A 115,343-nucleotide genomic window follows, 5' to 3' on the forward strand; every position below is an offset into this window, starting at 1 on the left:
ACACCGCGAACGCGATCGGTAACCTGGACTGTGACGCCGACCGCTCGACCTACCAGCTCCTCGGTAGCGTGGACGCCGAGTTCGGCGTGAACGCCAAGGGCCCGATCGTCTCGAACGAGATCGAGTAGCCTCCACCTCGGGGTTGTTCCCCGCTTTCCCCCGCCTCTGTCGTTCCTCTCCTTCCCCCACGGCATGATATCTTGCCGCTGATGCACGTCCTCTCACCTCGGCTTCGAGCCGCCCTGGCGGGCACCATCGCGCTCACCGCCGTGCCCCTCCTGGGCCTCACCGAGCAGGAACTGCTGACGCGCCGCCTGAGTGGTCTCTCGCGCGCCGGAGAGGCGTACTACCTGCCTCCGCCCGGGCTGCTTCGCGCCCTCTCGTTCGGCTACAACGAGGTGGCCGCGGATCTGGTCTGGGTGCGCAGCATCGCCTACTTCGCCGACCACCTGGTGACCGACCGCGACCTCCGGCACCTGCAGCGCTACCTGGACACCGTGCTGGCCCTCGACGACCGTTTCAAGGAGGTCTACCGCTACGGCTCGTCGATGCTCATGAGCCGCGGCGAGCGCCAGACCAACGAGGACGTCTGGGCCGCCATCTCGCTCCTCAAGCGGGCGAACGCGCTCTACCCCGGCGACTATCGTTTTGCGATGCACCTCGGCGCCTACTACATGTCGGATCTCCGGACCCGCTCCAAAGAGCAGCGCGCCGCGTGGCGACGCGAGGGGGCCGACTGGGTCCGGCGGGCGGCCCTCATCGGCGCCGATATCCCGTGGCTGCCGTCGCTGGCAGCCAAGATCTACAGCGAGCAAGGGCAACGGGAGCTCGCCATCCGGCACCTGCAGGAGATCTACCTGAACAGCCAGGATCCCGAGATGAAGGCTCAGATCGCCGCCAAGCTGCGGGGCCTTCAGGCGGCTCACCTGGCCGAGGAGTTGCGGACGCAGGCGGAGCGCTTCGAGCGCGCCCACCGCGAAAGCGGCCTCGGGTTCGTGCCGCCCGACCTCTTCGCGCTGCTCGAGCTACCGCCGCTCCTGCCCTTCTCGCTGCGGCCGGCCTCCGAGCCGCCCGCGTCCGCTCCGGCGGCACGGTAAGGCGTCTTCTCCGAGGGAAGGGCAGCCGCGCGGGCGAGAGCTCAGGGGGCGGTGGGAGAGTCGCGCAACGGCGTGGCGTGTACGAGGTCGAAGAAGCGCCGCCAGCGCACGCCGTTGGGCTGGCCGCTCGACCACCAGATGATGAGCGCCTTCCCCTTGATGTGGCTCCCCGGGACGAACCCCCATACGCGGCTGTCGTGGCTGTTGTCGCGGTTGTCGCCCATCACGAACACGTGGTCCTCGGGGACCTTGGTCGGCTTCATCTCCGACGGGAAGCCGCCAGTGTCCTGGATCACCCGGTAGCGCTGGGCGTCCTGCTCCTCGTCGAACGCGGCGCACTGGCGCACCTCGTAGTGGTCGGAGCCTTCTTCGGAGTCCGGGTAGCTGCAGGGGGCCTTGACCCCGACGCGCTGGATCGGCTTCTCGTTCACGTACACGTGGTTGTTCCGGACGGCGATCGTGTCCCCTCCGACCGCCACGATGCGCTTGATGAAGTCCTTGCTCTCGTCTTGCGGGAAGATGAAGACGATCACGTCCCCGCGATGGGGTTTGCGCGTGAAGAAGCGAAGGTTCGTCCAGGGGATGCGGATGCCGTAGGTGAACTTGTTGACGAAGATGTGATCGCCGACCTTCAGGGTCGGGATCATCGAGCCGCTCGGGATCTTGAAGGCCTCCACGACGAACGCGCGCAAGAGCAGCGCGACGAGCACCGCGACGCCGATGCTCTCCGCATACTCCCGCAGCGCGGACTTGCGGCCGAAGGCGAGGTGCTTGTCGAGGAGCTCGTCGAGGCGGTCGAGCCCCGCCCGGAGCTTGCCGTAGTGACCCTCTCGCCGGGCAGCGTCCACCTCGTCCGCGCCGCGCGCGACCTCGGCGGAGACCTCGGGCGTCAGGCGGCTCCCGTACTTGCGCAGCACGCGCCGGGTCTCCTTGACCAGCAGCCGCGCCTCGCGCACGGCGCGCCGCCGGCGGCTCCAGCGTGCGATCGGGTTGCCGGTCGGGTCGCGCCCCGCGGCTTCGTAGGCCACGATTAGTCCTCACCCAGCTTGAGCACGGCCAGGAAGGCCTCCTGCGGGATCTCGACCCTGCCGAATTGCTTCATCCGCTTCTTGCCTTCCTTCTGTTTCTCGAGGAGCTTCCGCTTGCGGGAGATGTCGCCGCCGTAGCACTTGGCGGTGACGTTCTTCCGCAGCGCCTTGACCGTGGTCCGCGCGATGACCCGCGAGCCCACCGCCGCCTGGATCGCCACCTCGAACATCTGCTGCGGGATGAGCTCCTTCAGCTTCCGGCAGAGGTCCCTGCCCCGGTAGTACGAGGTGTCCCGGTGACAGATGATCGCCAGCGCGTCGAGCGGATCTCCGTTCACGAGGACGTCCAGGCGGATCAGGTCGTTCGGCTTGAAGTCCGATAGCTCGTAGTCGTACGAGGCGTAGCCGCGGCTGATGCTCTTCAAGCGATCGTGGAAGTCGTGAACCACCTCGGCGAGGGGCAGCTCGTACTGCACGATCACGCGCGTCGCGCTCGGGTAGTTCATGCTGATCTGGGTGCCGCGCTTCTCCTCGCAGAGACCCAGAACCGCGCCGATGTGCTCGGGTGGGATGTGGATCGTGGCCTTGATGTACGGCTCCTCGACTCGGTCGAGTCGGCCCGCGTCCGGCAGGCGGGAGGGGTTGTCGATCTCGACCATCTTCCCGTCGATGGTGTAGCAGCGATACTTCACCGACGGAGCCGTCACCACGAGGTCCAGGTTGTATTCGCGCTCGAGGCGCTCCTGGACGATCTCCATGTGGAGCAGCCCGAGAAAGCCGCAGCGAAACCCGAACCCCAGAGCCACGGAGTTCTCCGGCTCGTAGGTGAAGGAGGCGTCGTTCAGGGCGAGCTTGCCGAGCGCGTCGCGCAGGGCGGGGTACTCTCCGGAGTCGGTGGGGTAGAGCCCGGCGAAGACGACGGGTTTGATCTCCTTGAAGCCCGGGAGCGGCGCGGCGCAGGGCCTGGCGTCGTGGGTCACCGTGTCGCCCACGCGCGCGTCGGCGATCTCTTTGACCCCGCCGACGATGATCCCCACCTCCCCCGCCTCGAGCGCGTCCACCTTCCGGTAGTGCGGCGTGAAGATCCCGAGCTCCTGGACGTCGAAGATCTTCCCCGTGGACCAGAGGCGGATCTTCTCGCCGGGGCGAATCACTCCCGACGTGACCCGGACGAGGGTCACGACCCCGCGGAAGGCGTCGTACCAGCTATCGAAGATGAGGGCGGCGAGCGGGGCGCTCCGATCGGCGTCGGGGGGGGGCATGCGGGCCACGATGGCCTCGAGCACGTCCCGGATCCCCTTCCCCTCCTTGGCGCTGATCGCTACGGCGTGGCTCGCGTCGAGGCCGATGATCTCCTGGATCTGCTCCTTGGCCGCCTCGGGGTCCGCGCTGGCCAGGTCCAGCTTGTTGAGCACCGGGACGACCTCCAGGTCGTTGTCGATCGCCAGGTACACGTTAGCCACGGTCTGGGCCTGCACCCCCTGCGTGGCGTCCACCACGAGGAGGGCCCCCTCGCACGCCGCAAGGCTGCGCGAGACCTCGTACTGGAAGTCCACGTGGCCGGGAGTGTCGATCAGGTTGAGCTGGTAGGTGTTGCCGTCGCTAGCCTTGTAGCTGAGGCGGACCGTCTGGGCCTTGATGGTGATCCCGCGCTCGCGCTCGAGGTCCATCTTGTCCAGGTACTGGTCCATGCGCTCCCGCTCGGACAACGCGCCGCAGGCGTCGAGCAGGCGGTCGGCAAGCGTGCTCTTGCCGTGGTCGATGTGGGCGATGATCGAGAAGTTGCGGATGAGCTCGGGGGCTGGCATGGGGCGTGACGGACGAAACGACGTAGGTCCTCAGGGCGTACGGGGCGGCGGGAAGCGGCGCCCGTTGTCGATCGCGCGCATACCATAGATGCGGCTGCACGCGTTGTCAATCCGGGGACTTGCATTGCGAGGGGGCATCGAGTAGCGTGTGGTGTTCACGCGGTCTGCTGTCGACTTCGTCTGCCCGACCGGTCGGAGGAGAGAAGCCATGCGAGCTGGAAGAACGGTTGTTGCGCTGCTGGGGTTCAGTCTGTTTGTGGGATGCAACGGGCAGCAGACCGCGGGGCCTCGGACCGGGCCTACGGGCCCCGACGTGGCCGGCGAGGATAAGTCCCGCTGCGACCCGACGGGCAAGCGAGAGGTCAAGCTGGACCTGAACCGGGACGACAAGGCGGACGTCTGGAACCTCTACAGCTCGCACAGCGAAGGGGGTTCGAAGGTGGACGTCCTGACGTGCAAGGCGGTCGACCTGAACTTCGACGGCCGGCGGGACCTCTGGAAGTACTTCGACGAGCGCGGCAACCTGACCATGGAGGAGATGGACCTCGACTTCGACGGGAAGGTGGACATGGTGACCATTCGCCGCGGCGGAAAGATCGTGCGGCAGGAGATGGACACCAACTACGACGGCAAGCCGGACATCTGGAAGCACTTCGAAGAGGAAGCGCTCGCCCGAGTGGATCGCGACAGCAACCACGACGGGAAGGTGGACTACTGGGAGTACTACGAGGGCGGGAATCTGGACCGCATCGGCTATGACAAGGACGGTGACGGCAAAGTGGATGTCTGGGACCGCGCGCCGGCCCCCGCGGCTCCGGCCGCCGCCGAGGCGAAGCCCGAGACGAAGGAGGGGGCCGAGCAGCCCCCCGCCAAGAGCGAGTAGCCGCTCCGCTCTGCCCGACCGACTCCCCGCCTGGCGCCTCGCCCCCCTCACGCTACCGAACGCAACGCGAGCCTCGCGGGACGCGCGCCCTACGGAGGCATGCCGATGGAACCCCTCTCTTGCTCCCGCACGGAGCGGTTCACGTGCAGGATCTTGTCCCGCGGACAGCCGTAGTCGAGGAGCCATTGCATGCGGGCCTGCGACGGCTCGGCGGCGTAGAGCTCGGCCGCCTTCACGTCGCAGTCGGGGTCGTCGGGACAGATGCGACGGGAGACGTCGTGGCGGCAGGCAGCGAAGCGCAGCTGGTCCGGTCGGTTGAGCGTCTGGAACTTCCCCTGTTGCGCCGCGCAGCCGGCCAGCAGCGCTCCCAGCCCCAGCGCGAGCGTTCGAAGCATCCCTTTCGATCGCATCCTCCCTCCTCCTTTGTCCATCCACGCGTCCGCGTCAGGCGTCACTGGGGTCGCGGCTTCACTCCGATCGCCTCGCAGAGGCGCGCCTCCTCGAGCCACATCCGGCGGGCCTCGGCCTTCCCGGCCTCGTGGTCGAGCCCGCGCAGGTGACAGAACCCGTGCACCAGCAGCCGAAGGAGTTCCCCCCCGGCATCTCCGGGCCGGGCCTGTCGCAGGGTCTGTGGGACCGAGACGATCACGTCCCCGAGCTGCGGCTCTCCTTCGTCGTCCGCGTGCCCCTCGGAGGACGTCGCGAGAGGGAACGAGAGCACGTCGGTCGTGCAATCCCTACCCCGGTAACGGGCGTTCAGGGCGCGCACGAACGCGTCGTCCGCAAGAAGGATGGACCACTCGCCGCTAGTTGATCCCGAGGCGGCGAATATCTGCGCTGCCCGGCGCTTGATCGTCGTACGATCCGTCGGACTCAGTAGTTTCCGAGCCTCCCCCACCACCCGGAGGCTCACCTTCCTGCGCGTCGTTCTTCGTTTCACCGCGTTCCGCCCGTTCGCTCTTGGCCGCCGTTCCCGCCCCCGCGGGGGCCTTGTCCTTCTTGTCCCGAGACTGCGCCGGCAGCGTGCCGCTCACGCGCTTGGTCTCCTCGCCCCGCCGATGGTGCGCGTCGTCGGCCTTCTCCCTCTGCCAGGGATAGGTGGGACGCTGGTGATAGATGCCCCGCAATACCTGGAGAAAGCTCTTCGCGATGGTGTGCAGGTCGCGCAGCGTCAGGTCGCAGTGGTCGAGCTGCCCGTCGGTGAACTTGGTGTTCGTGACCCGCTGCACGACACCCCGCAGGCGATCCTCGGTCGGTTCGGCGAGGCTGCGGGCCGCAGCTTCCACCGCATCGGCCAGCATGATCACCCCGGCTTCCCGGCTCTGCGGCTTCGGTCCCGGATAGCGGTAGTCCTCTTCCTGGATCTCCTCGTCGGTTTCCTTCTGTTCCTGCGCCTTGCGGTGGAAGTACTCGATGAGGGTGGTGCCGTGGTGCTGCACCGCCGTGCTGATGACGATCTCGGGCACGCGGTGTTCGCGCAGCATCTCGATCGTGTCGCGCACGTGGTTGCGGATGATGAGCGCGCTCATGGAGGGCTTGAGCCGCTGATGCGGGCTGTCGGCCGGGTTCTTGAAGTTCTCCCCGAAGTAGGCGGCGCTCTTCATCTTGCCCACGTCGTGGTAGTTGCACGCCACGCGCGCCAGCAGCCCGTTCGCACCGATCGCCTCGCAGGCGGCCTCGGAGAGGCTCCCCACCACCATGCTGTGGTGGTACGTCCCCGGCGCGCGCAGCATCAGCTCGCGCAGGAGCGGGTGGTTCAGGTTGGCGAGCTCGAGGAGCGTGACATCGGTGATGTAGCCGAAGAGCCATTCGAGAGCCGGCAGGAGCGCCAGCGCCGCGAAGCCGGCGAAGAGCCCCCCTCCGACGGCGAGTAGCATCGCATAAGCCACCTGCGCCGCGGCCGGCTGGGCCCCGGCCAGGGCCAGCGCGAGGGCCATCACGGCGCCCACGAGGCCCGAGGCGAGCCCTGCGCGTAGGAGCGCGCTACGGGACTGGATGCGCGCCACCGTGCCGGCGCCGATGAGGCCCGTCACCAGGTAATAGACGGTGAGGCCCAGGCTCCGTTCCAGCAGCAGCCCCGCGAGAGTGGCCAGGACGACGGTGAAGAGGGCCGCCGCCTCGGCGCCCACGAGCAGCCGCACCAGCATCGGGGCCGCAGCCAGCGGGACGAGGTAGGGGAAGAGCTGGAAGTCGCCGGCGCCGGGCTGGGCGCCGAGGATCATGGCGGCTCGGGCGAGCCCCAGGAAGGTCACCAGCAGGACTCCCATGGCCAGCAGGTCCCGCGGTTGCCAGAGGAAGCGCCGCATCTGCCGCACGGTGAAGCGCAGGACGACCAGCAGGAGGACCAGCACCAGGAGTCCGAGCGCGACCAGCGTGAGGTGCATCCGGCTCACGCCGCGATAAGCCGACTCCATGACCCCGATGATGCGCAGGTGCTCGGCGGAGAGCGGATCCCCGTCGCGCACGATGATCTGCCCCTTGACGAAGCTGACGGCTCGCGCCGTGACGCCCTCGCGCGCCTCTTCGCGGCGGTGACTCGTCTCTTCGGGGTTCGGCGTCAGGTTCGGCACGAGCAGGCTCTCGACGAGCGCGACGACGGCTCGACGCACGGGGGGCGAGAGCTTGGCCCCATGGATGTTCGCCTGCTGCCGGACCTGCTCGCGCAGTTGCTGGAGGTCGCGCAGCCGGTTGAATGTGGCGAGGCGCTCCTCGCCGCGGCTACTGCTGCGCCCGCCTACGAGGTGGCGAATGACGACCGGCGGCTGAAACGGGGCCAGTACGCCGCGATTCGCCACCACGAGCTGGTCCATGGCCGTGCTGGCCAGCACCACCAGGGTGGCCCGAACCTCGGCCGAGAAGTTGGAGCGGCGCAGGAGCTCGTAAGTCTCGGGGGAGACGCTCGTGTGCAGCGCGGCGGCGAAGCGCTTCGCGACGTCGCGTTCGTCGTCGAGGCGGGCCGTTCGTCCGGCCGGACCGGCGGCTCTGCGCCCCTCGCTCGTTCCTTCGCGGGCTGGGTCTGCGGTCGAACCGGCGTCGGTTCCCTCGGCAGCGGTCACCGCCTCGAAGGCCCGGTTGATGCGCGACAGAAGGATCGCCCCCATGTCCGCTTCGTGGTCGAAGACGGTCAGGACCCGAGCCGCCGCCTCCGCGCGCTTCCGTTCGAGCTGCGCGGCGCTCGGGTAGTAGTCGAAGTCGCGCGTGGCCTTGAGGTTCGTCTCCGCGCGGGCCCCGACCGAGAGCTTGTGTCCCACCGAGGGCGGCTCGTTCGAGAGGGGCGCCAGGAGCAGGACGATCCCGACCACCACGAGCCCGACGACCACGACCTGGACGGGACGCCGGCGCAACGCGGCGTCCAGCCACCCCATGAGGCGCCCCGGATCTGCCCTGACCCTCAGCTTGTTCGCTTCCGGTTGGCCTGAGGCCATCGGTGCTCTCCAGGGGCCTGATAGCCCCTCTGGGTCGTTTCAGACGACCCGAGACAGCGTCGCACGCCGCCACCCGCTCCCCTACTGTGGTGAATTACGTAGTCTTAAGGACCTTCCGGTAGACGTGGGCCTCCACGAAGACCGAGAACAGGGCTGCATCCAGTTTCCCCTGCCTCACCTCGTCTCCCAGGATGGCCAGCGCTGTCTCCGGCTCGAGGGCGGGTTTGTAAGGGCGATCGGCCGCCGTAAGCGCATCGTAGATGTCGGCGATCGTCATCATGCGGGCCTGCACGGGAATCTGGTCCCCGCACTTCCGCCGCGGATACCCCGTCCCGTCGAGCTTCTCGTGGTGGTCCCGCGCGATCTGGGGCACCTGCCGGAAGCCGCGACCCCACGGGATCGTGCACAGGAAGTTGTAGCTGTGGACCACATGCGACTCAATCTGGGCCCGCTCATCCTCGCTCAGACTCCCGCGCCGTATCCGGAGGCAGCGGAGCTCTTCGCCGGTCAAGTATGGCCGAACTACGCCCTTCGGGTCCAGGTACGTCTGTTGCGCAATCTCGTCGAGCAACGCCGCGCTCTCCGCGGGGAGCACCGTGGGGCGGTTGGAGCCTGCGATGATCTCCCAGCAGTGCTCCAAGTATCCATGTTGCTTCTGCAATAAGGCTTCCTGGGCCTCGAGCTGTTCCCCGAGGCGCCCCGTCCCCTGCAGCGACAGCTCCAGGCGGCGCCGAAGGCTCTCGCTCTTGAGCCACTCCCGCACGTAGTCGAAACGTAGCCGAATTTGCTCGAGATTCCACTCGTAAAGCTTGTGCGCCTTGACCAGCACCTGCTCGGGGACCCCCACCTTGCCGAAGTCATGCATCAGGGCGGCGTACTCGAGCTCCTTCAGGTTGTCGGGGCTGAACGAGAGCTCCGCGAGGGGCCCGAGGGTCACGCGGTCCACCGCCTCGGCCAGGCCGACGGTCAGGTTCGCCACGCGCCGCGAGTGACCGCTCGTCGGTGGATCTCGCGCTTCGATGGCCAGCACCGAGGCTTCCACGAAGCCTTCGAAGACCTCCCGCAGCTCGTTGTAGAGGAGCGCGTTGTCGAGGGCGATGGCGGCCTGGTAGGCCAGCGTCTTGCCGAGCTCGATGGAGCGCTCGTCGAAGGGGATCACCTGCCTCTCGAAGTCCTCGACGGTGCGTAGGCGGCTCGCCGGCTCGCGCTTCTTGTTGATGAGTTGGATCACCCCGATGACCGCATCCTGGTGGTTGATCATCGGGACCGTGAGGACCGAGCGCGTGTGATACCCCGTTCGGTCGTCGAAGCTCCGGTTATGCTCGAGTCCCAGTGGATTGTCTCGGGCCAGGGCGCCGAGGTCCGGGATGTGGATCACGCGGCGCGCGACCACCGCAGCCCCCACGATCGAGCGGCTCGAGATCTCCAGGGTGAAGGACTCGAAGTCCACCTCCACGGAGTCGTTCTGCGCCACCGCAAAGCGGAGGAGCTGGTCGTCGGGGCGGTCGGGGTGCGGAACCAGGATGTAGACGCTCCCCGCGTCGGCCCCCGAGATGTAGCGGCTCTTCTCGAGGATGAGGGCCAGAAGTCGGTGGATGTCGCGCTCGGAGCTGAGCGACGCGGCGATCGAGATGAGTTCCTCCACCTCGTAGCGGTACCGCTCCGTCACGCGGTCCCGCTCCACCGCGCGGGCCTGCATCGCGAGGAGGGCCATGGAATTGGTCAGCGAGGCCTCGAGAGCGTGCGCCGTCGTGGGGAGCGGAAGGCAGGCGAGGACCGCGCGCTGTCGCAGGGCCTGCAGGTCGTCCATCTCCCCTTCCCCTCCCAGGCAGACGAGGAGCGGCGGGCAGCGGCTGTTCCGGCCGAGCTCGGCGGTGACCCGCTGGGGGTCTCGCCACAGCGTGGGCGCCACGAGAAGGGCGGTGCCCGTGTCGCACCGGACCTCGACGAGCTCGCCGTCGGCGCGCAGCACCTCGTACGCGACGAAGCGCGGGTCGTCGTTCAGCGCCCCGGCGATGTCCATGATCGAGTGGATGCCCATGCGCCTCTCGCGTCCTCGCCCGATTGTACGCCTGTTCGGGGGCGGTCTACAGACGCGTGGGCTCGTCCGAGCCGGCGCGGCCGCGTCCCTCGTAGGCCTTGATGATCTTCTGCACCAGGGGATGTCGAACCACGTCCCGCTCGGTGAAGCGACAGAACGCAATCCCCTCGACCCCCGCGAGTAGGCGCTGCGCCTCGGAGAGGCCGCTCTGGGCGCCGGGCGGCAGATCGACCTGCGTCACGTCCCCGGTAACGACGGCCTTCGAGTCGAAGCCGAGGCGCGTCAAGAACATGAGCATCTGATCCCCGGTGGTGTTCTGCGCCTCGTCCAGCACCACGAAGGAGCCGTTCAGGGTGCGTCCGCGCATGAAAGCCAGCGGCGCCACCTCGATCTGCCCGCGGGCAATGAGCTGCTCCGCCCGGTCCAGCTCCATCATGTCGTGGAGGGCGTCGTAGAGCGGCCGCAGGTAGGGGTTCACCTTCTCGGCCAGGTCGCCGGGGAGGAACCCGAGCTTCTCGCCGGCCTCCACCGCGGGCCGGGTGAGAATGATCCGCTTCACCGCGCGTCGCTGAAGGGCCCCGACGGCCATCGCCATGGCGAGGTAGGTCTTGCCGGTCCCCGCGGGACCGATGCCGAAGACGATGTCGTGGCTGCGCATCGCGTCCACGTATTCCTTTTGCGCCAGGCTCTTCGGCAGGACGTTGGCCATGGAGGTGGCGAGGACCGTGTCCGTGAAGATGGCCTTCACGTTGACGCGCCCGTCCGCCTTGAGCACCCGGACGGCTTGCAGGAGCTGTTCGCGGCCGAGCGCGCGCCCCTTCTTCGCCAGCGCGTAGAGCTGTCCGAGCAGGGAGCTCGTCTGCTCGACGGCCTCCGGTGCGCCGACCACCGTCAACTCGTTGCCGCGCACGTGGATCTGAACGGCCAGCTCTCGTTCGAGGGCCTTCAGGTGCTCTCCGTTCGCGCCCGAGAGCTCGAGCAGCGCCGCGTTGTCGTCGAAGGCGATCTGGTCGCGCGCCGCAAGGGCGTCTTGCGGGTCGGCGGGGGACGTGGGTTCGCTCACCGGTCAGGACTCCTTCGTGGCGCTCGCCGCCCACGGCGACAGCGCCCGAGGACCAGCAAGCCGAGAAGCGAAAATGCGCCTGTCGCCGAGGGGGGAGCGGCGACGTCGCAGCTGCAGCCCTGTCCCGCTCTCTCCTTCCCTGCATCGACGCGGACCCCGCCGGCGTCCGCGGAGGGAGTCGACAGATCCGCGGAAGCCCGTGCGTCTCCGGCCGGCGCCGTGCCGTCAGCACTTGCCGCGTCGGCACGCGTTCCACCCTCGGGCGCGCCGCTCGCATCGCGCGTCGACGGTCCGGCGTCGGGGAGCAGCCCCACGCACGACTTGGGGCTCACGCCTCTCGGATCGACGCCGCCGTCCGTGCCGCAATCGTACGCCCCGTTGGTGGGATCCCAGCCGCATTTCGGGTTGCCCGCGCAGTCCATGGTCTGCAGCAGGTTGTTCTCGCAGAAGCGCAACCGCTCCCCGTCGCAGCAGCCTTCGTAGGAGACGCGGCCGCAGTTGCCGGTCGAGGTGCCCGCGTCGTGCCCGCCGCCGTCGGGGACAGCCCCGTCGGTGAGCACGCCGCAGGTGCGTGGGTTCTTCCCCGAGGGATCGGAGGTGGCCTGCTGGGCGCAGTCGTACCAGCCGTTCTGCCCGTCCCAGCCGCACTGGGGCTCGCCGCTGCAGTCCAGGGCCTCGAGCTTGCCCTGGCTGCTGCAGTACTTGAGGAGGTCCCCCTCGCAGCAGCCGGAGGCGCGGATGTTGCCGCACGAGGCCCGGGCGCAGCGGACGCTCTTCGGCGAGCAGCGCTCCTGGGCGTCGGCCTCGAGCTTGGCCCGCTGGCCGACGGGGAGCTGCATCGCGATGCAGTGCATCGCCCCACCCCAGCCGATGATCTCCTTGCTGTCGATCTTGGTCTGGGTCCAGCCGGGAAACGCAGCGGAGTAGGCCGCCAGGGCGGTAGCCTCACGGCTGGCCTCGTCGGAATAGACCGGAATGAGGAGCACCTTCTTGCTGCCGTCCGGGCTCGCGAGGGCGATCGAGTTGGTGTAGGTGCGCCAGATCTTGCCGGCGAAGCCCCCGTTGTTGTCGGGCATCGGGATGCGCGTCACCTTGACGGGTAGGCCCGTCCCCGTCGTCGCGGCGGCGAAGAGGGCGGCGTTCGCATCCAGGATGGCCTTGTTCCCGGCGTCCTGCGAGGAGGCGTACTCCCCGACGAGCACGCTGGCGTCCGGGCCGAACTTGGCGAACATGTCGATGTGCGTCGTTCCCTCCCCCTTGAGGGGGGTCGGAAAGAGCGTCTTCTTGCACCCGAGGTAGTCCTTGAAGACCTGCTCCACGGCGCTCTGCGTGAACTGGAGATTGAACCAGAGCACCCCTTTGCTCGCCGCGCAAAGGCCGTCGCTCGTGGTCATGAAGTTCCCCGGTTCGAAGTCGAGGTCGGGGCGAAAGACGTTCACCCCCCAGGCGGCGGCGAGGTCGGTCGGCACGACGTCGTCCAGAACGCGCGTGTGGAAGTATCGGAAGTCCACGAACGAGACCTTGGGGGCGGCGGCGTCGCCGACGATGGCGAGCGGCCCCGAGTCGCGGACCCAGATGCTGCTCATCGCGTGCTGGAACCACCCCACGCGCGTCGCGTCGGCGGGATTCAGGCCCGCCGCCACGAGCTCCTGCTCGAGCCGGGCCTTGTGGGCCGCGTCTTCGTGCACCAGGATCACGGGCACGACGCCCCACGCCCCCTTGACCATCTCCCGGTAGATCGCGTCGCGGGAGGGTCCGAGGCCGGTCTGCCACTGGAGGAGGTAGGCCTGACTGGGGTCGTGCTCGGCCGGGGCGCGCACGCCCGGGGTCGCCGGCGCATTCGTCACGTAGAAGCGAGCCAGGTTGTTGCGCCGGTAGTCGTCGAACTGATCGATGTGCGCGAGCCCCTTGCCGGAGGCGGCCTGGAAGAGCCGTTCGACGGTGCGCTCCGCGGCGGTCTTCCACTTGGGGAGCACTGGGCGTCTTCCGGAGGTTCGAAGGAGCTCGGCGCCGCGAGGGAGTCGTCGGGCCCCCTCGTCGGCCGGGGATACGGCGCGGAGCGGTTCGCCTGCCGCGGCGCGCGAGCGCGGGGCGCGGGAGGTGTCGTTTCGGGAGCTGCAAGCGCCGACGGCCACGCTCGCGACGAGGGCCGGAGCGACCCAAAGGTGTCGCTGGCGTCGCGTCTTCATGCAAGCTCCTCCGTGCATGCTCCAGGGCTCGCGGGGCTGGGGCGCCCCTTGACGGTCGAGGGGAGGCAATGTAGCAGAAGGTTTCCGGCCGGCAAGCGCCGGATCGCGGCCCGCGCGGAGCCTTCGACGCGGCGGGGCGCGACACCGCGGAAGCTCCTCCATGACCCACAGATCCGAAGCCCTGGGAACACCGGGGACCCTGCCCTGGCTCGAGACCATCATGCGCCGACTCCTCGCCCCCGACGGCTGCCCGTGGGACCGCGAGCAGACCCTCGCCAGCCTGAAGCCCTTTCTCCTCGAGGAGTGCTACGAAGTGCTGGACGCGATCGACGAAGGCGACGGGGACCATCACACCGAGGAGCTTGGGGACCTGCTCTTCCAGATCGTGTTCCAGGCGGAGCTCGCGGGGCGCTCGCTCGAGGAGGTCATTCGGGGGATCGGGGAGAAACTGATCCGGCGGCACCCGCACGTCTTCGGCGAGACGCGGGTACGCGACACGGAGGAGGTGCTCGCCAACTGGGAACGGCTCAAGGCCGAGGAGCGGACCTCGCCGCGTCCCACGCTGGCGGGCGTTCCACGCGCCATGCCGGCGCTCCAGCGGGCCTACGAGCTCTCACGCAAGGCGGCCAAGGCGGGGTTCGAATGGCCTGACGCGGGGGCCGCGCGGCGCAAGGTGGACGAGGAGCTCGGCGAGGTGGACGCTGCGCTCGCCGAGGGCGATGCCGACGAGGTTCGGGCGGAGCTCGGGGACCTGCTCTTCGCCGTGGCGGTGTGGGGCCGCAAGCTGGGCGTCGAGCCGGAGGAGGCGCTGCGCGAGGCGGGGGCCCGCTACGAGCGACGCTTCACCCGGATGGAGGCCGAGCTCGGCGCGGAGGGCAAGGCCATGCAGTCGTGTTCGCTCGACGAGCTTCTCGCGCGGTGGGCTCGGGCCAAGGGGGGGCCGGCGGTCTAGAACGCCGAGGTGACGGCGGGTCACCAGCGATGTCCTACGTGGCCGTCGCTGCGCCCACGAAGCCGGCAATTCGGGCGCGGCGCTACTTGTCTCCCGGTGGCCGATACTTGATCGACGCCGCCTTCTTCAAGGCAGCGAGCGTCTCCTCGACCGTCATCAATGGGGTCGTCTGCAGCGAACTCAGCGCTCCGCCCGCGTTTATCGCGAGCGCCGCCGCGGCCATCGACACGTTATCCGGAGCCTCCCACAAGTTGTATCCCTCATGCTCGCCGAAGGCATACCAAAAACCGTGCAGCTTCCCGCCGACGGCTTCGATGTACTGCTTCGCTGCCGCTCGGCGGTCCTCGGGGTTCTTGATGAGCTTCGCCCAGGTTGCCGGTGTGTAGCTGAATCGGCTCAGGTAGATCGGCATCGGTGTTCCTCCTTCCACGTGATCTCGGCGGTATCCCGCCTCCGAGGTCTCTGGCGGGCGCTCTGCGCGTCTGCACCCTGACATCGCCAGCCCGACAGCCGCGCTGACGCTCATGAAGTCACGGCGAGTCACTTTGCTCATGGACCCCTCCTGGTCGAGCATACGGTGTTCCCATCGGCGAAGGGGACTGGTCAGCCTGGACCTCCCGCTGGGGCTGGTCAAGCTCGCTCGCTCACGCCCGCGCGACGGCCGCGCGGCAGACAGCGTGGCGTCGCGGTAGGCTTCTCAACCCGTTTGGTGTTCTAGAGGGGAATCGTGGCTAAACGGGCTGGTGCAGGCCGCGCGCGACGGGCAGGCCCCCGAGCGGGGTGGCCGCCAGACACGCATCCTGGATCGCCGCGTCGGTCGCATCCCGGCAGAGCAGGCCCACGCGGTGCAGATCCACGGCGTGATCCCCGACGGAGGCGCAGATCACCACGTCCCCATCGTAGAGGGTGAACGGAGGATCGATCCGTCGGGCCAGCGCCACCGCGCTCTGGTGCGCGACCCACTCCGCCTCCACGCGGGTGAGGCGCGCGGTGGTGGCGACCACCACGAGCGTGGTGTTGTGGGTCGGCGATTGCGCGACGGCGCCCGCGCGGATGAGCGCCGCGGAGCCGAGCAGCTCGTCCGAAGTCGGCGTTCGTCGCGCCCCGGCGAGAATGCCGCTCCGCGTGCCGTCGAGGACGTCGCCCACGGGGTTCAGTACGACGAGCGCGCCCACGGCCAGGCCCTCGTCGGTGCAAAGCCCCGCTTGCCCGAGCCCTGTCTTGGTGGCGCAGGCGAGACCTTGGAGCTTGCCGGCGGAGACGCCGGTGCCCGCGCCGACGCAGCCGGAGCTGGCGGGCGTGCGCGCGAGGGCCTGAGTGGCGGCTGCCTCGCCGAGGCGTGCGTCGGGCCAGGCGCCCGGGTCTCCGAGGCCGAGGTCGTACACCACGGCGGCCGGGACGATCGGCACCACGCCGGCGAGGGTTCGATGGCCCACCCCGTGGGCGGCGAGCACGCGCATGACCCCGTCCGCCGCCGCGAGGCCAAAGGCGCTACCCCCCGCGAGACAGACGCCGTGGATCCGCTCCACGTGGTGTCGGGGTTCGAGGACCGCCAGCTCGCGACTGCCGGTGGCGGTTCCGACCACCGCGCCTCCGGCGACGGCCCCGTCGGGGAAGAGGATCGCCGTGCACCCGGTGAGGCCCGCGAGGTCGGTGGCGTGACCGACCAGGACGCCCGGCAGCTCCGAGAGGCTCGTGACCGTCATCGGGGACCTGGGCGGCGCCTGCGGGCGAAGGCCCGGGCGAGCTCGTGCAGCTCCGGGGCGCGTAGCAGGGCCGCAAGCAGAGCGTAGCTCACCATCCCGGCCACTACGGCGCCGAGGAGCACGGCGTAGTTGAGGGGGGCGCGCCCACCTTGCGGCCAGTCCCCGAAGCGCGTCACCAAGTGTGCGCAGAACCCCGCGCCGACGGCGGCGAGGCTCGAGCGGGCGAGCGTGAGCGCGACGCTTCGAAGCCCGAGCGGGCCGAGACGGACCCGCAGGAGCACGAGCAAGAGCAGGAGGTTCACCGTGGACGAGATGGCCACGGCCAGGGCGAGGCCGAGGGCCTGAAGGCGATGGCGAAGCAGGAGGGCGCTGCCGATGTACGCGAGAAGCGCGAGGGCCCCCACCTTCACGGGCGTGCGCGTGTCCTGGAGCGCATAGAAGACGGGGACCGTCTGACGGACGCCGCCGGCGGCCCAGAGCCCACACGCGAACCCGAGGAGGGTGCGCGCGGTCTCCTGCGCCATCGCGTGGGTATAGGCGCCGCGCTGGAAGAGCACCGAGCAGAGAGGAAGACCGAGCGCGATGAGCCCCGCAGTGGCCGGCAAGAGCACGAAGGCCACCACCCGCAGGCTGTAGCCGTAGGTTCGACGGAGCTCGTCCAGGTTCCCCGCCGTCACCTGCGCCGCGTAGCTCGGCAGAGATACCGTGGCCACCGCGACGGCGAAGATGCCCATCGGGAACTCGATGAGCCGCTGCGCATAGTAGATGTAGCTGATGCTCCCCTCCTCCAGGAAGGAGGCGAACTGGCGGGCCAGGATCACGTTCACCTGGTAGATCGCCAGGCCGAGGATCGAGGGGAGCATCAGGCGGCCGATGCGCCGTACGCCGGGATCGCCGAGGTCGAGGCGCGGTCGCAGCAGGAGGCCGCGGGAGCGGAGCGGCCCGGCCTGAAGCAGCACCTGCGCCACCCCTCCGAGCAGGACCCCGAAGCCGAGGGCGGCGATGGGCGGCAGACCGAGGTGCGGCATGGCCCGGCTCGTGGTGAGGACCACGCTGATGATGCAGGCGTTGAGGAGCACGGGGGCCAGGGCCGGCGCGGCGAAGTGCCTGTAGGTGTTCAGGACCCCCATGGCCAGGGCCGTGACCCCGACGGTGATCAGGAAGGGGAACATGACACGCGTGAGCAAGATGGCGAGGCCGAGCTTGTCGGCGTCGTCCACGAGGCCGTAGGCGAAGAGGCGGACCACTTGCGGCGCCAGACCGACCCCGGCCGCTGTGACGAGCAGCAGCACCAGGAGCGCCGCTCCCATGGTCTTGGCGTAGAGCGCCTTGGCCGCGTCGTCCCCGGCGCGTTGGCGCAGCTCGGTGAAGACCGGCACGAAGGCCACGGTGAGCGACCCCTCCGCCAGGAGCTGCCTGAAAACGTTCGGGATCGTGAAGGCAACGTAAAACGGGTCGGTGGCCCGCTTGGGGTACGCGGCAGCCACCACGCCGTCGCGGACGAGGCCCAGGATCCTGCTGAAGAGCGTGAAGAGGCCCACGATCCCGGCCGACCGGGTGAGCTGCCTTCCGTCGCGCGAGGCCTCCGACATGCGAGGGTCCGGTCTCCTTCGGGTGCTACCCTACTGCATCCCCGCGGAAGGGGGCGACGGGGAAGTGCCGCGTCCACTCTACGCGGCGCGATTGACACGCGACGCGAGGCATGATACGGCAACACGGCTTTATTGGAGGAATTTCGTGGCCAATCATCCGCAGGCAGAGAAGCGCAACCGCCAACGCATCAAGCGGCAAGCGCGCAACCGGTTCTTCCGTGCCACCATGCGCACGTTCATCAAGCGGGTCCGCACCGCGATCGAAGCCAAGGACGGCGGGGCGGCGCGCGAGGCGCTCGAGAAGGCGATCCCGATCATCGATCGGTGCGCCCAGAAGGGCGTCATTCCTCGGCAGCGCGCGTCGCGAACCATCTCCCGGCTCGCGCGCGCCGTCGGCGAGGCCTAGCACCACTCTCGGTTCGGTCACCTTCCCCTCGTCCCGCTTCCGGCGGCCTCCGCCTCGGTGTCAACGCACCTGGGAGCGGCGGCTCTCCGTCTCGGCCGGACAGAGCGCGAGCACCAGCTGGTCCAGTACCAGGGCGTCGGCCAGCGGGCTCGACTTGAGCGTGCGGTCGGCCTCGTAAAGCGCGCGGTGCGTCCGCTCGAGCGTGGCTCCGTCGAAGCGTTCCGCCTGGGCCAGGAGGTCCGCGACGAAGAAGGGGTGCATCCCGACCCGCGACGCGATTTCCTGGGGCGTGGAGCGCGCGCGGGCGAGCTCCCGCGCCTGCCAGAGCTGCCGAAGGTGCCGGGCCAGCATCGCCACCACGCGCACGGCGGGCTCTCGCGCGAGGAGCATCTGGCGCAGCACGAGCAGCGCCTCCCGCCGCTGACCGCGCCCCACCGCGTTCGTCAGCTCGAAGATCGAGCGCTGGCGGGTTTGCGCGAGCAGCTCCTCGGCGTCCGACGCGGCGATCGGCTTGCCGTCCCCCACGTAGAGCGACAGCCGCTCGAGCGCCGAGGCTAGCTGCGCCATGTCCGTCCCCACCGCCTCGGCGATGCGCTCGGCGGCGCCGGGCTCGAGCTTCAGCTTCTGGCGCCGGGCCTCGCTCTGTAGCCAGGCCGGCGCCTGGCGGTCCTTCAGCGGCTCGAAGCGCACGAGGACTCCGTGCTCCTTGACGGCCGAGAAGAACTTCAGCCGGAGGTCGGCCTTCTCGGCCACGAAGACGAGGCACGTGCTCGGGTTCGGATCCTTGACGTAGGGGAGGAGCTGATTCAGCGCCTCGGCCGCGAGCTCGTCGGCGTCGCGCACCAGGACCAGGCGACGGGTGCCGAACATGGGCAGCGTCCGAGCGGCGGACAGAATCCCCACCGGCCCCGCTGCCTTCGCGTCCAGGCCGTCGAAATTGAAGGCGCTCTCCTTCCCTCCCAGCACGGCGTTGCGCAGCGCCGACACGACCTGGTCGCGCGGGTAGGCCTCACCGCACACGAAGTACACGGGAGCCAGCTTGCCGGCGGCGATCTCGTCGAGGAGCTCAGCCATGCGTCCTGTGGCGTCCCTTTACCGCAAGACCGCCGCCGGGTCCACCGCGTAGCTCTGGATGATGCTGAGGAGCGCCACCCGCTTGTAGAAGGGGCGGTCCTCGGGCGGGAAGTTGCCCTGGTCGTAGGTCTTGAGCACGTTATCCACGATCTGGGCCCGCTGCTCGGCGGAGAGGTCCTGCTTCGTCGGCATGCTGAGGAAGATCTGGCGGAGCTTTTCCACCGAACGACGTTCGTAGGACTTGAACTGCAGGGCGGGCCGCTCGTAGGCCGTGATGAGCTGCACGAGATACTGTTTCGCGCGAACCTCGCGCTCGCCCGCCGAGACCACGGCCATGCTGCGCTCATAGGCCGTGAGCGTCTGCTGCGCCGTCGACGGGGGGATCCTGGCCGTGGCGAGCAGCCGTTTCAGCTGCGCCTCGAGCTGCGCCACGCTCTTCTGAGCCCAGCGCCGCTGATCGGCCGAGAGCCCCGCGAGGTCCGAGGGTGGAGAGGCCGCTCCCGTCTCGGGCCGCGCGGCAGAGCCGGGAGCGCTCCCGGGCTGCGCGCCGGCCGCAGCGGGCGGGACCGCCACCGGTCGGCGGCGACGCCGAGGACCCTTGGTCGGGGCGAGCGTCGCGACGACGCGGGTTCCTCCGTCGGCTGCCTGCGCGACCACGCGCGTCCCTCCGTCGGGCGCGTGGGCGACGACACGCGGCGCGGCGTCTGCGGGCGGCGTCGCGGACGGGGTGGCGGGGGGGAGCTGCACGGGGGCGCCGCTGCTGCCCGGAAGGGCCTTGGTGGTCGGATCGGCGGGTTTCACGGCGGCGATGGCGTTCGCGCCACGGGAGCTCCCCTCGCCCTCTCGCGCTCCCGACCGCAGGACCGTCACGAGGAAGAAGGCCCCGGCGGCCAGCACCACCGCGCCGCCACCCACCGCGACCCAGAGCGCGGCGGGCGAGGTGCTCCGCTCGGCGGCCGGTGCCTGCGTGCGCTCCGTCGAGAGCGGCAGGACCGGGGTGAGACCCTGCGCGCAGGACTCGAGCGCCTGCCCCATCTCGTCGGCGTCGCGAAAGCGCGCTCCCGGCACCTTGGCCAGGGCCCGGAGGATCACTGCCTCGAGCGCGGGGGTCACGTCCCGGTGGGGCGCCACGCGCGTGGGTGGCTGGGGCTCCTCGCTCAGGTGCTTGTGCATCAGCCCGGCGAGGCTCGTGGCCTGGAACGGCAGCTGCCCCGTCACCATCTCGTAGAGCATGATCCCGAGCGAGTAGAGGTCCGAGCGTCCGTCGATCTCCTCGCCTCGGAGCTGCTCCGGGCTCATGTACTGCGGCGTGCCGACCATGCTGCCGGTCCGGGTCATCGACACGCCCTCCATCTTGGCGATGCCGAAGTCCAGCACCTTCACGTAGTCCCGCTGGCGGCCCACCTCGAGGAGCATGGCGTTCGACGGCTTCAGATCTCGGTGCACGATCCCGCGACGATGCGCGTCAGCCAGCGCGTCGCAGACCTGGGCGCCGATGCGGGCGGCTCGGGGCGAGCTCATCGGGGCGGCGCGAACGGCGGCCTCGAGGGTCGAGCCCGTGCAGTACTCCATGGCCAGAAAGAGGGTCCCGTCCTCCATCGCCCCGTAGTTGTAGATCGTGACGATGTGGGGGTGGTTGAGCTGGCTCGCGGCGCGCGCCTCCACCTCGAACCGCGAGACGACCTGCGGGTCGTGGGAGTACTCGCGGTGCATGACCTTGATCACCGCCTGGCGTCCGACAGCCGGCTGGTCGGCCAGGTAGACGGCCCCCATCCCTCCTTCACCGAGCTTCTGGCGGACCACGTACTGACCGATGATCTGCCGGCCGATCATCGGGTCGCCGGGCGCAGGGGTGCCGCTCCGCGCGAGCCCGCACCCCGCGCAGAAGCGCGCGTCGGGGTCGAGTCGCGTCCCGCAGCGCTGACACAGGCTCATGCCCTGATTATAGACGGCGCCCACCGATCCGCTCTCATCGTACGAAGCCGGGCGCCCGTTCTCGCCGAGCGTCCCGTCCTTCACGGTCATTTCCGGTCCAGCCGGACCACCGTCTCGATGTGGAAGGTCTGCGGCATCATGTCCTGGCCCTGGGCCTGCCGCGAGACGTAGCCGTGTTTTGCCAGGATGTTCAGGTCCCGGGCCAGGGTCATCGGGTCGCACGAGACGTAGATCACGCGCTCCGGTCCCAGCTTGCCCAGCCGATCCACGGCGTGGGCGTGCCCCTCTCGCGGGGGATCCAGCACCGCGACGTCGAAACGCTCGCGGGCGGCCAGCAGGCGCTCCAGGGCGGCCGAGGCCTCCTCCTCGCAGATTTGGACCGGGCGGGGGAGTGCGAGGACGTTCCGGCGGAGCAGCTCCGTCGCCGGCGCGGAGGCCTCCACGGCGACCACCTCCGACGCGTGCTGGGCCAGCTCGCGCGTGAGATTCCCGATCCCCGCGAAGAGCTCCAGCACGCGTCGGTCCTTCGCCTCGGCCCACCGCGCCACGCGATGGCGGAGCAGCTGGTCCTGCTCCGAGTTCGCCTGCGCGAAGGCCGCCGCCGTGGCCCAGAGGGGCGCTTCCGGCAAGGGGGCCAGGTTGACCGCGTCGCGGCCGAAGGGCGTCACCCGACCTCCCTGCTGCACCAGCCCGCCCACGATGGGGTCGGCCAGGAAGGAGCTCGGGTCCGCGAGGTGGCCCTCCTCGAGCCGCAGGCTGAGGTGCGTCTCCGCGAGCGCACCCGCGAGCAGCACGAGCGAGCCGCGGGCCTCGGAGACGCGCTCGAGTCGGTCGCGACAGAGGGCGAGCGCCCGCTGGAGCACCGGCTGTAGCAGCGCGCAATCCGGCACGTCCACGAGCTCCTTGGAGTGCCGTCGGAAGTAGCCGAGCCAGAGCCGCTGCCGCGTCTTCCGGAAGTGGAGCCGCACGCGGCGACGATAGCCGAGCTCCACGGGGGCCTTCGTGAGGGGCTTCAGCTCCTGGACGGCCGCCTCGGAGAGGATCCTGGCCAGGATGTCGCTCTTCGAGACGGCCTGCCGGTCGTAGGCAAGCTGTTGCCACTGGCAGCCACCGCAGGTGCCGAACGCCGGACAGGGGGGGAGACGGCGGCCGGGCCCCTCCTGCAGCACCTGCACGATCTCGCCGCGCGAGTACGACGGATGCTCCTCGGTGAGGCGGACCAGGATCCGGTCGCCCGGCACCCCGAAGGGGACGAAGACAACCTTTCCGTTCAGTCGGCCCACCGCGTCGCCGCCGAAGGCGAGCGAGTCCAGCCGGAGCTCGTGTAGGGGGTGGGGGCTGGAGTCGAGGGTCACGGGAAGGCCTGGGCTGCGCGGCTACGGACCAGCTTGATGCGGAACTTGCCCTGGAGCTGCCCCCCCGACTGCGCACAGAGGCCGAGCGCGAGAGACCGGCTGTCCACGAGACTGAGCGAGAGGAGCGCGGCGAGGTGCTCGCCGAACTCGAGCTGGAACTCGGCCAGCGACGCGGGGGACTGCCCGACGCGGACCTGGCCGAGCTCGCAGACGAAGACGCAGGCGTGAGCGGCCACCCGCTGATCGCTGCGCGTATCCCCCTGCCCCAGGATCCGCGCGATGGTGTGGCGGTCCTCCTGCCGGTCGAACGGGCTCGCGCAGACGGCGCGCAGGGCTTGCTGGTCGGCGGCGCTCAGCGTCGGACAGGCGGCGATCTCCTGCCCCGAAGGCCGGAGGCAGGTCGCGGGCCTCGCCGCAGCGGGGGCGCCGGCCGGAGGCGGATCTGCGAGCAGCTCCCGGCTCGAGCCGGCGAGCGCGTGGCGATTGCCGGGGCAGGTATTGAAGAGGCTGAGCTGCGCCTCGATGGTGCGTTGGCTGGGGACGCACCGCCCCTGGGGGCACGCGTAGTCGGCCGAGACGGGAAGCGGCACCTCCGCGGCGAAGGCCCGCGCCACCTGCGCCAGGTCGTGGAAATGGAGCGCCAGCCCGTCCGCCTCCTCGACTCGGTTACTGGTCTGCTGGATCCGGAGCGCGAGGCTGTTGCGCTTCTGACCGGAGGCCGGGTCGGAATCGAAGAGCGGGTCCCCCGCGAAGAAGTCCGCCCCGAGATCGAAGGTTCCGGGCCGGTCGAGCGCTTCCCCGTCGCGACAGCTCTCCACTCGGAGCGATCCGACGATCCACCCCTCGCCGGTATTGGTGAGGCAGCCCGCGAAGAGCAGCGTGGCGGGCAGCACGACGAGGGCCGGACGCCGGGCGGTCATGCGTCCTCCACGGGCGATGGAGCGGGGACGAGGGTCACGCGCGTGCCACGTGCGTAGCCTCGCGCCGCGGCAGACCCGTCGCGGACCGCCAGCTCCACGCGCCCCGAGCTGCCCACGTACGCCAGCCAGGTCTGCGAGGGGACCTGACCATAGGTGACGACGAGCGGCCCGACGCGAAGCTCCGCGAGCGTGACCTCCCACGTGGCTGCGTCCCCGAGAAGGTCACCGGTCAGGTTGGTCACGAGGTTCCCGAAGCGGTCCACGTGAACGACCTCGCCGACGAGCGCTCTTCCGCGGCGCTCCACGGTCGGGTCACAGAGCCGGATCCACGTCTCGGCGGGCCGCCCGCAGAGCTCGGGGGCCAAGCCTGCCGCCAGGTGCCCGGCGACGGAGGCGAAGAGGTCGCGCCCATGAAAGGTGGACGACACCACGGGCTGATGGAGCTCCGGTCGGTCGAGCACGTAGGCCGCCTGGGGCTGCGGCGCGGCCAGGGTGAGCAGGCCGTTGTCCGGGCCGACGAAGCGCTGCCCGCCCTGCACGAGGAGCAGCGGCTGGCGTGTCGTCCCCACTCCGGGGTCCACGACGGCGAGGTGGATCGTCCCCGGAGGAAAGGTGGCGGCCGCCTCGCGCAAGGCCCACGCCCCCGCGTGTACGTCCTGCGGGCGGAGCTCGTGCGTGAGGTCCACGAGCTGCGAAGAGGAAGCGCGGCGCAGGATGACGCCCTTCATGGCTCCGACGAAGCCGTCTTGCGTGCCGAAATCGCTGAGCAGCGTGACCACCGCCATGCAGCGCGCAGTATACCCCAAAGGCGCCGCGGGCCGCCGGGGACCGCCGATTGACACGGCGGGGGTGACCGTTGAAGACTCTGGGCCTCTCGGCGCTGTCCCTCGGGCCGGTGCGGAGTCAACCCCAAGAGGGAATCGACGCATGAGCTCCAAAGTATTCGCCAGCGCGGCCGACGCGCTGCGAGACGTTCGAGACGGCATGACGCTGCTCGTCGGTGGGTTCGGTCTCTGCGGAAATCCCGAGACGCTGATTCGCGCCTTGCGGGCCCAGGGGACGAAGAATCTGACCATCGTGAGCAACAACTGCGGGACCGACACCAAGGGGCTCGGAGTGCTCCTGGCCAACGGTCAGGTGCGTAAGATGGTTTCGAGCTACGTCGGAGAGAACAAGAACTTCGAGCGCGCCTTCCTCTCCGGCGAGCTGGAGGTGGAGCTCGTCCCGCAGGGAACCCTCGCCGAGAAGCTCCGGGCCGGGGGAGCCGGGATCCCCGCGTTCTACACGCCGACAGGCGCGGGGACCTGGATCTCCGAGGGGGGGGTGCCCATGCTGTACGACCGGCAGGGGAACGTGACCAGGTCGTCGCCGAAGAAGGAGACCCGCGAGTTCTCGGGTCGCACCTTCGTGCTCGAGGAGGCGCTACGAGGAGACGTGGCCCTCGTGAAGGCCTACCGCGGGGACCGGCACGGGAACCTCGTCTTTCGGAAAACGGCTCGCAACTTCAACCCGATGATGGCCACGGCGGCGCGCCTCACCATCGCCGAGGTGGAGATCCTGGTGGAGCCCGGGGAGCTCGACCCGGACCAGGTCCACACGCCGGGCATCTACGTGCACCGCATCATCCGCGGTGAAGGATACGAGAAGCCCATCGAGCAGCGGACCGTACGGCCGCGCCCCCAGGGAGGTTGAGCGCCATGGCACTCTCTCGCGAGCAGATCGCCCAGCGCGTGGCCCAGGAGCTGCGGGACGGCTATTACGTCAACCTGGGGATCGGGATCCCCACGCTGGTTTCGAACTACATCCCCGACGGGATGCAGGTCTTCCTGCAGTCGGAAAACGGCATGCTGGGCTTCGGCCCCTTCCCCTTCGAAGGGGACGAGGACGCAGACCTCATCAACGCCGGGAAGCAGACCATTACCGAGCTGGCCGGCTGCTCGTATTTCTCGAGCGCCGATTCGTTCGCCATGATTCGGGGGGGCGCGGTGGACATGAGCGTCCTCGGGGCGCTCCAGGTTTCGGCCCGAGGGGACCTGGCGAACTGGCTCATCCCGGGGAAGATGGTGAAAGGGATGGGCGGCGCCATGGACCTCGTGACCGGGGCGAAGCGAACCATCGTGGTGATGGAGCACGTGGCGAAGAATGGGGAGAAGAAGATTCTCGAGCGCTGCTCGCTCCCCTTGACCGGAGTCGGCGTCGTGAACCTCATCGTGTCCGATCTGGCGGTCCTGGACGTCACCCGCGAGGGGCTGGTGCTCAAGGAGGTCGCTCCCGGCGTCACCCCCGCGGAGGTGCAAGCGGCCACCGAACCCGTGCTGCGCATCGCGCCGGACGTGCGCGAGATGCGTTTCTAGCTCCGCCGGGAGACCCCACATGTCCCAGACCCCCTCCTCCGACGGCGAGCAGGACGGCCGCGCGTCCCTGCGCAGCGCCGTCGAGCGCTGGCGGCATCAGGTGCTGGCCCGCAGCCGCGCACGCACGGCCGAGCGTCGGCCCGTCTTCGAAACCAGCGCGGGGATCCCACTGCCCGAGCTCCTCACGCCGCTCGACCGTCGGCCCGAGGAGGAAGAACTCGAGGCGCTCGGGCTCCCCGGGGAGCCGCCGTATACCCGAGGCGTCCAGCCCAACATGTACCGCGGTCGGCTCTGGACCATGCGCCAGTACGCGGGCTTCGGCACCGCCGAGGAGTCGAACCGCCGCTACCGCTACTTGCTCGCGCAGGGGAACACGGGTCTCTCTGTCGCCTTCGACCTGCCGACGCAGATGGGGCTCGACTCCGACGATCCACGCGCTGCGGGCGAGGTGGGACGCACGGGCGTGGCCATCGACACGCTGCGGGACGTGGAGCTGCTCTTCGACCAGATCCCCCTCGATCAGGTCTCGACGTCGATGACGATCAACGCCACGGCGCCGATTCTCCTCTGTCTGTACGTGGCGGTGGCCGAGGGCCGCGGGATCGACCGACGGAAGCTGCGCGGCACCATCCAGAACGACATCCTCAAGGAATACATCGCGCGCGGGACCTACATCTATCCGCCGCGTCCGTCGATGCGCCTCGTCACGGACGTCTTCGCTTTCTGCCAGAACGCGCTTCCGCACTGGAACACGATCAGCATCTCCGGCTACCACATCCGGGAGGCCGGCTCCGATGCGGTGCAGGAGGTGGCCTTCACGCTGGCGGACGGCCTGGCCTACGTGCAGGCGGCGCTGGACGCGGGGCTGCGCGTGGACGACTTCGCGCCGCAGCTCGCGTTCTTCTTCAACGCGCACAATAACCTCCTCGAAGAGGTAGCGAAGTTTCGCGCAGCCCGGCGGCTGTGGGCGCGCCTGATGCGCGAGCGCTTCGGCGCCCAGGACCCGCGATCGCTGGCGCTCCGATTCCACACGCAGACGGCGGGGTCCACCCTGACGGCTCAGCAGCCCTACGGGAACGTGGTGCGCGTGGCGCTGCAGGCCCTATCGGCCGTGCTGGGCGGGACGCAGTCCTTGCACACCAACGCCTTCGACGAGGCGCTCGCGTTGCCTACGGAGGAGTCGGTGCGGCTGGCCCTGCGGACGCAGCAGATCATCGCGCACGAATCGGGCGTGGCCGACCTCGTGGACCCCCTCGGCGGAAGCTACGCAGTGGAGTACTTGACCGACCAGATCGAATCACGCGCGCAGGACTACCTCGCGCGCATCGACGAACTGGGAGGCATGGTGGGAGCCATCGAGGCGGGCTACCCGCAGCGCGAGATCCAGCGCAGAGCCTACGAGCACCAGCTTTCGGTCGAGCGAAGGGAGCGCGTCGTGGTCGGCGTCAACGACTTCCTGGACGCGGAGGAGGAGCCGCTCCGGCTGCATCGGGTGGACCCTGCCTCGGAGGCGGCCCAGAAGCGACGGACGGCCGAGGTCCGGGCGGGGCGGGCTGCGTCGAGAGCCTCGGAAGCGCTGAACGATCTGGCGCGGGCGGCCCGCACGGGGGATCCTCTGGTCGAAAAAATACTTCATTGTGTCAATGGGTTATGTACAATCGGCGAAATCAGCGGCTGTTTGGAGCAGGTCTTCGGACGGTACGACGAGGCGGTGGCTCTGTAGGTGGCTCGTCTCGGCGGCTCCCGGGGTGGGCTGACCCTGCGAAAGACCATTGAATTTCAAGAATGTTTGGACTAGCATGGCAGTTGCTTTTCCAAAAGGCCGGGCGTTCAAGGAGCGCGAAATGACCAAGTCCGAGCTGATTGAGAGCCTCGCCAACAAGCTCAAGTTGCCGAAGGGCAAGGCCGAGTTGATTGTCAACTGCGTCTTCGATTCCATGGAAGCAGCGCTGAAGCGCGGGGAACGCATCGAGATCCGCGGATTTGGCAGCTTCGAGATTCGTCACTACAAGGCCTACGAAGGCCGAAACCCGCGAACCGGCGCCAAGGTGGACGTGCGGCCCAAGCGCCTGCCCTTCTTCAAGGTTGGCAAGGAGCTGAAGGAGCGGGTGAACGCCGGGCGTGGTCCGATCGAGGACGACGACGACGATGATGACGAGGACGAAGACCTCGAGGAGATGACGGAGGCTGCTAGCTCGACGGCCCCTCCGCACTCCACCGACGGGGCCTAGTCCCTCGGACTTCCCGCCTTTCTCCGCGCAGTCCTACCTCCGTGCAGGCCTCGTTTCACGAGGTTAGCGTCCGGGCCGGGCGCTCAAAGCGGAGTGACCTGGAACTTGGCCTTCAGCTGCATCCGGAGGCGGCCCTTCGGCAGCGCCTGCCCCCCGTTGAAGAGGGAGCTCCCCTTGGCCAGGATCTTGAACGGCTGGGTGTAGTTCCTGACGAAAGAGGCCAGCGCCTCCTTCCCTGCCTCGTCCACCTTGAGGATCTCGTTTCGCTTCGTGCCGGCCGGGAGCCTGGGCATCCGGGCGAAGAAGACCACGCCGGGGTCACCCACGCGGGTGGCGCTGCTCGGGCCGACGTAGAGCTCCAGCTCCGGGGTGTCCACGTTCAGCGTGTTCTCGAGGGTGTTGTAGACGAACTCGTTCAGGGTGGCCTTGCTGATCACGTTCGCGGAGGTCTGGTTCTTCACCTGCGCGGAGATGTCCACGGGCAAGCCCAGCTCCACCGTGGCCGCCAGTGCGCAGCTCGCGCTCTCCCCGCACTGCGTCTTGCAGGACCAGTTGCCGCCGGTGCACGCGGCGTTCGACAGCCCGGTGGCACAGGTGTCCTGGGCCTTGGTGCACGGCACGTTCGGCAGGGTGGCCGACCCCCCGAAGTCGGGCAGGCCCGTGGCATCCACGGCGAGGTCCTTCCATCCCGTGTCGAGCGTGAAGGTCGTGGCCTCCTGCAGCAGGCTGCACGAGAGCAGGAAGGGCATCACGCAGAGGCCCTGGACGGACGTTCTCCAGCGGAAGGGAAGACCCATGACCTACCTCCTAAGGTGTATGCAGCGAGGATAGCAGAAGGCCCCGCCTCGACGCCGCTTCGCCTCCGCCGGGCGGCGTCGGCTCGTCAGTCGGCCGCGAGAAGAGCCTCGACCACCGAATAGGGGTCCGTTCGACGCGCGGCGAGGTCGACGAGCAGCGCGTCCAGTCGGTCGCCCGCCCGCGTGAGGGCTCGCTGCGTGGCTTGCTCCTTGAGGAGCTCGAGCACCTGGCGGCGCGCGCGACGGAGTTGTCGCGTCTGCCAGAGCACGGGGTCGTGCTGCCCGCTCAGGTCCGTGATCGCGGAGGCGAGGGTTGCGACCCCCTCCCCCGTCGCCGCCACGGTCCGCACGATGGGCGTGTGGGCCCGTTCCCCCTCGCGGAGGCTGAGCATCAGCTCGAGGTCGCGCAGGGCCCGGTCCGCTCCATCGCGGTCCGCCTTGTTCAGACAGAGCACGTCCGCGATCTCGAGGATGCCGGCCTTGATCGCCTGCACCTCGTCCCCGAGCCCCGGGACGAGCACCACGACCGAGAGGTGCGCGGTCTCCACCACCTCGACCTCGCCCTGCCCCACCCCGACGGTCTCCACGAGCACCCTGTCGAAGCCCATGGCCTCGAGCACGCAGATCACGTCGCCCGTCGAGCGGCTGAGGCCGCCGAGGTGCCCGCGGCTCGCCAGGGAGCGAATGAAGACCCCCGGGTCGAGGGCGTGTCGTCCCATGCGGATGCGATCGCCGAGGATCGCCCCGCCGGTGAAGGGGCTCGACGGATCCACCGCCACGACGCCGACCCGTTCGCCGAGCGCGCGGTAGTGCGTGATGAGCGCGTCCACGAGCGTGGACTTGCCGGCCCCCGGCGGACCGGTGATCCCCACCACGAGCGCGCGTCCGCCGTGCGCGTAGAGCGCCTTGAGGTCCTCGACGGCCTCCGGTTGATGGTCGTCGAGGTCGCGCATGAGGCGCGCGGCCGCTCGAAGATCGCCCGAGAGAATGCGCTGCACGACGCTCATCGCGCGTCCGCCTTCTGGAAGAAACGCTGTTCCGGCCCGCCGGGGACGTAGACCTGCACGACCTTGAGCGGGCCGCTCTCGACGCGCACGGAATGGCTGGCGCCCGCGGGGATGTAGATGGCCTGTCCGGGGCCGACGGGGGTCAGCGTCCCTTCGATCCCCATCTCCCCCTTGCCGGAGAGGACGAAGAGCACCTCCGCCTCGGCGAAATGCGAGTGCTCCGGCACGCTCGAGGGGGCTGCCGCCTCGAGGAGCCCGAGGTAGAAGCGGGAGTGGCCCTGCGTCTTCCGCTGCAGAAGGGGCGTCACCTTCAGCTTCCCCTCCGCGAGGAGGAGTGGCGTCGTGCGGTCGATGCGCTCCGGCCGCAGGAGGCGACCCGCGGGCCCCTTGGCCGGGATCTCCGGAAAGACCTCCTTCGTCGGCAGCAGGGCCTGCTCGCCGCCGGCGGGGAGGAAGAGCACGAGGCAGCGCAGCTCGCCTCGGGTCGGACTCAGGGTCACGGGCAAGCTCGCACGCAGGGCCAGCGCCGTCCCCGGCCCGAGGGGGAGCCGCGAGGTGCCGGCGGCCAGCACGCCGCGGCCGGAGAGGACGTAGAGCAGCTTCTGCGGCGCCCCGGGGAGCGCGAGGTGCGACCGGAGGGTGAGCAGCGCCAGGGAGGCCAGGCTCGCTCCGACGTTCTGGCGGGTGAGCAGGAGCTGCACCTGTCCCGCCGCTCCGAGGGCACGCGCCTCGACGTCGGCCTCCCACACGCTCTGCTGCTTGGGTGCCGCGCGATAGATGATGGGTACGACCACCTCGGTGCCGGGACCCGCGCCGGCGGCTGCCGCCCCGGAGAGCGTCCAGCCGCGCATCCACTTGAGGACGCAGGCCGCGGTGGGGGCGTGCTTGAGCTCGTCCCGGTCCAAACGGGCGTGGGTCACCGTGTCCGCCGCCCCGAGGGTGACCCGCACGAAGAGGGTTCCCGCGCGGCTCCGATCCTGCGCGAGCGCCAGGCGGTAGCAGCCGTGGAGGGCGTCGTAGTTCCTGCGAAGGGTGGCGCCAACGACCTGGTCCAGCGTGCTCGGGGCGGCCGAGGCCAGCACGGGGGCGAGCAACCCGACGGAGAGCGCGAGCGAACGGCTCATTGCGCCGGCTTGAGGTGGGCCTTGACCCAGGCCACGATGTCCTGCGTGGAGGTGCCGGGGGTGAAGATCTCGGCCACGCCCTCGGCCTTCAGCTTGGCCACGTCCTCGTCGGGGATGATGCCGCCGCAGAAGACCTGCACCGCTCCCGCGTCGCGCTTGCGCAGCTCGCTCAGGATCGCGGGCAAGAGCGTGAGGTGTGCGCCCGACAGGATCGAGACCCCGACCCCGTCCACGTCCTCCTGGACCGCGGTGGCCGCGATCATCTCCGGCGTCTGGTGCAGCCCGGTGTAGACCACCTCGAACCCCGCGTCGGACATCGCCCGAGCCACCACCTTGGCCCCCCGGTCGTGACCGTCGAGCCCCGGCTTGGCCACCAGGATACGGATCTTGCGCTCTGCCATGTGGAACCTCTCAGTCGCGGACGAGGGAGCGACCGATGACCAGCCGCTGGATCTCGCTCGTTCCCTCGTAGATGGTGGTGATGCGCACGTCGCGGTAGAGCCGCTCGACGGCGAAGTCCTTGGTGTAGCCGTAGCCTCCGTGGATCTGGAGCGCACGGTAGCAGACGCGGTTGGCCGCCTCGCTCGCGTAGAGCTTGGCCATCGACGCCTCGCGCGTGAAGGGCGCGCGTCGCTCCTTCAGCCAGGCCGCGCGAAGGGTGAGCAGGCGTGCGGCCTCGAGCTCGGTCTGGCTGTCGGCGAGCATCCACTGGATCGCCTGGCGATCGGCGATCGGGTGCCCGAAGGCCTGGCGCTCCTTTGCGTACCGCACCGCCTCGTCGCGCGCCGCGAGGCCGATCCCGAGCGCCTGCGAGCCGATGCCGATGCGGCCGCCGTCGAGGGCCGTCATGGCCTGCGAGAACCCGCTCCCCTCGGGCCCCAGCAGCGCGTCGGCGGGGAGCTCGCAGTCCTCGAAGGTGAGCGCCACCGTGGTGGAGCCACGCAGGCCGAGCTTCTCCTCGTGCTTGCCCACGAGCAGCCCGGGGGTGCCCCGCTCGACGACGAAGACGCTGATCCCCTTGGGCCCGCTGTCCGCCCCCGTGCGGGCCCAGACGACCACCAGGCCGGCACGGTCGCCGCTCGTGATCCACTGCTTGGTCCCCGAGAGCACCCAGCCGCGGTCGGTGCGGCGCGCCGTCGTTCGCAGGGCCGCGGCGTCGCTGCCGCAGTGTGGCTCCGACAGGGCGAACGCCGCGCAGAGCGCCTCACCGGAGACGAGACGCGTGACGTAGCGCTGCCGCTGCTCCTCGGAGCCGTACTGGCAGATGAGCTCGGCGGCCATGTTGGTCACGGCCACCGCCACGCTCGTGGAGGCGCAGGCGCGCGCGAGCTCCGTCAGGGCCAGGGAGTACGAGACCACGCCGGCGCCCGATCCGCCGAGCTCCGGGGGGACGTTCACCCCGAGGAGGCCGAGGCTCGCGAGCTGGCGCAGCTCCGCCTCGGGGAAGGTGCCGAGACGATCCCGCTCGGCCGCGCGCGGCGCGAGGGTCCGCGTCGCGACATCGCGCGCCGTCTGCTGAACGAGGCGCTGTTCTTCGGTCGGTTCGAAGCTCACCATCGATACGTCACCTTGGCCAGGCTCCCCTGGGGAGCGATGAACTTCAGCTTCTTCAGGTTCTGCAGGAGCCGCTCGGCGAGGTCCTCGGCGAAGGGGGTCGGTGCGGCGAGCCCGGCCGAGACGGCGCGCCCCCGGCGATCGACGTAGAAGGTCAGCATCAGGCCCTTCGGCAGGGCCAGCGCCCCCGCCCCGCGTGCCCGCGCGAGGAGCATCCGTCGCTGGCGCTTGAGCTCCTTCTGCACCATGCCCGGGTCCCAGATGAGGATCTGCTCGCGGCTCGGAAAGCTCAGCGGATAGGTGAACTCCGCGTCGCCCCCCTTCGGACGGGGGAAGACCAGCGTGGAGACGACGCCAAGGAGGCATTGCTCGACGGGACGCGACCCGAGCGTGCTCTCGCTCAGGAGCACCGACTTCACCGCGCCGGCGGGACCCACGCGCAACTTGAAGGTCACGGCACCGCCCAGGTACGCGCTCTCGCGCAGCCCGCGCTGGAAGCACTCGACGAACTCCTGCTGGTGCTCCTTGAGCCGCTCCTCGACGGTGCTCTGGTCGAGCGTGCCGAGCCCACCTTTGAGATGCAGACCGTCGTCGGGCGCCGCCTTCGGGAGGGCCTTCGGAGGCGGACGGCGGGCGATCGGCCGCGACGGAGGGGTCGACCGGGGGCGCTGGGGCGCGGCGCAGGCGAGGAGGCTGAGGACGACCCCGCCGAGGAACGACCGACGGACGTGACGCATCAATAGGCGGGTTGGAAGGTGTACGGGTAGCTGAACCACGACGGGCTACGCAGGGTCGGGAACTCCCAGCCCTTGACGGCCTGCTCGATGCACTGGTGCACGGCGGGCGCCTTCAGCTCGCTCTCGACGATGGTGACCTGGGTCGCGGTGCCGTTCGTGCCGATCAGGATCTTCACCGTGAGCTTTCCCTTGAAGCTCTTGTCGCCGCGCTTCTCGAGCTCCTCGGTGTAGCAGCGCTCGACCCCCGGCTGCCCGGCGCGCGCGGCCTTCTGGATCTCCTCCATCTGCTCGGGGGTCAGGGCCGAGCTGTCCTCGGAGGGCCCGCCCTGCGCGGGGCCGGTTCGCGGTCCGGGCCCCTGCGACTGCTCCGCCGGACAGCCCGCGAGGGTGAGAAGACCTGCAACCAGGAAGCACGGCAGCGTACGCATGGATTCCACCCCTAGTCCTTGAGTAAGGAAGCGGCCACGACGAGGCGCTGGATCTCGCTCGTCCCCTCGTAGATCTCTGTGATCTTCGCGTCTCGGTAGTGTCGCTCGACGGGGTACTCCTTCATGTAGCCGTACCCGCCGAAGATCTGGATGGCCTCCTTGGTGACGAAGCAGGCGGTCTCGGAGGCCATCAGCTTCGCCATCGCCGACTCGGTCGAATGGCGCGCGCCGCGATCCTTCAGCTCCGCTGCGCGCCACGTGAGCAGACGGGCCGCGTCGAGCTGCGTCGCCATGTCCGCGAGCTTGAACTGGATGGCCTGGTGCTGGCCGATCGCCTGGCCGAAGGTCTTGCGCTCGCGCGCGTAGGCGGTGGCCGCCTCGAGCCCCGCCCGCGCGATCCCGAGGGCCTGGGCCGCGATGCCGATCCGGCCGCCGTCGAGGGTCGTCATCGCCACCTTGAAGCCCTCCCCTTCCTGGCCCAGGCGCTGCGAAACCGGCACGCGGCACTCCTCGAAGAAGAGCTGGCAGGTGCCCGACCCGCAGATGCCGAGCTTCGCCTCCTTCGGTCCCCGCCGGACTCCCGGGAGGTCGAGGGGCACGACGAAGGCCGTGATGCCTTTATGCCGCGCCTCCGGCTGCGTCATGGTGATGAGCACGCAGAGGTCCGCCTCGGGCCCGTTGGTGATGAAGTTCTTCACGCCGGTTATCAGGTACTCTTCGCCCACGCGCCGGGCCACGGTCTTCTGCGCAGCGGCGTCGCTCCCCGCGTCCGGCTCGCTGAGCGCGAAGCACCCGAGCTTGTCGCCGCGCGCGAGCGGCGTGAGAAACGCGCGCTTCTGCTCCTCGGTGCCGAACTTGAGGAGCGGATCGCAGACCAGCGAGTTGTTCACGGACATGATGACGCCCGTGGAGGCGCACGCCGCGGAGATCTCTTCCATGGCGAGGACGTAGGAGAACGCGTCCATTCCGGCCCCGCCGTAGGCCTGCGGGACGGCGACACCGAGGAGGCCGAGCTCGGACATCCGCCGCACGAGCTCCGCCGGAAAGCTGTGTTCGTGGTCGATGGCCTTCGCCCGCGGAGCGACCTCGCGGCGGGCGAAGTCCCGCGCCGTCTGCTGCAGGAGCTGCTGTTCCTCGGTGAGCGTGAAGTCCATTCACTTCCCCTGGAAGGTGGGTGGCCGTTTCTCGAGAAAGGCGCGCATGCCTTCTTTTTGATCGTGGCTGGCGAAGAGCCCGGCGAAGGCCTCACGTTCGAGCACGCTCGCCGCGCTGAGGGACATCTCGAACCCGGCGACCATGAGGCTCTTCGCGCGCGCGATGGCCAGCGGCCCCTTCTCGACGATCTGCAGGGCCGTCTCGCGCACCCTCGGCATGAGCTGCGTCGGCGGGTAGACGGCGTTCACCAGGCCGAGGCGGAGCGCCTCGTCGGCCCCGATCGCCCGCCCGGTGAAGACGAGCTCTCGCGCGAGGCCGGGTGCGACGCGTCGGAGGAGCCGCTGCGTCCCGCCGAAGCCCGGAATGATGCCCAGGTTCACCTCGGGCTGGCCGATCGTGGCCTCGGTGCTGGCGTAGGCGAAGTCACAGGCCATCGCGAGCTCGCACCCCCCGCCGAGCGCGTAGCCGTTGATGGCGGCGATCACCGGCCGGTCCAGGTGCTCGAAGGCCGAGCAGACGTTCTGTCCCAGCTCGGCGAAGCGGAGGGCCTCGAGGTGGCTCTTGTCCACCATCTCGGTGACGTCCGCGCCCGCGATGAACGACTTGTCCCCCGCGCCCGTCAGGATCACGACGCGGATCTCCGCGCGTGAAGCCAGCTCGCCCACTGCGGAGAGCAGCTCACCGAGGGTTTGGGTGTTGAGCGCGTTCAGGCGTCGCGGCCGGTTGACCGACAGGATGGCGAGCGGTCCTTCGAACTCGAGGAGGATGTTTCCGTAGCCCATGACTCGCCGTGGAGAAGGTCCCGGACGGTCGGGATCCGCGTGGGCGGACTGTTATCCAGAGACTGGACCCATGTCAATGATCCGCGCTAGTTTACGCTCGTGAACCGGCGCCTCCTTCGCTCGATGACGTGCATGCTCTGCGGGGTCGTCGGGCTGGGGAGCTGCGCGCAGCAGGAGAGCTTCGAGCTCCGGTTCCTGCTCGTGGACGACCGCGGCTGCGCCCAGGCCGGCGCAGCGACCCGCGGGCTGCCTCAGGGGCAATACACCCTCCGACTCACCTTCGCGCGGCGGAAGCCCGGCTTCGTCGGCCCGGCGAGCGTGCGTCAGCACGAGCTGGTCTGCGACCGCGTCATTCCCCCGGGGTCGGGGACCGAAGGGCGCTCGACGGAGATGATCCTGCCGAGCCCGCAAGGGAGCCGCGTGTCCGTCCGGGCCGAGGCCTTCGAGAACGGCAAGCTCGTCTACAGCGGCCAGCGCGAGGAGGTGGACCTCTACGGGCCCCCGGCCACGATCTATCTCCGCAAGGCCAACGCCTTCTCGTGCGCCGAACGCGCGCGGCGGGTGCGCGCCTTCCACACCGCGACGCTGCTCCCCAACGGACAGGTGCTCCTGCTCGGCGGCCTGGTGGCCGACGCCACGGGTGGGAACATCCTGCACCTGGACACCGAGGAGGTGCACGCCACCTCCGCCGTGGAGGTCTACGACCCCGTCTCGCTGAGCTTCAAGGTGGCCACGGGGACGGTGGACCCGCGTGCTTTCCACGAGGCGGTCCTGCTCCCCTCCCGTCCACAGGGGCCGTACCTGGTGCTCCTCCTCGGGGGGGTGGAGCCAGGGGCGCCGAACGGTCCGGTCGTTCGCTTGCGCTCGAAGACGCCGGACTACCCCTTCTTGTTCACGCCGCACGAATCGGCCAAGGCGGCGAGCGCGGCGCTCGTGACGGTGGAGCTGCAGGGGACGGAAGTGAAGGTCCACCAGACGCGGGTCGATGGCCTGCCCCGCATGATGTTTCCCGTGGTGGCGGAGGCGTCGGGGGACCGGATCCTCGTCGTCCCCGGTGCGGGCACGTATCGCCCGTCGGGGCCGGACAAGGGGTTCGACGCGAGCGGGACCGCCGCCTACCTCCTCGACCTGAAGGGGGACGGTCCGCCGACGGTGGCCGGCCAGGCGCCTCTGCTGCAGACCCGCGTGGGCCACGGGGCGGTGCGCCTCGAGGGGAAGCGCTTTCTGGTGCTCGGCGGAAACATGACGGGCCCGGAGGGGACCGAGGTGGCAAACGCGGCGGAGCTGCTGGTGGAGGGGGAGGCGAGCTTCAGGGGCATGCCGCTGGCGGCGGAGCACGCGACGGCCTGGCACGGCCTGTCGCCGCTCGGCCTGACGGACCGAGGAGCCGAGACCGACGGGGCGCCGGCTGCCCTCTGGACCGGCGGGTTCGTGCTGACCAAGGGAGAGACGGCCACCTTTCGCTATGCCCTGGGGTTCGGGACCCTCCCGCCGCAGCGAGCCGTGCAATTCCTTCGCCCCGAGGGTCCGGACCTTCGGCTGGAGGAGATCGGCGGCGACGGTTTCCGGCTGGCCTCGTACCACCACGCCTTGCGCCTGCACGATGGCAGCGTCCTCGTCACCGGGGGGAACGCTCCCTCGGACGCCGAGAAGCAGCAGGAGCAGGCTCCGTGCGTGGGACAGACGACCCCCTTCTGCGCGCTGAAACAGGTGGCGCTCTACACCTACCGACCCGGTTCGCCGCCTTCCGTGGAGCTTCGGCCGGGCGTTCCGCCGCTCGAGGTGGCGCGGTACGGGCATCGCGCCGTGCGGCTGCTCGACAACACGGTGCTCGTGACCGGCGGCGTTACGCTGAACAAGTCCGCCGTCCCCGAGGTCGTGACGCAGGCCGAGATCTTCAGCCCGCGCACGGGACAGGCGAGCGAGGACTACCCCTTCGAACGGCCCGCGCCTCCCGACCCCAGAGCCAGTCTGCGCCCGTGCGCCCTGCACGGAGATGGATCCGGCGGGTAGCGCGCCGCCCCCCCCGCGCAGCTCAGGGATCCTCGGCGATGAAAATGGTGACCTGCCCTTCGCCGCGGACGCGGAGCGGGCGTCGAAGCGCGACGCTCCCGCCGGGAGGCGTGGTGGAATCGGGCTGCACCGCGCGCGGCGGCTGTCCCCGGTAGGTGAGGCCGACCAGCACGTCGTAATCCCCGTCGGGTAGCCTGATGCGATGCGCCTGCGTCGGGCCCGCGGAGGCCGCGACGTAGCTGAACGAGACGCGGTGGAGCTCCTCGGCCCCGTTCCGATAGGAGATGCGCGCGCTCAGCAGGCCCTCGCGCGCGGGACCGTAATGGAAGACGACCTCCACCGCCGACGGCTGGCGCGAGAGGTATCGGCCGAGGATCAGCACCATCCCCGCGACGAGCAGGAGCGGCAGGAAGGGCCGCAGGCGGTGTCGCACGCGATCGAGGGAGGCAGGCACGGAGCAAGCATAACCGCCCATCGGCCCCTCCGTCGAACGAGAGCAGCGCGGCGAGTCAGAAAATGGCCTCGCCTCCGTGGCCGCGGGAGAATGGCGCCATGTCTATCCTGCCACGCGCGCTATCGGTCCTGCTCGCACTCACTGGCCTCGTCGGCTGCGCCCTCCCCCCCGGCGGCGCGGTCCTGCCCCGCATGCAGACGGGCCTGCTCGCCCCCTCCGCTCCCGCTCCCGCGCTGGTGAGCCCCGCGCCGGAGCCGGCTCGACGCGACGCGAGTCTCCCGCGCGCAGACGCTCCCGCGGAGGGCTGGCGTGCCCAGGTGGTTAGCCGCGCTCGCGCGCTGGTGGGCCAAAACCTCGGTGGAGGTTCGGGCGGAGGCGTCGTGGTGGAGCTCCTGCGGAGGGCCTACGGACGTCGCCTTCCGGAGGGCGCGATGCGCGGGGATGGACTCGCGCTACGCAAGGCGGGACCGCAGCCGGGCGACCTCGTGGTGTTCGCGCTCGGAGGCGACGCGGCGCGCGCCGAGGAGCGGAGTGAGGTCGGCATCGTGCTCGACGTGCAGGGGTCCCGCGTCTCGTTCGCATACGTCATGGGCACCTGGGTCCGGCGCGGCTGGCTGAATCAGCGTCGTCCGGGCCTGCGCCGGGTGGGCGCCTCGGGTCGCGTGGAGAACACGTTCCTTCGCCCGCGCCTCCCCACGGATCGTCCGGGGCGGCGCTACCTCGCCGGTGAGCTCCTCTCGGGGTTCGCCTCCCTGTAACAAGCCCTGCTGCTCGCGCGTTATACTGCCAGCGCGAGAGGAGCAGCGGAAACATGACGTGGACGACGATAGTGACCGCCTCGACCCGGGTGGCGCTCGTGATCGTACTGCTGCTGGGTCCAGGGTGCGGCTCCTCCGCGACGGTTCGGCGGGCCGACGACCTTCTGCGATCGGGCGACTACGCGCGCGCGGAGCTGGAGGTGGATCGGGCCCTTGCCGCCACGCCCGAGGCCGAGGAGCTCCTGGCGATGCGGGTGCGCATCCTCGTGGCACGCGACCGACGAGCCGAGGCGGCGGGGGCCTGCGGGCGCGTCGCGGGCGCCGAGAAGCGAGCTCAGCTCCTGCGCGCGCTCTCCGAGGCGGTGGTCAGCTGGGGGCTCGGACAGCGCGACCCTGCCGTGCGCCTGAGCGCGATCCATGTCGCGCGGGGGGCGGACATGGCGCCTCTCGCCGAGACGGTCGCGGCGCGCCTCGACGACCCGGACGAGGTGGTCCGGACCTGGGCCGCGGTCGCGCTCTCCGGCGAACCGCGCGGTGCGGACGTGCTCGAGCGCATGCTGGGGGCCGGGAAACCGGAGGCGCGCGCGGTGGCCGTGCGGGAGCTGGGACGCCTCGCGGGGCGCGCGGCGGTGCGCACGGTGGCTTCGTTCGCCGCGGACCGGAGTCCACTCGTCCGCGCGGCGGCGGCCGACGGACTCGGACACGTCGCACGCCCCGAAGCGCTGCCCACGCTGGAGCGGCTCGCTGCCGACCCACAGGCGGAGGTGCGCCAGGCCGCGCTCTCGGCTCTCGAGCGGATCGGGGATCCTCGTGGGGTGGAGCTGGCCCGACGCGCGCTGCGGGATCCCTACCTGGGCGTGCGTCTCGCGGCTCTCCTCGCGCTCGTGCGGATCGAGGGGAATCGCGCGCGTCCGACCCTCGCCCTCGTCGCCGCGGGGGCGGACCGGCTGATGGCCCTGCGCGCGGGCGTGCAGCTCGCCAAGCTCGGGGATCCGACGCCGGCCCTGGCGCTGCTCGGGCAGGGCGTGCGGGACGCGCTCGCCACGGTGCGGCTCGCGGCGCTCGCGGCGGCGAGCACGGTCGATCACCCGCGGGTGCTCGAGCTCGTGGCCACACGGCTGCGTGACCCCGATCCGGAGGTGCGGGCTGCAGCCGCGCGAGCCCTCCTGTCGAGGAAGGGCGACGCCGCCGCGGCGCGAAACGTCGCGCGGAACCTGAAGGGACTTGCCTGCGGGCGAGGCGCGACATCGGCCGACGCCTTCCGTGCGCCCGGGCTCTGCCTTCAGGCCGCGGAGCTCCTGCTGCGGGCCGAGGATAACGACGGCCTGCAGCTCCTCTCCGACCTGGCGCGCCGCGCTCGCCTCGGGCGGGATCGCCTCCAGGCCCTGGAGCTGGCCCTCATGCGCGGCGCGGGCCCCGAGCTGGCGCTGGCGGGAGTCGCCGACGCCGATCCCTACGTCGCGCTGGCCTCGGCGCGCTGGATCTACCTCCGAAACAGGTAAGGCGATCAGAACGCGAGGTGCATCTGGATCCGCACCTGATGCGCATTCAGCGGGTCGCCGGCCACCGTTACGCCGTCCTTCACCGTGTGCATGCCGCGCAACCACTGGTGCGTGTACTCGCCCTGCCACATGAGACGCCTCCCCCAGGTCAGGACGTTGAGCACGGCGGCGAGCTCGTGCACCTCGTCGGGGCGCGCCAGCCGCCGGTCCTCGCCGTAGCCGGGGTGCTTCAGGAAGCCGTAGCGCGCGGCAAGCTCCAGCATCGAGGCCGGATGGTAGCCGCCGAGCTGGGTGTAGACCCCCCAGAAGGTGCGATTGGTCGGGGCCACGGCCCCCGGGTTCTCGACGCGGTAGAAGAGCTCGCTCTGCCAGGCGAGCCCCCGGAAGCGCGCGGTGAGCTCCGCCGCCGCGGCGTACACGCCCACGTTGTCTGTCGCCCCGTTGCGGTCCTGGTCCCTGAGCTCGGCCGCGCGGGCGGGGTCCGTGACTCCCGCGCGCAGCGGCGCGTCCGTGGGCGAGAGGTTGTAGTAGAAGGCGGCCCCGATGGCGACACGAAAGGGGCTGAGCTGCAGGTCCCCTTCCCCTTCGTCCTCGCTGATCGCGCCGAGGGGGGCATAGACGATGCGGCCCGCGTAGAGGAGGTCGGTGTTGTCGTTGCGAGACGGGAACTGCCCCGCCCCGTTGAAGACGCCCAGCTGGTAGCTGAGCTGGTCCCGGCTGAAGGCCGACCCGTAGACGAGCACCCCCAGGTCCCGACCGGGGGTGAAGGCGTCCGTCACGGCGGACCGGTCGGTGAACTGCTGGGCCGCGTTGTGGATCATGGACTGCCGGCCGAAGGGGACGATGCTCTTGCCCACCACGACGTTCAAGGCCTGGAAGAGGCGCACCTCACCGTAGGCCAGCTGAACGGTCCCCTGGTCTTCCTGTCCGAAGCCGAGGTCGAGGCGATACCCGAAGCGCGGGCTCAGCAGGTGGCCTCCCAGGCGGACCTGCGCGCGCCGGATGAGAAAGCCGGATTCTCCCTGCGCCACAGGCTGCTCGGGATACCGACTCGACGCCGACCCCTCCTTCCCAACGAGGATGGGAAGGCGGCCCTGGTAGGCGGGCTGCAAGAGCGCTCCGAGGCGTAGCATCAGCCGGCGGTTCGGGCTGGCGATGAAGAACCCGTCGTCGAAGCCGGCCGTCTGCGTGCGGCCTGCGAGCTGCAGCGCCACGGCGTTCAGCTTCAGCTCCATGTCGCCGATGCGCGTGTCGTAGCCGTCCAGCTTGTTGCGGAGCGCCTGGTACCCGAGGGCCGCTCCCTGCAGACGCGCCACCTCCTGACGCATTCCCGCGAGCTGGTCCTGCACGGCCTGGAGCGCCTTCATGGCGGCGGGCAGGTCCGCTGCGGACTTCATGAGCTGGTCCACCCGGTCGGCCAGGGTCTTCAGCCGCTCGGCCGGGCTCGGGGCCGGCTGGGCAAGAGCCAACCGGGCCGAGAGAACGAGGATAGACAGGGGCATCACGGCAAGGCGCACGCGCATGGATTCTCCTCGAGGCGCGGCAGCATATGCGATGGTTCGGGGAGGATCAACGCGCCCTTCGGACTTTGTGCGGCGGACTCCATCGAGTAGATTGTGCGGGCGCCGAAGGAATGCCGTAGCGAGCGCGCGCGGGGACGCCGTGGCACGAGAACCTCACGACCAAGCCGAGACCGAAGGGCTGAAACGCCGGCTCCTCGTGGCCGCCGTGATGATCGTGATGGTCTACGCGGGCGGAACCCTGGGCTACTACCTCCTCGGTCGCGGACGCTGGTCGCTCGGCGACTGCGCGTACATGACCGTCATCTCTCTGACGACGGTCGGCTACGGAGAGGTTCTGGAGGGCATGGCGGAGGTCCCGCTCGCCCGTTTCTTCACCGGCGTCCTGCTCGTGACGGGGGCCGGCATCGTGGTCTACTCGGTATCCGTACTGACCACCTTCCTCGTGGAGGGCGAATTCCTCCACCTGCGCCGGAGAAGGCGGATGCGCAAAAGGATCGACAAGCTCACCGGCCACGTGATCATCTGCGGCGGGGGACGCACCGGGCAGCACATCGCGGAGGAGCTGCACGCCGCGCGCTGGCCGTACGTCCTCATCGACGCCACGCCGGAGGCGATCCAGCGCTGCGAAGAGCGCGTCCGTTCGGAGGTGCTCGGGATCCCCGCCGACGCCACCGACGATCAGATCTTGCTCGACGCGGGGATCCAGCGGGCTCACGGGGTGGTGGCGGCCCTGCCGGACGATCGGGACAACCTGTTCGTGGTGGTAACGGCGCGCGGGCTGAATCCGAAGCTGCGGATCGTGGCCAAGGCGGTGGACCTGCGGTCGGTGCAGAAGCTCCAGGTGGCCGGGGCGGACCGGATCGTGTCGGTGAATCGAATCGGTGGACAACGTATCGCCTCCGAGATGATTCGCCCGCACGTGGTGAGCTTCCTCGACAAGATGATGCGCGAGAAGGACCGGAACCTCCGGTTCGAAGAGCTCACCATTCCGGTGGGCTCGCCCCTCGTCGGTCGGATCCTGGCGCAGAGCGACATCCGCCGGGCGCGCAACCTGCTCATCGTGGCCGCATCGGGTCCGGGAGCGGAGGACTACACCTATAGTCCCGGGCCCGACTTCCTCCTGCAGGAGGGAATGACCTTAATCATCATCGGCGAGACGGACTCCGTGCAACGCTTGCGCGATTCGGCGCTCTTCAAGCGCGGTGGCGTGGAGGACGAGCCCGAGCCACAGGGCCGCTGACCTGCGGGCCGGTGTCGGTGCGACGTGGCGATGGGTCGGAAGGGGGAGCGCGGACCGAGCAGGTCAGCCCGGAGCGCGGCTAGCCAAAGGATTTCTCGAGCTTCTCCTGGTCTTCCTTGCAGCGGATGCAGAGCGTGGTTTCGGGCCGCGCCTCGAGGCGCTTCAAGGAGATCTCTTCCTCGCACTGCTCGCACACGCCGAAGCTGCCGCTGTCCAGCTTGGCCAGGGCGTGATCGATCTTCTTGAGGAAGGTCTTCTCGCGGCCGCGCAGCCGAAAGGTGAACGACTGCAAGTACTCGCTCGAGGCGAGATCCATCTCATCGGGCAGGTCGTCGGCGTCCAGCGACATGTCCTCGGACAGCGTCCGCTCGGCGTTCTTCAGCAGCGCGGATCGCTTCTCCACCAACATGTCGCGGAACCGCTTGAGGTCTTTCTTCTTGAGAGACATCGGCACGCCCTCCGGGCCACGCGACGAAGTAAAACCGCATACAAGATCCGGTCATTTTAGGAGGTAATCCCCCGTAGGTCAAGATTGCCCCGCGGTCCCCGATGGGGCGCGTGACCCGATAAAGACGTTTAATTATGCGTCGGTGGGCAGAACGCGCGCCTTTGACGCACTGCCCTAAGGAGGTGCGGCGGGCTCGAGGATGTCTTCGTCCGCGACCTCCACCTCCTCGTCCAGGATATCCGAGTCCCCGAGGACCTCTTCCTGGTCCACGATGTCCGCCTCGCTGAGTTCCGCGAACTCGCCGGCCACGGACTCGAAGAAAGAGCGCGTAAAGCCTCGGACGATCGTCTGATCGCTCAGGGGTTTACGACCCCGGACCTCGGCGTCGGCCTGGCGCACCTGCTCGAGGACCAGCAGCGCGCGCGCGGCGACCTTCGAGGCCGCCGCATCCTCCGAGGCAGCGAGCGCCTCCACGGCAGCGCGTCCCTCCTCGGTCATGGCGCTCTGCGCCAGGGCCCACGCGAGCCGCTCGCGCCCCTCGGGGTCGGCGTCCGTCATCCCCTTCCGTGCCGCCTCCAACCCGGTGGATCCCAGATCGCCGAGCGCGCGCGCCGCCTCCACCCAAACCCTGGTCGGTTCGCTCAACAGGAGACTGACCAGCGAGTCAGCCGCCTCCGGAAGCTTCATGGTGCCGAGGGCCAGAGCGCACCCTTGCCGCACGAAGGACTTGCGGTGTTTCAGCCCCTCGAGGAAAAGCGGAGCCACTGTGGGGCCGAGCTGGACCATGGCCGGGATGACCCGGGCCACCTCGGCGCGGGTCATGTTCCGGACTGCCCCGAAGACGGTCTCGGCTACCTCCACCCGCCCCCGCGCGCACAACTCCAGCGCAGCGTCACGCCGTTGCGCACGGTCGGCGAGCAACGGCACGAGCGCCTCGTCGGCGAGTAGACCCAGGTCGCCCCCATGCGCGGCCTCGTCGGGAACGCCGGCGCCGCTCTCGCGGGCGCGTCGCTCGGCGGCTGCGGCCAGCTTCTCCATCTCGGGCTCGAGCTGGACGGCCAGCTGCACGCAGTCGGCCAGGAGCAGGCGCCAGTTCTCCCACTCCTGCACCGGATCCAGGTCGCACGGCTTGAGGCGAAGGCTGACCTCCGCGAAGCTCGACACGCTGGTGCGCAGCAGCTCCGCGTGGCTCGGGGCCAGCCCGAGCTCGACAGCCGTCTGGACGAGCGGCTCGCTCAGCCGGAGTCCGAAGTCGAGTGCTCCCCGCACCACGCGCTGGCGAATGGCCTTCCAGGTCGCGACCGGGAAGGACTTCACGAAGAGCAGGTACTCCTCGTTTTCGGGCTCGGACCAGTAGGCGAGAATCCCGAGCGCCAGCCGCACCGATCCGGGCGAGAGCAGATCGACGAAGGAGTCGTTCGAGAAGTTGTGCTGCTTGCGGCCCAGCCGTTCCCCCCCGAGCGCCGCGTAGTGCGATGCCGTCGCCGCGAAATCGTACGGGCTGTCGGTCGAGCGTTCCTCGAGTGCCCGGCGCCCCCGGGAGAGCACCTCTTGCGCGTTCTCGGCGAGCGATGCCTCGAGCGCCCAGGTGGCTACGGGACGAGATTCCTCGTCGAAGAGGTCCATCTGCACGGCGAAGCGCGCCCCGAGCAGCTCGAGGATCTGCACGTCCGCGGGGTCCCCGAGGTCGAGCGGCCAGAAGAGAGCCGAACCCGCCGGGTCCTCGGCCGGAGCCTTGGCGGACACGGCGACGATCGCGGCGAAGGGCCCCATCGGGAAGCGGTGGAGCTGCAGGAGGAGGGCCGGTGGCTCCTCGAGAAACTGGGGGAGCAGCGAGCCCGGCCGGGCCGCGAGGTAGACCCGGCCTTCGTGCAGGAAGTGCCCACCCGCGGCGTCGCCCGTGCGCCAGCGATCCACCTCGGCCTTGGGACGTCCCGCGAGCTCGAGCGCCTGCGGCGGCTCCACCGCCACGGCCTGTTCGAGCCCCGTCGGGACGCGGGTACCGCGGGTCCGCTCTCGCGCCCCGAGGTCCACGGAGAGGGCGCGCAAGGCCTCCCGCTCCTGGTCCAGCTCCGCGCGCGCCTGCGCCAGCTCGTGCCGCTGCTCCTCGAGGCGCGTTTGCTGCGCAACCAGGTCCTCTTGCTGACTCGTGAGATCTTCGCGTCGGGAATGCAGCTCCTCTTCGCGCCGGTCCAGCTCGTGGGCTCGCGCGTCGAGAGCCGACTGGCGCAAGCGGTTCCCGTCGAGGTCCCCGGCGCGGAGACGCTCCAGCCCGACCGTTCCCACCACCGCCTCGGCGCGCTTGACGTAGTCCGGGACGTGGGCCGGGTCCATCGCGAGCTGCCGCAGCAGCTGGATCCGGATCTCCAGCTCGTCGTGGCGGTGGCTCTCGGGGATGACGACCGCGAAGAGACGCGCCGCGGGGTCGTGGTACACCACGGGCGTGCTCGACCGGACCAGCTCGCCGCAGCGGGGACACGTGGCGACGCCCAGGGTTCCGCGCCGCAGCTCGTCGGCGAGCGACGGGTCCGTCGCCACGTTGACGGCGTCGCAGACCTGCATGCCGACGAGATCGCCGCAGGTGCAGGTCAGGTGGACGACTCGCTTGCGCGTCTGCCCGACCCCACCGGCGTACGCCAGCTGCTCCTCCTGCACGGACGACTCATCCATGGTGCACCCGCCCTCGACTCGCCGAGAGGGACTGGGGTTAGCATAGGCTCCGCTGCGGGGTAAAGCCTTGACAGACCCCCGTAGACCCCCGCTAACTGCGGCCATGAGCGAGCTGGCCGAGGTCCCCGTTGCAGTCCTGGAGCGCGTACACAGCGCCGAGCGCCGCGTGGCGGAGGCCCTCGGGGTGGCTCCCGACCTCACCACCGACACCCTTCCGCTCGTGGACGGGTACCTGAAGTCGGTCGTGGTCCAGGCGCCGAAGGAGAGCCGGGATGGCCTGCTCGACGAGGTGGGCTGCTACTTCGGCGAGGTGATGCGCCACCGGCTGGACGCGCGCTGGTGGGTCGTCGGGGACGACCCACGCCGCTGGCGGCTGGAGCTACGCCGCTGCTTTCTGCATTTTTCCCCGGTCGGGATGGCGGCGGAGGCGCTGACCGCGTGCGAGAGTCTGTCGTACGACGGAAGCTTCAGTACCCTCGACGAGCTGCACGAGGACCTGGACGCAATGCTGAAGCTCGCCGCGCCCATCTCCGAGGCCGAGTACTACTCGCTCTCCGGTCGGGCCGACATCCTCGAGCTGGTGGCCGACTGGTTGGTGGGGCGCAGGGCCGCTGCGGGCCAGGAATCGACGGAGTTGACCCCCGACGACTATCGACGGGAGCGAGAGCGCAAGGCCGGCACGGTCTGACCGCCTTTCGCCCTTCACTCCTCTGTTGGGTCCGTCTCCAGCACGAGTCGGACGACGCCACGCAGGCTCTGGAGGGAGAGCTCTCCGCGGCCCCCGCCGAGGCGCAACGCCTGCGGGGGCGCGCGTCGCAGGCGTTCGCGGAGTCGCGGATCGGAGGCCACCACGGCCGGCGCGTGCGTCTCGAGCCGCAGCGAGGGTTTCCGCGGAAGGTACGCCGTCACGCGTCCGTCGCGGCTGAGCACCACGTAGCCTCCGCCGGCTGGGACGTCGCCGTCCACGCGAACCTCCCCTCGCACCGTCTTCAGGTTGGCCGTTCTCGCCCCGAGGCGGCGCGCGTCGATCCGCCCCGAGAAGACCACCGCGTGCACGGGTCCCGTGAGCTCGCGGAGCGTCACGTCCCCTGCCCCGCCTCGCAGATCCACGCGCCCCGCCACGCGCAGCAGTGCCTGGCGCCCATGCTGCGATCGCGTGGCGACGTCCCCGCGCGTGTCCTCCACGCGAAGCTCCCCCTCTTCCGAGGAGAGGTCGGCGCCGCCCCGGCAGCCCGTGAGCGCGATCCCGTGGCGAAAGGTGCGCGCCGTCACGCGCAGCTGTCGCGGCACGCGGAGCTCGAGATCCACCCGCCCCTCGGTCACCGGCACGGAAAGATCCTGCTGGGCGGGCCGCGGAGCGGTGGCCATCCGTCGCCCGAGCTCCGCGAGCTCGAGCTGGATACGCCGCATCTCCTTGCGGGCCGCCTCCCGATCGCGCTCAGACCCGAGCAACCGCTGCGCGGCGTTCGCCTGACGCTGCATCAGATCCTCCAGCAGAGCGCGCACGTCGGGCGAGAGCGGGGGCTGCAGCCGGATGTAGGTCTGGACGTCGATCTGCGCCCCGTTGCGGCTGGAGACCTCGACGCGTAGGCGTTCCCCGAGCTCGGCGTCCGGCGCCTGCTTCGTCGCGGTAACCCGCACCTCCGCACGATCCCAGCCGGACACCACGACGGAGCCCAGGCGGTTGACGATGCGGACCTCTTCCGCCCCCGCCACCGGAAGCTCCACCGTCTTGTCGTAGCGCACCTGGGCCAGGGCCGAGGACGCGCACGCCGCCGTGAGACCCACGAGTGGAAGCACGAACCTCATCGCGGCTCCGGCGACGCGGCGACCGACGGCGCGGCCCCGCCGAGGAGGCTGGCCTGCATGAAGTCGATCTGCTGGCGATAGGCGGAGAAGAGGACCTCGTGAGCCCCGGCGTCCGTGGCGGCGATTCGCACGAGCTCCTGGCTGCGGGCCACCGACTCCTCGAGCATCTCGAGCGTGCGGGAGTACGACTGGCGCTGGGGCGCGTGCCAGCCATGGCTGTCCTCCGCGACCATCTGGCGGAGCTCCTGGATCGCCCGTCGATAGCGCGCGGCCGCCCGGGTCAGCTCCTGCTCCGCGGAGGCCAGGAGCCGGCCGTTCGTGGCGCCTCCGCGTGCCCCCGAGAAGGCCCACGGCGGCGCCTCGCGTTCCGGCCGCTCCCCGAGATCCTTTCGATGAAGCACGAGGACGAGCATGCCCGCCGCCGCGACGGCAGACCCGAGGGCGAGCCACCAGCCCCCGCGCCCCCACGAACGGGCTATCTCGCGTCGCTCCGGAGGCACCGCCGCGAGGATGCGCGGCAGGAGCTCTGCGGACGGCTCGTGGGTCGCGAGCCGCCCGGCGAGCTGGGCCAGCTGGCGGAGCTCCCCAGCGGCTCGGTCGCAGCCCGGGCATTCGGCCAGGTGGCGCCGCACGGCCGCGGCCCGACGGGGAGAGAGCTCGCCGTCGAGGAAGGCGCTCAGCCGGCGCTGGATGCGGACGCAGCTCACGGGTCGATCGCTCCGCCGCTCAGCCATGGCGCAAGGAGCTCGCGCATGCGGCTGCGCGCCTTGTGGAGCTGGCTCTTCGAGGTCCCGACGCGGCACCCGAGGATCTCGGCGATCTCTTGGTGGTTCAGCCCTTCGACGTCGTGGAGGATCAGCACCGCGCGGTAGCCGGGGGGAAGCTCGCGCAGAGCCGTCTCCAGACGGTCACGAAGCCATGGGTTCCCCTGGCGGGTCTCCTGCATCGCCGGCGGCTCGACGGGCAGCGCCGCGAGCACCTCTCCCCGCCGTGCGCGACGGGACAGGTGCGTCAAGCACACGTTCATGGCCAGGCGATAGATCCACGTGCCGAGCGCGGCCTCCCCGCGAAAGCTTCCGACGCTCCGGAAGACCCGCACGAAGACCTCCTGGCAGAGCTCCTCCGCCTCCTGCCGCCCGGCCATCCGCACGAGCAGGCTGAAGATGCGTCGATGGTAACGAAGGTAGAGGGTCGAGAGCGATGCGCGGTCCCCGCGAGCGCACGCGGCCACGAGGGCCGCCTCGGAACCCTCGGCGTGCGCGAGCTCCGCGGTCGTCGCCGCCGGGTTGAGGTACGCGGTCTGTCGCACGTCCGTATCCGTTCTGGGCTTCGCTCTCACGCCACCGGCGCAGTTTGACGCGCACCGCGGTGGAAGGGTTGCCTTGCTACCATCCGCGATCCGCCCAGCGCAAGCCGCCTCCCGAGCCGGTGTGAGCCCGCGCACGGCAACCTCGCGCGGCGTGTGCGGATGGGGCATAGCCCGCGGGACGCTGCCGGTGCTAGCATCCGCGCCCCATGCGCGGCGTCGCCGTCGTCTGCTTCTTCCTGTCTGGAGCCAGCGGGCTCATCTTCCAGGTCATCTGGACGCGGCTCTTTTCGCTCGTCTTCGGCGGAACGACTCTCGCCATCAGCACGGTGCTGACCGCCTTCATGGGCGGACTCGCCCTCGGGAGCTTTCTCGCGGGACGGCTCGCCGATCGGGTCCGGGACCCACTGCGGGCCTACGCCGTGGCCGAGGCCGGAATCGGGATCTGCGCCCTGCTGCTGCCGCTCGTGGTGGGCCGCTTCGACGGCCTGAACCGATTCCTCTACGCCCACTTCCAGGACCACTACGCGCTCCTCGCGGCGGGCCGCTTCGCCGCTTCCGCGCTCGTGATCGTGGTCCCCACCACGCTGATGGGCGCCACCCTCCCTCTGCTCAGCCGGTACTTCGTCCAGACGGACACCGAGCACGCCCGCGTGGGGATGCGCGTCGGAACGCTCTACGCGCTGAACACCGCCGGCGCGGTGGTGGGCACCTTTCTCGGGGGCTTCGTCCTCTTGCCGCACCTCGGGCTCTCGCTCACGAACCGGCTCGCCGCCGGGACGAACCTCGCCCTCGGGCTCGTCGTGGCCCTGGCGTACCTGGTCCGGCGGCGTCTGCCCGCACGCGCACCTCGCGACCCCGAGGTCGCCGCAATCCTCGCCGAGGTCGAGGCGGTCCCGACGGTGCACGCGGTGGTATCCGACCGGGCGCGGAGGCTCGCCCTCTGGGCCTTCGCCTTCTCCGGGGCCGCGGCCATGGTGTATCAGGTGATCTGGAGCCGGGCGTTGAATATGGCCATCGGCTCCTCGGTCTATGCCTTCACGCTGGTGCTGACGGCCTTCCTCGTGGGGCTGTCGGGGGGGACCGCGTTGATCGGGCGCCTCACGGCGCGCAGTCCCAATCCCGTCGGGTTGCTCGCCCTGACGCACCTCGCGGTCGTGGCGTTCGTCGGGGTGTCGTACCTCCTCATCGACAAACTGGGCTGGGTCTACATCCTCTTCATGCGCGGGGAGAAGCTCGGCGCGGGGAGCATCCTCACGAGCCAGTTCCTCGTGGCGCTGCTCACGATGCTCCCGGCAACGTTCGCCATGGGGGGCGTCCTCCCCCTGACGATCCGAATCTACGTCTCGGGCCTCCACCGCGTGGGCCAGGACGTGGGGAGCGCCTACTCGGTCAACACCATTGGGGCCATCGTGGGCTCCTTTTTGGCCGGTTTCGTCGTCATCCCCACCCTGCAGATGCAGGCCGGCATCTACGCGGCGGCGATGACCAGCCTCGCGGTGAGCGTAGTCCTGGCGCTCGCGGCCCCCTGGGGGCGACGCGCCAAGGGCGCCGTGACGGCGGCCGCCGCGGTCCTGGCCGGGCTCACGCCGCTCCTTCCCCGCTGGAACCTGACGCAGGTTTCCGCCGGAGTCTTTCGCCCCACGATCGCCGAGGACGTGCTCCGCGGAGAGCAGTGGGACCGGCCGAAGCTCATCTTCTACCGGGACGGCATCTCCACCACGGTGACCGTCGAGCAGTGGTCCAAGACGCACTTCTCCCTCAAGAACAACGGCAAGGTCGACGCTTCGACGGGGGACGACATGCCCACTCAGATCACGGTGGGCCTCTTGCCGATGCTCCTGCATCCGCGCGCCGGCGACTACCGCCCGAAGGCCTTGCTCATCGGCTTCGCCTCGGGGGTGTCCGCCGGGGCGATGCTGCAATACCCCATGGAGCGACTCGACGTGGTGGAGCTCGAGCCGGCGATCCTGACAGCCTCGGTCTTCTTCAATCACGTCAACAACCGCCCGCTCGCGCACCCCCGCATCCGCGTGGTGGCCGACGACGGACGCAACTTCCTCGCGGCCGGTTCGGAACCCTACGACGTGATCGTGAACGAGCCGTCGAACCCGTGGATCACGGGCGTTTCGAACCTGTTCACCAGGGAGTACTTCGAGATCGGTCGCCGCAGGCTGAAGCCGGACGGCATCTTCTGCACCTGGGTGCAGGTCTACGAGCTCTCCCCCCGGAACATCAAGGCCATCTATCGCTCGTTCGCCAGCGTCTTCCCGTACGCCTACGCCTTCAGCGCGTCGACTCTCAGCTCCGACACCTACCTCGTGGGGTCGATGCAGCCCCTGAGACTCGACATCCGCCGCCTCAAGAAGGCCTACGCGATACCGTCCGTGAAGAAGGAGTTGACGCGCGGACAGGTCGAGCGCCCCGACGACCTCATCGCCCTCACCCTGCTCGCTCCGAACGAGCTCTCCGCCTACGCGGCAGGGGCACGGATCAATACCGACGACAACGCGCTGATCGAGTTCGGGGCCCCGAGGGACCTCTACAACCATGGCAAGTACGACTACTACGTCTCGAAGCTCTACGGCGAGGCGTGGCCCTACGGCCGCCTGCGCGGCTTCGTCGAGGGGTACGGATCGTCCGAGGAGTACGCGGGCCTCGTCCACAGTCTTCTGGTCCAGGGGAAGATGCGCGAAGCGCGCGCCTTCGCAACGAACCTGCGCCCGACGGCGGGTGAGGAGTCGCGGCTCGTAACGAGGTTCCTCGAACTGCTCGACGAGCGGGAGAGCGACGATCCGGAGGTGGATCTCACCGAGGGGACGGGGGGCGCGCTCGCTCCGCCCAAGGGCCCGCCGAAGTCCCTGCCTCCCAAGGAGGCCGAGAAGGTGGCCCGCGAGTACCTTCTCGCGGAGCGCCGGGCCAAGGCGCGGACCTTCCGCGCAGCGCTGGACGTGCTCGAGGCCTGGCCCGAGGAGGTGCGCGAGTCAGGGGGGGACGACTTCCAGCTCTTCTGGGGCTACCTGGCCTACAAGACGGGCGAGTTCCGCGCGGCCGCGCAGATCCTCGAGCCCCTCTGGTCGAACGGAAAGTTCATCGAGCGACGGCCAGCGCTGCTGTACTATCTCGGTCGTGCCTATTATGGGAATGCCGACTACCGAAAGGGCATCAAGGCCCTAAGGCAATGGTACGAATATCGCCGTCGCACCGGACGTCCCGAGGTCCCTCCGCCGTACGTCGCACCCCGCGACGGGTAGCCTGCCGGGTGGTGTTCGCGGCGACGGCGGCGGCGTGGGGTGCCGGCCCTCCTCAGGCAGCGCGCGCCGAGGCGGTCCGGAGCGGCTGCGGCATCGTGACGAGCTGGGGCTGCTGCCAAGGGGAACGCCTCTGGTGGTGCGACAAGGGGAAGGCCCGGTCGCGTGACTGCAGCGACCGGCCCAGGTGCGGGTGGCGCCTTCGGGGCAAGGGGCCGGATGGCCTCTACGATTGCGATACCGGCGGATCCGCGGACCCCGCGCTCCAGCGCACCAAGGAGTGCCTCTTCGGGGACGCGGGCCCCCCCGGTCGCCCGGACGCGGGCCCCCCGAGCCCGTGCGGGAGCGTCACGGAGGAGGGGTGCTGCACCGGCGCGTCGGTAGTGTACTGCGACGGCACGCGACGACGCGAGGTGCGGTGCGGGCAGAATCCGTACTGCGGCTGGCGCGGGACCGGGCAGGTCTACAACTGCGGCACCCCTGGAGAGGCGGACCCCAGAGGACGCCATGCGCGGGCGTGTCCCGAAGGGCCCCCGCCGATCTCGCCGGCCGTGACGGGCGCCCGCGACGGCGGTGCCGCGCGGCGCGTCGACTCCGGACCTTCCTCCCGGGGCTGCAGCCTGGTCGGGCCGCGGGACCGCGCGATGGGGCTCGTCCCGCTCGCGCTGCTCCTCGCCATCGCGGCGCTCGGTCGTCGCTCCGGTCGAAGGGGAGCACGCCGATGACCAAGGACCCGCCACCATGAGCAGGTTATTCCGTGCCGGGCCCTAAGCTCGAGCCCCTGGGGGGCTTCCGCCTGGACGTGTGGTGCGACCCCAAGGAGGAGTTCACGGCGCTCAAGGCCGAGCTCGTGGCGAGCACCGACGATACGCGTCGTTCCGCGCTCCTCCTCTACGAGCTGGGGCGCATCGCGCTCGCCGAGGGGCAGGAGGTCAACGCCGCGCAGTACCTGCTCAAGGCGTACACGCTGCGGCCGCAGTTCCGCCCGACCCTGCGCCTGGCGCGCCAGCTCTACCGACATCGCGATGCGCACGTCCTGGCGCTGAAGCTCCTCGACGCCGAGGCGCGCGCAACACGGGATCCCCTCACCCGAGGCTCGCTCCTCCGGCAGCAGGCGCGGCTCGTCTGGACGCAGATGGGAGATCTCGGTCGGGCCCGCGAGATCCTCGAGGAGGCCCAGCGGCTCGACCCGGCCGACGTGGCGACCCTGAAGCTCCTCGAGCTCTTCTCGTCGATCGACGGGGATGCGGCGGGCCGGCAGGCCACCGTGTTGCGACTGATCGAAGGTATGGCGGACGAACGGCTCCGCGTCGCCCTGCTCGTGGACCTCGGTTTCCTGGCCGCCGAGACGGACCCGGCGACCGCGGTGCAGTCGCTCGCGGCGGCGGACCGGGCGTCTCCCGGCGAGCTCGTGGTCCTCGTCGCGCTCGAGCAGCTCCACGAGCAGGCCCGGCAGTACGTCGATCAGGCGCGGGTCCTCGAGCGCCAGGCCGACCTGCCGGGTCTTCCGCCGGCGCTCGCCGCGCGACTCCTCGCGCGCGCGGCTCGGCTCTACCGAGAGGTCGTGGGGGACGCGGACGCCGCGGTCCGCGCCTTTCGCCGGTCGCTCGAGCTGGCCCCCGATTTCGGCGTGGCGGCCGATGCCTTCGAGTTGCTCTGGCTCGGCGAGCGCCCTGCGGAGGCGGCCGAGGTGGGGGAGCTCCTCTTCTCCCTCGAGCGGCACCCGGGCTTCGCGGCGGGGCTCGCGTGTCACGTCGCCGACCTGTACCGGCTCTCGCTCGGCCGCGCCGACGCGGCGGCGGTCTGGTACCGGCGCGCCCTCGAGACGGCGCCGTCCTATCAGCCCGCGCTCGAAGGGCTGGCGCAGATCCTCGAGGCCACCGGCCAGGTCGACGAGCTCCTCGCGGTGCACCGGGCGGAGCTCCTCGCCGTCACCGATCCGCGGGCTCGCGCCCAGCGGCTCTTTCGCGTGGCGGTGCTCCTCGAAAGGCACGGGCGGACGAACGAGGCCCTCGAGGCGCACCGCGAGGCGGTGACGGCCTGGCCCGGCTACCAGGCCTCGGTCACCGCCCTCGAGCGGCTCTTCACCCGCCTCGAGCGCTGGGAGGAACTGCTGCAGCTCTACGACCAGGAGCTGTCGCACGAGCTGGACGCGCAGCGCCGCATTCATCTCTTCGAGACGATGGCCTCGGTCTGGTACCACCACCTGCAGCAACCCGAGCAGGCCATCGACTGTTACCTGCGCGCCCTGGCCCTCGCGCCAACGGACCTTGGCATGCTGCGCGCCGCCGCCCGACTCTGTGCCGAGGCGCTCCGGTGGCACGACCTTGCCGAGCTCACCGAACGCGAGGTCGAGCTCATCGGCGACTCCCAGCGGCGAACCGAGCTGCTCCACCGGATCGGCGAGATCTGGGAGGACCAGCTCCTCGATCTGGATCAGGCGGTCGCGTGCTACCGACGCGCTCTCGCCGTCAGCCCGGAGTATCTCCCCTCGCTTCGCGCGCTCGGCCGGATCTACCGTCAGCGGGGGCACTGGCGCGAGCTCATCGAGATGCACGAGGCGGAGATCCTCGCCTCCACGGACCCGGACCAGATCTCGTCCCTCTACTACGCCGTGGCCCAGATCTACGAGGAGGAACTGCTCGACGAGGCGCGCGCCGCCGAGACGTACCGCGTGCTGCTGGACCGCCAGCCGGACTACCACCCCGCCATCGCCGCCCTCGCCCGCTTGCTCGAGCGCCGCGGCGAATGGGCGGAGCTCACGGTGCTGCTGGAGGGCACCCTCGACGGCGCGGCCGACGGACGTGCCAAGGCTCTGCGCCTCTGGCAGATCGGCGCGCTCAAAGAGGAGCGCCTGGGAGATCCGTCGGAGGCGCTCAGGGACTACTTCCGGTCGCTGCGCCTCTGTCCCACGCTCGCGCCACCGCAGGCCAGCGTGGCGAGGCTGCTCGAGGAGCAGGGCGACCACTCCCAGCTCTTCGAGCACCTCGGCACCTCGCTCGAGCACGCGACCTCGCCGCGGCAGCGCTCGAGCCTCTGCCTGCAGCTCGCGGACCTGGCCGACCGTCACGCGGGGCAGCCGCGGAAGGCGGCGCAGCTCTACGAGCGCGCGATGGAGAGCGAGCCGAACGTCTGGACCCTCTGGTCCGTCTTGCAGCTCTATCAGCGGCTCGAGCTTCGTCGGGAAACCATCGACACTCTCGAGCGCCTGGCCGGGACGGTGCGGGACGACCGGGCTGCGGCCGAGCTCGAGCTTCGCGTCGGACGCCTGCGAGAGGAGTTCGGCTACGGCGACCCCGTCCCGCACTACGCGAAGTCTCTGGGCCTGAAGTCGGGGCGGATCTACGCCCAGAGGGCCATGGAGCGGCTGCTGCGGGACGCCGGTGCGGCCGCCGAACTGGCCGACCTGCTCCTTGGCAGGATCCAGGCCACCAAGGAGCCCTTCGAGCTGGCCTGCCTCTGGACCGAGCTGGCGGAGGTGCAGCTGCGGCTGGGCCAGCCGGGGCCCGCGGAGCAGGCCTACCGCGAGGCGCTGGAGCACAGCAAGGGGCACTGGAGCGCCCTGCACGGCCTAGAGCTGCTGTGCGAGGACCAGGGGCGGTGGGCCGAGCTCGCAGAGCTGGCCGAGCTCGAGGGCCAGAGCCTCGAGTCCTCCGACGCGAGCGCTGACGCGTTCTCTCGCGCCGCGGAGCTCTACGAGGAGCGGCTCGGGGAACCGGATCGGGCCATCCCGCTCTACCAGACGGTCCTGCAGCTCCAGCCCGAGCACCCGCGTGCCTTCCGTCGACTCCAGGAGCTCCTGCGGGCCCGGGAGGACTGGGAGGGACTCGCCGCGCTCCTGCAGGGGCAGATCGCCGCCACGCAGGACACGACCGAGCTGTTGCCGCTGTACGTCGAGCTCGGCCGCCTGCTCCTCGAACAGCTCCAGCAACGCCAGAAGGGGATCGCCTGCCTGCGGCGCGTGCTCGAGATCGACCCCTACCACGTCTTCGCCCTGGTGACGCTCGGGGACCTCTACTTCGAGAGGCACGAGCTGGCGAAGGCCGAGTCGGCCTACAGCCAGGCCGAGGGGCTGGTCGGCGACGCCGAAGAGCGACTGCGTCTGCGCAGGAGGCTCGGCGAGCTCTACACCGAGCTCGGGCAGCCACGCGCGGCGCTCGATGCGCTGCTGCGGGCCGCCCAGGAGGTGCGCGGGGTGGATCCGTGGCTCCTGCGCCAGACGGTGGAGGCGGCCGCCGCGGCGTGCGACTACCGCGCGCAGGTGGCAGCGCTCGAGCGACTCGCCGACCACGCCGAGGACGAGGCGGAGCGCATTCGTCTGCGCAAGGAACTGGCCGAGTTGGCCGAGGAGCGCCTCGAGGACGACGAGCGCGCGGTCTCGGCGCTGCAGGAGGTGCTCGTCCTGGACCCCCTGGACCTCGAGGCGACCGAGCGGCTGGCGGCGATCCACGGCCGCAGGGGTAACCGGTCGGCGGTGGCCGAGCATCTCCAGGCGGCGGTCGCGCACCACCGGGCGGAGCTCGCGCGACGTCCCTTCGACGATCGCCTCTACCACCAGATGGCGCGCATCTTCCGCTGGCAACGGCAGTTCGATCGGCTCTACTGCGCTTGCGTGGTGCTCGAACGCCTCGGAGCCCTCGACGAGGTCGAACACCAGTTTCTCGTCGACCACCGGACGCGCTGTGGAGAGCTGGCGACGGGTGGGTTGTCGCCGGAACGCTACCTCCAGCTCGTCGTCCCCCACGAGGCGCGGGGCGCCCTGCGCGACCTCTTGCAGACGGCCGGGCCGAGCCTCCAGCGCATCGTGGCGACCGACCCGGAGCGGTACGGCATCTCGCGGCACGACCGCGTCGCCGAGGACGATCCGCTCCACGAGGAGTGCGCGAGCCTCGCCCGCCTCGTCGGGAGCCCGGCCTACGAGCTCTGGACCTCCCCCGGAGACCCCGAGCTCGTCACCGTGGAGATGTTCGCCAAGCCGGCGCTGATCCTCGGCAGCCGCCTCGCCGCGGGCCCTCTCGGCGCCGGGACCCGCTACCGTCTCGGGCGCGCCCTCTTCTTTCTGTCGGAGCACGCGCTCATCTTGCGCGATCGTTCGGTGCGCGAGATCCGGGGGCTGCTCGCCACGCTGATCCGCGTCGCGCTCCCGGACCAGGCGGAGGCGCAGCCGGGCGCGGAGGACGCGGAGTACCAGGCGGAGGAGGTGAAGCGCATCGCGAAGCTCCTCGGTCGGAAGGACCGACGGATCCTCGCCCAGGCGATCGAGCCCATCGTGCAGGCGCTCCCCACCGTGAACGCCGGGAGCTTCGCGCGCGCGCTCAGCTGCGGCGCGAACCGGGCGGGCCTGCTCGCGGCGGGAGATCCGCAGCTCGGCCTGGAGGAGGCCGCCGCGCTGATGGGGAACGTGACCAGCGCCGAGCTCGGAGACCTGCTGCAGTACGTGGTGAGCGAGGAGTACTTCGCCGCGCGGCAGGAGGTTGGGCTGGCTCCGGCAGAGGGGACGCGACGATGACCCGCGACGACGATCCCTCGGTGACGCGGCGAGCGGGGCGACCGCGCAAGGTCGGCCGCCCTCGCGAAGGGAAGCCCCCCATTCGCGGCGTCGAGACGCGAGCGTACGGCAAGGCTCCCGGCCCGAAGGAATCGATCGCCGACGAACTGCGCCGGACTCCGGTCCAGGAAGCCGAGGAGGCTGGTCCGGAAGAGGTCGATCGCGACCTGCTGCGCGAGCTCGGCGCGATGGAGGGACAGACCGAGGAACTCACGGTCCCCGCCGAGGAGCGCGCTTCCCACACGGGACGGCACGCGGCACAGGTCGTCGCCCCTCCCCCCGAGGTAGATCGCCGGTACTGGGAGGAGCGTGCTGCTCGGCTCGAGCGCGAGGCCGGCGCGGCGACCTCGGCCCGGCGAGCGGCCGTCCTGCACTACGAGCTCGGCCGACTGGTCGAGGTCAACCTGGGGGACGAGGAACGGGCCCTCGAGTGCTACCGCGCGAGCCATCATCGGTGGCCCGGTCTCGGGGTGAACAACCGCTCGTTCGTCCGCCTGCTCTCGCGACGCGGGGACCACGCGGGGGTGGTGCGGGTCATGGATACCGAGCTCAGCGGCGCGCCCTCCGCCGCCGAGCGGGTCGCCGTCCTCGTCGACCGCGCGCTCTATCGGGTGGCCCACCTGCGCGACCTGGCGGGCGCCCGGGCGGATCTCACGCGGGCGCTAGAGATCGACCCCGAGGACCCCCTGGCCATCGAAGCCCTCACGGAGCTCGCGCGTCACGAGGGGGACCACGATCAGACCGAGGCGCTACTGCGACGGCAGCTTCGGCTCTGCGAGGACCCGGCGCTCCGGTCGGCGTACCTCTGCGAGGTCGGCCGGCTGCGCGAGGCCGCGGGTGATCTCGAGGGAGCCGCGGGACTCTTTCACAGCGCGCTCAACGCCGCCCCGACGAATCAGCAGGCGCTCCGGGCGCTGCTGCGCGTCGCGCGAGCCAACCGCGACTACCCCGTGGTCGCGAAGCTCTACGAGAGCCTCGGCGAGGCAGAGGACGGACCGATGGCCGCCGCCGCCCTGTGGGAGGCTTCGCGTTACTACGCCGGCCGACTGCGCAACGCCGAGATGGCCCTCCGGGCCGTCGAGCAGGCGGCCGAACGGGCGCCCGACGACCTCGCAGTCCAGCAGGACCTGGCGCAGCTCCTCGAGCGCGAGAAGAAGTGGGCCGGCCTGGCGGTGGCCCTGCAGAGGTCCCTCGAGCTCGTGGGGCAGGGCCCGGACGGTGGAGCCATCGCCTTCCAGCTCGCCCGCGTGCAGGTCGAGCGACTGCAGGACCCGGACGCGGCCATCGGCACCCTGCGGACCGCGCTTCGGCTGGACCCGCGGCATATGCCGGCGCGCATGCTCCTCGCGCGGCTCTATCAGCGCAAGGGGCTCCACGCGGAGCTCGTCGCGTTGCTCGCCGACGAGCTGGCGCTCTTCACCGACCCGAGTCACGGAGCGGCGATCCACTACCGCATCGCCGACCTCTACGAGACGAAGCTCCTGAACGGCGCGGCAGCGGCCGAGCACTATCAGGAGGCCCTGCGGCTCCAGCCCGGCTATCGCCCGGCGATGCGCGGAGTGAGCCGCGTGTACCACACGGAGGGCCGCTACGAGGAGCTGATCGCCACCTACGAACGCGACCTGGCGCAGACGACGGAGCGGGAGCAGAAGGTGGCGATCCTCCGGCGCATCGCCGAGCTCTGGGAAACGCGACTCGCCGACCCCGACGCCGCGGTGAGCGCGCACGAGCGGCTCCTCTTCCTCGAACCCGCGAACCTCGAGGCGCTACGAGCGCTGCGGCGCATCTACACGCTCACGGGACGCTGGGAGCACCTCGTGAGTGTCCTGCGGACGGAGGCCGATCAGACGCACGACCGGTGGCGTGCTGTCGCTCTGCTCGAGGAGGTGGCCGAGGTCCAGGAGCACGAGCTCAGGGACGGCCCGGCGGCGCTCGAGACGCATCTGGCTGTGCTGGACCGGGACCCGACGCACCAGCCAGCGCTCATGGCGGCGGGCCGCCTGCTCCAGCGCGGGGGGCGCCACGAGCAGCTCCTGCAGCTGCATCGTCGCGAGCTGGATCACACCGAGGAGACGGCGCACCGGACCTGGCTCCTGATGAAGAGCGGGAGGCTCCTGCTCGAGCAGCTCCAGCGCCCCGAGGAAGCTGCCGTCTGCTTCGCCGAAGCGCTCAAGGGGGACCTCGACCGGCCAGCCGCGGCCGACCAGCTCGTGCGGCTCTACCGGCAGACCGGGAACCACGCCGAGCTCTTCCAGCTCCTCACGCGCCTGCCTCCCGCCGAGGTCCCGGCGGTGCAGGCTCTGCACCACCGACGGCTCGCCGAGCTCCTGCAGCACGGTCAACGGCCCGCGCTGGCGGTCGAGCACCTCCGCCGCGCCGCACGGGTCTCCGAGGACGACGCGGCGGTTCAGCACCTGGCCCGCCTCTACGCCGCCGTGGGGGACCGGCAGAACCTCATCGCGGTGCACCAGCTCGAGCTGAAACGGGCGCGGGACCCCTGGGAGCGGGCGTTCGCCTGCACGAAGCTGGCGCGGCTGTGGAGCGGCGACGCGCATCAGCTCGAGCGCGCCGTGGAAGCCCTGGACCGGGTGCTCGAGCTGTCGCCGCGCAACGCCATCGTGCTCCGGCAGCTCGAGGTCCTGCTCGCGCGCCTTCAGCGCTGGGAGGCGCTCGCCGCGGTGCTCGAGCTCACCCGCGAGCCGTGCGAGGACCAGGACTACCGGCAGGCCTGTGCCGTGGTGGTGGCCGCGCTGCGCGAGGACCGCCTCGACGATCTTCGCGGCGCCGCGCAGAGCGCCGTCGAAGTGCTCGTGCGCGAGCCCGCCCACGCCGAGGCCCTCGCCACCCTCGAGCGCCACGCGAGGACCAGCGGGCAACCGGAGGAGCTCGCGCAGGTGCTCGGACGGTACGCGAAGGCCGCTCAGACGGTGCCCGAGCAGGCCGCGATGCTCACCGCCATCGCGTCGGTTCACGCCAACGGGGGCCAGCTGAAACAGGCGCTCGAGCTCTTCCGCCTGGCCGCAGAGCAGCTCCCGAGCTACCTGCCCGCGGTTCGTGGGTGGCACCGCGCGGCGCGGGCGAGCGGCGACGCGGCGAGCATGGCGCGCTCGCTCGAACTCGAAGCCGAGGCCAGCCTCGACCTGCCGAGGCGATCCGGCTGCTTCTTCGAAGCGGGCCGCATCTGGCAGCTCCGGGTGGAGGACCCCCTCATGGCGGTCGCGGCGTACCGGCGCGTGCTGACCGTGGACCCGAGGCATCAGGGGGCGATCAGCGCCCTCACTGGGCTCTTCACCTCGCGACGCGAGCACAAGGAGCTCGTGACGCTCCTCAGCCAGGTGGCGGAAGCGGCTCCCACAGTACTCGAACAGCGCGAGCTCCTCGCGCGAATCGCCGAGCTGCAACGCAGTCGTCTGCAGGACACTCTCGGGGCTCGAAGGACGATCGTGAGAGCGCTCGAGCTGGCCCCGGACGACCGAGCGCTCCTGACCACTCTCGCGGAGCTCTGCCGTGGGGGCAGCGACTACAAGGCGCTCGCCGGGGTAGACCGTCGTCTGGTGCGCCTCACCGAGGACCCCGTGCTGCTCAAGGCGCTCCACTTCGAGCTGGGCATGATCTGGGACGAGAAGCTCCCCGACCCCGATCGAGCCGCCGAAGAATACCGTCGCGTGCTGGAGCTCGACCCGAACGACCTCGGCGCGCTCACGCGCCTGAGCCGCCTGCTCATCAAGCGCGAGGCGTGGCAGGAGGCGGTGGCCATCACCGAGCAGCTCATCCAGCGCGACGACGACCGCAACCGCGTGAAGGACTACCACCTGCAGCTCGCGCAGATCTACGCCGACGGCTTCGGAGACCTTCGTCGCGCGCAGGAGGCGTGCCGGCGCGCCCTGGCCCTCGACCCCGGGGACCTCAAGGGGACGGAGGTGATGGCGGTTATTCTCCGGCGCCAGGGTGACCTGCGCGGCCTACACGCCCACCTCGAGTCGAGTCTGACCGTGCACCGGGCCCGACTCGACCGGGATCCGTTCCGCATCGATTCGTACCAGGCGCTGCTCAGCGTCTTCGGCCGCCAGGAGGCGCCGGACCGGGTCTACGTGGCGCGGAGCGTCCTGGCCTCCGTCGGCGCTGCGACCGAGGCCGACCGCGCGTACGTGAAGGGGCGGCGCTCCCACGCACCGCTGCTCCCCCCCCGGCCGGTGACGAACGAGGAGGTGGAGGGCCAGATCGTACACCCCGACGGGCGCGGCCCGCTGCGGCTCCTGCTCCTCGGCGCCGAGGCCGCGCTCCGCAGGGCGGTGCCGCACGAGACGCTCCCCACCCCTCGACCCAGCAAGCTCTCTGCGCGGACCGACCCGGAGCTGGCGGAGCTCGTGCACGAGCTCTGCAAGGCGCTCGGGGGGGTGACGGTGCAGTGCTTCCGCACCGAAGGGGGCCTCGAACAGCTGCGCGTCGAGGATACCGCGACCCCCAGCCTCTACCTGCCGCGCGACGTGGAGCTGTCGGGGCCGGAGCTGCGCCTCCGCATCGCGCGGGCGCTGGCGCGCGTCCGGCTGCGGCACCTGCTCGCCTTGCGGCACGAGCCGGAGGACCTCGGCCGGCTGGTCGCGGCGACGCTCTCGGTCATCTGCGCCAGCTACTCGCCCCCCTACCCCGCTGCCGAGCTCGAAGCCTGGCAAGCGGTGCTCGGGCGGTCCCTGAACCGCAAGCAGCGCGCCGAACTGGAGACCGTGGCGCTCGAGCTCGGCGACCGCCCGCTGCAGCCGGAGCAGTGGGTCGCCGCCATGCGCCAGAGCGAGGACCGCCTGGCGCTCGTGATCTGTGGCGACGTGCCCGCCGCCGTCCGGATGCTCCTCCGCGACGAGGGGTATCAGCTGCGGGCCTCCGCGAGTACGCCAGCAGATGTCGCGGCCATGGCGGGGCCCAGGCTGCGCCACCTCCTCTGTTTCGCGGTCAGCGAGGAGCACCTGACGCTCCGGGAGCGGCTGGGGATCGCCTTGCCCGCCTGAGCGGAGGTCTCACTTCGGCGTGGGCAGGCGGTATGCCGAGCGGCCCCGTCGGGGGTCTAACAGGTCAATGACGGGCGAGCTCGGCCAATCGATGGAGGGGACCTCGGTGATCGCCGTCACGCCGGAGGACCTCGTCGCGGAGCTCGAAGCGACCTTCGCCGCGTGGGCCCAGCGTGCCTATTGGATCGCCCTCGATATCAGCGGCGAGCCGGAGGAGGCGCGGGACGCGGTGCAGGACGCCTGGGTGCTGGCGCGCAGCTCCCTCCCCCGCTTTCGGCACGACGCAGCCATGCACACCTGGCTGCTGCGTATCGTCGTCAACCGTGCCTTGAAGGCTCTGCGGCGGCGGCGGATACGGGTTCGGCTGTCACATCTCCTGCCCGGTGTCGTGGCGCCACCGGTCTCGACGTCTCCGGGCCCCGAGGAGCTGCTCCAGATGGCGGAGCAGGCGGCGCGGGTGCGGACGGCGCTGGCGGGGTTGGCGGCCCAGCAGCGCGCGGCCTTCGTGCTGCGGCACGTGCACGGTCTCTCGGTCCCCGAGGTCGCGCAGACGCTGGGCGTGTCGCCTGGCACCACGAAGACGCACCTCTTGCGCGCGGTCAAACGACTGCGCTCGACGTTGGAGGAGTCCCCATGAGCCGCCTGTGCCGCACCGTCGAACGCGCCGTGGCCGCGGGCGAAGAGACGCCCGAGGTGGCCGCGCACCTTCGGGGATGTTCGAGTTGCCGCGGTCTGTCCGAGGCTCTCGTGCTGCTCAAGGCGGCAGGACAGACCCTGCCTCGTCCACCCTACGTGGTCGGGAGTGGCGCGACGGTCTCGTCGCGGGCGGAGCGTCCCCGGTGGCGGCCAGCCCTCCTCCTCGCGGGGGCGGTGGCCGTCGGAGCGGTCGTGCTCGCGCTTGCGGGCGGCGGTCGCCACGCCTGGCGGCAACCGGGGACGGCCACGCCACCGCGAGCCCTCGACGAGGTCCCCGATCGGGCAGATCGGGTGGACCTGCTCGGCGCCCTCTCGCTGGCCGAAGGGATCTACCGCACCGATTCCGACGAGGTCCCCACGGAGTGGATGGCCGAGGATCCGTCGGACTCCTCGGCGGCGACGGGCACTCGAATCTACGAAGACATCCGTCCGGAGGACCTCTTGCCCCGATCGGCCGCAAACCAGAAACCTGGAAGGTGACCCATGCATCGCACGCTAGGTGGAATGTCGCTCACGCTCGTCCTCTTGGCATCCGCAAGCACGGGGTGGGCCCAACCCGGTCCCCCGCCGGCGCCGCACGGCGGAGGGGGGCCGGGACACGGACTGCTTCGCGTCGCGTCGCAGGTCGGACTGAGTCCGCAGCAGCTGGCGCAGATCCGGAAGATCGCGTTCGCCGCGCAGCGGCAGATGATCCCCCTCGAGGCGCAGCTTCGAGCGGCCCGCCTCGACCTCTGGGAGCTGATGGAGTCCGACAGCGTGCCGAGCGACGACAAGGTGGGGGCGCTGGTGGAGAAGGTGACTCGCGCGGAAGGGCAGGTGAAGAAGCAGCGGCTGCTGATGATGCTGCACATCCGGCGCCTGATGAGCAAGCCGCAGTGGGAAAAGCTCCGCGGGCTGCTCCCCGGGCGGGGCCACCGCTGGATGAAGCGAGGGCCCGGCGGCGGTCACGGGATGGGACCCGACGACAACTTCTGAGCCTGCCGAGGTCGCTGCCGCGTTCAGTCCGCCTGCTCGCCGCTCTCCTCGAGGAGCTTCCCGTACCCGACCTCGAGCGCGGCCCCGTCGGCCAGCGGCAGCTCACCGTACTGGATACCGCAGCCGGCGGGCGAGCTGCGCGTTCCGGGGAACTCCTGCCGCCAGACGACCTTCCCTTCCACGCGCACCCGGCCACGACCGTGCGGGGGCGTGAACTCGATCTCCAGCATCGAGCCTGCCGCTGGCGGGGTGATCGTGCGGATGAAGAGGCCACCGCGATTGATGTTGTAGGTGTAGCCCCAGGCGGCAGGAGAGGCGGCCGGGCCACCTGCCGCGCTCATGGCGGCGGGGACCTGATAGAGCAAGCGCGGACTGCGGCGCATGGCCTTGGCCTGTCCCACGAGGAGCTGGTTGGCCAGAAACACGATCTGCGCCGGATCGCTGGCCTCGTCGAAGAACTTCAGGCCGGGCGCATCCCCCACGTCGTTCTTCAGCGCGGTCAGAGCCTCGGTGGGACCCACGACCACCCAGGGGATGGCGGAGTCCGAGGCGCGCGCCGTCTCCAGTCGACGCAGCGCCGGGAGGATGCCGTGCGGCGGGAGCTCGTAGTGGGCCACGACCAGGCGCACCTCAGGGTCGTTCGGGATCCCGTCCGCGTCCAGAGCGAACCGCACGTTGAGCCCCATCCGCCCCAGGTGCCGCGCCAGCTGCACGCGACGCTGGCGGTCGGGGTCCGCGAGGATCACGGCGCCGGTCAGGCTCCCGCCGAGAGCGATGCCGCTGCCCCGCAGCGAGGCCAGCTTGCCGCGAACGTGCTCGAGATCCGCGATGGCCACGTAGTCGTCGGCGCCGGAGGTGAACGCCTCTCCGACCGTCGGGGACCAGGGGTCGTCCACGACCGCGACGAGGGGCAGGTCGGCGAGGACCGGCGAGCCTCTCACGCCGAGGCAGAGGTCGCGTCCCACCGCGCTGCGCCAGTCCACCACGGCGCAGAGGGGGGGATTCTCCTCGAGGGCGGCTCGCGCCGTCTCGAAGTCGGCGACCTTCACGACGTAGAGCCCGAGAGCCCCCGCCATGGGTTCGAGCCCTCCCGAAAGCCCCACCCCGGCTACGGCCACCCGATCACGCATCGTCGTACCCCCTTCAATCGGCGCCTGCCGCGCCGGGTTAAGCTGCGTTCGTCCTGCGTCCTGCGTCGCGCCGCCGCCCCTTAGGGCCGTCGACTAGTCCAGCTCCGCTTCCGAGAAGCGTGCCAGCTCACCCTTGAGCTGGGTAGCCAGAGCGGGATCTCCCGCGGCCAGATTCCGCTGTTCCTTGGGATCTCGCGCGAGATCGTAGATCTCGAAGCGGTTCTCCGTCACGCGATGGATCGCCTTGTACGAGCCGAGGAGCGCCGCGCGCTGTCCCTTCGGCCACGCCGGATAGGGCAGCAGGACGGCCCCCAGGCGGCGTGGTTCCTTCGCGGGGGGGGCCGCTCCCCGAGCCAGCGGGACCAGCGATTGGCCCTGGAACCCCTCCGGCGCCGTAGCACCGGCCAGCTCGACCACCGTCGGCGCGAGGTCCAGCAGCGGCACGGGGGCGTCCACCATCCGCGGGGCCCAGCCGGGCACCGCCAGGATGAGCGGGACGTGGAGCACCTCGTTGTAGAGCGCCTGCCCGTGGAAGAAGAATCGGTGCTCGCCGAACGCCTCGCCGTGATCGGCGAAGACCACCACCGCTGTGCGCTGCGTCAGCCCGAGCTGGTCCAGCCCCTCCAGCAGCCGGCCGACCCATCGGTCCACGTACTTCACCTCGTACTCGTACTTCCGCCGCAGCCCGGCCGCGCCCCGCTCCGTGACGCGCGGCAGCTCGTCGTGCGTCACGTAGGTGCTGTGGGGCTCGAAGAGGTGGACGAAGAGAGCGAAGCGCTGCTTCTTGCCGGCCAGACCCTTCAGCGTGGCGAGCGCGCGCGGCACGATGCGCGGCGCGGCGATGTCGTGGTTGCTCTCCCGCAGGGTCTTCGCCCCCTCGTTGTCCCAGCGGTCCACCCCCTGCGTGATCCCCCGTTCGGGCGTGAAGTAGAAGTGCGACGTAACGGCAGCGGTGGCGAAGCCCTTCTCTTTGAGGAGCTCGAAGAAGGTCACCGCGTCCGGCCGGAGCGACGGATAGCCGACGAACTTCTCTCGGTAGGGGACGCGCGAGGGATAGAGCGACGTGAAGATCGAGGGGAAGGACTGCGGGGTGTTGGCCGCCTGCGCGAACGCGCGCCGGAAGAGCACGCCGCGACGGGCCAGCCGGTCCAGCGCGGGGGTCAGCCCCCCCGTGTGCCCCATGGCGCCGAGCATGTCAGCCCGCAGCGTATCGATGCACAGCAGGAGCACGTTCCCGTCGAAGACGGGAGCGTGCGGCCGGGCGGCGACCTTCCGCGACGGCGGGCGTGTCCGCGTCGCATCCCCCCCCTGGCAGTTCTCGTCCACCCCGTTGCCCGGCACGTCCGTGGCGCCCGGGTGAACGGCGGCGTTCCGGTCGTCGCAGTCGCCACCGGCGAACCAGGCCGCGTAGCCGTCACGGTCGCGATCTCCGAGGGCGCGGGCCAGGCCGATCACCAGGGGTGCGAGCGCCGCTTCCTGCAGGGCGGAGGCGACGTTGATCTCGGAGCGTCCAGCGGCTGGAGCGCCCCCGGCCAGCGCCACCACCAGAGCCAGGGTCGCGAGCGCTGCTGGGGCGCTCCCCGTCGCGGGCCAGCGGCGGGTTGCGAAGGGCGTCACCGTCGCGCTGAATGCGATCATGCACCCCAGGGCGACCCACGGCCCGAGCTTCAGCACGCGCCAGTCGACGCGAGAGAGCACGAAGAGCCCCGCTGCCAGACCGGCCAGCGCGAGCGCAACGAAGACACTGGAGGTCGCGGGCCAGCGCGCGCTGCGGGGGACGCGACGCGTGAGGGGACGCACGAGCTGAAAGCACGGGAAGAAGGCGGCGAGCACCGCCAGCAGCGCCGCTCCCGCCACGAGGGCCGTCGAGAGCGCTGCAAGCTGCCGGTTCGCCATCCCGGCGGCCACGTGCGCCGCGAAACCGTAGACCAGCGCGACCTCGACGAGGATGCAGGCCGCGAAGGCCAGCAGGCCCGTCGCGACCCGGAGGTCCGCGTCGGCGTCCTGACGCAGTCGGCCCCAGAGACCGACCGTCGGAGAGAGGGTCGCACGGAGCGCCCCGTAGATGGTTCCGGACGCGAGGCCGAAGAGCCAGCCGAGGGGGACGGAGAGGCACACGCCGAGCGCCACCACGCCGAGCGAGGCGCCCTCGGCGCGGAGTCCGAGGATCCCGTCGGTGATGCCCACCAGCGCACCGACGAACGCGCCGACGAGGGTGCCGGTTGCGGCGGCGGCGCGGACCGGCCGTGCGCGCGCCGGGGCTTCGGCGACGGCCGCTCGTTCGGACGAGGGCACTAGGTAACCTCCTCCACCTCGGCCAGGGAGGGGAGTCCGGCCCGTGCGCCCAGCTCGCGGCAGCTCAGTCCGGCGGCCGCCGAAGCGAGCTGCATGCACCTCTCGAGGGGCGCGCCGCGCAGCAGACCGTAGCAGTACCCGCCGACGTAGACGTCCCCTGCCCCGGTGGAGTCGACGACCTTCACGCCGAGAGGGGGCTGCTGGACGAGCTTCTCCCCCTCGAGACCGATGCTGCCGTCCGTGCCCAGGGTCATGACCACCGTGTGCGGCCCGAGCCGGCTCAGCTCCACGAGGCTGTCCTCCACCTCTCCCCGCGGCGCCACCTCCGCGGCGTAGCGCTCCGAGGCGATGAGCACGTCGCTGAGCGCCACGAGCTCCCCCATCCCCTCGCGCAGCGTCGCCGCTCGCAGCACCACGCGAACGCCCCGCCGCCTCGCCTCCTCGGCGGCCCAGATCTGCGCCTCGACGTGATACCCGTCGACGATCAGCAGGGCCGCGTCCGTGAAGAGCTCGGGAGGGAGCTCCGACGGTTCGAGAGGGTCCACGCTCCCCCGGGTGTGAAACACCGTCCGTCGCGTCGCCTCGTGCTCTACGACGACGAACCGGTAGGGGGAGAGACGGTCGGGCTGGATCACGAGCGCGCGGGTGTCCACTCCCAGCCCGTGCAGGCCCCGCACCACGAAGCGGCCGAAGTCGTCGTCCGAAACCTTGCCCACGAACGCCGTCTCTACCCGCAGGGCCGCCAGCGCCGCCAGGGCCGTGGCCGTGGCCCCGCCACCCTGCAGGCTCAGCCCGGCGAGCTCGGTCTTCGTGTCGGGCTCTGGGTACCGCCCGACGACCGCCAGATGGTCGATCGCTGCTTCCCCTATTCCCACGACGCGCCGGCCGTTGCTCACAATGCTTGCTCCGTAGCGAGACGGCGGTGCGCCGCGGCCTCGATCGCAGACAGGAACGGACATTCTAACCAGAAAACCGTCGAGGTACAGCGCCTCACCGCGCGCGCTGTTGACAATCCTGCGTCGGTGGAGTCACATGCGCGCATGCCCAAGCGTGGAAAATCGTCCAGCAATGTCCAAAGGTTGCAGGAGCGACTGCAACAGCCCCGCGGTGAGAGCGCCTGGCCCGCGGATCTCGCGTGGGCCCACGAGGTGACGCGGGGGGAACTGGCCGCGCCTCCGACAGAGGTGGACGAAGAGGTGGTGCAGGCGCTTCTCGCCGAGCTGCTGGTCCGGGAGCGGACCGAGCACCTGGCCTGGCTCGCCGGGCTTCCGCACCGCGGCGTGGCCAAGGCCGCGCGGACGGCGCTCCACCGCCTGCGCAGCCAGAAGGTGGCGGTCGAGGTCCCCGTCCCGGCGGAGGCCGCCCTCCCGAGCGCGCCGGCGCCCTCCGAAGGCGAGGCGCTGGCGGGGATGGTCAGCATGTACGACGGCCACGGGCAGCGGCTCGTCTGGCTCGCCGAGCCGGGGCGCAAGGGGCTGCTCCTGCACTGGGCGCGCGCCTCCGCGCGGACGGGGCTCCTCGAATTCACGACCGGACGGGTAAACCGCCGCACGCTGCGCCAGGACCTCCAGGCCCTGCAGAAGCAGGTCTCGGCCGTCCCCGTGACCGCAGACGAGGCGCGCTGGTTCATTCACGACGCCGCTCGCCGCTGCGAGGCGCTCGGCCGCGGTCTCCCGTCGACGTTCCTCCGCGCGAGCTCGCTGCTCGGGCCCGCACCCCGCACGCCGCACCCGGCCCTGACCCTCCCCGCGACGCAGGTTTCGGAAGAGAAGCTGCTCGCCCTCTTCGAGCTGCGCGAGCTTCGCGCCTGGGTCCCGGAGTCCGAACCGCTCCGGCGCCTGATGCTCAAGCTGCAGGAGCTCGCGACGAGCCGGCTGGTCATCTCCGACGAGGTGCGAGCCGAGCAGGTCCGCGCGCTCGTGGACCAGGCGGTGGCGGACTACTTCACCGTCGAGCGCTGCGCCGCGGCCAGAACGGTCCTGCTCGACACCGCGCACCTCCTCGCCGCGCAAGGCCGATCCGAGGAGGCCCTCGCCGCGCGCGGGGCGGCGGAGCTCTTCGTTCACCCGGGTCCCGAGGTGGGGGCGAGCGCCTTCGCCCGAAAGCACGTCGAGCGGGTGCTTCCGCCCGACCTGCACGTCGGGAGTTCCCCGCGCGCCGAGCAGCCCGCGGCCGGGGAGGGATGACCATGAAGCTCGACGACCAGGACCGGGCAGCTCTACTCCGCATCGCTCGCCGGACCATCGAGTCCTTCCTGGGCGACGGGACGCGACCGGTCTTCGAGGACGTCGGGCCGAGGCTGCTCGAGCCCGGTGGCGCCTTCGTCACGCTGCACGCCGAGGGGCAGCTCCGGGGATGCATCGGAACCTTCGAAGTCACCCACCCGCTCGCGGAGACGGTATCCCGCATGGCGGTGGCCGCCGCGACGAGCGATCCCCGCTTTCCACCGGTCCGCCCCGAGGAGCTGCCGGAGATCGAGATCGAGATCTCGGTCCTGTCCCCGCGACACCGGATTCTCGACCCGGGGGAGGTCCAGGTGGGAGTCCACGGGCTGCACGTTCAACGCGGGACGCGGCGGGGCGTGCTCTTGCCTCAGGTGCCGGTCGAGGCGGGCTGGGACCGGGAGACCTTTCTCGACCACACCTGCCGGAAAGCGGGGTTGCCGCCGGAGGCCTGGCGCGATCCGTCGACGCTCATCGAGGTCTTCACGGCCGAGGTCTTCGGAGAGCACCCACCGCGATAGCCGGTGTCGGGAGCGCTCGATCCGCTCACGGAGTGGCTGCCGCCGCGTCGCGAAGCAAGCGCGTGGCGGTGAGGCGCTCGTCGGCGTCCTCGGCAAGGACCAGCGCCTCCACGGCGCGCTGCGCAGCCAGCGCCTTCTCCCCGGCGCCGAGGAGCAGGCGACCGATCCGCAGGCTGGCCCGCCCCCGCCGCTTCGCGAGGTACGCGGCGTCCAGCAGGTGCAGGAGGGCCTCGTCGCGGCGACCTTCCGACAGGAGGAGCCGTCCTTCCGCGTAGGCCCAGCGCTCGTCGCCCGGGGACTCGCGCCGGAGCGACCTCCAGAGCGCGAGCGCCGCGGCGCGACACCCCTCTCGTTCCAGCGCGAGGGCGAGCGCCGGACCCTCGCAGCCGAGCAGCGGCGCGCGCTCCTCGAGCTCCCGGACCCTTCGACCGGCCGCGGCCGGCGAGGGGCACGCCCCTCCGCCCGCCACCGTCTCCGGGAGCTCTGGCACCCGGGGTGCGCATCGGCGGCCCAGGCGATTCCGTCGCCGGCCAAGCGTCTCGAGCACCGCTCGCAGCCCAGGCTGTCGCGGGTCGAGCTCCAGGGAGCGTGCGAGGTGACGACGCGCCGCACCGAGTCGCCCCTCGTGGGCCTCCAGATAGCCGAGGTTGCGGTGCGCCTCGGCCGAGAGCTCCTCGAGGGCCAGGCTGATCCGCAGCTCGAGGCGTGCCTGCGCCAACCGCCCCGCGCCTCGCAGAGCCAGGGCCCTCAGGCGAAGCCCCTCCGCGCTGCCCCCGCGCAGCAGACCCAGCGCCTCCGCCGGCTTCCCCGCGGCGAGCAGGTCCCGACCGGCCCGCTGCGTGCTGCAGGCGGACGCGCTCGCTGCGAGCACGCCGGCAAGGACCCATCGACGGGTCGGGGTCGCCATCGACGCGCCTCGGTATGCTAGCTGTCGACGACGATGAGGTCGGCCGCGAGGGCTCGCAGGGCCTGGAGGCTCCGTCGCTGCCACGGCACCGCAGTGTCCGACACGAAGCGGATGCGGTAGCGGTGCGCGCTGTTCTCTTCTTCCAGCTCCACGATCCAGCTCACGAAGGCCTTCAGCGAGACAGAGTTCAGGAATTCCACGCGTCGCAGATCGACCGCGACCTCGGTCACCTGCGACCGGAGCGCTTCGGCGTGCAGCCGGCCGAAGAAGGACTGCAGGAAGTCGGGGGATTGGGCCTCGGCGCTCCCCACCATCGTCACCACGACGCTCGGCCCCTGCATGGAGGTCTCGATGTTCAAGGTCCCGTTCGTCACGGAGGGGATCTTCGTCTCGGTGGTCATGCGTCCCTCCTTTCGGCGGAACGCGCGCGGGCGGTGACGTACACCGTCTCGGGCTCTTCGACCCGCACTCGAAGGGTCATCTCGCCTTCGGCCATGATGCGGGCCAGGCCGAGCCCCGAGCCTCCGTCCTTCTTCGCGGCGCGGCGCAGCATCTGTTGGTAGCCCACCATGGGGTCCTCGAAGCGCAGCAGAGCCGCCACGTGCGCCTCGAGCTGGGCAATGGCCTCCGGGGTGGCCCGGTTGCAGACGGTCACCGACACCGTGCGCGTGTCGGCCTCGAAGCTGAGCTCGACGCGCAGAAAGGTGTCCCCGGGCTTGCTGTACTTGACGGCGTTCTCCAGCAGTTCGTGCACCGTCAGCGCTACCCGGCCCACCAGATCGTGCTCGGGAAGGAGCTCCCGCTGATACGCCGCGACGAGTCGACGCACCTGCGGGATGACGTCCCACTGGCAAGTCGAGAAACGCAATTCCAGGCTGGTCGCCTGCTCCCTTGCCGCGCTCATGGCGCCTCCTACGCGTTCGGACGGCCTCCGGCCGCCCCCACCGAGTCCCGCAACCGACGTTGCGCGCGGGATGACACGCCCTGCCCACATGGCGTCAGAATTCCACGCGGGGCCCCTCTCTGTCCATGCCTGAACGGGTTCGAGGTCCCGTGCGGACATGTAGGCGGGGTGAGGTTGGGCCGCCCTTCACGTTTTCCATCGACCGCGGCGGGCGGGCGTTGAGCGTCCGCCCCTTCCCCGCCGCTCAATCGCCAGCGCTTCCGTTCGATGATAAGGAGAGAACTAGGATCCGTCCGAAGGAGACCCTCCGCCCGTGACCGCGACGCAGAACGAAAGCCCCTCCCCTCTGCCGGGCACGAAGCCCGACACGGGAGGCGTGCGCGACGGTGAGACGGAGCTCCCCGTGGCCCCGCCGCTGGACCCGAGCCCCATCTTGGTCCTGCTCGAGGAGTTCGCGCGGGGACAGCCGCCGAGGGAGCTCCTCCGCACCCTCCTCGACGCGTCGGCCTCGCTCGGTGGCGCGACGAGCGCCGCCCTTATGCTCAGTCCCGACCAGCTCGCCGCCCTCTATCCCGAGGACCGCGTCGACCCGCACCGCGTGGAACTCGGGTCACGCGCCTCCCTCGTCTGCGACGGTTTCCAGGGCTCGTCGCCCGCCGCCGAGGCGGGACCGATCGTGATCCCATCGGTGGACGGCGCGCTCCTCCTGCACGGCCCGTCGGTGCGGGAGCTCTCCGCCCCGCTCGCTGCCACCCTGCAGCTCCTCGCCCACCTGGCCATGGGGATCTGCCGCGGCGCGGTCACGCTCGACGAGGCCAACCTGCGTGCGCTGATGTTCGAGCAGACGCGGAAGCAGCTTCGGGAACGTAACGACCTCCTTCGGGACCTCTCCATCGTCGACGACCTGACGGGCCTCTTCAACCGCCGCCACTTCGAGCGCAGCCTGGCGTACGAGATCGGTCGCTTCAATCGCTACCGACAGCCCCTCGGGCTGGCGATCCTGGACCTCGACCACTTCAAGTCCATCAACGATACCCACGGGCACGACGCGGGAGACGAGGTGCTGCGGACGGTGGCGCGCGCCATCCAGTCCATCGTGCGCGCCCCCGATATCGCCTGCCGCTACGGTGGAGAGGAGTTCGCCATCCTGCTCCCCCACACGGGGATCGAAGGGGCCGCGCGCGCGGCCGAGCGCCTTCGGCGAGCGGTCGCGGAGCTCACCGTGATCCTGTCCCCGGACTGCGCGATCGGGGTCACGCTCTCCGCAGGCGTTGCGTCGGCAGACAGCCCCGCCACCGGCGAAGCCCTGGTGCGAGAGGCCGACCGGGCCCTGTATCAAGCCAAGGCCGGTGGAAGGAATCGCGTGGTCGCAGCCGGCACGCCTGACGACTCATCCTCCGGCGCGGCGCGGCACTCCTAGACGGTCGAGCTCGGCCATGACCTGCTTGAGATCCTCCCACACCGGTCGCTTGCCCTCGGGATTGCGCAGGAGGTAGGCCGGGTGAAACGTGGGCATCACGGGGATCCCGCCGAAGCTCGTCCAGCGCCCTCGTAGCCGCGAAATCGCCTCGGAGGTGCCGAGCAGCGCTCGTGCGGCCACGCTGCCGAGCGCCACGATCGCCCGCGGGCCGATGGCGTCGATCTGCGCCCGGAGGAAGGGCTCGCACGCGGCAATCTCCGCCGGCTCCGGGTTGCGGTTCCCCGGGGGGCGGCACTTCACGATGTTCGCGATGTAAACCTCCTCGCGGGCGAGACCCATCGCCTGGATCATGCGCGTGAGGAGCTGGCCCGCCGCCCCCACGAACGGCTCCCCCTGAAGGTCTTCGTCGCGCCCGGGGCCCTCGCCGACGAACATCAGCGCGGCGCCGGGGTTCCCCGTGCCGAAGACGATCTGCGTGCGCCCCTGGGCGAGGTCGCAGCGCTGGCAGTCGCCGAGGCTCGCGCGCACTGCCGCGAGCCGTCCCGCGTGGTCGTCGACCGAGGAGGACGAAGGTTGCAGCACCTCCGCCTGAACCGCCTCCGCGGGAGAGGGTCGCGGCGTGGGCGCTGCGGTCGCCTCCGGCCCCGGGGCTAGCCGCGGACTCGCCGAGGCTCCCACTCCCGCGAGGCCGTGGGCCTGGCGCCACGCGAGCTGCCGGCGCAGGTCTCCCACCAGCCTCGCGAGCTCCTCTCGCACGTCGCCGCTCTCGCCCATGCGTCCGACCTATCTCGCCAGTCCGCGGACGACGCGGTCCAGGATCCGCGCGGCCAGCTGGCGCTTCTCGAGCAGCGCCATAACCTCGCGAAGGCCTTCCCTCCCGAGGATGACCGCCTGGTTCGTCTCGCTCTCGAAGCCTGACCCGGGTTGAAGGACGTCGTTCGCCACCAGGAGGTCGCACCCCTTGGCCGCCAGCTTGGCCGACGCGTAGGCCTCGAGCTCGGGTCCCGTCTCCGCCGCGAACCCGACCAGCAGGGGACGCCGCCCCTCCCGCGCGCCGAGCTCACCCAGGATATCCGTCGTCGGCTCGAGCGAGAGGGTCCAGCTCGACCCCACGTCCTTCTTCTTGACCTTGCGTTCGGCCCGCTCGACTGGGCGGAAGTCCGCCACGGCCGCCGCCATGATCACGGCGTCGGCTCCCGCGGCGTGGTGGAAAACGGCCCGCGCCATCTCCGCCGCACTCTCGACCTCCACGCGCTGAACGCCGTAGGGGGTCGGGAGCGACGACGGCCCGGCGACGAGCACGACCTCCGCCCCGCGGGCCGAGGCCTCCGCTGCGAGGGCGAATCCCATGCGCCCCGAGGACCGGTTCCCCAGGTAGCGCACGGGATCGAGCGGCTCCCGCGTCCCACCGGCGGAGACCAGGATCCGGCGTCCGCGAAGGTCGTCGCCAGCCAGGCATGCCCCCACCGCCTGCAGGATCTCCTCGGGCTCGGCCATCCGCCCGGGTCCCGTGTGTCCGCACGCCATCTCCCCACGGCTCGGGCCGACGAAACGGTGGCCCCTGCGGACGAGCGTCTCGACGTTGGCCTGCGTGGCCGGGTGCTCCCACATGCGCACGTTCATCGCGGGGGCGAGGAGCACGGGGCCGGCGTACGCCAGATAGACTGTCCCGACGAGGTCCCCCGCGAGTCCGTGGGCGAGTCTCGCCAGCAGATCGGCGGTTGTCGGCGCGCACACCAGAAGCTCCGCCTCGTCGGCGAGCCGTATGTGGCCGATCTGCGATTCCTGCTGCGGGTCGAAGAGTCCCGTGGCCACCTGACGCCCGGAGAGGGCGGCGAAGGTGGCCTCTCCGACGAACGCGCGCGCGGCGTCGGTCATCATGACCTGCACCGCGCCACCGCAGCGGACGAGGAGGCGACAGAGTTCCGCCGCCTTGTAGGCCGCGACCCCTCCGGACACGGCGAGGAGCACCCGGCGACCGGTCAGGTCGGGCTTCAGGAAGCTCTCCACGTCAGGACCTCCCGGGCGACGGGCCGCGCGTGGCGCGGTCGCAGTAGATGTGTTCCACGTCGATCTGCCGGAATCGACCGTAGTGCAGCCGCATCTCGGCCAGCTCGTCCACCAAACGGGCGTCGAGTTTCCCCTGCCGCGCCCGTTCGGCGACGAGCCCCCGGACGCACGCCTCGGCCGCCCGCGGGTGGAAGAAAACGGTGGGCCCCAGCGCCACGCGCCCCTCGAGCGGGACGAGCCGCGCCTCGCATATCTCGCCCGCATCGAGGCCAACGACGTCGTCGGGACACGAGACGAACCACCGTCCCCCGCGCACGAGGTCGAGCACGAAACGCCCTCCCCGGTGGGACCCCGTGACCTGCAGCAGCGTCCGATAGCTGCGCGCCAGCCGCGCCAGCAGCCTGCGCTCCTCCCCGAGCTCGGATGCCTCCGACGCCTCCGCGGCCAGCACGCGCCAGGCCGGCGGCGCTCCTCCCCCGAGCGGTCGCTCGAGCACATACCATTCGAGGAAGGTCGCCATGTGCAGCGAAAAGATGTCGTCGTCGTCGAAGATCCGCCCGCGTCGGGCGTCGTACTCCTGCCGCGCACCGCGGATCTCCTCCTCCCACGGGGGCTCCGCGAAGCGTGCGGCCACTCGGTCGATCTGGGCCGAGAGCGCCGCGGCGAGTTCGCGGCCCGCCTCCATCACCGCGGCCCCACGCACGTCGTGCCGTCGAAGACCACCCTCCCGCCTACCACCGTGGTCTTCGTGCGCCCGCGTAGAGTCTGCCCGGCGAACGGCGTGTTGCGCCCCTTGGAGTGGAAGCGGGTTGGGTCGACCACCCAGCTCTCCTCGGTGTCAACCACTGCGAGATCGGCGAGCGCCCCGACCCGGAGCGTGCCGGCCGGCAGGCCCACCACACGCGCCGGACTCGAGGTCATGAGAGCGACGAGCCGCGGCAGGCTGATCACCTCTCTCCGCCAGAGCTCCAGGCTGAGCGCGAGCCCCGTCTCCAGGCCGGAGATCCCGCAGGCCGCGAGGCCGAACTCGACGAGCTTCTCCAGTTCCGAGTGCGGCGCGTGGTCGGTGGCTATCGCGTCCACCGTGCCGTCGGCAATCGCCTCTAGGACCGCGTCCACGTGATCGCGCCCGCGAAGCGGCGGGTTCACCTTCGTCGCAGTGTCGAAGCCCCGGCACGCCTCGTCGGTGAGGGTGAAGTGGTGCGGCGCGACCTCGCACGATACGGGCAAGCCGCGGGCCTTCGCCGCCCGGACCAGCCGCGCCGAACCCGCCGTGGAGAGGTGCGCCACGTGGTAACGGGCCCCCGTCAGCTCCACGAGCTCCAGGTCTCGGGCCACGATCGCCGACTCGGCCTGCGCCGGCTGGGCCGTCAGTCCGATCACCGTCGAGACGTGGCCCTCGTGCATGCTCCCGCGCGCCGAGAGGTTGTGATCCTCGCAGTGCTGGATGACCGGCAGGTCGAAGGTCGCGGCGTACTCCATCGCGCGGCGCATGAGGCCGGCGTCCATCACGCAGCGGCCGTCGTCGCTCACGGCCACCGCGCCCCCCTCCTTCAGGTCGGCGTACTCGCAGAGGCTCTTCCCCTCGAGTCCCCGACTGATCGCGGCGACGGGGTGCACCCGAGCCAAGCCGACCTCTCTCGCGCGGTTGACGATCAGCTCCGTCACCGCCCGCGTATCGTTCGCCGGGCGCGTGTTGGGCATGCAGCAGACGGTGGTGAAGCCGCCGGCCACCGCCGCCCGCGTCCCCGATGCCACGTCCTCCTTGTACTCCTCCCCCGGCTCGCGTAGGTGGACGTGCAGGTCCACGAGACCAGGAAGCACGAGGCGGTTCCGGGCATCGATCACCCGCTCGGCCCCGGCGATGCCACGGTCGATGCGCGCGATCCGGCCCCCCTCGATCATCACGTCGGCTTCGCGGTCCAGATCCTGCGAGGGGTCCACTACGCGTCCGCCTCGAATGAGCAACGACATATCTGCCTCGACGAGCTAGTCGACGCCATCGTAGCCGAAAACGGCCGGGGCGTCCCCCGCGGTCACGGCACCGGCGCCTGGAGGGGGACCCAGGAGCGCGACTGACGCACCTGCGCTATCGCCTGGATCGGGGAGGTGAGCGTGAACGGGAAGTCCCGCCGCTGTGCTCCGGCGCGCACCGCGACGACCCCGGCAGCCGCGGGGCTCGCTCCCGGGTGCCCCGATGCGACCTCGATCCGGTAGATGCCGTCCTGCAAGGTGGCCAGGCGCAGCACCTCGGGTGTCGAGCCGTCCACGCTGTCCGCGAGTACGGTTCCACTCCGGAGCACGAAGAGCGGGGTGATCCGCTGCCCGGACGGCGTCACGATCGCCAGGTCCAGATCCTGCCCCACCTTCCACGTGGCGCTCACGACGAGCGTCCCGGAGGGGAGGGCCGGGGCGCCCCCGCCCTCTTCCTCGTCAGCTTCGTCGAGCAGCCGTTCGACGCGGGGGTCCACGCCGTCGTCTGGGGGAGACCAGCCGAGGGCGCGCCCCAGGAGCCGGGACGCTTCCGTCCGAGAGAGCCGCCGCGCCACGAGGCAGCGCGCGAGCTCCGTGCGCGCCGCTGCCTGCTGCGGCTGCAGCGCCAGGACGGACCAGCGGTGAGAGCAGCTCCGCCCGAGGTCTCCCTTGCGGCGATACATCTCGGCCAGCGCCCGTTGCAGCCGATGACTGCTCGGGTGGAGCTCCGCGAGCGACGCGTAGGTACGGAGGGCGCGCGGTTGGTCGAGCGCGGCCGCCTCGCTCTCGGCCAGCGCGCGCACCGCCTCGGCCCCCGAGCCATCGATCTCGGCCCAGCTCCGCGCGTGGCGCAGCGCCTCCTCGTACCGGCCGAGCCGGACGAGCTGACGGTGGTAGGCCAAGCGCAGGGAGCGCCGCAGGGGCTGGGCCGTGACCGCCCGACGCAAGCGCACCTCCTCCGGGCTCGGAGCGACTCCCCCGACCGGGGCTTGCTCCACGCGCAGCGTGACTACCGGCCGGCGGGGGCGGCTCCCTCCACTCTCCTGCGCCGCCGCAGCCGCGCCGGAGACCTCCCCGCCCAGGCGCCCTGCGAGGTCCGGTGGCTCCTCGAAGGGCGTCTCCTCTCCGTCGGGATCTCCGGCACCATCCCGCTCCTCTCCCCCGGGGCGACGTCGCGCGTCGGTCCCACCGAGCCCGCGCTCTCGTCGGCGCGCCGCGAGCACCTCCCGATGCTGCCGCTCGTTCTCGACGATCACCACGGCCGTGGCCCGGCTCGGCACCTGGTAGGCCCGGCTTGCGCGCACGATCTCCGGCCGGTTGTGCGCGTAGTCGTCCGCCGCGAGCGCCTCGACGTAGTGCTGGGCCCAGAGGCGTGCCCCGAGGCGCGCCGACCGTCGCCCGCCCGCCTCGCTCCCCAGACGCATAGTGAACGTTTTATCTAGAACCTCCTCTCCTATTGTGCCGCGGACCCGCACCTGCAGGTCCCCCGGGGAGGAGTAGCGCCCGACCAGCAGCACTTCACCCCCGGATGGCACCGCCGGGAGCTGTTCCGGGAAGACGCGGTGCACCGGCACGCCGTGGAAGCTCACCTCGACGCCGCGCAGCGCGGGGCGATAGTGCGTGGCCAGCAGGTCGAAGATCCGGTTGGGCACATCGTCCCCCGGTCCCAGCCGGTGCAGCGTTCCACCGAGTCGACGCGTCGCCTCCCGGAGCCAGGCATCGCCCTCCTCGGGGCCGATGCGCAGCGCGCTGAGCGTCGCACCGTGGGGTGTCAGCGCATCGAGCACCCATTGAGCCAGCGGTCCGTCGCGGAGCTCCCCCGCGCTGGGTCGGCCGTCCCCCAGATAGATGACGTGCGTCGGGGTGCTCCGGCCGCGGATCGCCGCCGCCACGGCGACGAAGGCCTCCTGCAGGTCTGTCGCACCGGCGGGACCCACCGATCGAATGAAGGCCAGCGCGTCCCGCCGCGCCTGGGCCGTGGGATGGCGGAAACCGCGCGCCCAACCCCGGCACCGGGCATCGCACGCGAGAACCGCGAAGCGGCTTCGGAGGTCCATCTCCGCCAGTAGGGCCTGCAGGGCCGCGACCTGCAGGGCCCACCCCTGCTTCCCCGTGCTGTAGGAGCTGTCCATCAGCAGGAGGTAGTCCCGCCTCACCGGCGCCCCCGCCGCGGGGATCTGCGGGCGCAGGGCGGCCACGAAATACCCGCCCCGGTCCCCACAGGGGTCCCCCCGCTGCGTTGCTTCTCCCTCCCCCTCCTTGCGCGGAAGAGCGCAGCCGCCGCGCCGTCCCCCCTCGGGTTCCTGCACGAGCAACTCCAGCTCGGGGCCCTTCCTCGCGGTCTCGAAGTTCACGACGACGCTGGCGGTGGGGAGGAAGGCCCTCGCGGCGTAGCGCAGGTGGACCTGGTCTCCCTTGCGCTCGGTGCTCACGGCGTAGAGCGGCGTCGCAACCGCCCCGATCCCACGCCGGTGCCTGAGCTCGACGTCGACCGAAAAATAGCCGATCGAGCCGCCCGCGCCCCGCTCCGCAGCGAACGGATAGACGTACTCGTAGCGCTCGTGCACCCCTCTCAGCGCCTCGGTGTAGACCAGGAGCACGCGCCGGAATGCCCGGGGAGCGACGGGCAGGATTCTGACCTTGACGCTCCGGTGGTGCGCCGCCCCCTGACGGAACGGTACGCGCGGACGGATGGTGTCCTCCAGAGCATGGCGCTGGCCCGGCCGGACGCGTCGCCGCTCGATCAACTCGCCCTCCTCGAGGCGCGCCCCCACCTGAACGGCCACCCGAGCCAGGGTCGCACCCCCGGGAAGTGGAAAACGGAGGCTTCCTTCTAGAACGTTAGAAGAATTGTTATAGTACGTTTGTTCTAGTTCGGTCGTGGCCATGGAGTCTGCGATGCGCACGCGCACCACCTGGGAGGCTAGCTGTAGGGCGTGTGGCCGCCCGTGCCGCGCCACGCGCGCCGTCAGCGATCCGATCCCCGGACGAAGCTGCTGCGCGGAGGGGTGCATGGCTCCCCCCTCGCGCGCCCACCGCGTCGCACCGGCGAGGTCCTCGCTCGGTCGGATCCGAGGCGCCTCTTCGCGCCGCATCTCGGCCACCTCGCCAGCGCCCACCTCGACCCGTCCTCGCGCATTCGCGGCCTCGGCCACTCCCCGGGCCACCTCGAGGCGGGTGGAGCCTGCGGCGACGCGCAGATCGAGCTTGCTGCCGTGCGCGACCACCTGGCCCGCATGGGTCTTGAAAGTGACCGGCCGCCCGCCGCCGGGAAGGATCTCAGCCCAGAGCTCCCCCGAACGGACCTGCAGCGCGTTCGCTCCCTCGAGCAGCAGCTCACTCCCTTCGTTCACATGGAGCAGCGTACCGTCCGACATGACTACCTGGACCCGTACGCCGCGCGCCGTGCGGAGGAGCGTTCCGCTCGGGAGGGGGAGCGCCGGCCTCAGGGCTTGCCAGGCCGCGCCGGGGAGCTTCACCCCCTGCGCGTGCCCGCTGCGCGGCCCCACCGCGACGACCCGCAGGACCTCCGCCACGCCCTTCTGCCGGGAGAGCTCACGCGCCGCCCGGCGGCCCGCACCGCACCCGGCCACGAGCGGAACGAGGAGGAGGCCCACCAGGGCAGCGCGAGCGACGGACATGGCTGGTAGAGAGTAAGGCACAGGCCCCGTGGCGGGTCCAGCGCGCCAGCGGCCGCTCTACTCGACGGGGGGGCTCCCCGAGAGGAGGTAGAGGACGGCCATGCGCACGGCCACCCCGTAGCTGACCTGCTCCAGGATGACCGACCGCGGACCATCGGCCACGTCGGGGGCTAGCTCGACACCCCGGTTGATCGGCCCTGGGTGCATGACGATCGCCTGGGGGTGGCTGACCTCGAGCAGGCGCTGCGTGAGCCCGAAGGTGCGGGCGTACTCGCGCGCGGTCGGAAAGAGGCTCTGCTGCTGCAGACGTTCGGCCTGGATGCGGAGCATCATGATTACGTCGGCGCCTTCGAGCGCCTCGACGAGCGTGCGGCACACGCGCACTCCGGGGCCCTCGACCCCGGGGGGGAGCATCGTCCGGGGGCCGGCGAGACGCACGCGGGCCCCGAGCTTGCCGAGGGCCGCCAGGTTCGACCGCGCGACACGGCTGTGGGCGATGTCGCCGACGATGGCCACCTCGAGCCCCTCGACTCTCCCCTTCTGCCGGCGAATGGTCGCGCAATCGAGCAGCGCCTGGGTAGGGTGCGCGTGAGAGCCGTCGCCGGCATTCACGACGGCCACGTCCAGGTGACGGGCGATGAAGTGCGGCGCGCCCGCCTCGCTGTGTCGCATGATCAGGATCTCCGGCCGCATCGCTTCCAGATTGCGCACCGTGTCCAGCAGCGTCTCCCCCTTGACCGCGCTCGAGGCGGAGGCCGTGATGTTGAGGGTGTCGGCACTGAGGCGCTTCGCGGCGATCTCGAAGCTCGTCCGCGTGCGCGTGCTCGGCTCGACGAAGTAGGTGACGACCGTCCGCCCGCGGAGCGTCGGGACCTTCTTGATCGGCCGTTCCGAGATGTCGAGGAATCGGTCGGACAGATCGAGGATGGAGACGATCTCCTCGCGGGTCAGACTGCTGATGTCCAGAAGGTGTCGTTGCCGGAAGGTCATGCGCCGGGCTCCGCCTCCATCTCGAGAAGCACAACCTGATCCACGTGGCCACGCTCCGAGAGCCGCACCTTCACCGTCTGGAACGGCTCCGTCTCCACCCGGAGTCCCACGTAGTCTGCCTGGACCGGCAGCTCGCGCAGCCCGCGGTCGACGAGGACGGCCAGTCGCACCCGGCGAGGTCGTCCGTAGTCGTTGAGCGCATCCAGCGCTGCGCGCACCGTGCGACCGGTATACAGCACGTCGTCCACCAGCACGACCTTCCGGGCAGACAGGCGAAACGGCAGCTCCGTGGGACCTATCTCGGGTCGCGGCAGGCCCGCGAAGAGGTCGTCCCGGTAGAGCGTGATGTCGACCGCACCCACGGGCACCTGCTCGCCTTCGGCCTCCTCGATGAGTCGTGCCAGCCGTTCGGCCAGGTGGACCCCGCCGGTCCGGATGCCGACCAGCACGAGGTCCAGCACTCCTCCCTCGCGCTCGACGATCTCGTGGGCCAGACGACGCATCACCCGAGCCAAGGTCGCGTCGTCCATGAGCTGGCGCTTCTCGAGGATCGTCGTCATGCGCTCTCCGCGGCGCGTAACCTATGTCCCGGCCGGAGACGGGTCAACGGGATTCGAGGCACCCCGACAGCGCGCGGCCCCGTGCCCTCCGCCGCGGGCGTTGCACGGCTTTTCGTGCGGCCGTATTCTGGGAACGTGGTCACTGCGGCGGCGGTCATCATCGGGGACGAGATCCTTTCCGGGAAGGTGCGCGACACCAACGGACACCGTCTCATCGACCTCCTGCGGAGCGTGGGGGTGGAGCTCTGCCGCATCACCACGATCGGCGACGATCCGGCCCAGATCGCCGAGGAGGTCGGGCGCTGCGCGGCGCGCTACGACTACGTCTTCACCTCCGGCGGGATTGGTCCCACCCACGACGACCGCACGATGGAAGGGATCGCGCAGGCCTTCTCCGTCGGACTGGTGCGGCACCCGCGCCTGGAGAGCCTAGTCCGGCACTACCTCGGCGAACGCGTGGCCGAGGCCGCCTTCAAGATGGCGGAGGTCCCCGAGGGGACGCGACTCCTCGGGGACGGGCCGGTGCCCGCCTTGACCTTCCGGAATATCTTCATCCTCCCCGGCATACCCCAGTTCTTCGTCGCCCAGCTCGAGCTCGTGCGGAGCCTCTTCAGCGGCAAGTCGCCGACGCTCCACCGCCTCTACCTGCGCGCCGAGGAGTGCGACATCGCCGAGCTCCTTGGGCGCGTCCAGCGCGACCTGCCCAGCGTGAAGATCGGCAGTTATCCCCGCTTCGGCGACCCGAGCTACAGCGTCCTCGTGACCGTGGAAGGGAGCGACGCGGGGCAGGTGCAGACGGCGCTGACCGAGCTCATCACCCGCCTCCCCGAGGACCGGCTCCTGCGCGTCGAGTCCGGCGAGGAGTGATCGCTCCACCGGCACTGTAGTTCCTGAAATTGCAGGGACCTTCCTCCCTGCCATCGATTCGCCACATTCTCGCCGCCAACTCTCCTCGGACCTTCCCCGCGCAGGTCATTCGAGGCGCCTAGGCTCGTAGTGGCATGCGACGCCTGATCTCCTCCATCGATCCTCTCCTCGTCGGCTCTCTCGGCGCTCTCGCGCTGCTCCACGCCCCCGCGATCCGGTGGCTCGTGGGAACCTGGACCGACGAGAGCTATCAATCCTGGGGCTTTCTTCCGCTCCTCCTCGCTCTGGCCCAGCTTCGCCACCTCGGCCCGCGCCGCGCGGAGGCCAGCGCACCGCACCTCCGCGGACTCCTCCTCGTGGCGGCCACGACCCTCCTCGTGGCCCGCCTGGAGCTAAACGTCCTCTTAGCGGCCCTGGCGCTGCTCAGCCTGCAGCTCTGGGTCGCCGCCTATTTCGTCGAGCGGGGCCGATGGTACCTCCACCCTCGCCTCTGGCTCGGCCTCCTCTCGCTGCCCGCCGTCTACTGGGGGAACGCGCTCGTGGGCCACCGCCTCCAGGAGCTCGCCTCGCAGGGCGCCGCCACGATCTTGCGGCTCTACGGCCTGCCGCTCCGGCGACACGGCGCGGAGCTGAGCCTTGGCGAGACCACCCTCGTGGTGGATGCCAGCTGCAGCGGGATCCGCCTACTCTACGTGGGCCTGCTGCTCGGGCTGCTCACCCTGCCTTCGCTCCGGAGCCGCACGCGGCAGCTCCTCGGCTGGATGGGACTCCTCGTCGCGCTCGTCGGGGCCAACACCATGCGCGTCGTGGGCCTGGCCGCAGCGCAGCTCCACCTCGGTCGGCCTCTCGGCGACGCCGCCCACCAGAGCCTCGGCCTCGTGGCTTTCGTGGTGGTCGCCGCCCCGTTGCTCGTGCTGCTCCGGGAGCGACAGCCATCGCCCTCGTGCTCAGTTTCCACCGAGGGCTCCGCATGAGCGCCCGCACCGCCACTCTTGGCCTCCTCCTGGCTGCGCTCCTGCGTCCGCTAACCGCCGCCCCATCCAGGCCGGCCCTCGCTCCTGACGCAGGGCTCGCCCTCCCCGGGACGCTCTTCGGCGCGCCGGGCTCGCCCCTCTCGCTGAGCAAGGCCGAGGCCGCGCTCGTCGCGCGTCGTGGAGCGCGCATCCTCCGGCGAGCCTACGGGGCGACCCAGGTGGCCGCCGTCACCGTGCGAGGCGGTCTCAGAGAACACCACCCGCCGACGGCTTGCCTGCAGGCGGACGGCTTCACCGTCCTCGCCAGTCGCGAGAGGAAGACAGCCCACGGGTGCGCCACGGAGCTGACGTTGCGGCGGGGCTCGGAGGTGCGCGCGTTTCTGTACACCTATGACGACGGACGCCGCGCCGTCTGCAGCTACGCGGCCCGCACCATCCGTGCCCTCGGGCAGGCCCTGCTGGGGCGCGAGCGCACCTGGTCCACCGTCCAGATCCTCGACTCGGGTCCCGCCCGGGCCGAAGCCGCGCTCGCCGAACTGATGCACCACCGCCGAAGGAGACCCGAATAATGGACGCTACACCCCCTGTCCCCGCTTCCCCCGTTTCGCGGCACGCACCACCTCACCCCTTCCGGGCAGCGCCCTGGTACGACCCACGCGTCGAGCACCGCCCGTGCGCCTGCCCGAAGTGCGCCGCGACCGTGCGCCCGCGGCGAGGACGCCCCCTGCTGCGGGTGCTCGCGCTCCTCGCGGGAGGGGTCGCCCTCCCCACCTTCGCCTGGCTCTGCAACACCGCCCTCGGGGTGGTCGAGCTCGGCGGCATCGGAACGGTCGCGCTCTTCGCCACCGTCGCCTCCGCGCTGGCTCACCTCTTCTTCGCCCCGCGGCGCCCGCACCCCGACGGCCCCGGCTCGGTCGACCAGCTGCCAGGACCGACCTGGGCCCGCATCACGCTCCTTCTCGGTGCGCTCTTCAGCCTCCTCTTCTGGGGCTACCTGGCGCTCCTCTTCGTGCCGCTCATCCCCCTCTCGCTGCTGGCCATCATCTGGCTCGGCCTGGGTCTGGCCGGCCTCGCCCCCTACGGCGCGTTCGCCGTGGCTCTCGTGCACGTCCTTCGCGACCTCCGCGGCCTCCGCGAGCGCCTCCGTCGCCCGACGCGCGTCCTCCTCGTGGTGGTCCCCCTCGTGCTGCCCGTGGCCGCCGCCGCGCTCTCCGCCCTTCACGCCTCGGCCGCACGCCTTGGCCTCGACCGGACCGTGACCGCGCTCGTCGCCCTTCCGCCGCATTCGACCGAGCGCCTCCAGGCGGTCGCGGAGCTCCGGGTCGCGCCCGCCCTGCTCGTGGACGCGTACTTCCGCGCGGAAGGGGTCCCCGACCGGCAGGCCGCCATCGCCGACGCGTATCTTCGCCTCACCGACGAGACGCTCCACGAACCCGTGCGGCAGCGGGCGCGTCACCGTCGCGAGGCGCTCGTTCGTCCCTGGTGGTTCCTCGACCTTGGTTCGCCCTCCAGCGGTCCCTTTGGCCGCGGAGCCCTTCCCTTCCCCCTCGGAGGACTGCGATGAAAACGCTCGCCCATCTCTCGTTGGCGCTCGTCCTGGTCCTTCCGGGCGCAGCGCGGGCTCAGAGGTTCGGCCTCGTCCCCGCCGGAGCGGAGGATTCGCTCCCGCTCGTGCGGCACGATCTGACGGTCCGCGTCGTCCACCCGACCGTCGAGACCGTATTGACGCAAGAGTTCCAGAATCCACATGCTACCCCTCTAGAAACGACGTTCTATTACCCCGTCCCGCACGGGGCCGTGGTGACGAGCCTCGCCCTCTGGGTCAACGGGGTCCGGCGGGAGGCGCGGGTCCTCGAACGTCAGCGCGCCCGCGAGATCTACCAGGGGATCGTGAACCAGCGCCGCGACCCGGCCCTGGTCGAGCGCCTCTCCAGCACCCTCTTCCGCATTCGCATCTTTCCCGTGTTGCCGCGCTCACGGCAGCGCATCGAGCTGACCTTCGCCCAGCCGGTGGAGCTCCTCGGCCGCGGTCGCTATCGCGTGGCCCTCGCGCCGCCCCCGGGCCCCCCGATCCACGTCCTGCGGCTGGGCGTGCACCTGTCGGCCCCCTTTGCGATGAGCCCGCCCCGGCTCACCGGCTTCGCCGGCCAGCTCCTGGCGCGCGAACGGGCGTGGGCGCTGCCGCTCGGGGCGGCCGCCCATTCGTTCCGCGGGCCGATCGTCCTCGACTACGCGCGCTCCGGACCCGCCCTCCTCGGCTCCCTCGTCGTCGCGCGGGAGAAGGAACGCTCCGTGTTCCTGGCGGAGCTGCCGCTCGCCCCAGCCGCCCCTGCGCGCGAACGGTGGGCGTTGCTCGTGGACGTATCGCGCTCGATGGGGGCTGAGGGAGCCAGACCGCTGCACGCCGCCGCGGACGCCTGGCTGACCCTGGTTCCCGACGGAGACCGGCTCGCGATGGGCGCCTTCGAGGTCCTGCTCCGTGAGCCACTCGGCTTCACCGTCATAACCGGTGCGACCCGTACGGCCGCCCGCGAACGCCGCGTGGCGTGGCGCCCCCGCGGGGGCTCGGCCTTCGCCCCCGCCGTGCGGGCAGCGCGTCTGGCCGGGGCCTCCCACGTCGTCCTCGTGACCGACGGTGGCACTCGCTTCCATCAGGCGGAGCTGGAAGCGCTCCTCCGCGAGCTGGCGGATCGACCGGGCCCGCGCATCTCCATCTTCGCGTCGGCGGGGGCCCCCTCCGAGGAGTCGCTGCGTTCGCTCACCCGGCTGACCGGCGGTCTTTACCGCGCGCTCGACGCCCGGAGCTCGCCCGAGGCTGCAGCTCGGGACCTTCTCTCCCACCGTCCGCCGCCGGCGATCCGGTCGCGCGCTGGCTCCCGCTTGAGTCTCCTCGGGCAGGGACCCGACGCGCTGCTCGTGTCCGGCTCGACCACGGGGGACGACCCGGCCCCTCTCTCCGGAGCGACCCATGACGGGCGCCCGCTTTCCCAGGCACTGGTCGGCACCCCGTGGCCGACGACCTCTCGGGCCGTCGGAGCCCTCTACGCCCACGGTCGGATCCACGAGCTGATGGAGCGCGTGGCGCTCTTCGGCGAGGAGCCGCCGGTCGTGGACGAGATCATCGCCCTCTCGAAAGCGCACGGCGTGTCCAGCGAGTACACGGCCCTCCTCGCCACCGAGACGGATGCCGACTACGACCGCGCGACCTCGGGGCGCAGGTGGCAGCGTCAGGTCCCCGCGGCTCACGACGGCCTGCCGCAAACCACCTTCCACTCCACCCCCGAGCCTCACGAGGTCGCCCTGCTCGCGCTCGCCCTCTTCGGACTGGCCTACGCCCGGCGGCGCGGGTGGCTGGCTCGGCGCGCGTGAGGCTTGGGCGCTTGCTTCGAGCCGCCCCCACGCGTGATCATGGGGCCTCGCGAGGTGGCATGGCCCGCATCCTGGTAGCCGACGACGACCCCCATATCCGCGAGGTGGTGGAATACGCCCTCGCCCGGGACGGCCACGAGATAACCCTAGCGGTCGGGGGCCTGGCGGCGCTCTCCCTGGCCCAGGATCCCGCTCGCGCCTTCGAGCTGCTCGTCCTCGACATCATGATGCCGGACCTCGACGGACTCGAGGTCTGCCGTCGCCTGCGCGCCACGAGCGAGCTGCCGATCATCTTCTTGACCTCGAGAGGGGACGAGGTGGATCGCATCGTAGGTCTCGAGCTCGGCGCCGACGACTACCTGGCCAAGCCCTTCTCCCCGCGGGAGCTGGTCGCGCGGGCCAGAGCCATCCTCAGGCGCGGCGCGCGGCAGGCCCCCGCGCCGGCGTCGCTCCTTCGCCACGGGCCGATCGCGCTCGACCCCGCGGCCCACGAGGTGACTTGCCACGGGGAGCTCGTGCCGCTCACCGCGACGGAGTTCGCTCTGCTAGAGGCCCTCCTGCGACGCCCCGGGCAGGTCCTGACCCGCGAGGTGCTGGTCGGCGAGGTCTACCGTTACGACCACCACATCACGGAGCGGACCATCGACACCCACGTGCGCCGCATCCGCAGCAAGTTCCGTCGCGCGGGCCACGAACCGATCGAGACCGTGCACGGCGTCGGGTACAAGGCACGCAAACCCGCGACCACCCCGTGACAGAAGCCCCCCCGCCCTCCCGGGCCCGCCGCCTGCTTCGCGTCGTCGCACGCCAGGCGGTACGCTTGCGGACGCGCCTCCTCCTCGTGAACCTGCTCGTCGTGCTGATACCGGCGGTGGGACTCGAATGGGCGCGGACCTACGAGCGCGAGGGGCTGCGAGCGCTCGAGACCGACATGCTGCATCAGGCGCAGCTCCTGCGCACGCTCCTCGAGCACCTCCCGCCCGCCGACGGCGCCCTCCCCTTTCGCACGGTCGCCCCGGCTCTCGCCGTGGCGGCGCAGCGCACGCGATTGCGCTTGCGCCTCGTGGACCGAATGGGGCGCGTCACGGCGGATTCGCACGAGCAGGGCCCCCCCGAGGGTGCCGAGCCCGCGGTGCCGCGTCTCCTCGGCCGGAGCTCCCAGCCCACGCGGCACCACACCGCCACAGATCCCGGGCCGATCGCGGAGCGGGTGGAGATCCGGCAGGCCCTCGCAGGGCGCCTCGGCACGGCCACGCGCGTTCACCAGCGCATTGGCCGGGTCTTCCTCTTCCTCGCGCTCCCCGTGAGGCAGGGCAGCGCCGTCGCCGGCGCGGTCTACGTCACCCGCTCCACCGTGCCGGTCCTGCAGAGTCTGTACCGTCTCCGGCGGCAGCTCGTGACCGTGCTCGTCGTGGCGCTCGGCCTGAGCTCGCTGCTCTCGCTCTTCCTCGCCGCCACGATCTCGGGGCCCATCGCGCGTCTGAACGACGCCGCCGGAAGGCTCGCCCGCGGCGACCGCACGGCAGTGCTGCAGCTCCGGCGCGGGGACGAGATCGGTCAGCTCTCCCGCTCGGTAGATACGCTGGTCAGGCAGCTCGACCACCGGGCCACCTATGTCGCCGAGTTTGCGGCCAACATCTCGCACGAGCTCAAGACGCCCCTGGCCTCGATCCGCGGCGCCGCCGAGCTCCTCCTGGACGGCGCGGCCGAGGACGCCTCGGCCCGCGAACGCTTTCTCAGGATGATCGCCTCGGACGTGGAGCGCCTCGACCGCCTCGTCTCGCGGGTGCTCGAGCTCTCCCGGATCGAGGCCCCCACGGCGGAGCGCGAGGGGCTGGACCTCTCGGCGCTGGTCCGCGAGGTCGCCTCGGCCTTCCCCCGCTGCCCGCTCGAGCTCGTCGTCCCCGACGCTCTGCCGTACCGCGGCCACCGGGCGCAGCTCGTCTCGGCCCTCACCGCGCTCGTGGAGAACGCGGTGCGCCACAGCCCCGCCGACGCCCCGGTGGTGGTGGCCTTGCGCCGCGCCGGGAGCCGGGTGGAGCTGTCGGTGCAGGACCACGGACAGGGGATCGCCGACGACCAACAGACGCGCATCTTTGACCGCTTCTTCACCACCCGGGCCGCAGAGGGGGGCACGGGCCTGGGGCTGGCCATCGTCGCCGCCGTGGCGGAGGGTCACGGAGGAGCGGTCCGACTGACGAGCGCCCCCGGCGCCGGGGCCTGTTTCACCGTGGAGCTCCCCGCGCCGGACTGAGCGACGCCTCGACCCATCCGGTGGCCTGCTCGTCCCTTGTCAGCCTCTCTCCCCGCTGTCTATACTCCCGGGCGCCGGTGCACATCCCACGCGGCGGTGACGGAGGCTGAGATGATTTTCGCCAAGATCGGCAAGTCGATACGCGCGCAGTTCAACAAGCTGGCGAACTGGTTCTGGACCAAAGACCCCATTGCCCAGATGCAGTACGAGTACGACAAGGCGGTCGAGGAGATGAAGCAGGGGCGCCAGGGCCTCGAGCAGTATCGAGGGCTCGTCGAGCGCGTCCAGCGGCAGGTGGCCTCCGAGGAGAAGCAGACGCGGGAGCTGGAGGCGAAGATCAGGGCCTACCTCAAGGCCGGAGACCGCAAGACCGCCGGCCAGCTCGCGATCCAGCTCCAGAAGGTCCAGCAGGACCTGGCGGAAAACCGCGAGCAGCTCGTGATGCACGAGAAGGCCTACGGGAACAACCTCGAGAAGATCAAGCACGCCACCAAGAAGCTGGCCGACGTGCGCGAGAAGATCACGCGCTACGAGGCCGACCTGAAGATGTCCCAGGCCGAGGCGGAGATGGCCCAGCTCTCGCAGTCCTTCGACTTCAACGTGACCACCGACTTCGGCCAGCTCGAGCAGGTGATCCAGGAAAAGATCGACCTCAACCGCGCCAAGGTGCGCGTGGCGGCCGACCTCTCCGGCGAGGGGGTCGAGCAGATCCAGGCCGAGAAGGCCATGGAAGAGAACATGGCCGAGGACCTGCTCTCCCAGTTCGAGGTCGAGATGGGCCTGAAGACGGCCGAGACCGCCGGCATCCAGGCGGGGCCGAAGAGCCTCGGCCCGATCGGCACCGAGGCGGCAGAGACCTCCACCACCGTCGAGAAACAGGTCGAAAAGGCCTAGGGACACCCCCTGAAGGGCCACGACTGGACCGTTCGATCGTCACCTGTAGCTCGCGCGATTCTTCGCAGGTCGAAGTAGTCCCAATGGTTGCTCGGCGCCGACGCGTTGCGCGCGCGACGCCAAAGGAGAGTCGAGATGGCTGGAAGACCCAAACCTGCGTTCTTCATCCTGGTGGGGCTCGTGGTGCTCGGGCTCGTCGCCTTCGCCCTCTATCGCATGGGGATCCTCGCTCCGAAGGGGACCGAGGCGGGCTCCGGGAGCGGCGCGATCAGCAAGGAGGACCTGGAGAAGATCAAGAAGGGCGGCGGAACGGGCACCGGCGTCGAGGCCCCGGATCAGTCCGCGCCGACCACGACCAAGGAATACAAGTTCGTCCCCGAGGCGAAGCTCCCCCCCGTCAAGGGGGTCTCGAGCTACGAGAAGCTCAAGGACAACACGGTCCGCTTCGCGCTGAACGTCTGGGCCGGCTGGGCCCCCATCATCTGGGCCAACGGCGGGCTGAAGGCCGGCAAGGTCTGGAAGGGGCCGAAGGATACGGAGTTCAAGGTCGAGCTGGTGCTGATCGACGACCCGGTCAAGATGCGTGACGCCTACGCCGCCGGCAAGCTCCACGTGGGCTGGAGCACCGTGGACATGATCCCCCTCTTCCTCGAGGAGCTCCGCAAGGACTCCCGCATCATGCCTCGCGTCTACCAGCAGATCGACTGGTCGAACGGCGGAGACGGCATCGTAGCCCGCGGGGTGCAGAACGTGAACGAGCTGCGCGGCAAGTCGATCGCGCTGGCCCTCAACTCCCCGTCGGAGTTCTTCCTGCTAAACGCGCTCATCAACGCGGGCGTGCAGCCGGGTGAAGTGACCTTCAAGGGGACAGGTGACGCCTTCCAGGCTGCCGCCGCCTTCAACAGCGACAAGAGCATCGCGGCGTGCGTCTCGTGGGCCCCCGACATCTACAATCTCGCCAAGGCCAAGGGGAACAAGCTCATCGTCTCGACCGCCACGGCCAACAAGCTCATCGCCGACGTCTGGTTCGCCCGCGCCGACTTCGCCAAGGACCACCCCGAGATCATCGAAGGGCTGGTCCGCACCGTCTTCGACGCGATGGAAGAGGTGAAGCAGCCCGCGAACAAGCAGAAGGTCGCGGCCCTCCTCGCCAAGGCCTACAGCATCCCCGCCACCGACGCGATGAACATGCTCGCCGACGCCCACAACACGAACTACGCCGAGAACCGCGAGTTCTTCATGAATCAGAACAACCCCACTAATTTCGAGCGCACCTGGGAGACGGCCTACTACCTCTACAAGCGCCGCGGGAAGGTCACCGACCAGACGGCCTTCGATCAGGTAATGGACTTCTCGGTGCTGAAGAAGCTCGGGGCGATCCCCAAGTACGCCAACCAGAAGAACGAGTACGACGTCAAATTCACGCCCAAGAGCGTCACGTCGATCAAGGCCGAGTCGGGCGAGATCCTGACCAAGACGGTGGTCATCCACTTCTTCCCGAACTCCTTCGACCTGGACAAGAAGGTGGCGCGGCAGATCGGCGACAAGACCGCCGAGGAGCTCTACGACCCGAACGTGCCCCTCGTGCTGGAGGAGATCGGGAAGCTCGCCGGACAGTACGGCGCCGCGCGGATCGTGATCGAAGGGCACACCGACGCGTCCATGAAGGGGCACGTCCCCTTCGACGGCGTGCGGCAGCTTTCGGAGCACCGGGCCAACGCGGTGAAAGAGGCCCTCTTGAAGAAGTTCAAGACGCTCCAGCCGAACCAGTTCGCAGCGGAGGGGGCGGGCTGGAATCGCCCAGCGGACCCCAACGACCCGGCCAACCACGCCAAGAACCGCCGTGTCGAGGTCAAGGTCTTCCCGATGGAAGCCCAGTAGCCGGAGCGAGCCCGCGTCGTGGCCGACCCTACCCCTCCCACTGCCTCCCCGCGCTCGGCGCCGGGTGCTCTCCGCCGCCCTCCCTCGCTCGCGGCGCGCGCCCTCGCCGGCTCGGCGTGTCTCGGGGTCATCTTCCTCGTCTGGTGGTGGGCCACCCGCGGCGCCGCCGAGGAACGGCTGATCTCGCCCGCCACCCTCGGTTCTCCGTCCGAGGTCTTCGGGTCCTTCAAGTCCCTCTGGTTCGATCGCGCCCTCACCCGGCACACGGCGGCGAGCGTCTGGCGCGTGATGCAGGGCTTCGGGCTCGCCGTACTGATCGGGGTACCGCTCGGGATCCTGGCCGGCTGCTTCCCTCTCCTCGGTGCCTTCTTGGCCCCGCTCAACCTCTTCGGCCGGAACGTCCCCGTCGCCGCGCTGATCCCCCTCACCATGCTCTGGTTCGGCATCGACGAGCTGCAGAAGGTGATGTTCATCTTCATCGCCTCGGTGGCCTTCGTCCTCTCCGACGCGATGCAGAACGTGATCAACGTCGAGCAGAAGTACGTCGACACCGCCTACACGCTGGGCGCCAGCCGGCGGCAGGTCATCTTCAAGGTCCTGCTCCCCATGGCCCTGCCGGACATCTTCAACTCGCTGCGCCTGCTCTTCGGCGTGGGGTTCGGCTACATCATCCTGGCCGAGGTGGTGAACATGGACCGGGGCCTCGGCACGCTCATCACCGTCTCCGAGCGGCGCGGCCCGCGCGAGCACGTCTACCTCTGCCTGATCGTCATCACGCTGGTGGCTTACGCCATCGATCGCCTGATCTATCGGCTCGGGTTTCTCCTCTTCCCGCACCGGAGGCGCAGCTCGTGACCGCAGACCCACCCGTCGCAACGGCAGCACCCCCGAGCGCCCCCCCGGCTGATGCCACCCCGCGTGCCCCCGTCGCGCGCCCCGCCGTCGTGCGCTTCGAGAACGTGGCCAAGGTCTACGGCGAGGGGACCGTCCGCGAGGCGACGGCGATCCGGGACGTCACCTTCGTGGTCGAGGATCGCGAGGACAAGGGAGAGATCGTGTGCATGCTGGGGCCCTCGGGCTGCGGCAAGTCGACGATCCTGCGCATCATCGCCGGACTCGCCCCCCAGTTTCCGCCCACCCGCGGGAAGGTCGAGATCTTCGGCGGACCGATCCTCGGGCCGGGCGCGGACCGCGGGATGGTCTTCCAGTCCTACACCGCCTTCGACCACCGGTCGGTGCTCGAGAACATCAGCTTCGGCCTCGAATGTCGCGGGGTCTCTCGGCGCGAACGCGAGGCCGAGGCGCGCCGCTGGATCGAGAAGGTGGGCCTCTCCGTGGCGCGCGACGCGAGCAAGTTCCCCCACGAACTTTCGGGCGGGATGCAGCAGCGCGTGGCCATCGCGCGCACGCTGATCCTGAAGCCGCGCATCATCTTGATGGACGAGCCCTTCGGAGCGCTCGACCCGCTGATGCGGCTGCAGATGCAGGACCTCCTCATCGAGCTCTGGCGCGAGCAGCAGGCCACCATCTTCTTCGTCACTCACAGCATCGAGGAAGCGGTCTTCCTCGGAGATCGCGCCTATTTGGTCTCGCCCGCGCCGGGCCGTATCCTGAAGGAAGTGCCGCTCCCTCCCCCCGACCGCCCGGCCATGGAGATGCACCGCGACGCGGCCTTCCAGGAGCGCGTGTTCCAGCTGCGCGAGGACGTGCACAAGCTCGAGAGCAAACAGAGCCATGGCTAGTCCAGGGGTGAAACGCGCGGGGTTCTGGCAGTACGTCAAGCGAGCCTTCGTCCAGCACTGGAACCTCCTCGCCTTCGGGGCCGGCGTTGCCGCAGGGGCGCTCTCCGGACACGCCGACGTGGTGATTCCGCTCGTGGCGGCGAGCGAGATGGTGTACCTGGCGGGCCTCGCCTCCCACCCGCGCTTTCAGGCCGCGGTCGACGCCTCGACGCACCAGGCGGCCAAGGCCGAGGCCAAGGCCACCGTGACCGAGCCCGCGCTGCAGCGCATCTTCGTCACCCTGGATCCGCGCTCCCGCGCCCGGTTCGAGGAGCTCCGGAAGCGCTGCCGCGAGCTCAGGCAGCTCGCCCTGGGCCCCGCGGCTGCCGAAGGCCCCGCCGAGGTGGCGAGCCTGCACCTCGAAGGGATCAACCGGCTGCTCTGGGTTTTTCTGAAGCTGCTCTATTCCAAGCACGCCCTCGAGCGCTTCCTCGCCACCACCGACGAGAAGGAGATCCGGGAGAGCATCGCCGACCTCGAGAATCGCCTCGAATCGCTCGGGCCCGTGGCCGAGGACACGCCGGCCGAGGTGCGTAATCGACGGTCGCTCGTGGACACGCTCGCGAGCGCCAACCTGCGCCTCGACAACCTGGCCCGCGCGCGCGAGAACCACGAGTTCATCCTGATCGAGCTGGAACGCATCGATTCGAAGATCACGAGCATCGCCGAGCTGGCCGTGAACCGGCAGGACCCGAACTTCGTGACCACCGAGGTGGACGGCGTGGCGGCCACGATGGAGCAGACCGAGCGGGCCATGACAGACCTGCAGCTCGTCTCGGGGATCGACCAGGCGACCGCCCCTCCACCCTCTTTCCTCGACGAGAAGCTGGACGTGCAGTAGGAGGGGGCGGCGGGCTACTTCCCGCGTCGGTCGATCGCCCGGGCGGGCCGGCCGAAGAGATAGCCCTGCAGGAGGTCGGCGCCGCATTCGACGAGCACGTCCCGCTCCTCGGGTAGCTCGATCCCCTCCGCCACCACCCGGCAGCCGAGGTCCCCGCAGAGAGCGATCATCGAGCGGACCACCTTCTGCTTGGTGGGCTCGCGGTGGATGTTGCGCACGAGCGACATGTCGATCTTCACCACCTCGGGTTCGAGCTGCGCGAAGGTCGAGAGCCCCGAGTAGCCCGCACCCAGGTCGTCCACCGCCAGGCGGTAGCCAAAGGAGCGCAGCCGGGCCAGCGAGGGTTTGAGCCCGGCGATGTCCTCGAGCGCCACGCGCTCCGTGACCTCGAGGACCACGCGGTCCGCGTGCTCGAAGAGGGGACACTCCCGCGCGAGCAGGTGCGGCGACCCGAGCTCCCGCGGATGCAGGTTCACGAAGATCTGCGTCGGAGCCGGCACGTCGGCGATCCGCTGCGCCACGAGGCCGCGCACGGCGCTCCCCAGCCGGTCGAGCGCGCCGAGGCGCTCCGCCGCCTCGAGGACCGCGCCCGGGCTGGACATGGTCCACTCCTCGCTGCGCATCAGCGCCTCGTACGCGAAGACGTCGCCTCTGGACCACGACACGATCGGCTGAAAGGCCATCCACAGCTGCGAGAGGGCGCGAACGAAGCCCGCCTCGAGCCCGGCCCGGTCGGCCACCTGGATCCCTTGCGCCCCCTGCAGCGCCTGGAACTCGCGCTTCAGCATCGCCATGCGGCGCAGGCGCACGGCACGCTCGGCGGTTGCCCGGAGCGCCGAGAGATCGACGGGCTTCACGAGGTACTGGAGCGCGCCGTATTCGACGGCCTGGATGGCGCTGTCCACGGTGGGGCCCGCGGTCATGAGCACCACGGGGAGGTCCAGGCTGCGCGACCGCACCTCGCGCAGGAGCTGGAGCCCGTCCATCCCGGGCATGCTGATGTCGCTGATCACGGCGTCGAAGGTGCCCGCGTCGAGGACTTCCACCGCCGCGGCCCCCTCGGCGGCGCAGGTCACCGCGTAACCGGCCCGGGAGAGACACCGTTCGTAGGCCCGTAGCACGCCGACGTCATCGTCCACGAGCAAGATGGCCCCTGGGTCTGACCCGCCCCCCCCTCCTCCCCCCTCGGCTGTCCCGGTCGACTCGTCTGTGACCATCCAGGCAGGGTAGCACAACGGCGCCGCGAGCGATCCGGAGCTTCGGCAGACGTCCGCCATTCGCGCCATTGCCCGAGAGGACCACGTTTTCGTATGCTCCCGCTCGATGACCACCACCAAAGAAGCGCGTTCGCCGGCCTGGTATCCGGCCTGGGCCCAGGAGCTCGGGCAGGTCTACAGCGCGGGCACCACCTCCACCTTCCTCCTGCACGGTAACGTGGACGACCTGGTCCGCGTTGCCGCCGGACAACCCGTCGAATACCTCGCGCTCTCGGAGTTCTTGGCCTCCCAGGTCTTCGGCGCGTTCGACGTGGTCCTGCACTACGATCTGACGCGCCCCCCTCGGGCGCTCGCCGGGCGGGACCGCGAGCGGCTGCAGGAGATGAACGCGCACGTCGACCGCTACCTCGGGAAGCTGCAGGAACTCCCGCGCGACCCGACCCAGGTGCTGGCGCTCCTCAACCGCTACCTCGAGCTGATGCTGGTCGGAAAGTCCGACGAGCAGCGCCCCAAGGTCGCCGTGGTGCTCGAGTACGCGCAGCTGCTCCTGCCGAGCACGCAGGCCTCGCAGACCTCGGGCCAGCTCGCGGCGAACCTGGCGACGGTGCTCAACTGGGCCAAGAACCCCTACATCAAGCGCGTCAACTTCGCCTTCTGCCTCGTAAGCGAGAAGCTCTCGGACCTCCACGAGGCCCTCGTGCGAAACCCGCACACCGAGCGGATCGAGCTCCCCTACCCCGACGAGGCGGCGCGGCTCGCGTTCATCGACTGGATGCGCGCGGGGCGCCCGGCCGCGGAGCTCTCCGACGTGGCCCCCGAGCTGCTCGCCAAGCTCACGGCGGGGCTGACGCTGGTGAACCTCCAAGGGCTCCTGCACGGGGCCCTCCGCCACCAGCGCCCGATCTCGCTCGCGCAGCTCAAGCAATTCAAGAAGGAGATGATCGAAGGCACCTGCCAGGGGATGGTGGAGTTCGTCGAGCCCAAGCACACGCTCGAGATGGTCGTCGGGCACGGCGCCGCCAAGCAGCGCCTCGAGGAGGACGCGGCCCTCATCCGCGACAACCACCTGGAAGCCGCCCCGATGGGCTACCTCCTCTGCGGCCCGGTCGGGACCGGCAAGTCGTTCCTGGCCGAATGCTACGCGGGGTCGATCGGCATCCCCTGCCTGAAGCTGCTCAACTTCCGCTCCAAGTACGTGGGCGAGACCGAGGGGAACCTCGAGAAGATCCTGAAGATGCTGCGGGCCATGGGCCCGGTGGTGGTCATGATCGACGAGGCCGACGCGGCGCTCGGGGACCGTCAGCAAGAGGGGGACTCGGGGACCAGCGGGCGCGTCTTCGCCCAGATCGCCTCGCAGATGGGGGACACGGCCTACCGCGGCCGCATCATCTGGTTCCTGATGACCTGCCGTCCGGACCTTCTGCCCATCGACATCAAGCGCCAGGGGCGGGCCGAGGTGCATCTGGCCCTCTTCTACCCCGAGACGCCCGACGAGATCCGGCAGATGTTCGTCATCCTGGGCCGGAAGCTCCGGCTGCCCATCCGCGTGGAAGACGTGCCCACGGTCGGAGACCTGAAGCTGAGCGGCGCCGACATCGAGGGGATCGTGAACCGCGCGCGCCGGCTCATGCTCATGGAGAAGACCGAGACGGTCACCGCGGCGCAGCTCAGGCGCGTGATCGACGACTTCATCCCCTCCGCCGAGGACGCCGAGAAGCGCATGCAGGAGCTCGGCGCGGTGCTGGAGTGCACCGAGCTGCCCATGCTCCCCGAGCGCTATCAGACCCAGGTCCGCACCGCCGCGGGCAAGGCCACCCTCCTCCGGCAATTCGAGGAGCTGCGGCTGCAGGTCGAGGGGCGCTGAGCCGCCGGGGCGGCCTCTCCCCGGCGCGGCCGCATGGTATGATGCGCCGCATGATCCACACCGCCATCCGAACCACCGATCCCGAGCTCTGGCAGCTCATTCGCGCGGAAGAGCAGCGCCAGGCGCGCAAGATCCGCCTCATCCCGTCGGAGAACTACGCCTCGAGCGCCGTGCTCGAGGCCACGGGCACCGTCCTCACCAACGACTACTCCGAGGGCTATCCCGGTCGCCGCTACTACGAGGGGCAGCAGTTCGTGGACGAGATCGAAGAGCTCGCGCGAGAGCGCGCCAAGTCCCTCTTCGGCGCCGAGGCGGCGAACGTCCAGCCCTACTCGGGCTCGCCCGCCAACCTGGCCGTCTACTTCGCCTTCTGTCGGCCGGGTGACACGGTGATGGGGCTGTCGCTCCCGCACGGCGGGCACTTGACCCACGGCTGGAACGTGAGCATCACGGGCTCGTACTTCAAGTCGGTGCAGTACACCGTTCGCCCGGACACGCAGCTCATCGACTACGAGCAGGTGCGCAGCCTGGCCAAGGAGCACCGCCCGAAGATGCTCTGGGCGGGAGCCACGGCCTATCCGCGGATCATCGACTTCGCGGCCTTTGCCGAGATCGCGCGCGAGGTCGACGCCCTCTTCGTGGCGGACATCTCGCACATCGCGGGCCTCGTGGCCGGCGGCGTGCATCCGAGTCCGGTGCCGCACGCCGAGGTGGTGACCACGACCACGCACAAGACCCTGCGCGGCCCGCGCGGCGGCATGATCCTCTCGAGGAAGACGCACGCCAAGGCGATCAACTCGGCCGTCTTCCCCGGGCTGCAGGGCGGGCCCCACAACCACACCACGGCGGCGATCGCCGTGGCGCTCAAGGAGGCCTCGACCCCCGACTTCGCCAGCTACGCCCGGCAGATCGTAGAGAACGCCAAGGCGCTCGCCGCGAGCCTCCTCTCCCGTGGCTTCGTCCTGGTGAGCGGCGGCACCGACAACCACCTGATCCTCATCGACCTCACGAATAAGGGGATCCCGGGGAAGGTGGCGGCGCAGGCGCTCGATCGAGCGGGCCTGGTGGCGAACTACAACACGGTCCCCTTCGACCCGCGCAAGCCGTTCGATCCGAGCGGGCTCCGCCTCGGCACGCCCTCGGTCACGTCGCGCGGGATGAAGGCCCCGGAGATGGAGCTCATCGCGGGCTGGATGGAGAAGATCACCGCCAACCCGGCAGACGAGGCGCTGCAGGCCCGCACCGCGGAAGAGGTCGCCGAGCTGTGCGCGCGCTTCCCGGCGCCCGGCGTCCCCCTCGACGCGGAGTAGGTCTGCCTACGGACGCTCCTCCACGACGGGAGCCGCGTCGCCGCGATGGCACGGGCCCGCGTGCTGGTAGCGGTGACCTCGCAGCCACTGCCAGGCTGAAGCCAGCCTCCAGGTCAGGTAGGCCTTGTTGAAGATGAAGCCCTCCGTCGGGTCGAAGATGGGGTTCTTCACCCCGCCGAGCTGCGAGAGCAGCAGCACGTGCTCGACCACGCTCACAGGACAGCCCTGTAGCCGGAGGTACGTCGCGTCCCTCCCGTGGAAGACCTCCCGCATCATCTTCACCAGCTTGCCGTAGACGTCCGGATGCTTCGCGTGATGCGGATCCTTGGTCCCGCGTGGCTGGTACGTGCTCTCGATGTTGACGTCCTGGCCGGCGAGCTGCCCCTTCCAGATCGCGCAGTCGCCGATGAAGACCACCTTCTCGCCGGGCTTCGCGTCGATGGGGCCGTCGTAGGCCCCAAAGACCACGTGGAGCCGCGCCATCTTCTCGTCGCACTGCTCGTCGAAGCGGCGCAGGATCTCGATCGCCTCCTCGATGGACCCGGGGCAGCCGCCCCAGCAGTAGTCCGTGCGTTCCATCTCGGGCGGCGGGCCCGCGTAGGCCGTGATGCGGCTCCCCTCGAAGTACTTCTCCACTCGGACGAGCCCCACCTCGAAGCCCTGCGCGCGCCGCCTCGCCTCTTCCAGGGTCACGTCGCCGGAGAGCGCGATCTGCGATAGGTCGGCGCAGCCGAAGCCACGCTCCTCGGCGAGCCGGATGTGGTCCACCGCACGAGCCTCGAGCCCCACGATCGCGCAGCAGACCGTGTCGAAGGCGACCTGGTTGTTCCCCATGATGATGAGGTTCAGACGCCGGGGCTTGGGCGTGAGCATCCGCCCCTCGCCGGCGATGATCGCGTCCACCACCAGGAACTGCGGCTGGATGATGTACTGGAGGTCAGCGATCTTCTCGTTCAGCCGGTGGTCGTGGTCGATGAGGCGATGCCGGTCGTCTTGGATCCCGATGTAGTTCTTGATGCCGAAGGTGACCGTCGTCCACGGATGGGCCTTGAACTTCGGCACGTTGACGAAGAAGTCCGCCTTGGCGATCGGCTCGGGCGTGTACACGTAGTCTCTCAGGCGGTTCGCGTGCGTGTAGCGCACCTCCACCTGTGGGACCTCCTCGAAGAGGTAGCGCTTCACGTCGGGCAGCTTGGTCAGCATCTCGTCCATCCCCGACTCCGCGAAGGCCATGCGGGTCGGGATGGTGATGCCGCAGCGCTCGCCCACCGCGAGCTCCTCCATCTTGCCGTCGTTCACGTCCTGGAGCGCGCGCAGGACCCCCTCGACGACCTCGGCCCGCGTGTGCGCGTGGGGGAAGTGCTTCCCCGCGGCCACCAGGTTGGGCTTGACCAGGGTGCGCCCGAAGGGGGCGAGTCCCAGCTCCTGAAGCCCCTCCCGCACCAGCTCGCGGATGCGCTGGGGGTCGTACTCGTCACAATGGCGGATGATGACCTTGGGCTGCGTTTCAGGCTTCATAAGGGCGAAGTGTAATTGACGCCCCGCGTCCTGACAACCGGAGCGGGCTCGGGCGGGGGCTGGCGCGCGCTAGGGCTGGGCCTCGGCCACGAGGTCGGCCAGAAACCGTCGACGATTGCCGTCGAGCCGCGTGAACCGCACGGCGAAGTGCGCCGCGGCGCCCCGCCCCCCGTGCCGGACGACCTGGCCCTGCACGTCCACCACCTCGCGCTCGTTCTCGACGAGCAGCCGAAGCTGTACAGCCCGCCCGACCTCCGGCGGCTCCACCGCCAGGAGCTCCACTTCCTGCACGTTCAGCTGCTCGGCCAGATAGAAGGTCGGCGCTCCGTCTCCGCTCGGGTCCGTGACCCAGGCGCCATAGGGGACTCGCAAGGTCTTGCCGGTCGACATGGTCACCTCCGCTCGCGAACAGGTTTGCCTGCTGCGGTCCATCAGATCGCAGCGTGGCCGCGCGGGCAACTTTTCGAGGCTCTCGGGTCAATCGCAGCGAAGGGCCGAGGAGCCCCGGATCGCGAGAAGCTACGCGAAGACCAAAGGCTCAGGGCGCAGCGTCGTCGAACCAGGTGCAGCGCTCGGCGTCGAAGGCGTGCTTCGCCACGCCGTGCTTGGCCGTAAGCCGGGCCCGGAAGCCGATCACCCATCGGGGCCCGCGATGCCCCGGGATGCGCGCGGTCATCCCCAGCGCCGCCTGGGCGATGGACGGAAGGCGCACGAGCGTCTCGGGCGTCATCGGATCGATCCGGACCACGAGGTCCGGGTCCACCACGGTCACCTGCGCCTTGGCGGCCATCTGGGTCACCGCCTGCCGGACGTCGGCGGGGCGAATCACCTTGTTCATCCGCATGAGGGCCTGTCGCAGGTCCGTGGCCTCCACCGAGAAGCGCGCTTCCCGTTCGTGGAGCTCGTACCGGCAATAGCCGTAGTAGCCGCCATACGCTCCCACCCCGAGGAGCGCCACCAGGAACAGGCGCATCGTCATGATGACCCCATGTTAGCATGACACCCCATGCGGGCCGCTCCTCAGAGACCCTTGCCATTCCGGTGCACCGGACCGTTCGTCCTCCTCGCCCTCCTCTGCTCCTCCTCGGCCGCCTCCGCCCTGGACCTGAAGAAGCAGTACGAGGACGAGCTGGTGCAGTGGGCGCTCAATCAAGCGCGGCTTAGCCGGGACCCCGAACCGCACGGCAAGCGCATCGACCGGATCGTGATCGTACGCGAAAACGTGATCGCGAAGAGCGACCCCTGGCCCACCTTCTTCAACTGGATTCACGTCAAGACCCGAGACCACGTGGTGCGCCGGGAGCTCCTCATACGGGAGGGAGACGTCTGGGACCCCGAGCGCGTGGCCGAGAGCGAGCGCAACCTGCGCAGTACCTTCATCATCGCCGTGGCGCGGACGGCGGCCTGTCGGTCTTCACGCCCCGGGCACGTGACCTTGCTCGTCGTGACCAAGGATCTCTGGAGCCTTCGCCTCAACACGAAGTTCAGCCTGACCGGCGGGGTCCTCAAGCTCCTCGATTTCAACCCCACCGAGATGAACTTCCTCGGCCGCAACAAGGCCGTCTCCGTCCGCGTGAAGTTCTCGCAGCTCGACCTGCACGCGGGGGCGATTCGAGACCACTTCGTCCTCGGGCAGCTCTACCTCGACTCGCGGCTCTTCGGCACGCGCCTGTCCCTGACGGAGAAGGTGGACTTCATCTTCGACGGACGGGTCCCCTGCGGACCCGCGCCCAGGCCGCCCGGTCCCACGACGATGCGCGACCGCAGCGTCCTCGGGACCCCGACCGTGCTCAGCCCTTCGGCGGAGCGGTACGTGATCGACGGCAACTACTGGTGCCCCGAGGACACCAGCGGTCGGCTCGCCGGGGCGACCGCGCAGCTCACCCTCGCCCGACCGCTCTACTCGCTCGCCACCGAGTGGGGCTTCAGCGTGCAGGCCTACATGGATCTGCGAAAGGTGCGCTACTTCGCCCAGAGCGGCGACGGGCTGCGACTCCAGACCATCGACTACGCCAGCGGCGGAGTCGAGATCCCGTTCGTCTACGACTCTCAGTACCTCTACAGCTCCGCCGCCTTCACGCGCTCCTTCGGCCGCACGCGCAAACACGACCTCTCCTTCGGCCTGGTGGGCTACCGCCAGAAGTACACGGCCCCCGCGAGCTTCCCCTTCGCCCGCACCCTGGTCGAGCAGTACCTGCGGGACTTCGTCCCCCGCAGCGAGACGGCCTCGTACTTCTTCGCGGGCTACCTCACGCGACCCACGCGCTTCGTGCGCATGCGCAACATCCAGGCCTTCGCGTTGAGCGAGGACTACCTCGTGGGCCCCCAGGCCTCGGTGGACGTGCGCCTGGCCTCCAACCTGGAGGACGGCGGACAGTCGTTTCTCGAGTTCGGCGCCTCGGCATCCTGGCGCTGGTACCTCGGCGACGACCTGCTCACGGTGGCCGTTGCGGCGCAGACCCGCTTGCAGCCCCACCTGCCCGACATCCGGCCCCTCATGGACAGCGACAGCCCCTGGGTCAACACGGAGCTATCCGGGTCGATGCGCAACGTCTCCCCCATGCTGGGGATCGGTCGCCTGCACGCCTCTGCCGCCATCCTCGTGCGGCACAACAACCTGGACCGGACCTTTTCGTTTCAGGGCGGCGACTCGGGGCTCCGCGGCTATCCCAACGACCAATTCCGAGGTCGCAGCGTGCTCAGCGTGCACGCGGAGTACCGCACCCTCCCCATCAACTTCTACACGCTGCACCTCGGCCTGGTGGCGTTCTACGACGGGGGGGCCGTGTTCGGCGGGCCGGACCAGCGCGACCCGAGCGCCACGGTCCCGTTCGTCTATCGCCAGAGCCTCGGCATCGGCGCCCGGGGGAACTTCCCGCAGTTCGATAAGGAGTCCGTGCGGCTCGACCTGGGGTTTCCGCTGTCGAGCGGCGCGGGGTCCGTCGGCACCTGGGTCTCGCTCGCGTTCAGACAGGCCTTCTGAGGCCGGGGCCGCGCCCGTGGGGGTTTAGGCGCTTCGCCGCCCGTCAGGGACCGAAGACGCAGCAGCGGTTCCGCCCCGAGCGTTTGGCCTGGTAGAGCGCCTGGTCGGCCGCATCGAGGAGCGCCTGGGAGGTGCCGATGGTGTGTTCGGGAACCCCGGCGACCCCCGCGCTGATCGTGACGTTCAGCTCGGGTCGCTCGGGCATGAACTGCGTGCGCTCCACGACCTGCCGGATGCGGTTGGCGATGTTCAGGCCACCGGCGACCTGCACTCCCCGGCAGACGAGCACGAACTCCTCGCCGCCGTAGCGGGCCGCGAGGTCCTCCACGCGGATCGCGTTCCGTATCACCTCGGAGAAGCGCACCAGCACGGCGTCGCCGACGAGGTGCCCGAAGCGGTCGTTGATCCCCTTGAAGTGGTCGATGTCCATGAGCACGAGGCTGAGCGGCGTCCGGTGGCGCATCACGTAGCTGAACTCGCTCTCGAGTTGCTCGAGGAGGTGGCGCCGGTTGTAGAGCCGGGTCAGCGGGTCGCGAAGCGCCGCCTCGTACATCCGTTGCTGGAAGGACTCCTCCAGGTTGTCCGCGTACGAGAACTTGAGGATGGTGGTGGAGCCGATCTGGATCTTGTCCCCGTCGCGCAGGACGACGGTCGTGATGCGCTCGCCGTTGACGTAGGTGCCGTTGCGGCTCCCCGAATCGTCGGCGCGAACCGTGCCGTCCGGGTTGGCATGCAGCTCGACGTGGATGCGCGACACCCCGTCGTCGGTCACGCGGAAGTCGGCCTGCATGCTGCGGCCGATGGAGAGCGACTCGCCCACCCGCACCATTTCGCCCACGCGACTGCCCGCCAGAACGATCAGATAGGCCTTGTCCGCCCGCTCCCCGGCGCCCACGTCGGGCAACATCACCGTGCGGGTCGCCTCCTCCCAGCCGCTGTCGTGATCGTCACCGCTCATGCCGCTAGCATAAGGGGATTCCTGGCCTCGTACAATATTACCTGGCCCCTTCCAGGCGGGTCTCAGCCCCGCGGCCGGGTCGTCCCGCGGCGTGGATCCAGGGCCTGGGCCAGGCCTTCGCCGAGGAAGTTGAGCGCCGTGACCGCCGCGAAGATGAGTCCCCCCGGAACCAGCAGCAGCCACCAGCAATGGGAGTGCTCGAGGGCCTGGCCGAGGAGCTCTCCCCAGCTCGCGCGGGGGGGCGGCACGCCGAAGCCGAGGAAGCTGAGCGCGGCCTCGAAGAGGATGGCCGAACCGACCCCGAAGGCCGCGTGCACGATGACCGGCCCGAGCGCGTTGGGGAGCAGATGGACCCGCACCACCCGCAGGGGCGTGGCCCCCGAGGCCCGCGCGGCCTGCACGAACTCCAGCTCGCGCAGGCGCAGCACCTCGGCTCGCACGAGTCGCGCCACCTCGGGCCACCGCGTCGCCCCGATGACCAGGATCAGCAAGGAGACCGAGCTGCGCTCCGTGAGGGCCATGACGATCAGCACCACGAAGAACGTGGGCAGGGTGAGGCCCAGCTCGGCCAGCCGGCACACGGTCCAGTCCACCCATCCCCCCAGGTAGCCGCCGAGGAGGCCGAGCAAGAGCCCCAGCAGCGCGTAGAGGGCCACCGCGCCGAAGCCCACGGCCAGCGAGACGCGCGTCCCGTGCACCGCCCGCGCGAAGACGTCGCGGCCGCGGTCGTCGGTGCCGAGCCAGTGCTCGGCGTCGGGGGACGCGGGCGGCGGTCGCAGGATCTCGGGCTGCTGTTCGGGGCCGTACTCGCAGAGCGGCATGACGAACCAGTCGCCGGGGCGGCGGTCGCGTCGGAGCTCCTGGTTGCCCCGTCGGGCGAGCTCCGGAGGCCGCCTGAGCGCGGGGAGGACGTAGAGGGTCCCCTCGAAGCGCGCCAGGAGTGGGAGGTCGCTGGCCAGGAAATCGGCGAGGAGAGCTACGCCTCCGAGGAGCACGAGGAGCAGCAGCCCCCCCCGGGCCGCTCGCTGGCGCGCGAGCCTGGGCCAGATCCTGGAGCTCACGGTCGCCGCTCCAGCCGCACGCGCGGGTCCACCGCGGCCGTCAGAAGATCTGCCACGAGCAGCCCCACGAGGGTGCACGCGGCTGACAGCACCGCCACCGCCATGATCACCGGATAGTCCCGGTGGAGGAGCGCGTCGAGGGTGAGAAGCCCCATCCCCGGCAGGTTGAAGATCCGCTCGATCACCACGCTTCCGCTGATCACGAAGGGGAAGTGGAGCCCGAAGAGCACGATCACGGGGAGGAGCGCGTTCGGTAGGGCGTGCTTGAGCACGACGGTGGCGGGGGCGAGTCCCTTGGCGTGGGCCGTGCGCACGTAGTCCTGACGGAGCACCTCGAGCATGGCTCCCCGCTGGTAGCGCGAGATGACCGCCACCGCCCCGTAGGTGAGACAGGTCACCGGCAGGACGAGGTGGCGCAGGCGATCCACGAGCCAGGTCAGGCCCGTGGCCTGCTCGAGACCCGGCGTGGCCAGCCCGTAGATCGGAAACCAGTCCAGGTACCCGAGACCGCCAAAGAGCTGCACGAGCAGCAGGGCGGCGAAGAAGGGGGGGAGCGAATAGAGCAGGAGCAGCCCCGTCCCCAGGGCTCGCTCTCGACGGCTTCCGGCCCGCACGGCCATCCACGCGCCGAGCGGCACCGCCACCAGATAGGCCAGGAAGATGGAGCTCAGGGCGAGGAGCAGGGTCACGGGGAGCGCCTCGCCGAGTTTCTCCGTCACGGGACGGCCATCCTTGATCGAGCGACCGAAGCGGAGGGTGAGGACGCGGCCCATCCACTTGGCGAACTGCGTCTCGGTCAGGTGGCCGAGCAGGCGCTCTCCGCGCGAGAAGTCGCGGTGGTCCCGCCCGACCTGCGCCCACCACTCGCGCCAGCTCTCACGCGTCGCCGCGTCGTCGGTCCCACCCGTCAGCTCGCCCTCGTGGCGGGCCAGGCGACCGGCGACCAGGCTGGCCCGGCGCGCCGCCTCTCCCGAGGACCCGAGCAGGATCGACATGACGACGGGGAGCGCCGCGCTACCCCGGGCCAGGAGCTGGTCCTCGGCGCTCCGGTCGGTTCCGAGGCGAGCGGCCAGCTGCTCGAGACGCGCGGGCTCGAGCTCTGCCCGGGCGCGCGCCGCCCACTCCTCGAGGGAAGGCGCGGACGCGGGTAGCAGGTGTGGGTGTTCGGAGCGGATCAGGCGAAGCGCCTCGCGCAGTCGCCGCGCCGTGACCTCACCGACGCCGCGCTCGAGGGTGGCCGTCCACGCTGGAAGGCAGACCGTGCCGCACGCTGCGGCCCGGGCCGTCGCCTCCTCCCCCGCTGCGCCCGGCCTGGCGAGGGCCGTCAGGATCCGGTCGGTCCTCCCGACCAGCCCTCGGGGATCCCGGTTGATAAAGAGCGGAAGATCTAGAAAGAACGTCCGCTTATGCTGCTCGAGCGCCTCCTCGCTGAGCCCCCGCGCCAGCTCCGCGCCTGCCGGGCTCCCGGAGACCGGATCCCCCGGCGCGAGGTGGATCAGCGCGAACGTGACCACGCAGAGGCCGAACAGAGTCGGCACGAGGAGGAGGAGCCGTCGCAGGAGGTACAGGCTCATCCGCGCTCAGCCTGCCGGAATCGCCCACTCGGCGAGCTGGTACCACACGTCGTAGCTGCGCACGCCCTTCACCCTCCGCGCCACGAGCCCGGGTTCCTCGAGGGTGAAGAGCGGGATGAGCGGCAGCTCCTCGGCCAGCAGAGCTTGCAGGGCGTTCGCGTGCTGCTTGCGCCTGCCCGGGTCGCGTTCGGTCCGGAGAAGCTCCAGCAGGCGATCGCTCCGCGGATCCTGATACGCCGCGTAGTTCTGGCCGTCCTGGATCTGGCTGCTGTGGAGCTGCAGGTACAGGTCGGTGTGGGGCCCGACCTGCGCCATGCCGAGCGCTCCCGCGTCGAAGTCGTGCGCCCGTAGCCGCTTGAGGAAGACCGCCCAGTCGATCGGCACGAGTTCCATGCGGATCCCGGCCCGCGCGAGCTCCGCCTGGTAGATGGTCAACCAGCGCCGCATCGTGGCCGAGCTCGCCACGACCAGGAAGGTGAAGCGGAAGGGCACCCCCGCTCGCTCGAGGATCCCGTCGCCATCCCGGTCGGCGAAGCCCGCCTCCGCGAGCAGCTTCCTCGCCTGCGGGGGGTCGAAGGCCACCGGCTTGGACCCGGCGAGGTAGAGCGGGTCTCCGCTCCAGAAGAGCGAGAGGCTGCGTCGCGCCAGCCCCCGCATGATCTGCCGTTCGATGAGCGGCAGGTCGAGGAGCTGCGCCAGCGCGCGGCGCACCCGGCGGTCGGCGAAGAGCGACCGCCGATGGTTCACGACGATGAAGGAGGTCCCCGGGGAAAAGTGCCGGACCGGGGCGAAGCGCCGGATGAGGGAGGCGTCGCTTCCCGTGGCCTCGGCCCACTGCCCCGGCCGCACACGGGGGAGGAAGTCCAGCTCACCCCGGCGCGCGAGCTTCAGCGCCACCTCCGGCTGGCGCACGATCCGAAAGACCAGCCGGGGGATGAGCGCCCGCGGCCCCCAGTAGCCGTCGAAGCGCTCGTAGACCACCTGCTGGCCCGGGACCCAGCTCGCGAAGCGGTAGGGGCCCGTGCCCACGGGTCGGCGAAGGAGCGAGTGCTGGTTCAGGTCCCCCTGCCGCATCAGGTGTTCGGGCAAGATGGGCAGGGAGGTCAGCTCCTGCAGGAAGAAGAAGGAGGACTCCTTCAGCCGCAGCTTGAACTGCAGCGGTCCAACGGCCTCGTATCGCAGGACGAACGGGGCGAGGGCCGCGCGCATCGAGACGGCGCGCACTCGCTCGTCGAGCACCCGCTCGAAGGTGAAGACCACGTCCTTGGCCGTGAACGGGCGGCCATCGTGCCAGCGGACGCCCTGCCGCAGGTGGAAGGTGTAGACCAGTCCGTCGGGGCTCACCTCCCAGCGCGTGGCCAGGTCCCCCACCACGCGATTGCTGGCGGGGTCCACGCGCACGAGCCCTTGGAGGAGCAGCCCCATGGAGAGCCGATGCGCCCAGGCGTCGGGCTGGATGAGGCTGGTTAAATGGGCCGGCTCGTCCTCGAGCTGGACGACCAGGCTCGACCGCTCCCCCCCCGCCCTGCCGGTCGCGTCCGGGCCGGTGGCCCCTCGACGACACGCCCCCACCGCGACGCCTGCCGCGGCCAGTCCGACGAGGGCGAAGACGCGCGCGCGGCTCACCGTGCGGTCTCCTCGAGCGCCAGCTCGGTGAGCAGCGGCCAGTGCCCGTCGCCCGCGATCCCTTTCACGCGCCGGCTCGCCAGCATGACCTCCACCGGGGAGAAGAGCACGGTCATCGGCGGGTCCTCGTGCAAGGCCCGATGGAGCCGCCGCGCCAGGCGCACCCGATCCGCCTCCAGCGGCGCGGCACGCAGAGCGTCGAGCAGACCGTCCACCGCGGTGCTCGCATACCCACCGTAGTTGAGGGCCCCCTTGCTGTGCAAAAGAAAGGACAGATCCGCCTCGGGGCGGAGGGCCAAGCCGGCCAGCGCCAGGTCGAAGCGCCCACGCTTGAGCATCGCCGTGAGGTACCCGAAGTCGGCGACCTCCACGGTCAGCTCGAGGCCTTCGGCCCGGAGCTCGCCCCGCAGGCGCATCGCCACCTCGCGCAGGGGCGAGTCCTTGGCGAGGAGCAACCGCAACCGCAGGGGAGCCCCCTTCCGTCGTCGCACGGCCCCCGCCGCGCCCCCCCATCCAGCGGAGTCGAGCAGCCTCGCAGCCGCCGCACGATCGGTCGCGTGCGCGTGGATCGACGCGTCGTACCAGGCGCTGAGCGGCCAGAGCGGCGCCGACACAACCTGTCCTAGGTCGTTCCGCGCCATACGCACGATCTGCGCCGGATTCAGCAGGTGCGAAAGCGCCAGACGGACCCGCCGATCCTTCAGCGCCGGATGCCGCGTGTTGTAGAGCAGCACGCGCGGTCGGTAAGGGTGGATCCGATAGACGCGGAACCTCTGCTGGAGCCGCGCGGGATCCACCTGCTCGGGGTAGTAGCCGGGATAGAGCTGCGGCAGGAGATCCACCTCCCCGTTGCGCAGGGCAGCCAGGGCGCGCGCTGGCTCGGAGATGGCGTGGAAGACCACCGTCGCCACCGACGCGGGTCGCCCCCAGTAGGCCGCGTTCCGCTCGAGGACGAGGTTCTCCCGGTCGCTCCAGGACTTCAGCCGGAACGGCCCCGTTCCGACCGGCTGACGCCCGAGGCGCCCTCCGTGGATCCCGAGTCGGTTGTAGACATGCGCGGGCAGGATCCCCACCTCCGCCAGCACCGCCGGGAGGAGCAGGTTCGGGCGCGCGAGCTCCAGCTCTACGGTCCGCTCGTCCCGCTCGCGAACCTCGCGCACGTCACCGAGCTCCAGCTTCAACAGCTCGCTCGGCGGGTGACGCCCCGTGACCTTCTCGAGGGTGAAGCGCACGTCCGCCGCCGTGAGCGGTCGGCCGTCGTGAAATCGCACGCCGGATCGGAGCGTGAAGCGGTAGCGGCGCCCCCCGTCCAACACGTCCACGCGCTCGGCCAGCTGGGGGACGAAGCGGCCCGCTCCCGTGCGGCGAACGAGCGGCTCCACGAGGTTGTGCAGGGCGATGCGCTGGCACCACACGTCGGCCGAAGCGAGCAGCGGGTTCAGGTGCGCCGGCAACCGCTCCACCTGCACCACCAGCTCGCGGGTCTCCCGCCGTTGCGGGGATTCCGACGCGTCGGTCGCCGAATGGGGGGCTCTGGCCGACCGCTCGCGCGTCCCCGAGCCGCAGGCCGCCCCCAGCGCAACTTGCGCCAGCAAGATCGCTGTGATACTTCGTGAAGCACGACTACGCACAGAAGGGGCGCCCCATGAAGCGGCTATGCGGTCTCGCAGTGATCGGGCTCTGGGCCTGCAACTCGGGTGGCGGCGGGGGGGCCCGCATCGGCAGCGATCCGCAGCAGACGGAGCTGCCTCGCGTCGAGGTGAAGCTACCACCGCCCCCGTCGTTCCAGAAGGATCATCCGGCTGAAAAGTATCCCGACGCCTCGTACTCCGTCTACGGAGTGCGCAAGACCCCGAAGACCACGCTGAATACGGAAGTGCGGGTCAAGGGCTTCATCACCGAGGTCTACGAGTGCCCGCCCTGCCCCAAGGGCAACACGTGCAAGCCGTGCGACAAGCCGCACTTCTGGCTCTCGGATCGCGCCAACGGTCCCAAGGACAAGGCGCTGATGGTCACCGACCACCCGACCGAGCAGCCCAAGACGAAGAAGAAGATCAAATTCGAGGTCGGCGGGCAGTACTACGTGGTCGGAACCTTCGCAAAGGCCTCGGCCACCGGGTTCTCCTCCTCGGACGGCCTGCTGGTCTTCCGGAGCGCCACCAAGGTCGGCGAGGACACGCCGGTAGCGCAGGTCGACCGCCCCGTCCAGTAAGTCGCTCTCGCAGCGCCGGCCCCTCCCACCGCCGTCCAGCCGCCCCGCGTCCCCGTCTAGCTAGTAGCCCCTCCGCCCGGTCGTAGCCCGAAAATCGGACGCGCACGGCCTGACCAGCGCTCGTTGCATCCAGTCCTTTCGGCATCCTCCGCCCTTCTCGGCGCGGGCGCGCGTGGCACGCCTCGTGCTAACGCACCGGGTCAAGCTCGCCTGGGTTCGGCGTGGCGTGAGGGTGATGCGATGAGGCACGGAAGGAAGGGGCGCGGGGCGGTGGCGCGTACGAGCATCCTGGGCGCGCTGCAACTCCTGGCGGTCGGATGCGGCACGGGAACGACGCCTCGATCGATCGACGCGACCGCCGCGACCGACCGAGGCCTCCTCGGCGACGCGGGGATCTTCGTCGCGCCCCACCCCGACGGCGCCGCCCCGGCCCTCTCGGCCCAGTCGGTCATCAACCACGTCCAGCTCCCTCGCAGCGGCGGCGAGCTTTCCTTCGACCTCGTGGCCGACGGCGTGCCACGCAACCGCCTAGGGGTCCTGCTCTCGGTGCTGGGCAGCGCCGCCCCGGACATCAAGCCTCAAGATGCCGTAGACCTCGAGCTCCGGCGCGGGGCCTTCCTGCTCCTGCTCGACCTGCGGGCCCCGGCCTTCGACGACGCCAGCTCGGCCACCCTCACGGCCCACCTCGGGCTCGACCTGGACGGACTCCCGGCGAACAACTTCACGGGCGCGGCGGAGCTCGCGATCAGCCCGGAGCCCCCACTCTTCGCCACTCTGACCGGACGGATCAAGCAGGGGACGCTCGAGGTAGGTCCCGGTACCTTCGTGGTGCCGCTCCCCTTCGGTCCCCCCCCGCACCCGACCGTATCCATCAGCCGCGCGAGGCTCCGCGCCCGGGTGGACAGCCTGGGCCTGCGGGACGGAGTGCTCGGCGGGCTCCTCTCCCGGGCCGATGTCGAGGAGAAGCTGCTGCCGGGGGTGGCCGCCCACTTCGCCGAGGTCTACCGCTCGAAGGACAGCTCGGCCAAGACGAAGGAGGTCCTCCGCAGCCTCTTCGACACGAACGGCGACGGAAACATCGACCTGCGGGAGTTCGTATCCACCTCCATCGTGTCGCTCGCCATCCAGCCGGACGTGGACACGGACGGGGATGGACGGATGGATGCGCTGTCGATCGGAGTCGGCTTCACCAGCACGCGGTGCGCGATCCGGAATCCGCCCGCACGCCGCTAGGAGGGGGTCACCGCGCGCCGCCGGTCGCCACCAGCGGCACCTCCCCGCTCGTGAGATGCGCGCGCTGGAGGGGCAGGCTGATGGTGAAGACCGTCCCCGCCCCCGGCTCCGAGCGGTACGCGATGTGGCCCTCGTGCTCCTCCACGATCTTCTTCACGATCGCGAGGCCGAGCCCGCTCCCCTCGGCCTTGCCGGCGGTGGCGAAGAGCTCGAAGAGCCGCCCCTCCAGCTCGGGCGGGATCCCGCGCCCCGTGTCGCTGAACGAGAAGAGGAGCCGGTCGTCGGCCACGTCCACCCCGATGGTGAAGACGCCGCCTTCGGGCATCGCCTCCGCGGCGTTCCGGCCGATATTGTGGAACACGCGCCGGAACTTGATCTCGTCGAGGAAGGCCACCCCTTTGTACCGCTGCTCCACCACGAGCTGAATTCCCCGGCCGGCGAACTCGTGCCGCAGGTGCTCCTGCATCTCGCGCAAGAACTTGTGCAGGTAGACCTTCCGGATGAGGAGGTTCGACTCGCCGCGCGCGAAGGCCAGCACCTCGCGGGTCATGGCGGACATCACGTCGAACTGCCGCAACACCTGCTCGGCGTACTCCTCGCGGACCTTCTCCTCGTCGCTCGTGGCCATGAGCTGCGCGTAACCGGAGATGATCGTCATCGGCGTTTTCAGATCGTGAAGCACGCCGGAGAGCAGCTGGCCGATGCTCGCCAGCCGGCCCTCCTTGAGCCGCTCGTCCCGCACGCGGGCCAGCTCGATGGCCTGCGAGGCGCGACCGGCGATGAGCGTGAGCAGGCGCAGGTCCGCGTCGTCGAACTGGTCGCGCCCCACCTTGTTCAGGAGCTCGATCGCCCCGCGGACCTCCTGCCCGATGAGCGGCACGCAGAGGACGTTGCGCGGACGGAATCCGACCCGCTCGGCCAGGATGCGGTTGTGTCGCGGGTCGGCGTCGGGATCCGCGACGCGCGCGGCCCGGCCCTGCTGCGCGACCCAGCCCGCGATCCCCTCGCCCAGAGCCACGCTCACGCGCTTGACGGCCTCTCCGCGCTCCCCGAGCGCGCTCAGGAAGTAGAGCCGCTCGCTGCTCCGCTCCTGCAGCATGAGGCTCGCGGCCTCGGCTCCGATGAGGGCGCTCGTCCGCTTCAGGAGTCCTTCGAGGAGCTCCTCCAGGTTGGTGGCAGCCTGCGTCTGCTCCTGCACCTCGAACAAGAGGTCGAGCTCTCGCACGCGCCGCTCGAGCTCCCGCTGCGTGGTGATGAGCTCCTTGTTCTTGCGCACCACCGAAAGGTAGAGCTGGCTGTTCTCGATGGCGATGCTGACCTGGCTCGCGAGGGCCTCGAGGAGCTCTTCGTCCTCGGCGTCGAAGGCGCCTCCCCGCTTGTTCAGCACCTGCACCACGCCGAGGAGCCGCCCCTGGTTGTCCTTCATCGGCAGGCAGAGGATCGAACGCGTGCGGTAGCCCGAGCGTCGGTCCACGTCCGGGTTGAAGCGCGGATCGGCGTACGCGTCCGCGAT

94 protein-coding genes (1 of these 94 running past the window's edge) are annotated in these 115,343 nt (G+C 70.5%); 40 read left to right on the forward strand and 54 right to left on the reverse strand.

The window, feature by feature from the left end:
* Positions 1 to 209 precede the first annotated feature (209 nt).
* Positions 210 to 1,097, forward strand: coding sequence for a hypothetical protein (locus IT371_17160; GenBank protein ID MCC6749396.1), 888 nt, complete (start codon positions 210 to 212; stop codon positions 1,095 to 1,097).
* Between the two features lie 41 nt (positions 1,098 to 1,138).
* On the opposite strand, the gene lepB is transcribed toward IT371_17160, so the two are convergent.
* Entirely contained in the window at positions 1,139 to 1,945 is an 807-nt protein-coding gene (gene lepB / locus IT371_17165) for a signal peptidase I (GenBank protein ID MCC6749397.1), read from the reverse strand.
* A 182-nt stretch (positions 1,946 to 2,127) separates the two neighbouring features.
* A complete protein-coding gene (lepA, locus tag IT371_17170; protein ID MCC6749398.1) occupies positions 2,128 to 3,933 on the reverse strand; it encodes an elongation factor 4 in 1,806 nt (601 codons plus the stop codon).
* A gap of 208 nt (positions 3,934 to 4,141) precedes the next feature.
* Here lepA and IT371_17175 point away from each other — a divergent pair, with 208 nt between their 5' ends.
* A complete protein-coding gene (locus IT371_17175; protein MCC6749399.1) occupies positions 4,142 to 4,816 on the forward strand; it encodes a hypothetical protein in 675 nt (224 codons plus the stop codon).
* Between the two features lie 89 nt (positions 4,817 to 4,905).
* On the opposite strand, the gene IT371_17180 is transcribed toward IT371_17175, so the two are convergent.
* From IT371_17180 to IT371_17205, 6 genes are all read right to left on the reverse strand, one after another.
* Complete coding sequence (locus IT371_17180; GenBank protein ID MCC6749400.1) at positions 4,906 to 5,226, reverse strand: hypothetical protein; 321 nt, start codon at positions 5,224 to 5,226, stop codon at positions 4,906 to 4,908.
* 41 nt (positions 5,227 to 5,267) lie between these two features.
* Entirely contained in the window at positions 5,268 to 5,714 is a 447-nt protein-coding gene (gene ybeY / locus IT371_17185) for an rRNA maturation RNase YbeY (protein ID MCC6749401.1), read from the reverse strand.
* Positions 5,623 to 8,241, reverse strand: coding sequence for an HDIG domain-containing protein (locus IT371_17190; protein MCC6749402.1), 2,619 nt, complete (start codon positions 8,239 to 8,241; stop codon positions 5,623 to 5,625). The genes ybeY and IT371_17190 overlap by 92 nt, the downstream gene beginning before the upstream one ends.
* 94 nt (positions 8,242 to 8,335) lie before the next feature.
* The gene (locus IT371_17195; protein MCC6749403.1) at positions 8,336 to 10,282 is read right to left on the reverse strand and encodes a GAF domain-containing protein; all 1,947 of its coding nucleotides are present in this window, start codon (positions 10,280 to 10,282) and stop codon (positions 8,336 to 8,338) included.
* 46 nt (positions 10,283 to 10,328) lie between these two features.
* Positions 10,329 to 11,345, reverse strand: a complete 1,017-nt coding sequence (locus tag IT371_17200) for a PhoH family protein (GenBank protein ID MCC6749404.1) — start codon at positions 11,343 to 11,345, stop codon at positions 10,329 to 10,331.
* Positions 11,342 to 13,534 carry an agmatine deiminase family protein gene (locus IT371_17205; GenBank protein ID MCC6749405.1) on the reverse strand — a complete coding sequence of 731 codons (2,193 nt, stop codon included), beginning with the start codon at positions 13,532 to 13,534 and terminating at the stop codon, positions 11,342 to 11,344. Before IT371_17205 ends, IT371_17200 begins: the two co-directional genes overlap by 4 nt.
* A gap of 160 nt (positions 13,535 to 13,694) precedes the next feature.
* Here IT371_17205 and mazG point away from each other — a divergent pair, with 160 nt between their 5' ends.
* A complete protein-coding gene (gene mazG / locus IT371_17210; GenBank protein MCC6749406.1) occupies positions 13,695 to 14,486 on the forward strand; it encodes a nucleoside triphosphate pyrophosphohydrolase in 792 nt (263 codons plus the stop codon).
* An 82-nt stretch (positions 14,487 to 14,568) separates the two neighbouring features.
* On the opposite strand, the gene IT371_17215 is transcribed toward mazG, so the two are convergent.
* The 3 genes from IT371_17215 to murJ form a co-directional block, all read right to left on the reverse strand.
* The gene (locus IT371_17215; protein ID MCC6749407.1) at positions 14,569 to 14,898 is read right to left on the reverse strand and encodes a GYD domain-containing protein; all 330 of its coding nucleotides are present in this window, start codon (positions 14,896 to 14,898) and stop codon (positions 14,569 to 14,571) included.
* Between the two features lie 319 nt (positions 14,899 to 15,217).
* Positions 15,218 to 16,192 (reverse strand): P1 family peptidase, encoded by a 975-nt coding sequence (locus tag IT371_17220; GenBank protein ID MCC6749408.1) that lies wholly within the window; start codon positions 16,190 to 16,192, stop codon positions 15,218 to 15,220.
* Positions 16,189 to 17,784 (reverse strand): murein biosynthesis integral membrane protein MurJ, encoded by a 1,596-nt coding sequence (gene murJ, locus IT371_17225; protein MCC6749409.1) that lies wholly within the window; start codon positions 17,782 to 17,784, stop codon positions 16,189 to 16,191. Before murJ ends, IT371_17220 begins: the two co-directional genes overlap by 4 nt.
* A 145-nt stretch (positions 17,785 to 17,929) precedes the next feature.
* Between murJ and IT371_17230 the strand changes: the two genes are divergently transcribed.
* Positions 17,930 to 18,190 (forward strand): 30S ribosomal protein S20, encoded by a 261-nt coding sequence (locus IT371_17230; GenBank protein ID MCC6749410.1) that lies wholly within the window; start codon positions 17,930 to 17,932, stop codon positions 18,188 to 18,190.
* Between the two features lie 60 nt (positions 18,191 to 18,250).
* Here IT371_17230 and holA read toward each other — a convergent pair whose 3' ends face one another.
* The 5 genes from holA to IT371_17255 are packed head-to-tail and all read right to left on the reverse strand — an operon-like array spanning position 18,251 to position 24,259.
* Positions 18,251 to 19,264 (reverse strand): DNA polymerase III subunit delta, encoded by a 1,014-nt coding sequence (gene holA, locus IT371_17235; GenBank protein ID MCC6749411.1) that lies wholly within the window; start codon positions 19,262 to 19,264, stop codon positions 18,251 to 18,253.
* Between the two features lie 18 nt (positions 19,265 to 19,282).
* Positions 19,283 to 21,289, reverse strand: a complete 2,007-nt coding sequence (locus IT371_17240; GenBank protein ID MCC6749412.1) for a protein kinase — start codon at positions 21,287 to 21,289, stop codon at positions 19,283 to 19,285.
* On the reverse strand, positions 21,286 to 22,554 hold the full coding sequence (locus IT371_17245; GenBank protein MCC6749413.1) for a class I SAM-dependent RNA methyltransferase: 1,269 nt from the start codon (positions 22,552 to 22,554) through the stop codon (positions 21,286 to 21,288). The genes IT371_17240 and IT371_17245 overlap by 4 nt, the downstream gene beginning before the upstream one ends.
* Positions 22,551 to 23,474: a hypothetical protein gene (locus IT371_17250; protein ID MCC6749414.1), complete on the reverse strand. Its 924-nt coding sequence runs from the start codon at positions 23,472 to 23,474 to the stop codon at positions 22,551 to 22,553. Before IT371_17250 ends, IT371_17245 begins: the two co-directional genes overlap by 4 nt.
* Positions 23,471 to 24,259 (reverse strand): SAM-dependent chlorinase/fluorinase, encoded by a 789-nt coding sequence (locus tag IT371_17255; GenBank protein ID MCC6749415.1) that lies wholly within the window; start codon positions 24,257 to 24,259, stop codon positions 23,471 to 23,473. Before IT371_17255 ends, IT371_17250 begins: the two co-directional genes overlap by 4 nt.
* A gap of 142 nt (positions 24,260 to 24,401) precedes the next feature.
* Between IT371_17255 and IT371_17260 the strand changes: the two genes are divergently transcribed.
* From IT371_17260 to IT371_17275, 4 genes are all read left to right on the forward strand, one after another.
* Positions 24,402 to 25,166, forward strand: a complete 765-nt coding sequence (locus IT371_17260; GenBank protein ID MCC6749416.1) for a CoA transferase subunit A — start codon at positions 24,402 to 24,404, stop codon at positions 25,164 to 25,166.
* A gap of 5 nt (positions 25,167 to 25,171) precedes the next feature.
* Complete coding sequence (locus IT371_17265) at positions 25,172 to 25,828, forward strand: CoA transferase subunit B (GenBank protein MCC6749417.1); 657 nt, start codon at positions 25,172 to 25,174, stop codon at positions 25,826 to 25,828.
* Between the two features lie 19 nt (positions 25,829 to 25,847).
* On the forward strand, positions 25,848 to 27,551 hold the full coding sequence (locus tag IT371_17270; protein ID MCC6749418.1) for a methylmalonyl-CoA mutase: 1,704 nt from the start codon (positions 25,848 to 25,850) through the stop codon (positions 27,549 to 27,551).
* 121 nt (positions 27,552 to 27,672) lie between these two features.
* The gene (locus IT371_17275; protein MCC6749419.1) at positions 27,673 to 28,059 is read left to right on the forward strand and encodes an integration host factor subunit beta; all 387 of its coding nucleotides are present in this window, start codon (positions 27,673 to 27,675) and stop codon (positions 28,057 to 28,059) included.
* Between the two features lie 83 nt (positions 28,060 to 28,142).
* On the opposite strand, the gene IT371_17280 is transcribed toward IT371_17275, so the two are convergent.
* The 9 genes from IT371_17280 to IT371_17320 all read right to left on the reverse strand — a co-directional run bounded on the left by IT371_17280 (position 28,143) and on the right by IT371_17320 (position 35,643).
* Entirely contained in the window at positions 28,143 to 28,856 is a 714-nt protein-coding gene (locus IT371_17280) for a hypothetical protein (GenBank protein ID MCC6749420.1), read from the reverse strand.
* 86 nt (positions 28,857 to 28,942) lie between these two features.
* The gene (meaB, locus tag IT371_17285) at positions 28,943 to 29,863 is read right to left on the reverse strand and encodes a methylmalonyl Co-A mutase-associated GTPase MeaB (GenBank protein MCC6749421.1); all 921 of its coding nucleotides are present in this window, start codon (positions 29,861 to 29,863) and stop codon (positions 28,943 to 28,945) included.
* On the reverse strand, positions 29,860 to 30,987 hold the full coding sequence (locus IT371_17290) for a cupin domain-containing protein (protein ID MCC6749422.1): 1,128 nt from the start codon (positions 30,985 to 30,987) through the stop codon (positions 29,860 to 29,862). The genes meaB and IT371_17290 overlap by 4 nt, the downstream gene beginning before the upstream one ends.
* On the reverse strand, positions 30,984 to 31,388 hold the full coding sequence (locus tag IT371_17295) for a cobalamin B12-binding domain-containing protein (protein ID MCC6749423.1): 405 nt from the start codon (positions 31,386 to 31,388) through the stop codon (positions 30,984 to 30,986). Before IT371_17295 ends, IT371_17290 begins: the two co-directional genes overlap by 4 nt.
* A gap of 10 nt (positions 31,389 to 31,398) precedes the next feature.
* Positions 31,399 to 32,541 carry an acyl-CoA dehydrogenase family protein gene (locus tag IT371_17300; protein ID MCC6749424.1) on the reverse strand — a complete coding sequence of 381 codons (1,143 nt, stop codon included), beginning with the start codon at positions 32,539 to 32,541 and terminating at the stop codon, positions 31,399 to 31,401.
* Positions 32,538 to 33,278, reverse strand: a complete 741-nt coding sequence (locus IT371_17305) for an AgmX/PglI C-terminal domain-containing protein (protein ID MCC6749425.1) — start codon at positions 33,276 to 33,278, stop codon at positions 32,538 to 32,540. The genes IT371_17300 and IT371_17305 overlap by 4 nt, the downstream gene beginning before the upstream one ends.
* Positions 33,278 to 33,706 carry an AgmX/PglI C-terminal domain-containing protein gene (locus IT371_17310; protein MCC6749426.1) on the reverse strand — a complete coding sequence of 143 codons (429 nt, stop codon included), beginning with the start codon at positions 33,704 to 33,706 and terminating at the stop codon, positions 33,278 to 33,280. Before IT371_17310 ends, IT371_17305 begins: the two co-directional genes overlap by 1 nt.
* An 11-nt stretch (positions 33,707 to 33,717) precedes the next feature.
* The gene (locus IT371_17315) at positions 33,718 to 34,860 is read right to left on the reverse strand and encodes an acyl-CoA dehydrogenase (GenBank protein MCC6749427.1); all 1,143 of its coding nucleotides are present in this window, start codon (positions 34,858 to 34,860) and stop codon (positions 33,718 to 33,720) included.
* Positions 34,861 to 35,643: an enoyl-CoA hydratase/isomerase family protein gene (locus IT371_17320; protein ID MCC6749428.1), complete on the reverse strand. Its 783-nt coding sequence runs from the start codon at positions 35,641 to 35,643 to the stop codon at positions 34,861 to 34,863.
* Between the two features lie 99 nt (positions 35,644 to 35,742).
* Here IT371_17320 and IT371_17325 point away from each other — a divergent pair, with 99 nt between their 5' ends.
* Positions 35,743 to 37,656, forward strand: coding sequence for a hypothetical protein (locus tag IT371_17325; protein ID MCC6749429.1), 1,914 nt, complete (start codon positions 35,743 to 35,745; stop codon positions 37,654 to 37,656).
* 22 nt (positions 37,657 to 37,678) lie between these two features.
* Here IT371_17325 and IT371_17330 read toward each other — a convergent pair whose 3' ends face one another.
* Positions 37,679 to 38,110 carry a hypothetical protein gene (locus tag IT371_17330; GenBank protein ID MCC6749430.1) on the reverse strand — a complete coding sequence of 144 codons (432 nt, stop codon included), beginning with the start codon at positions 38,108 to 38,110 and terminating at the stop codon, positions 37,679 to 37,681.
* Positions 38,111 to 38,208: 98 nt separating this feature from the next.
* Here IT371_17330 and IT371_17335 point away from each other — a divergent pair, with 98 nt between their 5' ends.
* Positions 38,209 to 38,868, forward strand: coding sequence for a hypothetical protein (locus tag IT371_17335; protein MCC6749431.1), 660 nt, complete (start codon positions 38,209 to 38,211; stop codon positions 38,866 to 38,868).
* A gap of 53 nt (positions 38,869 to 38,921) precedes the next feature.
* On the forward strand, positions 38,922 to 40,370 hold the full coding sequence (locus IT371_17340; protein MCC6749432.1) for a HEAT repeat domain-containing protein: 1,449 nt from the start codon (positions 38,922 to 38,924) through the stop codon (positions 40,368 to 40,370).
* 5 nt (positions 40,371 to 40,375) lie between these two features.
* On the opposite strand, the gene IT371_17345 is transcribed toward IT371_17340, so the two are convergent.
* Positions 40,376 to 41,893: a hypothetical protein gene (locus IT371_17345; GenBank protein ID MCC6749433.1), complete on the reverse strand. Its 1,518-nt coding sequence runs from the start codon at positions 41,891 to 41,893 to the stop codon at positions 40,376 to 40,378.
* A gap of 139 nt (positions 41,894 to 42,032) precedes the next feature.
* On the opposite strand from IT371_17345, the gene IT371_17350 reads away from it, so the two are divergent.
* A complete protein-coding gene (locus tag IT371_17350; protein MCC6749434.1) occupies positions 42,033 to 43,133 on the forward strand; it encodes a potassium channel protein in 1,101 nt (366 codons plus the stop codon).
* Positions 43,134 to 43,212: 79 nt separating this feature from the next.
* Here the strand turns inward: IT371_17350 and IT371_17355 are convergent, their stop codons facing one another.
* Both IT371_17355 and IT371_17360 read right to left on the reverse strand, forming a co-directional pair.
* Complete coding sequence (locus IT371_17355) at positions 43,213 to 43,581, reverse strand: TraR/DksA C4-type zinc finger protein (protein ID MCC6749435.1); 369 nt, start codon at positions 43,579 to 43,581, stop codon at positions 43,213 to 43,215.
* Between the two features lie 174 nt (positions 43,582 to 43,755).
* Positions 43,756 to 46,251, reverse strand: coding sequence for a hypothetical protein (locus tag IT371_17360; protein ID MCC6749436.1), 2,496 nt, complete (start codon positions 46,249 to 46,251; stop codon positions 43,756 to 43,758).
* A 103-nt stretch (positions 46,252 to 46,354) separates the two neighbouring features.
* Here IT371_17360 and IT371_17365 point away from each other — a divergent pair, with 103 nt between their 5' ends.
* A complete protein-coding gene (locus tag IT371_17365) occupies positions 46,355 to 46,939 on the forward strand; it encodes a hypothetical protein (protein ID MCC6749437.1) in 585 nt (194 codons plus the stop codon).
* A 14-nt stretch (positions 46,940 to 46,953) separates the two neighbouring features.
* On the opposite strand, the gene IT371_17370 is transcribed toward IT371_17365, so the two are convergent.
* The 3 genes from IT371_17370 to IT371_17380 are packed head-to-tail and all read right to left on the reverse strand — an operon-like array spanning position 46,954 to position 49,369.
* Positions 46,954 to 48,060 (reverse strand): hypothetical protein, encoded by a 1,107-nt coding sequence (locus IT371_17370; GenBank protein MCC6749438.1) that lies wholly within the window; start codon positions 48,058 to 48,060, stop codon positions 46,954 to 46,956.
* On the reverse strand, positions 48,057 to 48,767 hold the full coding sequence (locus IT371_17375; GenBank protein MCC6749439.1) for a zf-HC2 domain-containing protein: 711 nt from the start codon (positions 48,765 to 48,767) through the stop codon (positions 48,057 to 48,059). The genes IT371_17370 and IT371_17375 overlap by 4 nt, the downstream gene beginning before the upstream one ends.
* Positions 48,764 to 49,369, reverse strand: coding sequence for an RNA polymerase sigma factor (locus tag IT371_17380; protein ID MCC6749440.1), 606 nt, complete (start codon positions 49,367 to 49,369; stop codon positions 48,764 to 48,766). Before IT371_17380 ends, IT371_17375 begins: the two co-directional genes overlap by 4 nt.
* Before the next feature lie 206 nt (positions 49,370 to 49,575).
* Here IT371_17380 and IT371_17385 point away from each other — a divergent pair, with 206 nt between their 5' ends.
* The 7 genes from IT371_17385 (at position 49,576) to IT371_17415 (ending at position 64,839) form a co-directional block, all read left to right on the forward strand.
* Positions 49,576 to 52,620, forward strand: a complete 3,045-nt coding sequence (locus tag IT371_17385) for a fused MFS/spermidine synthase (protein MCC6749441.1) — start codon at positions 49,576 to 49,578, stop codon at positions 52,618 to 52,620.
* Between the two features lie 11 nt (positions 52,621 to 52,631).
* Complete coding sequence (locus IT371_17390) at positions 52,632 to 53,342, forward strand: hypothetical protein (protein MCC6749442.1); 711 nt, start codon at positions 52,632 to 52,634, stop codon at positions 53,340 to 53,342.
* 32 nt (positions 53,343 to 53,374) lie between these two features.
* A complete protein-coding gene (locus tag IT371_17395; GenBank protein MCC6749443.1) occupies positions 53,375 to 58,126 on the forward strand; it encodes a tetratricopeptide repeat protein in 4,752 nt (1,583 codons plus the stop codon).
* Positions 58,123 to 63,168: a tetratricopeptide repeat protein gene (locus IT371_17400; GenBank protein MCC6749444.1), complete on the forward strand. Its 5,046-nt coding sequence runs from the start codon at positions 58,123 to 58,125 to the stop codon at positions 63,166 to 63,168. Before IT371_17395 ends, IT371_17400 begins: the two co-directional genes overlap by 4 nt.
* Before the next feature lie 67 nt (positions 63,169 to 63,235).
* A complete protein-coding gene (locus IT371_17405; GenBank protein ID MCC6749445.1) occupies positions 63,236 to 63,805 on the forward strand; it encodes a sigma-70 family RNA polymerase sigma factor in 570 nt (189 codons plus the stop codon).
* The gene (locus tag IT371_17410; GenBank protein MCC6749446.1) at positions 63,802 to 64,344 is read left to right on the forward strand and encodes a hypothetical protein; all 543 of its coding nucleotides are present in this window, start codon (positions 63,802 to 63,804) and stop codon (positions 64,342 to 64,344) included. Before IT371_17405 ends, IT371_17410 begins: the two co-directional genes overlap by 4 nt.
* A 3-nt stretch (positions 64,345 to 64,347) precedes the next feature.
* Positions 64,348 to 64,839: a periplasmic heavy metal sensor gene (locus tag IT371_17415; protein ID MCC6749447.1), complete on the forward strand. Its 492-nt coding sequence runs from the start codon at positions 64,348 to 64,350 to the stop codon at positions 64,837 to 64,839.
* 23 nt (positions 64,840 to 64,862) lie between these two features.
* Here the strand turns inward: IT371_17415 and IT371_17420 are convergent, their stop codons facing one another.
* The 3 genes from IT371_17420 to IT371_17430 form a co-directional block, all read right to left on the reverse strand.
* Positions 64,863 to 65,969, reverse strand: a complete 1,107-nt coding sequence (locus IT371_17420; GenBank protein ID MCC6749448.1) for a PilZ domain-containing protein — start codon at positions 65,967 to 65,969, stop codon at positions 64,863 to 64,865.
* 93 nt (positions 65,970 to 66,062) lie between these two features.
* Complete coding sequence (locus IT371_17425) at positions 66,063 to 68,264, reverse strand: sulfatase-like hydrolase/transferase (protein ID MCC6749449.1); 2,202 nt, start codon at positions 68,262 to 68,264, stop codon at positions 66,063 to 66,065.
* Entirely contained in the window at positions 68,264 to 69,160 is an 897-nt protein-coding gene (locus tag IT371_17430; GenBank protein MCC6749450.1) for a sugar kinase, read from the reverse strand. Before IT371_17430 ends, IT371_17425 begins: the two co-directional genes overlap by 1 nt.
* Before the next feature lie 183 nt (positions 69,161 to 69,343).
* Between IT371_17430 and IT371_17435 the strand changes: the two genes are divergently transcribed.
* Together IT371_17435 and amrA are read left to right on the forward strand one after the other, a co-directional pair.
* The gene (locus tag IT371_17435; protein MCC6749451.1) at positions 69,344 to 70,450 is read left to right on the forward strand and encodes a hypothetical protein; all 1,107 of its coding nucleotides are present in this window, start codon (positions 69,344 to 69,346) and stop codon (positions 70,448 to 70,450) included.
* Positions 70,447 to 71,007, forward strand: a complete 561-nt coding sequence (gene amrA, locus IT371_17440; GenBank protein MCC6749452.1) for an AmmeMemoRadiSam system protein A — start codon at positions 70,447 to 70,449, stop codon at positions 71,005 to 71,007. Before IT371_17435 ends, amrA begins: the two co-directional genes overlap by 4 nt.
* A 25-nt stretch (positions 71,008 to 71,032) precedes the next feature.
* On the opposite strand, the gene IT371_17445 is transcribed toward amrA, so the two are convergent.
* Genes IT371_17445 through IT371_17455 form a run of 3 tightly spaced genes read right to left on the reverse strand, consistent with a single transcriptional unit; the run spans position 71,033 to position 72,818 of the window.
* Positions 71,033 to 71,914 (reverse strand): hypothetical protein, encoded by an 882-nt coding sequence (locus IT371_17445; protein MCC6749453.1) that lies wholly within the window; start codon positions 71,912 to 71,914, stop codon positions 71,033 to 71,035.
* Between the two features lie 17 nt (positions 71,915 to 71,931).
* A complete protein-coding gene (locus IT371_17450) occupies positions 71,932 to 72,315 on the reverse strand; it encodes a hypothetical protein (GenBank protein ID MCC6749454.1) in 384 nt (127 codons plus the stop codon).
* Positions 72,312 to 72,818: an ATP-binding protein gene (locus IT371_17455; protein ID MCC6749455.1), complete on the reverse strand. Its 507-nt coding sequence runs from the start codon at positions 72,816 to 72,818 to the stop codon at positions 72,312 to 72,314. The genes IT371_17450 and IT371_17455 overlap by 4 nt, the downstream gene beginning before the upstream one ends.
* 313 nt (positions 72,819 to 73,131) lie before the next feature.
* On the opposite strand from IT371_17455, the gene IT371_17460 reads away from it, so the two are divergent.
* Positions 73,132 to 74,238 carry a GGDEF domain-containing protein gene (locus tag IT371_17460; protein MCC6749456.1) on the forward strand — a complete coding sequence of 369 codons (1,107 nt, stop codon included), beginning with the start codon at positions 73,132 to 73,134 and terminating at the stop codon, positions 74,236 to 74,238.
* Here the strand turns inward: IT371_17460 and IT371_17465 are convergent.
* The 6 genes from IT371_17465 to pyrR all read right to left on the reverse strand — a co-directional run bounded on the left by IT371_17465 (position 74,209) and on the right by pyrR (position 83,413).
* Positions 74,209 to 75,012 (reverse strand): uracil-DNA glycosylase, encoded by an 804-nt coding sequence (locus IT371_17465; GenBank protein ID MCC6749457.1) that lies wholly within the window; start codon positions 75,010 to 75,012, stop codon positions 74,209 to 74,211. The two genes, IT371_17460 and IT371_17465, sit on opposite strands and share 30 nt — an antisense overlap.
* Positions 75,013 to 75,021: 9 nt before the next feature.
* On the reverse strand, positions 75,022 to 76,512 hold the full coding sequence (gene coaBC / locus IT371_17470; protein MCC6749458.1) for a bifunctional phosphopantothenoylcysteine decarboxylase/phosphopantothenate--cysteine ligase CoaBC: 1,491 nt from the start codon (positions 76,510 to 76,512) through the stop codon (positions 75,022 to 75,024).
* Between the two features lie 420 nt (positions 76,513 to 76,932).
* Positions 76,933 to 78,222 (reverse strand): dihydroorotase, encoded by a 1,290-nt coding sequence (locus tag IT371_17475; GenBank protein MCC6749459.1) that lies wholly within the window; start codon positions 78,220 to 78,222, stop codon positions 76,933 to 76,935.
* 62 nt (positions 78,223 to 78,284) lie between these two features.
* Positions 78,285 to 81,863 (reverse strand): FecR domain-containing protein, encoded by a 3,579-nt coding sequence (locus tag IT371_17480; protein MCC6749460.1) that lies wholly within the window; start codon positions 81,861 to 81,863, stop codon positions 78,285 to 78,287.
* Positions 81,864 to 81,920: 57 nt separating this feature from the next.
* Positions 81,921 to 82,853 carry an aspartate carbamoyltransferase catalytic subunit gene (locus tag IT371_17485; protein ID MCC6749461.1) on the reverse strand — a complete coding sequence of 311 codons (933 nt, stop codon included), beginning with the start codon at positions 82,851 to 82,853 and terminating at the stop codon, positions 81,921 to 81,923.
* Positions 82,850 to 83,413 (reverse strand): bifunctional pyr operon transcriptional regulator/uracil phosphoribosyltransferase PyrR, encoded by a 564-nt coding sequence (gene pyrR, locus IT371_17490; protein MCC6749462.1) that lies wholly within the window; start codon positions 83,411 to 83,413, stop codon positions 82,850 to 82,852. The genes IT371_17485 and pyrR overlap by 4 nt, the downstream gene beginning before the upstream one ends.
* A gap of 114 nt (positions 83,414 to 83,527) precedes the next feature.
* Here pyrR and IT371_17495 point away from each other — a divergent pair, with 114 nt between their 5' ends.
* The 12 genes from IT371_17495 to IT371_17550 all read left to right on the forward strand — a co-directional run bounded on the left by IT371_17495 (position 83,528) and on the right by IT371_17550 (position 96,274).
* Complete coding sequence (locus IT371_17495; GenBank protein MCC6749463.1) at positions 83,528 to 84,280, forward strand: competence/damage-inducible protein A; 753 nt, start codon at positions 83,528 to 83,530, stop codon at positions 84,278 to 84,280.
* Positions 84,281 to 84,414: 134 nt separating this feature from the next.
* Positions 84,415 to 85,254 carry an exosortase/archaeosortase family protein gene (locus tag IT371_17500; protein MCC6749464.1) on the forward strand — a complete coding sequence of 280 codons (840 nt, stop codon included), beginning with the start codon at positions 84,415 to 84,417 and terminating at the stop codon, positions 85,252 to 85,254.
* Positions 85,251 to 85,823, forward strand: coding sequence for an exosortase-associated EpsI family protein (locus IT371_17505; protein ID MCC6749465.1), 573 nt, complete (start codon positions 85,251 to 85,253; stop codon positions 85,821 to 85,823). The genes IT371_17500 and IT371_17505 overlap by 4 nt, the downstream gene beginning before the upstream one ends.
* Before the next feature lie 131 nt (positions 85,824 to 85,954).
* Complete coding sequence (locus IT371_17510) at positions 85,955 to 86,818, forward strand: hypothetical protein (protein ID MCC6749466.1); 864 nt, start codon at positions 85,955 to 85,957, stop codon at positions 86,816 to 86,818.
* Positions 86,815 to 88,623: a hypothetical protein gene (locus IT371_17515; GenBank protein ID MCC6749467.1), complete on the forward strand. Its 1,809-nt coding sequence runs from the start codon at positions 86,815 to 86,817 to the stop codon at positions 88,621 to 88,623. Before IT371_17510 ends, IT371_17515 begins: the two co-directional genes overlap by 4 nt.
* A 59-nt stretch (positions 88,624 to 88,682) precedes the next feature.
* Positions 88,683 to 89,378, forward strand: coding sequence for a response regulator transcription factor (locus IT371_17520; protein ID MCC6749468.1), 696 nt, complete (start codon positions 88,683 to 88,685; stop codon positions 89,376 to 89,378).
* Positions 89,375 to 90,877 (forward strand): HAMP domain-containing histidine kinase, encoded by a 1,503-nt coding sequence (locus tag IT371_17525; protein ID MCC6749469.1) that lies wholly within the window; start codon positions 89,375 to 89,377, stop codon positions 90,875 to 90,877. The genes IT371_17520 and IT371_17525 overlap by 4 nt, the downstream gene beginning before the upstream one ends.
* Positions 90,878 to 90,988: 111 nt before the next feature.
* On the forward strand, positions 90,989 to 91,771 hold the full coding sequence (locus IT371_17530; protein ID MCC6749470.1) for a PspA/IM30 family protein: 783 nt from the start codon (positions 90,989 to 90,991) through the stop codon (positions 91,769 to 91,771).
* A 135-nt stretch (positions 91,772 to 91,906) separates the two neighbouring features.
* Positions 91,907 to 93,652, forward strand: coding sequence for an OmpA family protein (locus IT371_17535; GenBank protein MCC6749471.1), 1,746 nt, complete (start codon positions 91,907 to 91,909; stop codon positions 93,650 to 93,652).
* Between the two features lie 18 nt (positions 93,653 to 93,670).
* Positions 93,671 to 94,507 carry an ABC transporter permease gene (locus tag IT371_17540; protein MCC6749472.1) on the forward strand — a complete coding sequence of 279 codons (837 nt, stop codon included), beginning with the start codon at positions 93,671 to 93,673 and terminating at the stop codon, positions 94,505 to 94,507.
* Positions 94,504 to 95,394, forward strand: coding sequence for an ABC transporter ATP-binding protein (locus tag IT371_17545; GenBank protein ID MCC6749473.1), 891 nt, complete (start codon positions 94,504 to 94,506; stop codon positions 95,392 to 95,394). Before IT371_17540 ends, IT371_17545 begins: the two co-directional genes overlap by 4 nt.
* The gene (locus IT371_17550) at positions 95,387 to 96,274 is read left to right on the forward strand and encodes a hypothetical protein (GenBank protein ID MCC6749474.1); all 888 of its coding nucleotides are present in this window, start codon (positions 95,387 to 95,389) and stop codon (positions 96,272 to 96,274) included. The genes IT371_17545 and IT371_17550 overlap by 8 nt, the downstream gene beginning before the upstream one ends.
* 14 nt (positions 96,275 to 96,288) lie before the next feature.
* On the opposite strand, the gene IT371_17555 is transcribed toward IT371_17550, so the two are convergent.
* Positions 96,289 to 97,395 (reverse strand): EAL domain-containing protein, encoded by a 1,107-nt coding sequence (locus IT371_17555; GenBank protein ID MCC6749475.1) that lies wholly within the window; start codon positions 97,393 to 97,395, stop codon positions 96,289 to 96,291.
* Between the two features lie 202 nt (positions 97,396 to 97,597).
* Here IT371_17555 and IT371_17560 point away from each other — a divergent pair, with 202 nt between their 5' ends.
* A complete protein-coding gene (locus IT371_17560) occupies positions 97,598 to 99,355 on the forward strand; it encodes an ATP-binding protein (protein ID MCC6749476.1) in 1,758 nt (585 codons plus the stop codon).
* 38 nt (positions 99,356 to 99,393) lie between these two features.
* The gene (locus tag IT371_17565) at positions 99,394 to 100,665 is read left to right on the forward strand and encodes a serine hydroxymethyltransferase (GenBank protein ID MCC6749477.1); all 1,272 of its coding nucleotides are present in this window, start codon (positions 99,394 to 99,396) and stop codon (positions 100,663 to 100,665) included.
* Between the two features lie 6 nt (positions 100,666 to 100,671).
* Here the strand turns inward: IT371_17565 and IT371_17570 are convergent, their stop codons facing one another.
* The 3 genes from IT371_17570 to IT371_17580 form a co-directional block, all read right to left on the reverse strand.
* Positions 100,672 to 102,183 (reverse strand): DUF362 domain-containing protein, encoded by a 1,512-nt coding sequence (locus IT371_17570; protein MCC6749478.1) that lies wholly within the window; start codon positions 102,181 to 102,183, stop codon positions 100,672 to 100,674.
* A 69-nt stretch (positions 102,184 to 102,252) separates the two neighbouring features.
* The gene (locus IT371_17575) at positions 102,253 to 102,573 is read right to left on the reverse strand and encodes a PilZ domain-containing protein (protein ID MCC6749479.1); all 321 of its coding nucleotides are present in this window, start codon (positions 102,571 to 102,573) and stop codon (positions 102,253 to 102,255) included.
* 148 nt (positions 102,574 to 102,721) lie between these two features.
* A complete protein-coding gene (locus IT371_17580; GenBank protein MCC6749480.1) occupies positions 102,722 to 103,162 on the reverse strand; it encodes a hypothetical protein in 441 nt (146 codons plus the stop codon).
* A 51-nt stretch (positions 103,163 to 103,213) separates the two neighbouring features.
* On the opposite strand from IT371_17580, the gene IT371_17585 reads away from it, so the two are divergent.
* Positions 103,214 to 105,166: a hypothetical protein gene (locus tag IT371_17585; GenBank protein MCC6749481.1), complete on the forward strand. Its 1,953-nt coding sequence runs from the start codon at positions 103,214 to 103,216 to the stop codon at positions 105,164 to 105,166.
* Positions 105,167 to 105,209: 43 nt separating this feature from the next.
* Here the strand turns inward: IT371_17585 and IT371_17590 are convergent, their stop codons facing one another.
* From IT371_17590 to IT371_17610, 5 genes are all read right to left on the reverse strand, one after another.
* Positions 105,210 to 106,124, reverse strand: a complete 915-nt coding sequence (locus IT371_17590) for a GGDEF domain-containing protein (protein MCC6749482.1) — start codon at positions 106,122 to 106,124, stop codon at positions 105,210 to 105,212.
* 62 nt (positions 106,125 to 106,186) lie between these two features.
* Positions 106,187 to 107,185, reverse strand: a complete 999-nt coding sequence (locus IT371_17595) for an ABC transporter permease (protein ID MCC6749483.1) — start codon at positions 107,183 to 107,185, stop codon at positions 106,187 to 106,189.
* Positions 107,182 to 108,759, reverse strand: a complete 1,578-nt coding sequence (locus IT371_17600) for an ABC transporter permease (protein MCC6749484.1) — start codon at positions 108,757 to 108,759, stop codon at positions 107,182 to 107,184. Before IT371_17600 ends, IT371_17595 begins: the two co-directional genes overlap by 4 nt.
* 6 nt (positions 108,760 to 108,765) lie before the next feature.
* A complete protein-coding gene (locus tag IT371_17605) occupies positions 108,766 to 110,385 on the reverse strand; it encodes a hypothetical protein (protein MCC6749485.1) in 1,620 nt (539 codons plus the stop codon).
* Positions 110,382 to 111,980, reverse strand: coding sequence for a hypothetical protein (locus IT371_17610; GenBank protein MCC6749486.1), 1,599 nt, complete (start codon positions 111,978 to 111,980; stop codon positions 110,382 to 110,384). Before IT371_17610 ends, IT371_17605 begins: the two co-directional genes overlap by 4 nt.
* A 50-nt stretch (positions 111,981 to 112,030) precedes the next feature.
* Here IT371_17610 and IT371_17615 point away from each other — a divergent pair, with 50 nt between their 5' ends.
* Both IT371_17615 and IT371_17620 read left to right on the forward strand, forming a co-directional pair.
* Positions 112,031 to 112,597 (forward strand): hypothetical protein, encoded by a 567-nt coding sequence (locus IT371_17615; protein MCC6749487.1) that lies wholly within the window; start codon positions 112,031 to 112,033, stop codon positions 112,595 to 112,597.
* A 240-nt stretch (positions 112,598 to 112,837) separates the two neighbouring features.
* Complete coding sequence (locus IT371_17620; GenBank protein MCC6749488.1) at positions 112,838 to 113,830, forward strand: hypothetical protein; 993 nt, start codon at positions 112,838 to 112,840, stop codon at positions 113,828 to 113,830.
* Between the two features lie 7 nt (positions 113,831 to 113,837).
* Here the strand turns inward: IT371_17620 and IT371_17625 are convergent, their stop codons facing one another.
* On the reverse strand, positions 113,838 to 115,343 hold the 3' portion of the coding sequence (locus IT371_17625) for a GAF domain-containing sensor histidine kinase (protein MCC6749489.1). It continues 285 nt past the right edge of the window; only the last 1,506 of its 1,791 coding nucleotides appear in the window; its start codon lies off the right edge, out of view — the gene reads right to left on this strand; its stop codon occupies positions 113,838 to 113,840.

This window comes from Deltaproteobacteria bacterium (assembly GCA_020848905.1).
Lineage (GTDB): Bacteria > Myxococcota_A > Polyangia.

Excerpts from the sequence above, each read along its gene's own strand:
- IT371_17160 (MCC6749396.1), top strand. The coding sequence starts at position 210 with ATGCACGTCCTCTCACCTCGGCTTCGAGCCGCCCTGGCGGGCACCATC.
- lepA (MCC6749398.1), bottom strand. The coding sequence starts at position 3,933 with ATGCCAGCCCCCGAGCTCATCCGCAACTTCTCGATCATCGCCCACATC.
- IT371_17175 (MCC6749399.1), top strand. The coding sequence starts at position 4,142 with ATGCGAGCTGGAAGAACGGTTGTTGCGCTGCTGGGGTTCAGTCTGTTT.
- IT371_17180 (MCC6749400.1), bottom strand. The coding sequence starts at position 5,226 with ATGCGATCGAAAGGGATGCTTCGAACGCTCGCGCTGGGGCTGGGAGCG.
- IT371_17190 (MCC6749402.1), bottom strand. The coding sequence starts at position 8,241 with ATGGCCTCAGGCCAACCGGAAGCGAACAAGCTGAGGGTCAGGGCAGAT.
- IT371_17195 (MCC6749403.1), bottom strand. The coding sequence starts at position 10,282 with ATGGGCATCCACTCGATCATGGACATCGCCGGGGCGCTGAACGACGAC.
- IT371_17205 (MCC6749405.1), bottom strand. The coding sequence starts at position 13,534 with ATGAAGACGCGACGCCAGCGACACCTTTGGGTCGCTCCGGCCCTCGTC.
- mazG (MCC6749406.1), top strand. The coding sequence starts at position 13,695 with ATGACCCACAGATCCGAAGCCCTGGGAACACCGGGGACCCTGCCCTGG.
- IT371_17215 (MCC6749407.1), bottom strand. The coding sequence starts at position 14,898 with ATGCCGATCTACCTGAGCCGATTCAGCTACACACCGGCAACCTGGGCG.
- IT371_17220 (MCC6749408.1), bottom strand. The coding sequence starts at position 16,192 with ATGACGGTCACGAGCCTCTCGGAGCTGCCGGGCGTCCTGGTCGGTCAC.
- murJ (MCC6749409.1), bottom strand. The coding sequence starts at position 17,784 with ATGTCGGAGGCCTCGCGCGACGGAAGGCAGCTCACCCGGTCGGCCGGG.
- holA (MCC6749411.1), bottom strand. The coding sequence starts at position 19,264 with ATGGCTGAGCTCCTCGACGAGATCGCCGCCGGCAAGCTGGCTCCCGTG.
- IT371_17240 (MCC6749412.1), bottom strand. The coding sequence starts at position 21,289 with ATGACCGTGAAGGACGGGACGCTCGGCGAGAACGGGCGCCCGGCTTCG.
- IT371_17250 (MCC6749414.1), bottom strand. The coding sequence starts at position 23,474 with ATGACCGCCCGGCGTCCGGCCCTCGTCGTGCTGCCCGCCACGCTGCTC.
- IT371_17255 (MCC6749415.1), bottom strand. The coding sequence starts at position 24,259 with ATGGCGGTGGTCACGCTGCTCAGCGATTTCGGCACGCAAGACGGCTTC.
- IT371_17260 (MCC6749416.1), top strand. The coding sequence starts at position 24,402 with ATGAGCTCCAAAGTATTCGCCAGCGCGGCCGACGCGCTGCGAGACGTT.
- IT371_17265 (MCC6749417.1), top strand. The coding sequence starts at position 25,172 with ATGGCACTCTCTCGCGAGCAGATCGCCCAGCGCGTGGCCCAGGAGCTG.
- IT371_17270 (MCC6749418.1), top strand. The coding sequence starts at position 25,848 with ATGTCCCAGACCCCCTCCTCCGACGGCGAGCAGGACGGCCGCGCGTCC.
- IT371_17275 (MCC6749419.1), top strand. The coding sequence starts at position 27,673 with ATGACCAAGTCCGAGCTGATTGAGAGCCTCGCCAACAAGCTCAAGTTG.
- IT371_17280 (MCC6749420.1), bottom strand. The coding sequence starts at position 28,856 with ATGGGTCTTCCCTTCCGCTGGAGAACGTCCGTCCAGGGCCTCTGCGTG.
- meaB (MCC6749421.1), bottom strand. The coding sequence starts at position 29,863 with ATGAGCGTCGTGCAGCGCATTCTCTCGGGCGATCTTCGAGCGGCCGCG.
- IT371_17290 (MCC6749422.1), bottom strand. The coding sequence starts at position 30,987 with ATGAGCCGTTCGCTCGCGCTCTCCGTCGGGTTGCTCGCCCCCGTGCTG.
- IT371_17295 (MCC6749423.1), bottom strand. The coding sequence starts at position 31,388 with ATGGCAGAGCGCAAGATCCGTATCCTGGTGGCCAAGCCGGGGCTCGAC.
- IT371_17305 (MCC6749425.1), bottom strand. The coding sequence starts at position 33,278 with ATGCGTCACGTCCGTCGGTCGTTCCTCGGCGGGGTCGTCCTCAGCCTC.
- IT371_17310 (MCC6749426.1), bottom strand. The coding sequence starts at position 33,706 with ATGCGTACGCTGCCGTGCTTCCTGGTTGCAGGTCTTCTCACCCTCGCG.
- IT371_17315 (MCC6749427.1), bottom strand. The coding sequence starts at position 34,860 with ATGGACTTCACGCTCACCGAGGAACAGCAGCTCCTGCAGCAGACGGCG.
- IT371_17320 (MCC6749428.1), bottom strand. The coding sequence starts at position 35,643 with ATGGGCTACGGAAACATCCTCCTCGAGTTCGAAGGACCGCTCGCCATC.
- IT371_17335 (MCC6749431.1), top strand. The coding sequence starts at position 38,209 with ATGTCTATCCTGCCACGCGCGCTATCGGTCCTGCTCGCACTCACTGGC.
- IT371_17340 (MCC6749432.1), top strand. The coding sequence starts at position 38,922 with ATGACGTGGACGACGATAGTGACCGCCTCGACCCGGGTGGCGCTCGTG.
- IT371_17345 (MCC6749433.1), bottom strand. The coding sequence starts at position 41,893 with ATGCGCGTGCGCCTTGCCGTGATGCCCCTGTCTATCCTCGTTCTCTCG.
- IT371_17355 (MCC6749435.1), bottom strand. The coding sequence starts at position 43,581 with ATGTCTCTCAAGAAGAAAGACCTCAAGCGGTTCCGCGACATGTTGGTG.
- IT371_17360 (MCC6749436.1), bottom strand. The coding sequence starts at position 46,251 with ATGGATGAGTCGTCCGTGCAGGAGGAGCAGCTGGCGTACGCCGGTGGG.
- IT371_17365 (MCC6749437.1), top strand. The coding sequence starts at position 46,355 with ATGAGCGAGCTGGCCGAGGTCCCCGTTGCAGTCCTGGAGCGCGTACAC.
- IT371_17370 (MCC6749438.1), bottom strand. The coding sequence starts at position 48,060 with ATGAGGTTCGTGCTTCCACTCGTGGGTCTCACGGCGGCGTGCGCGTCC.
- IT371_17385 (MCC6749441.1), top strand. The coding sequence starts at position 49,576 with ATGCGCGGCGTCGCCGTCGTCTGCTTCTTCCTGTCTGGAGCCAGCGGG.
- IT371_17400 (MCC6749444.1), top strand. The coding sequence starts at position 58,123 with ATGACCCGCGACGACGATCCCTCGGTGACGCGGCGAGCGGGGCGACCG.
- IT371_17405 (MCC6749445.1), top strand. The coding sequence starts at position 63,236 with ATGACGGGCGAGCTCGGCCAATCGATGGAGGGGACCTCGGTGATCGCC.
- IT371_17410 (MCC6749446.1), top strand. The coding sequence starts at position 63,802 with ATGAGCCGCCTGTGCCGCACCGTCGAACGCGCCGTGGCCGCGGGCGAA.
- IT371_17415 (MCC6749447.1), top strand. The coding sequence starts at position 64,348 with ATGCATCGCACGCTAGGTGGAATGTCGCTCACGCTCGTCCTCTTGGCA.
- IT371_17420 (MCC6749448.1), bottom strand. The coding sequence starts at position 65,969 with ATGCGTGATCGGGTGGCCGTAGCCGGGGTGGGGCTTTCGGGAGGGCTC.
- amrA (MCC6749452.1), top strand. The coding sequence starts at position 70,447 with ATGACCATGAAGCTCGACGACCAGGACCGGGCAGCTCTACTCCGCATC.
- IT371_17445 (MCC6749453.1), bottom strand. The coding sequence starts at position 71,914 with ATGGCGACCCCGACCCGTCGATGGGTCCTTGCCGGCGTGCTCGCAGCG.
- IT371_17450 (MCC6749454.1), bottom strand. The coding sequence starts at position 72,315 with ATGACCACCGAGACGAAGATCCCCTCCGTGACGAACGGGACCTTGAAC.
- IT371_17455 (MCC6749455.1), bottom strand. The coding sequence starts at position 72,818 with ATGAGCGCGGCAAGGGAGCAGGCGACCAGCCTGGAATTGCGTTTCTCG.
- IT371_17465 (MCC6749457.1), bottom strand. The coding sequence starts at position 75,012 with ATGGGCGAGAGCGGCGACGTGCGAGAGGAGCTCGCGAGGCTGGTGGGA.
- coaBC (MCC6749458.1), bottom strand. The coding sequence starts at position 76,512 with ATGCGGGCGAGATATGCGAGGCGCGGCTCGTCCCGCTCGAGGGGCGCG.
- IT371_17475 (MCC6749459.1), bottom strand. The coding sequence starts at position 78,222 with ATGTCGTTGCTCATTCGAGGCGGACGCGTAGTGGACCCCTCGCAGGAT.
- IT371_17480 (MCC6749460.1), bottom strand. The coding sequence starts at position 81,863 with ATGTCCGTCGCTCGCGCTGCCCTGGTGGGCCTCCTCCTCGTTCCGCTC.
- IT371_17485 (MCC6749461.1), bottom strand. The coding sequence starts at position 82,853 with ATGACCTTCCGGCAACGACACCTTCTGGACATCAGCAGTCTGACCCGC.
- pyrR (MCC6749462.1), bottom strand. The coding sequence starts at position 83,413 with ATGACGACGATCCTCGAGAAGCGCCAGCTCATGGACGACGCGACCTTG.
- IT371_17500 (MCC6749464.1), top strand. The coding sequence starts at position 84,415 with ATGCGACGCCTGATCTCCTCCATCGATCCTCTCCTCGTCGGCTCTCTC.
- IT371_17505 (MCC6749465.1), top strand. The coding sequence starts at position 85,251 with ATGAGCGCCCGCACCGCCACTCTTGGCCTCCTCCTGGCTGCGCTCCTG.
- IT371_17515 (MCC6749467.1), top strand. The coding sequence starts at position 86,815 with ATGAAAACGCTCGCCCATCTCTCGTTGGCGCTCGTCCTGGTCCTTCCG.
- IT371_17520 (MCC6749468.1), top strand. The coding sequence starts at position 88,683 with ATGGCCCGCATCCTGGTAGCCGACGACGACCCCCATATCCGCGAGGTG.
- IT371_17530 (MCC6749470.1), top strand. The coding sequence starts at position 90,989 with ATGATTTTCGCCAAGATCGGCAAGTCGATACGCGCGCAGTTCAACAAG.
- IT371_17535 (MCC6749471.1), top strand. The coding sequence starts at position 91,907 with ATGGCTGGAAGACCCAAACCTGCGTTCTTCATCCTGGTGGGGCTCGTG.
- IT371_17550 (MCC6749474.1), top strand. The coding sequence starts at position 95,387 with ATGGCTAGTCCAGGGGTGAAACGCGCGGGGTTCTGGCAGTACGTCAAG.
- IT371_17560 (MCC6749476.1), top strand. The coding sequence starts at position 97,598 with ATGACCACCACCAAAGAAGCGCGTTCGCCGGCCTGGTATCCGGCCTGG.
- IT371_17565 (MCC6749477.1), top strand. The coding sequence starts at position 99,394 with ATGATGCGCCGCATGATCCACACCGCCATCCGAACCACCGATCCCGAG.
- IT371_17570 (MCC6749478.1), bottom strand. The coding sequence starts at position 102,183 with ATGAAGCCTGAAACGCAGCCCAAGGTCATCATCCGCCATTGTGACGAG.
- IT371_17575 (MCC6749479.1), bottom strand. The coding sequence starts at position 102,573 with ATGTCGACCGGCAAGACCTTGCGAGTCCCCTATGGCGCCTGGGTCACG.
- IT371_17580 (MCC6749480.1), bottom strand. The coding sequence starts at position 103,162 with ATGACGATGCGCCTGTTCCTGGTGGCGCTCCTCGGGGTGGGAGCGTAT.
- IT371_17590 (MCC6749482.1), bottom strand. The coding sequence starts at position 106,124 with ATGAGCGGTGACGATCACGACAGCGGCTGGGAGGAGGCGACCCGCACG.
- IT371_17600 (MCC6749484.1), bottom strand. The coding sequence starts at position 108,759 with ATGAGCCTGTACCTCCTGCGACGGCTCCTCCTCCTCGTGCCGACTCTG.
- IT371_17615 (MCC6749487.1), top strand. The coding sequence starts at position 112,031 with ATGAAGCGGCTATGCGGTCTCGCAGTGATCGGGCTCTGGGCCTGCAAC.
- IT371_17620 (MCC6749488.1), top strand. The coding sequence starts at position 112,838 with ATGAGGCACGGAAGGAAGGGGCGCGGGGCGGTGGCGCGTACGAGCATC.